The sequence below is a fragment of the Amycolatopsis sp. NPDC041971 genome, from assembly GCF_055588925.1.
In genome coordinates, this window is the sequence record NZ_JBVJCE010000018.1 from 1 (window position 1) to 115343 (window position 115343).

General features: G+C 66.2%; 103 protein-coding genes, 2 tRNA genes and 4 pseudogenes (1 of these 109 running past the window's edge). 49 read left to right on the forward strand and 60 right to left on the reverse strand.

All coding sequences use genetic code 11. The features are described 5' to 3' along the window. Positions 1-138: 138 nt before the first annotated feature. The 3 genes and pseudogenes from ACZ6DT_RS30230 to ACZ6DT_RS30240 all read right to left on the reverse strand — a co-directional run bounded on the left by ACZ6DT_RS30230 (position 139) and on the right by ACZ6DT_RS30240 (position 2118). A pseudogene (locus ACZ6DT_RS30230) lies at positions 139-1396 on the reverse strand (IS701 family transposase). A 78-nt stretch (positions 1397-1474) separates the two neighbouring features. Further along, a complete protein-coding gene (locus ACZ6DT_RS30235) occupies positions 1475-1609 on the reverse strand; it encodes a hypothetical protein (protein WP_465601736.1) in 135 nt (44 codons plus the stop codon). Positions 1610-1641: 32 nt separating this feature from the next. Beyond that, on the reverse strand, positions 1642-2118 hold the full coding sequence (locus tag ACZ6DT_RS30240) for a GNAT family N-acetyltransferase (protein ID WP_465601739.1): 477 nt from the start codon (positions 2116-2118) through the stop codon (positions 1642-1644). 1104 nt (positions 2119-3222) lie between these two features. On the opposite strand from ACZ6DT_RS30240, the gene ACZ6DT_RS30245 reads away from it, so the two are divergent. The 4 genes from ACZ6DT_RS30245 to ACZ6DT_RS30260 all read left to right on the forward strand — a co-directional run bounded on the left by ACZ6DT_RS30245 (position 3223) and on the right by ACZ6DT_RS30260 (position 9410). Then, positions 3223-4305, forward strand: a complete 1083-nt coding sequence (locus tag ACZ6DT_RS30245; protein ID WP_465601742.1) for a tyrosine-type recombinase/integrase — start codon at positions 3223-3225, stop codon at positions 4303-4305. A 349-nt stretch (positions 4306-4654) separates the two neighbouring features. Then, positions 4655-5071 (forward strand): hypothetical protein, encoded by a 417-nt coding sequence (locus ACZ6DT_RS30250; RefSeq protein ID WP_465601745.1) that lies wholly within the window; start codon positions 4655-4657, stop codon positions 5069-5071. 159 nt (positions 5072-5230) lie between these two features. Next, positions 5231-6115: a TIR domain-containing protein gene (locus ACZ6DT_RS30255; protein ID WP_465601748.1), complete on the forward strand. Its 885-nt coding sequence runs from the start codon at positions 5231-5233 to the stop codon at positions 6113-6115. A gap of 667 nt (positions 6116-6782) precedes the next feature. Further along, a complete protein-coding gene (locus ACZ6DT_RS30260) occupies positions 6783-9410 on the forward strand; it encodes a hypothetical protein (protein WP_465601751.1) in 2628 nt (875 codons plus the stop codon). 534 nt (positions 9411-9944) lie between these two features. On the opposite strand, the gene ACZ6DT_RS30265 is transcribed toward ACZ6DT_RS30260, so the two are convergent. Further along, positions 9945-10919: a hypothetical protein gene (locus ACZ6DT_RS30265; RefSeq protein ID WP_465601753.1), complete on the reverse strand. Its 975-nt coding sequence runs from the start codon at positions 10917-10919 to the stop codon at positions 9945-9947. Positions 10920-11351: 432 nt separating this feature from the next. Here ACZ6DT_RS30265 and ACZ6DT_RS30270 point away from each other — a divergent pair, with 432 nt between their 5' ends. The 4 genes and pseudogenes from ACZ6DT_RS30270 to ACZ6DT_RS30285 all read left to right on the forward strand — a co-directional run bounded on the left by ACZ6DT_RS30270 (position 11352) and on the right by ACZ6DT_RS30285 (position 20924). Continuing rightward, positions 11352-12257: a hypothetical protein gene (locus ACZ6DT_RS30270; RefSeq protein ID WP_465601756.1), complete on the forward strand. Its 906-nt coding sequence runs from the start codon at positions 11352-11354 to the stop codon at positions 12255-12257. 704 nt (positions 12258-12961) lie between these two features. After that, complete coding sequence (locus ACZ6DT_RS30275) at positions 12962-15172, forward strand: NACHT domain-containing protein (protein WP_465601759.1); 2211 nt, start codon at positions 12962-12964, stop codon at positions 15170-15172. A gap of 279 nt (positions 15173-15451) precedes the next feature. Then, positions 15452-15571: pseudogene (locus ACZ6DT_RS30280) on the forward strand (NUDIX hydrolase); the annotation flags it as partial. Between the two features lie 136 nt (positions 15572-15707). Beyond that, the gene (locus ACZ6DT_RS30285; protein ID WP_465601762.1) at positions 15708-20924 is read left to right on the forward strand and encodes an NACHT domain-containing protein; all 5217 of its coding nucleotides are present in this window, start codon (positions 15708-15710) and stop codon (positions 20922-20924) included. Between the two features lie 481 nt (positions 20925-21405). On the opposite strand, the gene ACZ6DT_RS30290 is transcribed toward ACZ6DT_RS30285, so the two are convergent. The 3 genes from ACZ6DT_RS30290 to ACZ6DT_RS30300 form a co-directional block, all read right to left on the reverse strand. Next, positions 21406-21753, reverse strand: coding sequence for a hypothetical protein (locus ACZ6DT_RS30290; RefSeq protein ID WP_465601765.1), 348 nt, complete (start codon positions 21751-21753; stop codon positions 21406-21408). Positions 21754-22182: 429 nt separating this feature from the next. Beyond that, positions 22183-24135 carry a hypothetical protein gene (locus tag ACZ6DT_RS30295; protein ID WP_465601768.1) on the reverse strand — a complete coding sequence of 651 codons (1953 nt, stop codon included), beginning with the start codon at positions 24133-24135 and terminating at the stop codon, positions 22183-22185. A 368-nt stretch (positions 24136-24503) separates the two neighbouring features. Beyond that, positions 24504-25451 carry a hypothetical protein gene (locus ACZ6DT_RS30300; protein ID WP_465601771.1) on the reverse strand — a complete coding sequence of 316 codons (948 nt, stop codon included), beginning with the start codon at positions 25449-25451 and terminating at the stop codon, positions 24504-24506. Positions 25452-25774: 323 nt separating this feature from the next. On the opposite strand from ACZ6DT_RS30300, the gene ACZ6DT_RS30305 reads away from it, so the two are divergent. Both ACZ6DT_RS30305 and ACZ6DT_RS30310 read left to right on the forward strand, forming a co-directional pair. Beyond that, positions 25775-26860 (forward strand): tyrosine-type recombinase/integrase, encoded by a 1086-nt coding sequence (locus tag ACZ6DT_RS30305; RefSeq protein ID WP_465601774.1) that lies wholly within the window; start codon positions 25775-25777, stop codon positions 26858-26860. 391 nt (positions 26861-27251) lie between these two features. Beyond that, complete coding sequence (locus ACZ6DT_RS30310; RefSeq protein ID WP_465601777.1) at positions 27252-27458, forward strand: hypothetical protein; 207 nt, start codon at positions 27252-27254, stop codon at positions 27456-27458. 247 nt (positions 27459-27705) lie between these two features. Here the strand turns inward: ACZ6DT_RS30310 and ACZ6DT_RS30315 are convergent, their stop codons facing one another. Together ACZ6DT_RS30315 and ACZ6DT_RS30320 are read right to left on the reverse strand one after the other, a co-directional pair. After that, a complete protein-coding gene (locus ACZ6DT_RS30315) occupies positions 27706-28059 on the reverse strand; it encodes a hypothetical protein (protein WP_465601779.1) in 354 nt (117 codons plus the stop codon). A gap of 40 nt (positions 28060-28099) precedes the next feature. Beyond that, on the reverse strand, positions 28100-31627 hold the full coding sequence (locus ACZ6DT_RS30320) for a hypothetical protein (RefSeq protein ID WP_465601781.1): 3528 nt from the start codon (positions 31625-31627) through the stop codon (positions 28100-28102). Between the two features lie 736 nt (positions 31628-32363). Here ACZ6DT_RS30320 and ACZ6DT_RS30325 point away from each other — a divergent pair. Further along, on the forward strand, positions 32364-32783 hold the full coding sequence (locus ACZ6DT_RS30325; RefSeq protein WP_465601784.1) for a hypothetical protein: 420 nt from the start codon (positions 32364-32366) through the stop codon (positions 32781-32783). Here ACZ6DT_RS30325 and ACZ6DT_RS30330 read toward each other — a convergent pair. Continuing rightward, positions 32780-33079 carry a hypothetical protein gene (locus ACZ6DT_RS30330; RefSeq protein WP_465601787.1) on the reverse strand — a complete coding sequence of 100 codons (300 nt, stop codon included), beginning with the start codon at positions 33077-33079 and terminating at the stop codon, positions 32780-32782. The two genes, ACZ6DT_RS30325 and ACZ6DT_RS30330, sit on opposite strands and share 4 nt — an antisense overlap. 420 nt (positions 33080-33499) lie before the next feature. On the opposite strand from ACZ6DT_RS30330, the gene ACZ6DT_RS30335 reads away from it, so the two are divergent. From ACZ6DT_RS30335 to ACZ6DT_RS30345, 3 genes are all read left to right on the forward strand, one after another. Continuing rightward, the gene (locus ACZ6DT_RS30335) at positions 33500-33937 is read left to right on the forward strand and encodes a hypothetical protein (protein WP_465601790.1); all 438 of its coding nucleotides are present in this window, start codon (positions 33500-33502) and stop codon (positions 33935-33937) included. A 2-nt stretch (positions 33938-33939) separates the two neighbouring features. Continuing rightward, entirely contained in the window at positions 33940-34122 is a 183-nt protein-coding gene (locus tag ACZ6DT_RS30340; RefSeq protein WP_465601793.1) for a hypothetical protein, read from the forward strand. Positions 34123-34349: 227 nt separating this feature from the next. Then, positions 34350-34649: a hypothetical protein gene (locus ACZ6DT_RS30345; RefSeq protein WP_465601796.1), complete on the forward strand. Its 300-nt coding sequence runs from the start codon at positions 34350-34352 to the stop codon at positions 34647-34649. A 33-nt stretch (positions 34650-34682) separates the two neighbouring features. Here the strand turns inward: ACZ6DT_RS30345 and ACZ6DT_RS30350 are convergent, their stop codons facing one another. Further along, on the reverse strand, positions 34683-35321 hold the full coding sequence (locus ACZ6DT_RS30350) for a hypothetical protein (RefSeq protein ID WP_465601799.1): 639 nt from the start codon (positions 35319-35321) through the stop codon (positions 34683-34685). 26 nt (positions 35322-35347) lie between these two features. Continuing rightward, positions 35348-35893, reverse strand: a complete 546-nt coding sequence (locus ACZ6DT_RS30355) for a hypothetical protein (protein ID WP_465601801.1) — start codon at positions 35891-35893, stop codon at positions 35348-35350. Positions 35894-36054: 161 nt separating this feature from the next. On the opposite strand from ACZ6DT_RS30355, the gene ACZ6DT_RS30360 reads away from it, so the two are divergent. Beyond that, positions 36055-36738: a hypothetical protein gene (locus ACZ6DT_RS30360; protein ID WP_465601804.1), complete on the forward strand. Its 684-nt coding sequence runs from the start codon at positions 36055-36057 to the stop codon at positions 36736-36738. Here ACZ6DT_RS30360 and ACZ6DT_RS30365 read toward each other — a convergent pair. The 8 genes and pseudogenes from ACZ6DT_RS30365 to ACZ6DT_RS30400 all read right to left on the reverse strand — a co-directional run bounded on the left by ACZ6DT_RS30365 (position 36735) and on the right by ACZ6DT_RS30400 (position 47959). Next, complete coding sequence (locus ACZ6DT_RS30365; protein WP_465601806.1) at positions 36735-37049, reverse strand: hypothetical protein; 315 nt, start codon at positions 37047-37049, stop codon at positions 36735-36737. The two genes, ACZ6DT_RS30360 and ACZ6DT_RS30365, sit on opposite strands and share 4 nt — an antisense overlap. A 1267-nt stretch (positions 37050-38316) precedes the next feature. Continuing rightward, positions 38317-39351, reverse strand: coding sequence for a hypothetical protein (locus ACZ6DT_RS30370; protein WP_465601809.1), 1035 nt, complete (start codon positions 39349-39351; stop codon positions 38317-38319). A gap of 1573 nt (positions 39352-40924) precedes the next feature. Beyond that, entirely contained in the window at positions 40925-41551 is a 627-nt protein-coding gene (locus tag ACZ6DT_RS30375) for a hypothetical protein (protein ID WP_465601811.1), read from the reverse strand. Between the two features lie 92 nt (positions 41552-41643). After that, positions 41644-43626, reverse strand: coding sequence for a hypothetical protein (locus ACZ6DT_RS30380; RefSeq protein WP_465601814.1), 1983 nt, complete (start codon positions 43624-43626; stop codon positions 41644-41646). Then, positions 43623-44057 (reverse strand): hypothetical protein, encoded by a 435-nt coding sequence (locus ACZ6DT_RS30385; protein WP_465601817.1) that lies wholly within the window; start codon positions 44055-44057, stop codon positions 43623-43625. Before ACZ6DT_RS30385 ends, ACZ6DT_RS30380 begins: the two co-directional genes overlap by 4 nt. A gap of 304 nt (positions 44058-44361) precedes the next feature. Further along, a pseudogene (locus ACZ6DT_RS30390) lies at positions 44362-44668 on the reverse strand (transposase); the annotation flags it as partial. A 188-nt stretch (positions 44669-44856) separates the two neighbouring features. Next, a complete protein-coding gene (locus tag ACZ6DT_RS30395) occupies positions 44857-47625 on the reverse strand; it encodes an NACHT domain-containing protein (protein WP_465601819.1) in 2769 nt (922 codons plus the stop codon). Positions 47626-47824: 199 nt separating this feature from the next. Continuing rightward, positions 47825-47959, reverse strand: a complete 135-nt coding sequence (locus ACZ6DT_RS30400; RefSeq protein ID WP_465601821.1) for a hypothetical protein — start codon at positions 47957-47959, stop codon at positions 47825-47827. A gap of 451 nt (positions 47960-48410) precedes the next feature. Here ACZ6DT_RS30400 and ACZ6DT_RS30405 point away from each other — a divergent pair, with 451 nt between their 5' ends. Further along, on the forward strand, positions 48411-49478 hold the full coding sequence (locus ACZ6DT_RS30405) for an integrase core domain-containing protein (protein ID WP_465601824.1): 1068 nt from the start codon (positions 48411-48413) through the stop codon (positions 49476-49478). A gap of 29 nt (positions 49479-49507) precedes the next feature. After that, the gene (locus ACZ6DT_RS30410) at positions 49508-50332 is read left to right on the forward strand and encodes an ImmA/IrrE family metallo-endopeptidase (RefSeq protein ID WP_465601827.1); all 825 of its coding nucleotides are present in this window, start codon (positions 49508-49510) and stop codon (positions 50330-50332) included. Positions 50333-50988: 656 nt separating this feature from the next. Here ACZ6DT_RS30410 and ACZ6DT_RS30415 read toward each other — a convergent pair. Next, a complete protein-coding gene (locus tag ACZ6DT_RS30415) occupies positions 50989-51198 on the reverse strand; it encodes a cold-shock protein (protein WP_465601830.1) in 210 nt (69 codons plus the stop codon). A 332-nt stretch (positions 51199-51530) separates the two neighbouring features. Next, on the reverse strand, positions 51531-51920 hold the full coding sequence (locus ACZ6DT_RS30420; RefSeq protein WP_465601833.1) for a hypothetical protein: 390 nt from the start codon (positions 51918-51920) through the stop codon (positions 51531-51533). Positions 51921-53091: 1171 nt separating this feature from the next. On the opposite strand from ACZ6DT_RS30420, the pseudogene ACZ6DT_RS30425 reads away from it, so the two are divergent. Next, positions 53092-53231 (forward strand): annotated as a pseudogene (locus tag ACZ6DT_RS30425) (DUF349 domain-containing protein); the annotation flags it as partial. Between the two features lie 678 nt (positions 53232-53909). On the opposite strand, the gene ACZ6DT_RS30430 reads toward ACZ6DT_RS30425, so the two are convergent. Further along, a tRNA-Lys gene (locus ACZ6DT_RS30430) sits at positions 53910-53982 on the reverse strand. A 195-nt stretch (positions 53983-54177) separates the two neighbouring features. On the opposite strand from ACZ6DT_RS30430, the gene ACZ6DT_RS30435 reads away from it, so the two are divergent. After that, positions 54178-55398, forward strand: a complete 1221-nt coding sequence (locus ACZ6DT_RS30435; RefSeq protein ID WP_465601836.1) for a L,D-transpeptidase — start codon at positions 54178-54180, stop codon at positions 55396-55398. A gap of 194 nt (positions 55399-55592) precedes the next feature. Here the strand turns inward: ACZ6DT_RS30435 and ACZ6DT_RS30440 are convergent. After that, positions 55593-55665: transfer RNA gene (locus ACZ6DT_RS30440), tRNA-His, on the reverse strand. 78 nt (positions 55666-55743) lie between these two features. Next, positions 55744-56352 (reverse strand): oligoribonuclease, encoded by a 609-nt coding sequence (gene orn / locus ACZ6DT_RS30445; RefSeq protein ID WP_465601839.1) that lies wholly within the window; start codon positions 56350-56352, stop codon positions 55744-55746. 113 nt (positions 56353-56465) lie between these two features. Here orn and ACZ6DT_RS30450 point away from each other — a divergent pair, with 113 nt between their 5' ends. Beyond that, positions 56466-57983, forward strand: coding sequence for a helicase HerA-like domain-containing protein (locus ACZ6DT_RS30450; RefSeq protein ID WP_465601842.1), 1518 nt, complete (start codon positions 56466-56468; stop codon positions 57981-57983). A gap of 47 nt (positions 57984-58030) precedes the next feature. Further along, positions 58031-58408, forward strand: coding sequence for a DUF3224 domain-containing protein (locus ACZ6DT_RS30455; protein ID WP_465601843.1), 378 nt, complete (start codon positions 58031-58033; stop codon positions 58406-58408). Positions 58409-58509: 101 nt separating this feature from the next. Here the strand turns inward: ACZ6DT_RS30455 and ACZ6DT_RS30460 are convergent, their stop codons facing one another. The 3 genes from ACZ6DT_RS30460 to ACZ6DT_RS30470 all read right to left on the reverse strand — a co-directional run bounded on the left by ACZ6DT_RS30460 (position 58510) and on the right by ACZ6DT_RS30470 (position 61683). Continuing rightward, positions 58510-59469: a S1C family serine protease gene (locus ACZ6DT_RS30460; RefSeq protein ID WP_465601846.1), complete on the reverse strand. Its 960-nt coding sequence runs from the start codon at positions 59467-59469 to the stop codon at positions 58510-58512. A 118-nt stretch (positions 59470-59587) separates the two neighbouring features. Next, entirely contained in the window at positions 59588-60916 is a 1329-nt protein-coding gene (locus ACZ6DT_RS30465) for a M20 family metallopeptidase (protein WP_465601848.1), read from the reverse strand. Beyond that, complete coding sequence (locus tag ACZ6DT_RS30470; protein WP_465601851.1) at positions 60913-61683, reverse strand: class I SAM-dependent methyltransferase; 771 nt, start codon at positions 61681-61683, stop codon at positions 60913-60915. Before ACZ6DT_RS30470 ends, ACZ6DT_RS30465 begins: the two co-directional genes overlap by 4 nt. Before the next feature lie 139 nt (positions 61684-61822). Here ACZ6DT_RS30470 and ACZ6DT_RS30475 point away from each other — a divergent pair, with 139 nt between their 5' ends. Genes ACZ6DT_RS30475 through ACZ6DT_RS30485 form a run of 3 tightly spaced genes read left to right on the forward strand, consistent with a single transcriptional unit; the run spans position 61823 to position 64798 of the window. Next, positions 61823-62764, forward strand: coding sequence for a DNA-3-methyladenine glycosylase family protein (locus ACZ6DT_RS30475; RefSeq protein ID WP_465601854.1), 942 nt, complete (start codon positions 61823-61825; stop codon positions 62762-62764). A gap of 35 nt (positions 62765-62799) precedes the next feature. Next, on the forward strand, positions 62800-63513 hold the full coding sequence (locus ACZ6DT_RS30480; protein WP_465601857.1) for a M50 family metallopeptidase: 714 nt from the start codon (positions 62800-62802) through the stop codon (positions 63511-63513). 52 nt (positions 63514-63565) lie between these two features. Further along, complete coding sequence (locus tag ACZ6DT_RS30485; protein WP_465601860.1) at positions 63566-64798, forward strand: aldehyde dehydrogenase family protein; 1233 nt, start codon at positions 63566-63568, stop codon at positions 64796-64798. A gap of 126 nt (positions 64799-64924) precedes the next feature. Here ACZ6DT_RS30485 and ACZ6DT_RS30490 read toward each other — a convergent pair whose 3' ends face one another. From ACZ6DT_RS30490 to ccrA, 4 genes are all read right to left on the reverse strand, one after another. After that, a complete protein-coding gene (locus tag ACZ6DT_RS30490; RefSeq protein ID WP_465601863.1) occupies positions 64925-66076 on the reverse strand; it encodes an adenylate/guanylate cyclase domain-containing protein in 1152 nt (383 codons plus the stop codon). Further along, positions 66076-66525 carry a universal stress protein gene (locus ACZ6DT_RS30495; protein WP_465601866.1) on the reverse strand — a complete coding sequence of 150 codons (450 nt, stop codon included), beginning with the start codon at positions 66523-66525 and terminating at the stop codon, positions 66076-66078. Before ACZ6DT_RS30495 ends, ACZ6DT_RS30490 begins: the two co-directional genes overlap by 1 nt. A 105-nt stretch (positions 66526-66630) precedes the next feature. Continuing rightward, positions 66631-67767, reverse strand: coding sequence for a chromosome segregation protein (locus ACZ6DT_RS30500; RefSeq protein WP_465601868.1), 1137 nt, complete (start codon positions 67765-67767; stop codon positions 66631-66633). 77 nt (positions 67768-67844) lie between these two features. Beyond that, entirely contained in the window at positions 67845-69194 is a 1350-nt protein-coding gene (gene ccrA / locus ACZ6DT_RS30505) for a crotonyl-CoA carboxylase/reductase (RefSeq protein ID WP_465601871.1), read from the reverse strand. A gap of 203 nt (positions 69195-69397) precedes the next feature. Here ccrA and ACZ6DT_RS30510 point away from each other — a divergent pair, with 203 nt between their 5' ends. Beyond that, positions 69398-69766 (forward strand): SPW repeat protein, encoded by a 369-nt coding sequence (locus ACZ6DT_RS30510; protein WP_465601873.1) that lies wholly within the window; start codon positions 69398-69400, stop codon positions 69764-69766. A 16-nt stretch (positions 69767-69782) separates the two neighbouring features. Further along, entirely contained in the window at positions 69783-70346 is a 564-nt protein-coding gene (locus tag ACZ6DT_RS30515) for a TetR/AcrR family transcriptional regulator (RefSeq protein WP_465601875.1), read from the forward strand. Here ACZ6DT_RS30515 and mce read toward each other — a convergent pair. Further along, positions 70340-70789, reverse strand: a complete 450-nt coding sequence (gene mce / locus ACZ6DT_RS30520; RefSeq protein ID WP_465601877.1) for a methylmalonyl-CoA epimerase — start codon at positions 70787-70789, stop codon at positions 70340-70342. The two genes, ACZ6DT_RS30515 and mce, sit on opposite strands and share 7 nt — an antisense overlap. A 131-nt stretch (positions 70790-70920) precedes the next feature. Between mce and ACZ6DT_RS30525 the strand changes: the two genes are divergently transcribed. Together ACZ6DT_RS30525 and meaB are read left to right on the forward strand one after the other, a co-directional pair. Beyond that, complete coding sequence (locus tag ACZ6DT_RS30525; RefSeq protein ID WP_465601879.1) at positions 70921-72102, forward strand: acetyl-CoA C-acetyltransferase; 1182 nt, start codon at positions 70921-70923, stop codon at positions 72100-72102. A 5-nt stretch (positions 72103-72107) separates the two neighbouring features. Continuing rightward, the gene (gene meaB, locus ACZ6DT_RS30530) at positions 72108-73076 is read left to right on the forward strand and encodes a methylmalonyl Co-A mutase-associated GTPase MeaB (RefSeq protein ID WP_465601881.1); all 969 of its coding nucleotides are present in this window, start codon (positions 72108-72110) and stop codon (positions 73074-73076) included. 85 nt (positions 73077-73161) lie between these two features. Here meaB and ACZ6DT_RS30535 read toward each other — a convergent pair whose 3' ends face one another. The 3 genes from ACZ6DT_RS30535 to ACZ6DT_RS30545 all read right to left on the reverse strand — a co-directional run bounded on the left by ACZ6DT_RS30535 (position 73162) and on the right by ACZ6DT_RS30545 (position 74228). After that, the gene (locus ACZ6DT_RS30535) at positions 73162-73380 is read right to left on the reverse strand and encodes a beta/gamma crystallin domain-containing protein (protein ID WP_465602069.1); all 219 of its coding nucleotides are present in this window, start codon (positions 73378-73380) and stop codon (positions 73162-73164) included. Next, positions 73377-73514, reverse strand: coding sequence for a hypothetical protein (locus ACZ6DT_RS30540; protein WP_465601883.1), 138 nt, complete (start codon positions 73512-73514; stop codon positions 73377-73379). The genes ACZ6DT_RS30535 and ACZ6DT_RS30540 overlap by 4 nt, the downstream gene beginning before the upstream one ends. Positions 73515-73640: 126 nt before the next feature. Next, positions 73641-74228 carry a hypothetical protein gene (locus ACZ6DT_RS30545; protein ID WP_465601884.1) on the reverse strand — a complete coding sequence of 196 codons (588 nt, stop codon included), beginning with the start codon at positions 74226-74228 and terminating at the stop codon, positions 73641-73643. 146 nt (positions 74229-74374) lie between these two features. On the opposite strand from ACZ6DT_RS30545, the gene ACZ6DT_RS30550 reads away from it, so the two are divergent. Then, complete coding sequence (locus ACZ6DT_RS30550; protein ID WP_465602071.1) at positions 74375-75055, forward strand: peptidylprolyl isomerase; 681 nt, start codon at positions 74375-74377, stop codon at positions 75053-75055. A gap of 75 nt (positions 75056-75130) precedes the next feature. Here the strand turns inward: ACZ6DT_RS30550 and pdxR are convergent, their stop codons facing one another. Further along, positions 75131-76510 carry a MocR-like pyridoxine biosynthesis transcription factor PdxR gene (pdxR, locus tag ACZ6DT_RS30555; RefSeq protein ID WP_465601886.1) on the reverse strand — a complete coding sequence of 460 codons (1380 nt, stop codon included), beginning with the start codon at positions 76508-76510 and terminating at the stop codon, positions 75131-75133. A gap of 46 nt (positions 76511-76556) precedes the next feature. Here pdxR and ACZ6DT_RS30560 point away from each other — a divergent pair, with 46 nt between their 5' ends. Both ACZ6DT_RS30560 and ACZ6DT_RS30565 read left to right on the forward strand, forming a co-directional pair. Then, a complete protein-coding gene (locus tag ACZ6DT_RS30560; RefSeq protein WP_465601887.1) occupies positions 76557-77021 on the forward strand; it encodes a carboxymuconolactone decarboxylase family protein in 465 nt (154 codons plus the stop codon). Next, the gene (locus ACZ6DT_RS30565) at positions 77018-77761 is read left to right on the forward strand and encodes an isocitrate lyase/PEP mutase family protein (protein WP_465601889.1); all 744 of its coding nucleotides are present in this window, start codon (positions 77018-77020) and stop codon (positions 77759-77761) included. Before ACZ6DT_RS30560 ends, ACZ6DT_RS30565 begins: the two co-directional genes overlap by 4 nt. Before the next feature lie 58 nt (positions 77762-77819). Here ACZ6DT_RS30565 and ACZ6DT_RS30570 read toward each other — a convergent pair whose 3' ends face one another. From ACZ6DT_RS30570 to ACZ6DT_RS30595, 6 genes are all read right to left on the reverse strand, one after another. Next, positions 77820-79448 carry a solute symporter family protein gene (locus ACZ6DT_RS30570; RefSeq protein WP_465601891.1) on the reverse strand — a complete coding sequence of 543 codons (1629 nt, stop codon included), beginning with the start codon at positions 79446-79448 and terminating at the stop codon, positions 77820-77822. Beyond that, positions 79445-79786 (reverse strand): DUF485 domain-containing protein, encoded by a 342-nt coding sequence (locus ACZ6DT_RS30575; RefSeq protein WP_465601893.1) that lies wholly within the window; start codon positions 79784-79786, stop codon positions 79445-79447. Before ACZ6DT_RS30575 ends, ACZ6DT_RS30570 begins: the two co-directional genes overlap by 4 nt. Before the next feature lie 67 nt (positions 79787-79853). Then, entirely contained in the window at positions 79854-81587 is a 1734-nt protein-coding gene (locus ACZ6DT_RS30580; RefSeq protein ID WP_465601894.1) for a sodium/solute symporter, read from the reverse strand. Further along, a complete protein-coding gene (locus ACZ6DT_RS30585) occupies positions 81587-81934 on the reverse strand; it encodes a hypothetical protein (RefSeq protein ID WP_465601895.1) in 348 nt (115 codons plus the stop codon). Before ACZ6DT_RS30585 ends, ACZ6DT_RS30580 begins: the two co-directional genes overlap by 1 nt. Continuing rightward, a complete protein-coding gene (locus tag ACZ6DT_RS30590) occupies positions 81931-82701 on the reverse strand; it encodes a LytR/AlgR family response regulator transcription factor (protein ID WP_465601896.1) in 771 nt (256 codons plus the stop codon). The genes ACZ6DT_RS30585 and ACZ6DT_RS30590 overlap by 4 nt, the downstream gene beginning before the upstream one ends. After that, positions 82698-83744 carry a sensor histidine kinase gene (locus ACZ6DT_RS30595; protein ID WP_465601898.1) on the reverse strand — a complete coding sequence of 349 codons (1047 nt, stop codon included), beginning with the start codon at positions 83742-83744 and terminating at the stop codon, positions 82698-82700. The genes ACZ6DT_RS30590 and ACZ6DT_RS30595 overlap by 4 nt, the downstream gene beginning before the upstream one ends. A gap of 73 nt (positions 83745-83817) precedes the next feature. On the opposite strand from ACZ6DT_RS30595, the gene ACZ6DT_RS30600 reads away from it, so the two are divergent. After that, positions 83818-84297 carry a hypothetical protein gene (locus tag ACZ6DT_RS30600; RefSeq protein WP_465601900.1) on the forward strand — a complete coding sequence of 160 codons (480 nt, stop codon included), beginning with the start codon at positions 83818-83820 and terminating at the stop codon, positions 84295-84297. Between the two features lie 101 nt (positions 84298-84398). On the opposite strand, the gene ACZ6DT_RS30605 is transcribed toward ACZ6DT_RS30600, so the two are convergent. Beyond that, positions 84399-85454, reverse strand: coding sequence for a class I mannose-6-phosphate isomerase (locus tag ACZ6DT_RS30605; protein WP_465601902.1), 1056 nt, complete (start codon positions 85452-85454; stop codon positions 84399-84401). Next, positions 85451-86437: a LacI family DNA-binding transcriptional regulator gene (locus ACZ6DT_RS30610; protein ID WP_465602073.1), complete on the reverse strand. Its 987-nt coding sequence runs from the start codon at positions 86435-86437 to the stop codon at positions 85451-85453. The genes ACZ6DT_RS30605 and ACZ6DT_RS30610 overlap by 4 nt, the downstream gene beginning before the upstream one ends. Before the next feature lie 268 nt (positions 86438-86705). On the opposite strand from ACZ6DT_RS30610, the gene ACZ6DT_RS30615 reads away from it, so the two are divergent. Both ACZ6DT_RS30615 and ACZ6DT_RS30620 read left to right on the forward strand, forming a co-directional pair. Then, complete coding sequence (locus ACZ6DT_RS30615) at positions 86706-89108, forward strand: GH92 family glycosyl hydrolase (RefSeq protein ID WP_465601904.1); 2403 nt, start codon at positions 86706-86708, stop codon at positions 89106-89108. Positions 89109-89293: 185 nt separating this feature from the next. After that, entirely contained in the window at positions 89294-89659 is a 366-nt protein-coding gene (locus tag ACZ6DT_RS30620; protein ID WP_465601905.1) for a DUF3817 domain-containing protein, read from the forward strand. A gap of 74 nt (positions 89660-89733) precedes the next feature. Here the strand turns inward: ACZ6DT_RS30620 and ACZ6DT_RS30625 are convergent, their stop codons facing one another. Next, positions 89734-90234 (reverse strand): MarR family winged helix-turn-helix transcriptional regulator, encoded by a 501-nt coding sequence (locus ACZ6DT_RS30625; RefSeq protein WP_465601906.1) that lies wholly within the window; start codon positions 90232-90234, stop codon positions 89734-89736. 87 nt (positions 90235-90321) lie between these two features. Here ACZ6DT_RS30625 and ACZ6DT_RS30630 point away from each other — a divergent pair, with 87 nt between their 5' ends. After that, positions 90322-90621, forward strand: a complete 300-nt coding sequence (locus ACZ6DT_RS30630; protein WP_465601908.1) for a thiamine-binding protein — start codon at positions 90322-90324, stop codon at positions 90619-90621. Position 90622: 1 nt separating this feature from the next. Here ACZ6DT_RS30630 and ACZ6DT_RS30635 read toward each other — a convergent pair whose 3' ends face one another. Beyond that, positions 90623-91006 carry a hypothetical protein gene (locus ACZ6DT_RS30635; RefSeq protein ID WP_465601910.1) on the reverse strand — a complete coding sequence of 128 codons (384 nt, stop codon included), beginning with the start codon at positions 91004-91006 and terminating at the stop codon, positions 90623-90625. A 130-nt stretch (positions 91007-91136) separates the two neighbouring features. Between ACZ6DT_RS30635 and ACZ6DT_RS30640 the strand changes: the two genes are divergently transcribed. After that, positions 91137-92108 (forward strand): tetratricopeptide repeat protein, encoded by a 972-nt coding sequence (locus ACZ6DT_RS30640; protein ID WP_465601912.1) that lies wholly within the window; start codon positions 91137-91139, stop codon positions 92106-92108. Positions 92109-92261: 153 nt separating this feature from the next. On the opposite strand, the gene ACZ6DT_RS30645 is transcribed toward ACZ6DT_RS30640, so the two are convergent. Beyond that, positions 92262-93731, reverse strand: coding sequence for a neutral zinc metallopeptidase (locus ACZ6DT_RS30645; protein WP_465601913.1), 1470 nt, complete (start codon positions 93729-93731; stop codon positions 92262-92264). Positions 93732-93869: 138 nt separating this feature from the next. Here ACZ6DT_RS30645 and glgP point away from each other — a divergent pair, with 138 nt between their 5' ends. Both glgP and ACZ6DT_RS30655 read left to right on the forward strand, forming a co-directional pair. Further along, a complete protein-coding gene (gene glgP, locus ACZ6DT_RS30650) occupies positions 93870-96410 on the forward strand; it encodes an alpha-glucan family phosphorylase (protein ID WP_465601915.1) in 2541 nt (846 codons plus the stop codon). Positions 96411-96514: 104 nt separating this feature from the next. Further along, the gene (locus tag ACZ6DT_RS30655; protein ID WP_465601917.1) at positions 96515-97348 is read left to right on the forward strand and encodes a hypothetical protein; all 834 of its coding nucleotides are present in this window, start codon (positions 96515-96517) and stop codon (positions 97346-97348) included. 4 nt (positions 97349-97352) lie between these two features. Here ACZ6DT_RS30655 and ACZ6DT_RS30660 read toward each other — a convergent pair whose 3' ends face one another. Next, positions 97353-97748: a rhodanese-like domain-containing protein gene (locus ACZ6DT_RS30660; RefSeq protein WP_465601918.1), complete on the reverse strand. Its 396-nt coding sequence runs from the start codon at positions 97746-97748 to the stop codon at positions 97353-97355. Then, a complete protein-coding gene (locus tag ACZ6DT_RS30665; protein ID WP_465601919.1) occupies positions 97745-98293 on the reverse strand; it encodes a cysteine dioxygenase in 549 nt (182 codons plus the stop codon). The genes ACZ6DT_RS30660 and ACZ6DT_RS30665 overlap by 4 nt, the downstream gene beginning before the upstream one ends. A 321-nt stretch (positions 98294-98614) precedes the next feature. Between ACZ6DT_RS30665 and ACZ6DT_RS30670 the strand changes: the two genes are divergently transcribed. From ACZ6DT_RS30670 to ACZ6DT_RS30690, 5 genes are all read left to right on the forward strand, one after another. Then, on the forward strand, positions 98615-99427 hold the full coding sequence (locus ACZ6DT_RS30670; protein WP_465601921.1) for an ABC transporter ATP-binding protein: 813 nt from the start codon (positions 98615-98617) through the stop codon (positions 99425-99427). Between the two features lie 55 nt (positions 99428-99482). Further along, positions 99483-100262, forward strand: coding sequence for an enoyl-CoA hydratase/isomerase family protein (locus ACZ6DT_RS30675; RefSeq protein WP_465601922.1), 780 nt, complete (start codon positions 99483-99485; stop codon positions 100260-100262). Between the two features lie 5 nt (positions 100263-100267). Then, positions 100268-101230 (forward strand): methyltransferase domain-containing protein, encoded by a 963-nt coding sequence (locus tag ACZ6DT_RS30680; RefSeq protein WP_465601924.1) that lies wholly within the window; start codon positions 100268-100270, stop codon positions 101228-101230. Next, positions 101231-102400: a class I SAM-dependent methyltransferase gene (locus ACZ6DT_RS30685; protein WP_465601925.1), complete on the forward strand. Its 1170-nt coding sequence runs from the start codon at positions 101231-101233 to the stop codon at positions 102398-102400. 140 nt (positions 102401-102540) lie between these two features. Beyond that, positions 102541-102915, forward strand: coding sequence for a DUF427 domain-containing protein (locus ACZ6DT_RS30690; RefSeq protein ID WP_465601927.1), 375 nt, complete (start codon positions 102541-102543; stop codon positions 102913-102915). A gap of 114 nt (positions 102916-103029) precedes the next feature. Here the strand turns inward: ACZ6DT_RS30690 and ACZ6DT_RS30695 are convergent, their stop codons facing one another. After that, entirely contained in the window at positions 103030-103740 is a 711-nt protein-coding gene (locus tag ACZ6DT_RS30695) for a hypothetical protein (protein ID WP_465601928.1), read from the reverse strand. A 67-nt stretch (positions 103741-103807) separates the two neighbouring features. Here ACZ6DT_RS30695 and ACZ6DT_RS30700 point away from each other — a divergent pair, with 67 nt between their 5' ends. Both ACZ6DT_RS30700 and ACZ6DT_RS30705 read left to right on the forward strand, forming a co-directional pair. Continuing rightward, entirely contained in the window at positions 103808-104584 is a 777-nt protein-coding gene (locus tag ACZ6DT_RS30700; RefSeq protein ID WP_465601930.1) for a helix-turn-helix domain-containing protein, read from the forward strand. A 28-nt stretch (positions 104585-104612) separates the two neighbouring features. Next, the gene (locus ACZ6DT_RS30705; RefSeq protein WP_465601932.1) at positions 104613-105038 is read left to right on the forward strand and encodes an acyl-CoA thioesterase; all 426 of its coding nucleotides are present in this window, start codon (positions 104613-104615) and stop codon (positions 105036-105038) included. On the opposite strand, the gene ACZ6DT_RS30710 is transcribed toward ACZ6DT_RS30705, so the two are convergent. Further along, a complete protein-coding gene (locus tag ACZ6DT_RS30710; RefSeq protein ID WP_465601934.1) occupies positions 105039-105560 on the reverse strand; it encodes a GNAT family N-acetyltransferase in 522 nt (173 codons plus the stop codon). It lies immediately after the preceding gene. A 219-nt stretch (positions 105561-105779) separates the two neighbouring features. Here ACZ6DT_RS30710 and ACZ6DT_RS30715 point away from each other — a divergent pair, with 219 nt between their 5' ends. Beyond that, positions 105780-105950: a hypothetical protein gene (locus tag ACZ6DT_RS30715; protein ID WP_465601936.1), complete on the forward strand. Its 171-nt coding sequence runs from the start codon at positions 105780-105782 to the stop codon at positions 105948-105950. Positions 105951-106279: 329 nt separating this feature from the next. Here ACZ6DT_RS30715 and ACZ6DT_RS30720 read toward each other — a convergent pair whose 3' ends face one another. Beyond that, positions 106280-107536, reverse strand: a complete 1257-nt coding sequence (locus tag ACZ6DT_RS30720) for an HNH endonuclease signature motif containing protein (RefSeq protein ID WP_465601937.1) — start codon at positions 107534-107536, stop codon at positions 106280-106282. Positions 107537-107953: 417 nt separating this feature from the next. Here ACZ6DT_RS30720 and ACZ6DT_RS30725 point away from each other — a divergent pair, with 417 nt between their 5' ends. Together ACZ6DT_RS30725 and ACZ6DT_RS30730 are read left to right on the forward strand one after the other, a co-directional pair. Further along, the gene (locus tag ACZ6DT_RS30725) at positions 107954-108805 is read left to right on the forward strand and encodes a nitroreductase/quinone reductase family protein (protein WP_465601939.1); all 852 of its coding nucleotides are present in this window, start codon (positions 107954-107956) and stop codon (positions 108803-108805) included. A 459-nt stretch (positions 108806-109264) separates the two neighbouring features. Continuing rightward, positions 109265-110251, forward strand: a complete 987-nt coding sequence (locus ACZ6DT_RS30730; protein ID WP_465601941.1) for an acyl-CoA desaturase — start codon at positions 109265-109267, stop codon at positions 110249-110251. A 5-nt stretch (positions 110252-110256) separates the two neighbouring features. Here the strand turns inward: ACZ6DT_RS30730 and ACZ6DT_RS30735 are convergent, their stop codons facing one another. From ACZ6DT_RS30735 to lexA, 6 genes are all read right to left on the reverse strand, one after another. Then, entirely contained in the window at positions 110257-111060 is an 804-nt protein-coding gene (locus ACZ6DT_RS30735) for an alpha/beta hydrolase (RefSeq protein ID WP_465601942.1), read from the reverse strand. Continuing rightward, complete coding sequence (locus ACZ6DT_RS30740; RefSeq protein ID WP_465601944.1) at positions 111057-112034, reverse strand: sigma-70 family RNA polymerase sigma factor; 978 nt, start codon at positions 112032-112034, stop codon at positions 111057-111059. Before ACZ6DT_RS30740 ends, ACZ6DT_RS30735 begins: the two co-directional genes overlap by 4 nt. An 18-nt stretch (positions 112035-112052) precedes the next feature. Next, positions 112053-112709 carry an enoyl-CoA hydratase-related protein gene (locus ACZ6DT_RS30745; protein WP_465601946.1) on the reverse strand — a complete coding sequence of 219 codons (657 nt, stop codon included), beginning with the start codon at positions 112707-112709 and terminating at the stop codon, positions 112053-112055. Between the two features lies 1 nt (position 112710). Beyond that, positions 112711-113319 carry a TetR/AcrR family transcriptional regulator gene (locus ACZ6DT_RS30750; protein ID WP_465601948.1) on the reverse strand — a complete coding sequence of 203 codons (609 nt, stop codon included), beginning with the start codon at positions 113317-113319 and terminating at the stop codon, positions 112711-112713. Between the two features lie 142 nt (positions 113320-113461). After that, on the reverse strand, positions 113462-113803 hold the full coding sequence (locus ACZ6DT_RS30755) for a VOC family protein (protein WP_465601949.1): 342 nt from the start codon (positions 113801-113803) through the stop codon (positions 113462-113464). A 38-nt stretch (positions 113804-113841) separates the two neighbouring features. Next, on the reverse strand, positions 113842-114498 hold the full coding sequence (gene lexA / locus ACZ6DT_RS30760) for a transcriptional repressor LexA (protein ID WP_465601951.1): 657 nt from the start codon (positions 114496-114498) through the stop codon (positions 113842-113844). Between the two features lie 250 nt (positions 114499-114748). On the opposite strand from lexA, the gene ACZ6DT_RS30765 reads away from it, so the two are divergent. Further along, positions 114749-115183, forward strand: coding sequence for a hypothetical protein (locus ACZ6DT_RS30765; RefSeq protein WP_465601952.1), 435 nt, complete (start codon positions 114749-114751; stop codon positions 115181-115183). A 1-nt stretch (position 115184) separates the two neighbouring features. Here the strand turns inward: ACZ6DT_RS30765 and ACZ6DT_RS30770 are convergent, their stop codons facing one another. Further along, a protein-coding gene (locus tag ACZ6DT_RS30770) for a MarR family winged helix-turn-helix transcriptional regulator (protein ID WP_465601954.1) crosses the window boundary here: on the reverse strand, positions 115185-115343 show its end. It continues 285 nt past the right edge of the window; 159 of the gene's 444 nt are visible here — the last part of the coding sequence; the start codon falls outside the window, past its right edge — the gene reads right to left on this strand; its stop codon occupies positions 115185-115187.

Here is a 115343-nt window from a genome sequence, read left to right on the forward strand (position 1 = left end):
GCTGAACGCCTTCGCCATCACGTTCGGTGACCGCTGGCCGGGAGCCGAAACCTACTGATCAACAACGCCGGAAACACCGATCACGGGATAGACCCGCATCCCAGGTCTGGCTAGTACTCCAGCCGGACTTCGTGATGGTCATGGTTCGCGGGTTGATTGTCGCTGGTAGTGGCCTTGTTGGGCGCGGTATTGGTGGCGTCTGCGCCATGTTGAGCAGCGGATCCGGTGTGCGATATCGAGTACCGGTCGGCTGATCAGGGTGGTGAACAGGTGGTGGATTTCGTTGCAGGTCAAGGAGATCCATCCGGCAGTTGCTGGTTCGGGGTTTCGTTCGATGGATGCGACAACGGCGAGGAAGGCGTGGGCGAGCATCGCCATGACCGTCCAGCGGTGCCAGGAGGTCCAGCGTCGGACCTGGTGCTGGTCAAGCCCGGTGAGGCCTTTGCCGGTCTGGAACGACTCCTCGACTGTCCATCTGCGGCCCGCGACCTGAACCAGGATCCGCAGCGGAACGAGTTGAGGTGAGTAGCAGCGGTAGAACGCCAGCTCACCCATGGCGCGGTTGCGGCGGATCAGCAACCACCGGCTTCCGGCCGGCTCGTCGAGGTCGATGTCGGCGAACGCCCAGTCGTAGTAGCGATTCCCTTTTGCCCCAGCGCCGGCGGAGAGGCGTTGCCAGACGTGCTCAGGCAGCCTCGCGGCGACATCGTCAGCGCGCAGCACGCCAGCTGGAGTGCTGACCCGGCGGTCGCAGCCGATGGCGAGAACGTAGCCGACACCGCGCTTTTCCAGGTTCTTGCGCAGGCTGGGGTCGGCTCCGTAAACCTCATCCCCGGCGACCCACTGTGCGCGGACACCGGCGTCGAGAGCGCGCCCGATCATCGTGGTCGCCAGCGCCGGTTTCGTCGCGAACGCGGTGTCTTCAGGGATTCCTGCGCCTGCGCGGCGGCCGGGGTCGGTGGTCCAGGATTTCGGGAGGTAGAGGGCCCGGTCGATGAACGCGTGCCCGGCGTCGGTGGCGTAGGTGAGGTAGACCGCGACCTGAGCGTTCTCGATGCGCCCCGCGGTGCCGGTGTATTGGCGTTGCACCCCGACGGTGTGGACGCCTTTCTTGAGGTCACCGGTTTCGTCGACGACCAGCACGGCGCCGGTGTCGCCGAGGTGTTCGGTGACGTAGTCGCGCAGGTCGTCACGGACCTTGTCCGCGTCCCAGACCGCCTTACGCAGCAGGTGTTGCATGCCATCGGGGGTTGTCCTCACCGACGTGTTCGGACATCGTCCAGCAATTCTTGGCGGGCAAGTCCGACAGGAGCCCCAGCAGCAACGCCCGCGCTCTCCTGCGGGGTTCGACGCGGGTGAACCTGCCGGAGATCCGGCTGAACAACTCCTCGAACATCACACGCCATCGGTCAGGGTTTACGCTAGGGCCCGCGGCCACCAGCCGATCAGGGTTAGTCCACACAACCGACCATGATCAACTGTTGGCCGCACCTGTTTCCAGGCAGCCCACCAGCGACATCACGAAGTCCGGCTGGAGTACTAGGGCTTTGTATGCGGTCCTATAAGCTTTTTCAATTTCCGGTGTCGTCGGAAACTCGGAGTCGGCCATCGGGAGATTTCATTTCCACTCGAGTCGGATGATTACCCTAAGTGGTGCTCGTAGACCGCACGGTCCTTGCCCGGGCCTTTGAAATCAGCGGTGACCCAGATGTCGTTGACCTTGTAGTCGCTCGGTTGGTTGATGAATCCCATGGCTGGCCACGCGGCGTGTGCGGCGGTGTTTTCTGGCTCGGACGTGAGGTAGAGGCGCTTGGCGCCCCACGAGATGGCTTGGTCGCGGACGGCTGTGATCAGGGACTTCGACACGCCCCGTTGTCGGTATGAGGGGTGTGTCATGACATCCTGGATGTAGACGTCGTTCGGGTTGTCTTGGCTGCGGAATGCCATGACGACTCCGGCGAGCGTGTTGTCGATGGTGGCGACGGGGCATGTCGAGGAGAACAGGGTGGCGTAGAGCCAGTAGTCCGAGTATGTGCGTGGCCGCATGTACGGTGCGCCGAGTTCCATCAGGTCGATCACCTGAGGAATGAGTTCCTGGCGAAGTGGCGAGATCTTCATGTGGCTCCTCGGTCGTTCGAGTGGATGAGTTCGGCAATGCGCTGAGCAGCGGTTGCGGGGTCTACCGCGTCGGCGACACTGCGGCCGACGATGAGGATGTCCCAGTCAGGGCTGGTGATGATCGCGTGGTCCGTCGGGCTGAAACCTCCGGATACCGCCACTGGGAGTTGGGGTCAGGACCGCATCCTGTGGGCTGTGGTCAGGGACGTCGTGCTGTCGATGTCGATGTTGGTAGTGATGGCGTCGGCATCCGCGAACGCATCGCCAACGCGACGGCACCTGGCACGACACCGTATTCCTCGAAGGCCGCGGCCCAAATTAATCGTTGTATGTCGCAAGTTGGTTGTGAAGTCCGCGGTCGACACGCGTTCACTCGGGTCGCCTAGCGAGCCAGCCGCGGCGTGCCCGCTGCCCCGGCTTCTCAAGGGGTCATGTGGCGGAAACGCTGCTGCGAAAGACGGTACGCCTGATAGCCGACAGCGATAAGACGCGACATGCGTGGTGCTGACGGTGACATAGATGTTTCAGAAAGTAACTGAAATTCTTTTGTCGAATATTCACCAACAGTGATAGTTCTTATAAAGGTATTGCCGGACGGCATCATCCATCTCTGCTTATCGGAGAGATGCTGAAAGCATCCTGGGGCCCGCTGTCACATGATGGTGACTCTGGTCGTGCCAGTGATGGTCCTGATGGTCATGGCGTTGCTCGTTGCGTCTAGGCATTTACCGGATTAACTGGAAGGCCCTGGAGGTGGCCTGTAATAAGGCGAGCGCATCGCCGCATAATTTTATCGGTCGTTGATCATGGACTCCTCACTCTGGAGGGCACATCGTTAGTGAGTCGATGTTCTCTATGGATGGAGGAGTCATGTCGAGGCGATCCGGTGGACGAGTGTTTAAGCGGTGCGGGTGCGTTAACCAGGCTGATGGTCGGCGATGGGGCTTGCGTTGTCCGAGGCTGAGCGAGCGGGGCCATGGCCGGTGGTATTTCACGATTGAGTTGACGGCGGGTCGAGATGGTCAGCGGCGCCGGTTGCAGCGCGGCGGCTTTGCGTCGCGAGCCGCGGCGGAACGTGCGCGGGGGTTCTGGCTGGGTGATGACGTGGATCCTGGACGGGCGTTGGTGACGGTGGGCCAGTGGCTGGATGTGTGGCTCGCAACCAGAAACACGCTGCGGCCGTCGACACGGCGGCTCTATGGACAGTTGATCCGGGACTATCTGCAGCCGCGGCTGGGTGGGCTCGTGATGTCCGAACTGAGTATTGGGAAGGTGCAAGGTGCGTTCACCGCGTTGTTACGGGCCAATGCGTTGCGGTCGCGCCCGTTGTCGCCGACCACGTTGCAGCGGGTTCGTGAGGTGTTGCGAGCTGCGCTCAACGGCGCGATCCGGCGTGGATTGATCACGAGCAACCCGGCGCGATGGGCGGAGTTGCCCTCGGCGCGTCGCCCACGGGCGGTGGTATGGACCGAGGCCCGGGTCGAGCTGTGGCGCCGGACCGGGGAACGTCCTGCTGTCGCGGTATGGACGGCCGAGCAGACCGCGATGTTCCTCGAGCAGGTCCGCGATCATCAGCTGTACCCGCTCTATCACGTGGCAGCCCTACTGGGATTGCGCCGCGGGGAGGCAGTCGGTCTGCGGTGGTGTGATGTCGATCTGGCGAACCGGACGCTGTCGGTGGTGCGGCAGCTCGTCGAACGTGATGGCCGCGGTGTCTGCCTGCCGAAGACCGATGCCAGCTGTCGGACCGTCGCGTTGGATCGGGGAACGACCGCCCTGCTGCGCCGGCTCGCCCGGCAGGACCCGAGTGGCGATTGGGTCTTCTCTCATGACGGGGGCCGGTCGTGGAGCCCGAGCTACGTCTCACGCACCTTTCGGGTCCTGGTTAGTGAGGCCGGCCTGCCACCGATCAGGTTCCATGACCTGCGGCACGGCGCGGCCACGCTGTCGCTCGCGGCGGGTAATGAGCTGCGGGTGGTGCAGTCACTTCTAGGGCATTCCAGCATCGTGCTTACCGCCGACACCTACACCAGTGTCCTGCCCTGCCTGGCGCAGCAGGCGGCGGATGCGACAGCGGCCCTCGTCCGGCGCGCGGGATACCAGCGTGGCGCCAAGATCAACAAGGTAGTGGTGCCCCGACAGCGCAGCGGGTCATCGCGGGCACGGCTGGTGGCGGTCGGTAATTGAATCGGGGTGACACGTCGGCTGCACCTGGGCTGCACAGACGATCAAAGCCCACCGACGGCATCCGGAATTCCGGGAAGAACCGTTGGTGGGCTTTGATCTCTTACTGTGCGCCATCAGGGACTCGAACCCCGAACCCGCTGGTTAAGAGTCGGCTCCTGGGTGTGTCGGATGGTGTCGAGTGATGGCGGACAAGACCTTTTCGTCTGGTCGCGAGGCATCCGCTGTGTCGGGGTGTGTCGCCTGGTGTCGGACTGTTTCGGAACTCTCGGGCGCGTCTCGGGCTCGCGGATGTCGGGTTCTGCCGCCTAGCTCAACCGTCTTGGAGAGCCGCATTGCCAGGTGGTGTGCGATGACGGAGGGGGAGCGGCGCGATCCGGTTGTGTCGGTTGTGAGCCACGATAGTGAGGCCGTGGTCGGGCTGACGTTCCTGCTCGGGTTCGGTAATGTGTCCGCGCCCGCCCTCCGGCTCGGTGTTCCGGTGTGGGTCGCGCCCGCGGTGGACCTGATGGTCGTGGTGCGTTGCTCGTCGCGAACTACCGTTTGTCGGCGCCAGCTTCCGCAGCAACGACGGGAAGGGATGGCGGTGCTTGCGCGGTTGGTCATGCGGAGCAGCGGGGCGAATTCGGCGACGATCGTCCGGAAGATCGACTCGTCGAGCAGGTGCCCGTTCCAGATGCTGACCATCGTTGGGAGCCCCGACTGGCTCTACTCTGTAGCGAGGCTGAGGAGCAGGAGGCAGCCGAACAAGATGAGGGTGGCGAGCTGACAACTGTCGAACACCACCGCTCATCCTCCGCTCGATTGATTGATTATCCTTTGCCAAGACGGCTGCTGTAGCACCGAGTCGGCGGCAGTTTCAGACGCTATGGGTTGTACCGGTGCGTGTGGACTACTCGACGTCGAGGGATCGCTATAGGCTGACATGATGAGCGCTCCGGTCACCGACTACGACGTCGCCGTCTCCTTCGCTGGTGAACATCGTGCCTACGTCGAAGCGGTCGTTGAAGCTGCCAAAGCACTCGGCCTCCGGGTCTTCTACGACCGAGACATGACGAACGAACTCTGGGGTCAGAACTTCGTCACCGCCTTCCGGAAGGCCTATTCGTCGCAGACCCGCTTCTTCGTGCCGTTCATCTCGGCGGAGTACTTTGCCAAGCCATACCCGCGTGACGAGTTCTCCTATGCCATATTGAGGGCCGTCGAGCAGGGCGATGGCTACATCCTGCCCGTTCTGATGGACGACAGCGAGATCCCGGCAGAACTCCTGAACCCGCACATCGGGTACCTACGGGCTTCCGATTGCACTCCCGAGCGGCTCGCCGAGCAGCTGCGGATCAAGGTAGGGCAAGCCCAAGCCGTGGGACAGGAGCCGCACGACGTCGGCCAGGTAGTGAAAGAAGCCCTGCAGGTTCGGCTGCCGAAGGTACAGCCCGAGACCTTCAGTAAGTTCCAAGAGCTTCAAAACGTCTACGAGTATCTAGCGACCAGTCTCCGAGATGCTGGCGGTCAGCTCGCCAAATCGGGTTTTCCTACGTCGGTGCGGCGAACCGATGAGCGGATCACACTACGCGTCGAACGCTCGGGAAGCACCGTCTACGCTCTCGACATCTTGTTTGGAAGAGGGCTTGGCCGTGATGACCAACTGACGTTTAGCTTTAACGGCGGCAGCGGTTACAACGCCTGGCTAGTGGCGGTCTACAACATAGAAACACAGCGTCCGGCAGTGAAAGTGTTCGACCTGTCGCTACTCTCGACCTTCGGTGGATCTGATGAGGTCATGCCAAAAGAAGAATTCTTTCAGAAGTTATAGGATCGAATCGTCGAGACCGTCGAGCGTCAAGTTCGATAGTGAGACTACTTTGTTGAAGGTCTGGATGAGGGGTTGACCGCGCAGGCATCAAAGCGCACGAGACAGCGTTGCGCAGGCCGGCGACTTAAGCAGCGTCCGGTTCGGTAGCCTGTCGCCCCGAGCGAGGAACTCTCCGCATCCATCGTAGAACTCACCCAGGTCGCCGTCGACACCGTCTTCGGTGCGCTCTGCGAAACGGTACTGAGCCGCTCGTCAAATAGTGGTTGCCGCACCATCTTTCTGAGATATCCCAGTTGGAGGCCGGTGGCGACACTTTAGTGCTGCCGGTTAGCGGTTCAATCTGGCGATCGATGCTCGCGCTTGCTGTGGGCGAGCACAGCCGCACAAAGTAGGTTAACGATGCGTGGCGAATAGACGGGTGCGGCCCAGCGCGTTGATCAGGTACCGGTCCGTTAGCGGTGACAAGGCGGATCTGGCCCGGTTGTGCTTGGTTGCCGACACGTCGCTCCTGCGGGATGTCCTGTGGTGCAGGCAGCCACTATGGTGAGACGCGTTTCCGCGGTGGCACACTCGAGACCTACCGCAGTACCGGCGCCAGGCCTATCGGTGCATGGATGGGGGAGGACTTTTGGATTCTGATCGCGGCTCTCCGCGACTACGTCGACAGTTGAGCAAAGACTTCAGTGATCTCATCGACGACGTGGTCGGTTCTGCGGATCTGCAAGATGTATTCCGTCAGCGGCAATGGCCGCAGTCGACCATCACGCAATTGAAGATCAACTTGCTGAAGGACGACGACTTCCTCCGCCGACTGACCGCCAGCTACGCTGCGGTGATCGATCGCGTCACCGGTCTGGATGAACACGACAACATCGAACCGCAGGTTACCGCCAACGACGTGGCCGAGCTGTTGAGCGCGCGGCGGCTGCTGCGGTTGCTGGCGTTGTTTGCCCTGATCGTCGTACCGGCGTTAGTTGTGCCGCAACTGGTACTACCGGACTCGCCGGTGCTGCAGCTGATCGGCAGCCTCACCGTGGGTACGACTATGTACTTTTTCCCGGCGATCGACGACGCGGTGTCCGATTCGTTGCCGGAAACGATCCGCTTGCGGCGGGCGTGGGGACGGCAGCGATGGCGGCTGAGGTGGGGTTTTACACGGCTGCGTTGGGACTGGAAGACAACTATCCGTAACGAGGTTGTCCTGCCCGAGGTTCTTGGTCGCGTCAACGCCGGCGCGCATCGGGTGTTCAGCCATGATTTGCGTTTCCATCGCGTCCGCTCATATGGGTGGGATCCGGTGGCGCCGTTTCTGATTCTGACGAAAGCGGTGCGGCAACTGGGACAGGAGATGCGGCGGGGCACCCGTGGTGCGGTGGCTCTAGCGGGTCGGCGCGGGGTGGGTAAGACGACCTTGCTGGAGGCGCTACGGGCGGGAACGTTGCCCGGAGTGGATACCGAGAACCGCCTGTGCGTGATGGCCTCGGCACCCGCACGGTACGAGCTGCGGGAGTTCGTGCTGCACCTGAACACCATGGTTTGCCGCGCGGTGCTGGCCCATCTAGGGAACCCTCGTGTGACTACTACTGCAACCGCCGCGATTGCCGCGGCAGACCGATGGGACCACCATCTGAGCGCAGCTTGGCGGCGTTTCACGTGGCGGCGCGCGGCCCGGCGTCTGATCCGCGCCACCGGCTTCTTGACGCTTGCCGTCGCGGTCGCCTCGCTGCTCATGCCTCGCGACCTGGCCACGCTGCCCGCGACGTTCGGCACCGATGTCACGAGGCTGTTCGACGGCCGGTTCCTTGTAGAAGATCTAGGCTCCGCTGCGCAGGCTCGCGCTCTCGCCGCCCACGTCGTCTTGGCCGGGGGCGCCGTGGTCGCCGCTGGCTATCTCGTCGCGCTGGTCGGAATGCCGTTACGGCGGCTGCCGTTGTCAGTGCTTCGCCGGCTCATCCGGTACGCCGATCGGCTGGCAACATGGTGGCACACCAGTGCACTGGGACAGGCGTGGCGAGTAGGCCACGAGCGGGCCGCGCCATTGCTGCCGCGCCGATGGCGTCCGCGGGTGCTGCCTGCATTGGATACGCGCAGCCGAGCGACCCTGACCGGGATCGAGCAGGGCCGTCGGCTGCACCAGCTGGAGCAGCCCCTACAGGCACTGGCGCTTCTGGCCACCGAGCAGTTGCGCCGCATCCGGTTTCTGCAAACCCACACTAGCGGCTGGTCCGGCAAGCTCGACGGCCCGAAAACGCTGGGTCTGACGATGACACGCTCGCTCGCGCAGGCCGAGCAGCCCTGGACGCAACCGGAGGTCGTTGAGCAGTTGCGTGAATTCCTGGATCGGGCTGCCACAGCGTTGATCCGCGCCGGGCAGATCAGCGGTATCACGATCGCGATCGATGAGCTAGACAAGTTTGCTGACCCGGCTCAGGCACACGAATTTGTTAACGAGATCAAAACGGTCTTCGGCGTGGAGAACTGCTTGTTCGTGGTGTCGGTTTCCGATGACGCTCTTGCAGCGTTCGAGCGCCGCGGCATCCCGGTGCGTGACGCCCTCGACAGCGCGTTTACCACAATGATCGCCGTCGCGCCGTTCAGCCTCGAGGAATCCTGCGGCTGGCTGGATCGCCACGTCGTGGGTCTGCCCACCCCGTATGCGTGCCTATGCTACTGCCTATCCGCTGGGATACCTCGGGAATTGGATCGGGCCAAGGCCACCCTGATCGACCTCGAGGATGAGCACGACACCACCGTCGACCGGTTCGACGACGATCCCGAAACGACTACCCCCCATGGTTACTGCCAGCTCGGCGACGTCACCCGCACGATTATCGCCGCGGACGTCGCAGCAAAGCTGTCAGCGTTCACCCACGCCGCAAGCCAGTTGCCCTCCAGTGCTGCTGTCGCCGAGGTGATCGTCGCTCTCAACACCGTCGCCGCGCTCACCGACCCGCGCACCGCTGATCTGCAGCGTCGACTCGACCTATTCGCCACCACACTGCACGAACAAGCCGACACTTGCCACGACGACGATCTGGCCCGGGTGTGCCATGAAGCTGCAGCCTATGCCACCTTGAGTGCCGCTATCGTGGAGATCTTCACTGAAGCCCTGACCGAGACGACCCTGCAGCGCCTAAGCACCGGCCCCGATTCCGCACTCGCAACCCTGGCAAAGGCTCGCCGCGCACTGGCGGTGGAGCCTCGACTGACATGGTCGTTGGTCACCCAGGTCCGCCAGCAGCTGGGCGGTATTCAGACGGGCACGTCGGCCCCGCCCAAGCCGCCCACCCGCTGAACGGCCGACGACCGCGAAACCAGCTAACGCGGCGTAGGAGCGCGCACGTGAACAGGGGCACGAGCGTCAGGTCGATGACGTCGGGCCCTCGTCGACCAGCTGCGGCGCAGCGAGCATCATGTCGGCGAGGCGTCGGGCGCAGTATCGAGGAGGTGGCTGAGGTTGACGTCGACGACGGTCGGCATGCGCTGCCCGGGTTCGGCGGGCCCGGTCGAGCGACAGTGCCTGCCGAGGCGGCTCGACGATCGGTGGCCGGACGACACGGTTGCGCCGCCGTGCCCGTTTATGCGGCGTCGAGGTCGGGCCACAGGACGGCTTGTAGCAGGAGCGATGGTCATTTGAGTGCCCGTCGTCGAGCCAGCAAGATTGCCAAAGTGCAGGCGCCAGTGGTCGGCCAGCCGACAGCGAGGGCGAACACGAGCACGACAGCAGCAACCACCACGATCAGGACGAGCATCCTACGAAAGCGCCGCGGGTCGCCGAGGCTTCGGTAGAGCAAGTCCTTCCAAGACTGGACTTCGCGAGTCGTTCTGGTCATGACTGCGTCCCGTGTGGCTCTCCGTCGAATAGCTCGGAAATCGTGGCGCGATGGAGCTCCAACCGCAGCGTGGCGTCGCGCAATTGTACGTCGACGATGTCATCTGTAATGGTTCTGGCGGTAGCGTCGGCGATGCCGATGGCCTCATGTGTGAGCGCTCGTGCGACGTCGGCGGCAGGAACTGCGCCGAAGCCGCTCCAGCGTAAGACCCAATCGTTGCCCCTGCCCCACAGATGGCTGAATGTATAGCCACCGTTGTCTTGGTCGCGGTCGGCTAGATCATCGTGGAGGAGGCGGCTGACCGCCCAACCCTCACTGCTGTTCCAGCAGGTAATGCGCGCGACGAGCCCGGCAAGCAGCGCCTTGGCGTCCTCGTGCATCGGCGGAACGGCCTCTATCATGCTGCGTTCCTGGGTGCCGATCGCCAGTGCGCGTTGCATTCGGCGCCAGTGTGTGGGGATGAACCAAGGAGGCGTGCGCTGTCGAGGGTTCGCGTAGTCGAAGTACCGGAATCGCAGGAGCGCACCCGTCGGCATGTGCCGGAGTACGAGCGCCTCGCCGTTCCCCTCGATCGTGACCGGGCGGAGGCCCGGAATGCCATGGGTTGAGTCCTCTTTGTCTGCAAGGCACTGTAGGAGATGATCGCCTATGTAGGTGAGAATGCTGAGGTCGTTGTACTGAGCGGAGATGAGGATGGGGTTGGACAGCAGTCGCGATACCCCTGAACTGATAAACGGTCCGGCCTTCGCGTCGAGCTGAAGCTGTGGTGGGACTGGTGGCGAATTGAGAAGGAAAAGCGCAAGAAACGCGCGGAATCGACGTTGCTCATCGGTGCATTCATCGAACCCGAAGCGCTTCCGACGATCTACTTGATGCTGACGGGGGATTGCGCGAGCCGCCAGCGCGTGCGGCTCTTCGGTGTAGGCACTGCGCTGGACACCGAGTTGGCGGCGGTGGGCGTTTCCTCGCATGGCGCGTCTCCCTGCTGCCCAGACTCAGCATTTGACACGCGTCAGATCCCTGACAGCTGCCTCAACCAGATATACAAGGCGGGTGCCCCACACCCTCTCGCCGCCAGCGGGATTGTCTGGGGATCCCACCGCAGCCCCGGCCCCTTGCTGGCCGAGTTCCTGCGAATTATACATGACTATGACTACGGCGAGCATGGAACATCGTTCAGGTGGCTAAGCGCTGACAGTGGCTGTTCCGGTTGACCTGCTACGGTTGAGAACCATCCCCAAAGGGTGGAGCGGGCAGGCGTGCAGGTTCGCAGGACACGGGCATAAGCGGGATTCCGGCATCCCAAGCCAGTCGTGTCAAGGGTGTGGAGCACCCACGGTACGTGTTGACGTTGGTAGCTGTGGAACGTGACCAAGCGGGCCGGAACGCGGAATGGATCACGCATGCCTTCATCGAGGCGACGCAAAGCAGGTGCGATCAGGCGATCGTTCACCGGCGAAGACGGGATGAGCGCCGCCGCCGGAGTTGGACGAGGCGACCTGGGCTTCGATCGCTGCACTGACAACCAGCGGCGCTTTCGTGCGATGCTCGCATTACACCTGTTCAACGAAGACTTCGCCGACGCGCCCTTCACGGAGTACCGGCTACATAGCGGCCGGACCTTCCTTTCCTACAGCATGACCGTCTCACCACGGTTCGACACCCTGGTCTGCATTGTTCCCGGAGCACCCAGAAACGCCGTCGGACGGCTGCTAGTCCCGCCTCCCCTGGTCGAGGAGGGACTCGGCATCGCCGGGCTGCGCGTGGAGGCGGCAGTAGACGCCAGTGTCTACCATCTGCTTCACCTCCCGACGGGCGGTCGAATGGTCGTGACTCGGCAGCCGACGTTTCTCAAGGCAGCAGAGATCGGTCGCACACAACCACATCACCGACGCGATGGCGCTGGCCGCTTCGCCAGCGCCGACAGCCCGATTACACCAGCCGAACACGAGGCGGTTAGTCGGGTCCCAACGATGGCCCTCGGGATCGAGCGAATGCTCGCCGCGATCGTCGCTCGCCTCGATGTGCGCGATCCGAATCGTGGGTGGGCCATGGGATCGTGGTGGTACGACCCACTGGTAAGGCCATTACTGCGTGAGGCCCAACGAGAGGGACGACGTAGCTTGTGGGGTGAAGGAACGGATTGGGAGCTTCGATGGTTCGGTCATCCGCGCATCGATGACGTCATCGCATGTCTGACCTCGCCGATGCTGGGACTTCCCTGGGCCACCGCGACACGGATATCTGAGTCGGCATGGGCCATCCACGGTGATGGTTGCCGCCTGACACTGACGCACGGAACTACATGACTGTTCTTCGCCGTGGCGTTACTTGAAAGCAGCAAGTAGACAGGGAGGATTCGGGCGAACTGCGGCCAGGCGGAGTGGCCAGACCCAGGCTAGGCTGGTGGCCAGCAGGGAACGACGGCTATCGGGCGTCTTGCGGTGGGTCGTGCAGCGTGATGGGTGTAGTGCGTCGGGACTGGTGCGGTGCTTGGTGCGGCGTGCGGTGGTTCTCGACGACCGGGCGGCCGCGTGCGCGTGGCCACCCCTCGCTGTCTCTTGCTGGACAAGGTGTCGCTGTCGGGCAAGGAGATCGAACTCGCTTTGACCGTCTCGGTCCAATCGCCGCTGGGCATTTCGTGCGGCGTTAAGAAGGGAGTAATGCTCAACTCGGTCCAAAGTCGCCTGAGTACGGCTTGTTCGACCTGGTACGCGTCGACGTAGTGAGTGAACGTGGACTGTGTGAATGCCTTCCATCTTCGCTTCAGGTGTCGGGGCAACCGGACTGATCCAGGGCTTATTACCCCGATTTTGTGAGCGCGGAACTCGTCGTGACTGACCAGGTACAGTAGGACATCAACGAGCGTCATCCGCAATCCGGTACGCCGAGAGTCGTCGTGAGCTAGCACGGCGATGTTGGTCGGAGCGAGGGCATCGTTGTTGCGTCCTTCTCCTCCGGCGCCATGGCTGTGGTACTTATGAGGCTGCAGCGGTGCGGAGGAGGGCGTGGCGTGGCGAAGGACAGCGTGCATAACCACGTCAGTGGGGCGGTTGCGGGCAACGTGGTGCAGGCCCACCACATCGGTGTGGTCAACGTGGGCGGCCGAGATGTCGCCACCTTCAACGTCGACGACTATCTTCACGCGGTTCGGCGTGCGGCGGAGGACCATCCTGTGGTATCCCGTGCTGGGCTGTCGGCGGAGACCGTCCCGCTCAGCGCGGTGTATGTCGACCAGGATTTGATCAACCGGCTTAGCGGAAGGCCTGTCACTTGGCAGGGCGCACTCGCTGCGAGTGATCACATGATCGTCGTCGGCAGCCCGGGCGGCGGAAAGTCGAGTTTGCTCCGACGGGTCGCCGCCGTATTGGCGAAGCGCCAATACGGCGAGGCTTCGCCTGACTGTGTGCCGGTTCCCATTCACGCGCGGATGTTCCGTTCTGGGATCCCACTCGCGGAGGCGATCAGAGACGGTGTGGTTGCTGCATTAGGTTCGTTTTTGTTGACGAACCCCGCGTCCGATACCTTTGCCAAGGCCGCGCCGGACGGCAGGCCTTGGCTAATTCTGGTGGATGGGTTAGACGAGGTCGCTGGAGTCGACGAGTCACGTGCGGCCCTTGAGGCGATCACTGAGGGAGCGCGGCACCCGTTTCTCAGGTTCGTCGTGGCGACCAGGCCGATGCAGGAGGCTGATCTCCGTGCAGTGAGGAACACGTTTCCGATCTATGAGCTCAGGCCTTTTGACATTCCTACGCTCGGACGGTTCGCTCGCGGCTGGCTCGAACGGCGCGGCATAGCGAACGCGCTCGAGGTGAGCGCTAATGTGGCCGCGCATGTTCGCCGCAACAACTTCCTGGATTGGCTGGTTCAGCCCTTGGCTGCGACCATGCTCTGCGACTTGTTGATCCGTGATCCAGACCAACGGCTGCCTGAGCGGTTGTCCGACTTCTACGAGCAATATGTGCGTAAGCTCTTCGTCGGTCGCGCGTACACGAATGCCGAAAGAAAGACTAACCGTGACATTATTCAGCTACTCGAAAGGGTTGCGAGTGAGCGGCAATTCCGAAACCCGGAGCAGTCAGTACTTCAAGTGGCGATAGGCTTCGTCCGCAATACGAGGCTTGAGTCTACGGCGGTCGATCCCGATGTGCGTGCTCGCGAATTGCATGATGTCTTGTGCCGGACCGGCCTGGTCGTCTCGGCTGATGGAGACGTGAAGTTTGCACACGCCACCTTCGAAGAGTATCTCGCGGCTCGGTACGTCGCTGGTCGGCTGACAGGTCAGTCCGCCAAGGATCAGTGGCATACGGTGGACCGTGTCTTCGATTCGCTTGCTGCCAGCTACGGAATAAACTATTACGAGAGTGGCATCTCGCAAGCCTTCCGCTATTCGCAGATTCCCGTTTTCTTGGTCGATATGTGGTCGACGAGGGGCAAGGACGCTGACGCCCTTCTTGAGCATATGGTGAGGTATGCGCCCGAGTGTAGTTGCTGGCTGGTGGACCGCCTGCGGGCAGCGGGGGTGTCAGTCGGGACAAAGGCTACGGCCGCGCTGGCCGCGATCACCGAACACGCGGAGATGGACCAGGATAATCGGTGGGGTGCGGCGATCACGCTGCGGAATCTCGGGCACTCAGAGGGGATCGCTCGTCTGCTGGCGATGAGCTTTGACGTCGATCTGCCGGACTCAATGCGTATCAGGGCGATCGTGAGTTGCAGAGGCTCAGGTTCCGCCGCGTCCGCGGCGATCTGTTTTCTCAGCAGTCGCAGCGACTTTCCTGAGTGGGAGTACCCCTACAGTGCGATTGATGCTGCGGAGGCGCTACCTGTTGTTGAAGACGAGGAGATGCCTGCTGGCCTGGCGCTCGTGCTTGGCAACAGACACCTACCGGACGAGGTGCGGCTGCACGCGGGATGCGTTGCGGTCGTGCTTGAGGGGGATGGCGCCTACCGCAGGCTCGTAAAGCAGCGGTTTCGAGATGGGCTGTGCGCCTTGCTGGGAGATGAAGCCGCCCGTGGCGTTTCGGAGGCGCGGTCCGTGCTGTGGCGGATGGTTGATGACCCGGACTTGTCTGGCGGACGTCGCTGGGATGCTGCCGATGAGCTGGCGGTACTCGATGACGACGACGGAGCCGCAGCCTTCCGCGCCCTGGCCAGTGATCTAGAGCTCGACGATGACCATCGGAATCGAGCTGCGCAAATGGTGGCTGACTTGCTGAGGTGAATCGGCCTCCGCGAGGACCAGCAGGACTCATTGTGCTCGACCCGCTGCCGAGCGCTTTCCATGACGAGCCTATTTCGCAGGGGCGACGTCGGGTTGCTGGGCGGAACGCCTACGCTGCCGCAGTGATCGAGCGAGGGGCAGGACGCTAGTGGGTAATCTTCGGGCATGAGTCTCCCGGCAGACAGTAACGATTACTGCTGACCTGGTCACTTGACCATTCGGGGCAGTGAGCTGTGTGTTCTGCTCGTGAAGCGGAGGAATGAGCCGTTCCGAGGCCGCATGGCGTTCCTGTGTGGTGACGAGTCGCTGGAGCAAACTGCGGCACGTGATTTGCTCGAGGAGACGGGTCTCGATGCCGAGGCGTTGAAGCTGCAGCAGGTGGGTGTGTACTCCGCGCCGGATCGGGATCGGCGGCGTCCACGGGTGGTTACTTGCGCTTACCTTGCGATCGCCCCGAACCTGCCGGTGCCGGTCGCAGGGTCAGACGCACGAGCCGCCTCCGTGAGAGGATTCAGGCACGGCGGGAGGAGGGCTCGTGTCGGAGGAAGTACGCCCCGTGGCGGCGGCCAACCTGATTTCCGGGGACATCGCGGGAACCGCGGTCCAAGCCGGCAGCATTACGGGCGGCGTGCACCTCCACATCACCGCTGCACCCCAGTCGGGCACGAATCGTACCGTCGACCCGCCCACCGAGTGGGCGGACCTGCCCGAGCTTCCGCCGAAGATCAAATCCCTGCTGCGGGCGCAGATCCAGGCCGCTGAGGAGATGCCGTACCGGCTCCCCGGCGCGCGCCGGCCCTCGCTCTCGACCGTTTATGTCCGCCAAGACGTGACCAGCGGGACCGAGGCCCAGCCAGCCGAGCAAGGGCGCCCGCTGCCCGTACTCGACAGCCGCGGCCAGCTGATCGACCCGCCCCACCCACCGGTCACCCGGCTCGCGGTGCGCCCGCCGTCCCGCAGCATGCGCGAGGCCCTCGACGAGGACGACCACCTGCTGGTCACCGGTGGTCCCGGTCAGGGCAAGTCCACCCTCTCGCTGCGGCTGACCGCCGACGTGGCCCGCTGCTGGCAGACCACCGACGACAGCCCGCCGCCGCTCCAGGAGATCGTGGTCCCGTTGCGGCTGACCGCCCGGGAACTCGCCGCCCGGCTGGACCTGCCGTTCTTCGAGGCGCTCGCCGAAACCATCCGAGGCGAGTACGGCGCGCTGCTCGCCGCCACGATCCAGCCGGACGACCTGGGCGAGCGGGTCGGCGGGTGCCGGTGGCTGCTGCTCGTCGACGGTCTCGACGAGGTCGCCGACACAGTCCAGCGGGATCGCCTGGTCTCCGTGCTCTCCACATGGGCGTCGGATTCGCCGGATTATCGCGTCGTCCTCACGACCCGGCCGATCGAAGGGGCGACGCTCGCGCCGTTCCAGCGCATTGGGTCCGCGCGCTACGAGCTGCTGCCCTTCGACGAGCACGCGCTGCGCCGGTTCGCCGAACACTGGTTCTCCGACAGTCCGGGCGCGGCGGCGAAATTCCTCCGCCAGCTCAGGAAGGCTCATCTCGACGAGCTGGTCCGGGTCCCGCTGCTGGCCACGATCGCGGCGATCATCTTCGAGCAGTTCGACGACCGGCCGTTGCCCGACAACCAGTACGAGCTCTACGAGGCCTACCTCGGTTACCTGCGCTCTGCCCACTCGGTCCCGGCAGGTCTGCCCGATGAGCACTGCGGCCGCCTCCTGGAGCACCTCGGCCGCGTTCGGCTCGAAGAAGACACGTCCCTGACCACTGCCGCCTGCCACTGGGCGGCCGAGCGTCTCCCTGAGCTGTGCCGGATGACCGGCTGGCGGGAAAAGCTGGTCACCTACCTTGCGGCCGTCGGCCCGTTCGTCTGGCGCGCCGGCGACCTCTGGTTCCTCCACCACAGCTTCGCCGAACACCTCGCCGCGACCGCGAAGGCCCGCCTGCTGCCGCCCGGATTCGATCCGGGGCACGCGGATTTCGTCGAGCTGCTGCACGTGGCGCGGCCCGAGGACCGCGGCCGGTACGCCCGGCGCGTCCTGCTGCACCACACCCGCCTCCATCCAACCGAAGCCGACGCCCTGCTGAGCCATCTTCATGCGGGCGGACCCGACCAGCACCTGCTCGCCGCCCGTCTGCTGGCCTGGCACATCCCTGCCGACGCCGAGGCCTTCGTTGCCACAGCCCACGCCTGGGCCATGACCACCCAGTACCCCGGCCGCGAAATCCTTTCCCAGGTCAGCCGGGCCACGCACCACCCCGGGCTGCTCGGCTGGCTGCTGGACCTCATGCGCGACGACGAGGCCCCTTGGCCGTCCCGGGCCGAGGCCGCCATCGCCCTGGCCACGCGGCTCAACACCGACGCCCGCCCGGAGGCACTCGAGGTGCTGCGGGCGGTCGTCCACGACGCGGAGATCACCGTGCGGCCCAGGCTCGACGCCGCCGAAGCACTGTCCGAATGCGGTGCCGACGAGCGGGAATCCGCCATCCACGGGTTACGGTCGATCCTCACCACGCCGAGCGCGACCGCCACCCAGTACAGCGATGCCGCCGTCGTGCTCGCGGGCCTCGGCCCCGAAGCACGCGCCGAAGCCGTCGACGCCTTGACCTGGCTTTTGGAAGACCAGGACGCCCCCGACTGGGACCTCGTGGAGGCCGCGGTCGGCCTGGTGGAGATCGGTTCCGAGTTCCATGAGCGCTGCGCCGCCGTGTTCCGCACGGTTCTGTCCCGGCGTTCGTGGTCGGTCGACGGCGTCGAGGAGGCCGCGTTGGGCCTGGCGTCACTGGGGCCGGACCAGCTCGCGGAGGCGGCGGCCGCGCTCGAACGCCGGATCACCGATCACCGCTTGGACCTCAGTGATCGGCTCCAGGCCGGCCGTGTCCTCGTCCGGCTGGGACCGCAATACCGGGTCCGGGCGGGCGAATTGGTGCTCGGGCTGGCACTCAACCCGGTGTACAGTGGGTTCGACAGAGCCAGTATCGCGAACGCGCTCATTGGCTGCGGACCGGAGTTCCACGACCCCGCGATGGCGCTGCTGCGGTCCGTACTCGAAATGCCGATCACCGACATCGGCGGCCTGCAAATGACCGGACGGACGCTCACCGGTCTCGGCCCCGGACACCGGGCTGAGGCCGCGAACGCGTTCCTTCACCTGACCGGACATCCGCTCGCGAACACTCTTTCCCACATCAACGCCCTCGGCGGCCTGGCCGCCCTTGGAGAGCCGTACCGGGCACCCGCGCTCAGCGAACTCCAGGCGACGATGATCGATCGAGCAGCGGATCCCGAAGCGCGCTTCACGGCCGCTTCCGAGATTTCCAGGCTCGGTCCTGAATTCCACGGCCCTGCGATTGAGCAGCTCGAAGAACTCACGTCACCCTCACACAACCCCGGAGTCCGCGGCCAGGCTTGGCGGCTACTCAGCAACCTCAGCCCACGGCTCGCGCAGCGGGCTTATTCCGCATTGTCCGAGCTGCTCGCGGAGGATGGATGGGAGGCACATCGCACGGACATCACGTTCTACCGGGCCGACACCGTTCAGCCGGACGACACCGCCGAAACCCTTCTGCGAATACTCCGCGATACCACGCGAAGCGGCCGGCACCGCTGTGACGCCGCGCGTGTGATGCGGTACCTCGGGCGACGCTACCATTCACGCGCGGCTCAAGGCATCGTAGAAATGCTGCGCGACGGTGTCGTTCCCGAGGCCAAAATAAGCTCTGTGGTCGCGTGGTTCAGCGGCTCAAGTGCGCGCCTTCGCCGCGATCTCACCGATATCCTCCGATCGACCGTGTTATGCCCGCGCAACCACGCGCGTCTTGTTTGCGAAGCGGCGAAGGCGATTGCGAGGCTGGACGCTCCAAACGATATCGAGATACTTGATACGCTCACGGTGATCTCCGCCGACACCTCGGTGGACGCCGACACCCGATGCGCCGCCGCCCTGCTCCGGGCCCAGCACGAGCCGGAGCGACTGCCCGATGCCGCCGCGCTCGTGCTCAAGCTGTATCCCACGATGGCCACTGACCGGTGGGTCCGGGAGCTCGCCGAGTACGGTGCCGATGTCGCGGCCCCCGTGCGTGCGCTTGTGGCGGATCCGCTTGTGTCCGTGCACATTCGACAGCGGTCGGCCGCTCTCCTCTCGGAGCTGCGCCCCGACTTGTCCGCCGAGGCGGCCAGCGAACTCAGGGCGCAGGCCACCGACGAGTTCCTGGCCTTCAGCCACCGCAGCGATGCGATGATACGACTTGTCGAAGCGGATCCGGGAACGCTTCCTCAAGCGATCGCCTTCCATCGAGCGGTCATGAGCGACGAGCACGAGTACGTCCAGCATCGCTGCGAAGCCGCCTATGAGCTGGCCCGGCTCGACCACACCGCCGCCGCGGAAGCACGCGAAACGTTGCTCGAGCTGGCCGCGACCACCGAGCTGACGCCGGGTGAACGCGGTGTGGCTTTGAGCTGGCTCGGTTCCGTCAGTCCTGCGGACACGACGACGACACGATTGCGGCTGGCTCTGGCGTATGACCCGGCCGCTCCCGGCAGTACGCGGACGCGGGTGGCCCGTGACCTGCCTGGCAAACAGCGGCGCGAGGTCGAACACGCCATCGTGGCGGATCGCTTGGTCTCCGCCGACGACTGGCCGGGCGCCGTGACCGAATGGGACGACATAGCGCTGGCAGGCACTGCTGGGCGCGAGTTCCGGGATCTGCTCGCCGGGCCCGAAACGACGGTGCCGCAACGCATCGAGGCGGCCGTGGCGCTGAGCGGGATCTCGCCACGGTTTGTACCGGAGGCGGTCGCCATTCTGAGTGAGCTGAGCCGAGGCCGCACCGCTACGGACAAGGCTCGGCGAGAGCTGGTGTGGCTGGACCGGACATGGCACGAACGCGTGCTGGCCGAAGCCCGCGCCGTTCTTGCCGACGGCACCCGGCCTGGACGGGAACGGGCCAGGGCCGGGCTTGCCGCTGTCTCGATGACTTCCGAGCCACTTGCCGAGGTCCATGCCCAGTTGGCGGTGCTACTGGAGGACGACCGCATCGCCAAGCGACTCCGGCTCGGCATCCTGTTCGAGCTGGAACGCCTCGATGACCTCCGGGTGATCAGGGACGATTTGCGTGAAACGCCGATGATCCGGCGCCAGGCGGCACACTTGTTGTGCGGCTACACCAGTGAAGACCGCGCTGCCGCCGCACAAGTTTTCCGAGCCATCTCAGACGACCCGTTCTGCCATCCGACGTTGCGGTGGTGGGCCGCCGATGACCTCGCGGAATGCGGCAGCCGCGGCCACGCGCTCGGCACGGAGGCGTTGCGGGCGCTGATGACGGACGATTCGCTGCCCGTCATCGGGCGCCGGGACACGGCCCGCGCTCTGGGCCACAAGCGCCCGGACTTACGCGGCGAGGCGCTGAGCGTGTTGCGAAGCCTCAGGAACGGCGGGAACCCGTTCGCCCGCATTCAGATCCTTCAGGCAATAGGTGCCTTCGAACCCACGGAAGGTGCGCTCGGGCTGGGAGAACTGGCTCAGGACCACAGAATCAATCCGCTGGCTCGGCTCCGTGCCGCGGGAGCCGCCGCGGAATCCCACCGCGACCATCGCGAGGCGGCCGCCATCGTGGTCCGGGAGATCGCGCACGACGAGCGCGTGCCGCGCCACATCCGCGTCAAGGCCGCGCGACTGCTCACCGCCTTGAGCGAAATTTGTCGCCCCGAGGCCCGACAACTGCTGGAAACGATATGCCACTAGCCCATTCGACGCATGCGGCGGCGAGTGCGTTCGTTCGGTGTGCCGGAGGATGCGTCCAGTGCACTCGGCCCGCGACGGTGGACTTTCCGCCACCGCCGGTGCCGTCCACCACAGCTCCTACCGGATGCTCCGCGTCCGGTAGGAGCGCGTTCAGTACGGTCAGTTGCTCATCTATGCCAATGCAATCGCGTAGACCTGCGGCAACTGCCGCGGTGCCGGAAGGGCTCGTGCCTCGACGGTGACTGAACAACGTGCTGGATGCTGCATGTCTGGACCACGAAGTCAGCCACGCTGCCGCTGATCGCGTTCCCCACGCTCTGGCTGCCAGTCACGTCACGCAGTTTCCCGCGATCACCGGCAGCGCGACCCAATACTCCTACGTCACTCCCGATGGAGCTCTGCGAACCAGGCAGCACCCGGCCACCCCGTGGCCAGCCGCTGAGCGACCGGCCATGAGGCTCCCGCAGGCTGCCGGCCGGTGTCAGAACTTGATTCCCCCTTGGATGTCCCGGGCTTGCACCACGTTGCCACTGACCTGCCCGGAGACCTGATTGGTCACACCGTCGGACTCGGCGTGCTGCTCGACCGTGGCCCGTTCCCATTCCTGCCGTAACTGCTCACCAAATACTGGGTCGGCAGCCTGCGTCTTCTCCAGTGTGGCGGCGAGTTCGCGCACCTCCACGGAATCCTCCGCGGCGCCTTCCGCAGCGTCGAGTACCGCAGACGCATCGGGGTCGTCGGCGAACTTGGCTTTGAGCAGCTGGTACAGCCCGGCTACAGCGCGGCCTGCGGCGGCAGCGGCGATGGATACAAGTACAGGCTCAGGCATAGAAGTCCCTCCATGGTGCGCTGGCAGCGCCTCGGTTCTCTGGTGAGCATAAAGGCAAAGTCCTGGCGCACAGACCACCCACGCAATGCCGGCAGTACTGTCTCCAACGCTCCCCGGTGACGACGGGGTGCTGGGCTGACGGAGCCGAACTGAACCAAGGTGTCCCTGAGATCGCACTGGCCTGCTCGATCCGATCTCAGCGGGGCCCGGTTTGGTCTGCGACCGACACAAAGCTAGCGGCGCTGGAGGGCGAAGGCCGACGCATCCAACCCGCGCGCAGGTGGCTAGCTGATCACCGTCCGCTGCGTCGACACGGTCCTCGGTAGCGCCGGGATCACCACCGCGCTGACCGGTGTCCGGATGCCTCGCATGAACGCGATCACCGAACGCTAGTGAAGACACCGGGCGCGGAACTGCTGGACCGGCCCATCACTTCGTTGAGATGTCCTTCGTGAATGTGTCACGAAGTTCCTGAACCTTTTTCTCGACGCTCTCGAAGTTCTGATAGGACGCGGCGATCTCGTCAAGGTCAGCTTGAGCGCGTGCTGGATTCCCGTCGTTGAGTGCCCACTCGGCCCGGAGTAGAAGAGCCTGCATCTTCTGCTCGATGGCGATGTCCGCGGTACCAAGGATTCTGTTGATGTCGTCGTACGCCTCAGTGCTCTTAGCTCGTCTTCGCATCGCGACGGCGCGGCGGATCAAAGCGATGTAGCGTCTGTCGTAGCTCGTTCCAGGAAGTTCCAGTACCGACGACCGGTCGGCGATCGCGCCGTCGAGATCTCCCCGTGTATCGAGGATGTCCGCCCGGTTGTTCAGCGCACAGGCACGAACTTCGGCCGGCGCGGACGGGGATCCGATGATCGTGCTGAAATCCGCAGTGGCGAGATCTTCACATTGCAGAGTGCAGAGCGTGATGCCCCTGTTGTTCAGAAGCGAGTAGTATTCAGGCCACGTGGGGGCGCAATCGGCGAGTGCCGCGGAGTAGAGATCACGGGCACGTAGTGCATCGTCTTCCAGCCGGACCAGGTTGGCGAGCTTGAAGCGCGCAGTCGTGATCAAGCGGCACCGCACCTCGATAAGACCTTCCTCGATGGCAGCATCCAGCCGATCGAAGATCCGCCGGATGACCGGGTGATCACTGCGTCCCAGCAGCTGCATGACGGACACGGCCAGATCGATATCCGACAATGCTGACTCCCCGTCTCCGCTTGCCTCCAGCAAGTCGAGCAGCCGTACATGGTCGGCATGATCGGCAACGACCCGTTCCACGAAGCCACGGTATGCATCGGGCCATTTCCTTGCGGCATAACCGACCATGCGGGCCGATGCGAGCGCGACGGTGGGCTCCGCACCGAACCGGTCGAGCACGAAGAGCTCACCGATGATATCCGGCCGGACCCCATCGACGAGATCGTCGACCGTCACGGACGAGCCGAGACGTTGGAAGACTCCGGGAAGCAGGTCCGTGAGCGTGTCGGGTAAGGGGTGTAAGGACTCATAGTCGGTAACCGTCAAGCCACCCAGCGTCGTCGCCAGAAAACGCAGGTTGTGCGCGAGCATGGCAGACTGAGGTATCGCGACTTGTGACTCGAGCCATGCGGTGCTCCGGGCGACGATACGCCGTAGTGAGTTGTCCCGGCTGGGTCGTTCTTCGCTCGGACTGAGCCGGTCGATCGTGGATACCTGCACAAACAGCGGCCGCAGGGCGGGATCCATGGCTTCGGCGCGGTCCACGACCTGCTCGATCTGACCTGTGGTGAGCGGTGCTGCGGCCAACCGCGCGATCATATTCTTGACCAGTGCGCGCGCATTCGGTCGGTCCAGGCCCGACATCGGGCGGGGCTCCGCGTACATTGCCGCAGTGACCCCGCACGACTCCTCCAACCGATTTACCCGCCGGGTGACTGACCACCACTCGCCTGAGGTGTCTCGCTCGAGGATCAGCACCCGCACCGGGAACACTTGGTGCTGTCGGCTCAGCAAGGCTAGAGCGTCGGACAGCCACCTGCTTCGCTGCGCTGCGTAGTCGATCACCAAGAGGGTTGGACGCTGAGCCTGGAAGTGGCCGAACTCGTCCTGATCCGTTTCTCTGAGAAACCCCGCGTGCCACTCTATGGTCAACGCGTACCGGCAAAGTTCGACGGCAAGCCGGCTCTTGCCGATACCAGCGGGCCCAGTCCACACCCACCACGAGAATGACCATTCGACGGTTAAGAAGCGTTTCAGCTCCGCCAATTCAGCTGTCCGCCCTACGCAGTCGACGGCGGTGTTCGCGAAAGAAAGCAAGGACTCCGGAGTGTCCAGCGCCGGAATCGCTAGGTCGAGACTCCCGTCCCCCGCTCCTCCCATGAACAGGTTCTCGATGGAGCCGGCCTGGACCACGTTATGTGCGACGCCAGATACGACGTTGCTCGTCGACGTTCGCGGCGAGAGCCGAGCTCTTCGCCACCGCCGCAGTCTGTCAAACACCATGAGATTCTGCCTCAGCCGCGGTCCTAGCGGGGTCGGGAGGTTGGTTTGAACTGGTCAGGGCAGCAGCGAAAGTTTCCTGTCGACGCGGAGCCGAAGATTGCCAGGGCGCGGCGGGAGTTGCATGCACTGATCAGCGTGCCGTTCGACGGGTGTTTCTGGCCGTTCCCTGTGGGACGATCCGCGATGACGACTCCTACCGAGCGCCTGTCGGACTCGGACGGAGTGCCGAAGTGCTCGGTGAACCTGCGGGGTTCGTCGTGCCTGGCTGTTGATCTCGTTCAGCGGCGGAAGGGGCGTCGTGGGTCGCGTGGTTCCATGTTGATGAAGCATTCGAACCAGGCTTGAGGTCGGTAGTCGCCGATGCCGAGGTCTCGGTTTTGGTCGGTGTCGGGGTCTTCGATGCCGTCGAGTTGTTTGCTGAACAGGGCGAGTATGTCTGTGTCTTGGAACAGTGTGTCGGTGAGCATGTCCCAGTCGTGGTCGTCGTCGTGTTCGGGCAGATTTGCATAGCGTTCGGTGAGGCCGGCCCAGTCGTCGTCGACGGCGGATTCGGCTGAGCGGAGGATGAGGTGCATCGCCATCTCTTCGGCTGGGCAGTGTGGTTCGGGCCAGTTTCCGGCAGCCAGGTCGCCGCTGAGGTCGTCGAAGGAGCGTGCGGCTTGTCGGCGCCAGATGGCGTTCTGTCGCCAGGTGATCCGCGGGAATTCGTCAAACACTGACCAGAAGCCGGCGTCGTCGACCGGCTCATCGCCATGTTCCAGGACATCGTCGTAGGCCTGATCGGCTAGGACCCCGGCCGCTGTCCACAGGGCTGCCGCTGTTCGAGGTGTCACCTGGAAACCGCTGCAGCGATCGCAGGTGTCGGTGCCGCAGGTGCAGAGGGGGAAGAGTTCGACGAAGGGCGGCCATGCGGACAGGGGTACACCGTCTTCGTCGATCTCGACTACGGATTCTGTGGCTTCGACGAACTCGATCCCGGATCGATCATCGATCACGCCGCCCGCGTCGACGAACCATTGCGCGGCCGCAACGACGTTGCCGCGGATGTGGTCCTGTTCTTCTTGCCGGACCTGCTCGACGCTGAGGCTGCTGCCGGGGAGGACGGAGAACTGTGCTGTTTCGATGTCGGCGAGAGCAGCTTCTTCGAGCGCGTTCTCGTCGGTGATCTCGACGATCGCTTCGACCGTCACCTTGATTCTGCGGCTGCGTCCCTGGGCGCGGGTCATTCGTCCAGGCTATCTCGCGGACGGGTTGTGGTGGTCGAGGACGCGGAGGCGCACGCTTGGGGGTGATCTAGAAGGAGGTCGTGATGAGGCGAGCAGCGGTGTACAAGAGGTGCGGTTGCAAGACACGAGAGGAAGTCGGCGGCGGGCGGTGTCCTCGGTTGGCTGAGCGGGGTCACGGGAGTTGGTATTTCTCGCTGGAGTTGCCGTGTGGCCGGGACGGTCGTCGGCATCGGGTGCGTCGTGGTGGCTTCCGGTCCCGTGCGGCCGCGGTGCAAGCACGGGCGTATCTGCTGGGGGCCGATGTGCTTCCGGGGCGGAGCGCGGTGACGGTGGGGCAGTGGTTGGACATTTGGCTGGAGATGCGGCAGACCCTGAGTTTCAACACTCGTCGGCTCTATACCCAGCAGGTGAACGACTATCTGAAGCCGTACCTCGGGAGTGTGCCCTTGCGGTCGTTGACGGTGGCGCGAGTCCAAGCGATGTTCGTCGCGTTCGCCCGGGCGAACGCGAAACGACAACGGCCGCTGTCGCCGGCGACATTCGTGCGGATCAGGGGCACGCTTCATGCGGCGTTGAACGGCGCGATCCGGGTGGGATTGATCGAGCGGAATCCGGCGCACCTGGTGGAGCTACCGTCAGGACGGCGCCCACGGGCGGTGGTGTGGACTGATGCACGGGTCGCGCACTGGCGTGCTACCGGCGAACGTCCGCCGGTAGCGGTGTGGACAGCCCGGCAGACGGCCGAGTTTCTGGCGCACGTGCGTGGCCATCCGATGTACGCGTTGTACCTGGCGGTCGCGCTGCTCGGATTGCGGCGTGGCGAGGCGACCGGGTTGCGCTGGTGCGATCTCGACTTGGACGGCGAGGTCGTGCAGATCTCTCACCAGGTCCAGGACCGTAACGGCCACACCGTCGTGTGTCCGCCGAAGACCGAGTCGAGCGTGCGGACGCTGGCGTTGGATCACGTACTGATCGCCACGCTGCGGACACTCCAGGCAGAGCGGCGAGACCACGTGACCGAACCGATCGGGTTCCTGTTCACCAATCGGCACGGCGGACCGCTCAGTCCCGGCTATGTGAGCCACACCTTCACCCGGCTGGTCGCCGAGGCAGGATTACCGCCGATCCGGTTGCACGACCTGCGGCACGGCGCGGCCAGCCTGTCGCTGGCCGCGGGCAACGACCTCAAAGTCGTGCAGGCCATGCTCGGACACTCCAGCATCGTGCTCACCGCCGACACCTACACCAGCGTCCTGCCCTGCCTGGCGCACAGCGCCGCGGAAGCAACGGCAGAGCTGGTACTGGAAGCAGCCCGTAAAGCTGCGACCTCACTGCGAGGCCAAACAGGTAAGAAAGGCGCCCGGCGACGAAAAGGAGGCCGGAGCCGAGGCAAGAAGGCCAAGAAATAAAGGGCTGGCTGGTACGGTCTCATTCGGCCCCACGCCGGTCCCACCCAAGATCAAAGCCCGCCGGCAAGATTCTCTTGTGGAGAAATCCTGCAGGTGGGCTTCGATTCAGAACTGTGCGCCATCAGGGACTCGAACCCCGAACCCGCTGGTTAAGAGCCTGGGCGTGTCGGACGGTGTCGAGTGATGCCGAACAAGACCTTTTCGTCTGGTCGTGGCGCATCCGCGATGTCGGGGTGTGTCGCCTGGTGTCGGACTGTTTCGGATCTCTCGGGCTCGTCTCGGGTTCGCAAATGCCGGGTTCTGTCGCTTGGTCCAGGCGCCTTGGATGGCCGCGTTGCCGGGTGGTGTGGATGATGGAGGTGACGGACCGGCGCGATTCGGTGTGTCGGCTGTGAGCACGATGGTGGGGACCGTGGTCGGGCTGATGCTCCTCTTCGCGTTCGCGTTCGCGTTCGCGTTCTGGCTCGATGTCTCGGTGTGGATCGCGCCCGCGGTGGACTCTACGGTCCTGGCGTTGCTGGTGGCGATTCGCCGCCTGTCGGCGCACGGAGCGGCTCCTGAGGTCAGCGCTCGGCGCGGCGGGTCCTCGTTCTCTTGAGCGCGGTGGCGCTGGCGTTGCACGTAGCCGAGCCTCTGATCGCGAGAGAAATCAGCAAGGCATCTGTATTGATGCGGTGAGCCGTTGTTGCTGATCGACTAGGCGGGGTTGGAGCGTCGAAACACGACTGAACACGATTCATTCCTAGTGGCAGCGATCACGGATCGCCGGTCGCGTGGAAACCGAGGACAGATCAGCTACCATGTCTTCGGCTGGCGGACCGTTGATTTGTGGACTCCCGCGCGGATCAAGTGGTTTGCGTCGATGGTGGTGGGGGGTCCTCGTCGGTTCCTGGTTGTTCGACCCGGAGCGTTTCCATGATCTCGTCGACCATCTCCTCGGTCAGCGTGCCGGACGGAGCCGACCAGGTGCGCCGTTGACCATTCACCAGGACGGCCACGTCGACGTTCTGCTCGCCCTTCCGGAGGCGTAGGCGATCGAGGATGCTTCGTACACCCTTCACACCCGCCGTCACGGCGACCAATGCCGAAGCGACGTCCTTGGCGACGATCGCCACCTGGACGAGCTCATGCAAGTCCAGCGACCTGGCGTCGCTGACGACTGGCGCAATTAGTCCATCGGCCTCCAGCTCTACGACCATCCAGCTTGGAATCCTCACCAGCGTTCTGGAGGCATGGGCGTTACTCACTCGTTGACCTCCCACAGGCAAACGGAGATGAAAAAAGGGTGATGGAAAGCATGTCCTGCCGCTGTCTTGGAGTGTACTCGGAGGCCGAACCCGCCCACCGTTGCCATCGTCCGAACTTCTCCTCTGGACAAGGTGCGTTCAACACATCGATTGCCATCTGGGTGATCTCGGACCAGGGGGACTGCTCGCTGACCGGGTGCAGTGTCGAGATGACATGAGTCGCGCCGCCCGCAAGGACACCGGCAGCCAGGCTCGTCGAGTCATGGACGGATGCACTGACGCCGGAGTCGCAGGACAGGAAGATCATGCGCTCCGGAAGCCCAATTCCGTCCTCGTCGGCCGCGAGAGAGGTTAGAATCTGGGTGACGGTCAGTCTCTCAGCCACCTCCGGGCTGAACAAGTCAGGTTCGAGTACTAAGGCCGCCGATCCCGGTTCTCCCTGCACGCCGGCATCGGAGTGTCCCTGATAGAGGAAGATCCCGTTGGACAGCGCACAGCGACGCATTAGGTCCACGGTCATGGGACCGTTTGCCGGTGCGGTGGTGCCGTCAGTGTTCCCCCGAACGACGGCGGCAGTTGTCGGCACGCTGCGGGCTTCGGGGAGGTCACCCAGCGGGTCGCACACTACGAATACGTCTGGGGACCGGCGATCGCGTCGAGGGTGATGGCTTGCGGCAATGTCGCTACAGTACACAACGTCGAAGGCGTCACAGACCCTCACGGTGCCGGCGTCGGTCGTCGACGCCCAGTGGCCCACATTCAGCGGAGGGGTCTGTGGATCGGTCGAGACGTAGAGCGTTGCCCGCTGCTCCGCGGCGATGAGTTGGGCCGCCGCCGACCAGAACAGGTTCGGCAGGGTCGAACCCAGGGACTGTGCAAGGCTGTCCTGCGCGTCCTGTCCGGAATTAGTCGACGCGGGCAGGATTCCGAAACCTGCGCCGAAGACGTTGGGCGCCATAATCCATGCGCTAGCGTGGGTGTTCGACTCGGACTCGAACATTGTGCCGAGCCATGCCTGGGGCTTATCTTCCCGGGCGAGCAGTTCTGATGCCTCGACCCGCGAGGCGGCGTCGTTCTTCATGCCGAAATCGGCAGCCACAGTGGTCTGGCCAAGCCAGCAGCGGCCGCGCCACGTGATCTGCCGACGGCTCGGCAGTGAACTTGCACTGGCCGTCACCTCAGTGAAAAACTCCGGGTAATACCAGGAACTCCGGATGTTTAGTAAGTACTCGGCCAACAGCGCGCAGTCCTCGAGCTTAACGAGAGTCCATTCGGCGAGATTCTGGAACAGCTGAAATCCATGGTCATACAGGGAGAATCGATCGCGGGACGACATAATCTTCTCAAGCTGACTCAGGGCCCATGTCCCTTCGGAAACAGCTGCGAGGCAGCAAGCCAGAAGACTCAGCGTCGAATAATCAGCGTCGACGTCAAGTGACCAACCGTCGAATTGGCGGTCGGCGATCAGTCGCAGTGAGTTCGCCAGGTTCAGGTTCGCGGTCGCCAGGTTCTCCAGGGACTTGCCCTGGATCGCCAGGCCGTGCGCATGGACGCTCCAGCGGAGCGACTCGAATGGCTCTCCGGCCTGATGGTGCTCCACCGCGAGGTTGTTCGAGAAAGTAAACCTGATCTCAGGGTCGTGCAGCGTTATTCTGCCGTCCAGATATGCGGCCGACAGATCCTGGAGCAGACGGACGCGGTCAACCGGGTGCTCCTCGCGGCTCCACTCGGCAGTGTTCAGCGTCCAGAGCAACTGCTGCTGGACGTCCGCGGACACTTGTTCATCGAGTTCCAGAGCTAGAGGCGTCTTGGGTGCTCGTAGTTGCAGCAATGCGACCTTAAGAAGTTTAGCCTTCATACCGGAGATGTAAGCGCGGATGTCCTCACGTCCATGGTTGGACGAGGCTGCGTCCACGAACAGCACTCCCGTCAAGGCCACTGTCCCGGCTATCAGCGCACTGAGGGGAACGGTCTCCGCAAGCTGCCGTTCCACTTCTGGTGTCTCCTCGTCGGGGGCGCTCTCGCACCAGGATGTGATCTCGGTAACGGCTGCTTCGACGATGTCGTCGAAATTTGGGTGGAGTACGGCGGAGCGCACCAACCGCAATGAGGTGCCCTGATCTCCATTCTCACGTGTGACGAGACCCTCTACGACGTCGCATAGAAGACCGAGGTCCTGAAATGGGTTTTCCAGATGAAGCACCTTCCTGAGCGTCTCGATCGTCCAAGGTGACTGCAGTAGTGCGGCTCCGAGTCGATCAATCCTGCGCCGCGCCGATACGACCAGTTCCGCGCATGCGGCGGGATTGACGAGATGATGTTTGTGGGCCACCGAGATCTCGTCGAGAGCCCACACTGCCCCGAGGATTTCGAGTTCCTCTCCCGCCGCCTCGATCTCTTGGCTGTGGCGCAGGGCTTCGAGGTCATCCGCCAATTCCGACACGGTATCGTCCACGTCTCGGACCGCTGCGCCACCCGGATCATGCGGGGTCTTGGCTGCATATGCCGGAACGGCCTCGTCCTCAGGGACGAGCCCTTCAAACTGCGGGAACTGGATGATCCAGCGGAGCGGATCTGAGCTCCAGAAGTCCAGATACTGATAGATGATATCGTACATCAGCTGGATGATTTCCGCTGGGAATATATCAAATTCCGGCGAGGTCGGAGGAAGAGGAGGGCGAACTTTGCCGACGATAAAACCAACCATGATAATGAATTTGGCTTGCTGCCAGAATTGAGCTTCAGTGGGGTCGGAGCGTAGCAGCGTGCTGAAGTTGCGGACGGCGCGCTCCGCGGCGGCGTACTGGTCGATGTACTCGGCGTTGCCCTGGAACTCTCGAAGACTATCGAACGAAAGTTCGACGCCGCTGGTAACTTTTTTGATGATGTCGAGCCATAGGTCGTCGTAGTCCCGGTTGGGCTTGCTGAGGCGAGCCGTGAGCGACGCCAGTCCGGCTAAGCCCGTGATGACCACGAGTTGCGCAGACTCCAGGTCTAGCGCGAGGTCGAAGAGGATAGACCCGAATCCCTGCATGGTCTTCCCGCCGTCATACACCTGCGGGTCGTCGCCGGCGAGCAGCGCCTGCACGAAGAGGTCGATTGCCTCCAGTTGAGTGTGACGGTCACGTGTCTGGTAGTACTCGTCACGCTTCATGCGGCCGAGTCCGGCCAGTAAGCCGCTGGTGCCCAGTTTCTCTTCGGCGACTTGCCAGGGGCCGTTACGTGCGATCGATTCGATTACGTCGGCGTGCTCGGCGAGGAAGTGGGCGGAGGTCGAGTCGGAATCCAGCAGCGCTTGGCCTTCACGGAGTCGACCTGCCAGGTCGATCAGGTCAGCAGCTGGCGCGTCGCCGAGTGCGTTGATGGTTTCGAACCACGACTCCATCTTGAGAACGACGCGTTCGGACTCGGTGAGCCTGCGGCGTGCCCAATCGCTGTCAAGAAGTGCCAGCATGAGCCTGCTCGTGGTCTGCGGCGGCGGAGATGGCGTCGCCAGCGGCGCGTGCTTGAGATTGAACACCGACGCCCATAGTTCCAGACCAACGAAAACCCGTGATCGGAGTTGCGGCCACAACGCCGCCTGCGCTCAGGTCGGAACACGTATCATTGTGTCGGCCTCTAGCGGCGCCACCTTTGGATCCGCCTGCGCAGCCTCCTGTTAGCACGCCAGCAGTACATCCCCCTGCAGGGCGAGCTTGGTATCGGCTGCGGGTTGCATCAGAGGGTGAACGGTCAGGAGTTGACAGGTTAGGGAGAGCAGGTTGCCGCAGAAGTCCATCGTAACGTCGTTGTCGCTGGCCGCGTCGCGGTAGGCGAGTGTAGGCGAGCCCGTGCTGGAGGGCTAGTGTCCGGTCACGCAGCAGCGTTTGTTCTCCGGCGGCCTGCCGTCCCATGCCGTGCACGCACACGATCGTCCTCACGACGCCTCCCAACGTGAACGCGCACGAGTCCACGAGTGCGCCATGGCTAGTGATCGCACGTCGCACTGCACCCGTTCCAGCGCAGCCGGTTGACCACCCGAATGGCCCAACGGTGCGGTGTAGCGATCGACACTGGGCCATCGACGGGCAGTGGTCGCCGATAACGACCCGGGCAATGTCTTCGCGCTCGCACTCCGTTTGGGGTCCGGTGTAGGTCGCGCCTGCGGTGGACCTGACGGTTGTAGCGCTGCTAGTGGCGATCCGCCGCCTTACGGCGCATGGCGCAGCCTCGAGGTTCAGCGCTCGGCTTGGCGGCTCCTTGTTCTCGCGAGCGCGGTGACGCTGGCGCTGAACGTGGCAGAGCCCCTGATTGCTGGCGAGATCGGCAAGGCGCTGTTCGACGCGGTAGGGCCGTTGTTGCTGATCGGCTGGTCCGAGGTCGGGCCGGGCTTGCTTCAGGCGCTCGCTGACCTTCGGAAGGATGTTCAACCCCCTGCCGTCGTTACGCCGATGAACTCGGCGCAGGAAGGCTCGTCGGATAGATCGATTGTGACTCCAGCAGGGCTCGAAGACGGCCTGGTTGGGCGTGTGAAGCCGATGGATGCTCAGCATCGGGAGTTACACCAGCGGCCGATCTCCGCTGAAGCGCTTCGTAAAGCTCTGGGTGTGGGGGCCGAGCGCTCTCGCGCTCTGACACGTCTGGTGCGTGCGGAATGGCGCGGATCGTCGAAGGTAGATGAAGAGTCGGTTGCCTAGACCGAACCGTTCTGCGGCTCTTTCTGTTCTTTCACCTGCCTGAGCATGGCGATAGTTGCATCCTGTGGGTCGCGAACATCTTTCGACAGGGCGTGGAGAACTGAATCCTGGTCACCACCCACCTCGCCCGCGATGTCGTAGGCGAGTTCGGCCTCGATCCACTCGGGATAAGATTGAAATCCGCGCCCGGTGAGGACCGACGAACGGTCGAAGATGAGCCACTTGTAGCCAACGTCGTGTTGCTCGTGGGGTCGCAAGCGAGCTACGCTCGCAGGGTGAAGCGGGACGTCCTTCATCGTGTGCTCCATCTTCAGCCGGACGCGCAGGGTCGTAGCCAGGTGGCCCGGGCAGTTGTAGTAACAGAGCCTTCATGTAGGCGTCGTTTTTCGTCAGGTGCTTTAGATGGACAGCCTCAAGGTGCAGTTCGAGCAGCCTCGCTAGTAGGGTCGCCCGGCCGCGGGCAGCAGTGTCGAGTTTGTCCTGCTCGGCTCTCTGATCGACTCTTCGCCATCCCATGGTGGCGATCCACAGGGCGATGCTCGACGCGAGAAGGGAGCCAATGAGGCCCAGGCAGTTGGTCATTGCAGGAACCTAAACCTAGCCACCGACAAATTACGCTGGATGTGAAGCCTGCCCGTCTTGTAGCGACTTCTTGGTAGGGGCTGACATGTCGTCGTTCCTCACCTGCGCGTGGGAGATACGCGATACTCCGCAGCATGAAGTTCGGAAAGCTTGACGTGCGCTACCTCGGTGCGGTTGTTGCGCTGGCGTTCACCTTGCTGATCATCATGAGCGTGGTGCTGAAGCAAGGCGCCGACTGGTGGTCCGCATGGGGCCAGTGGGTCGGAGGCGTCGGCTCGATTATCGCCGCAGGAGTCGCAGTGTGGATTGCTCGGCACGGCTGGGCGCTTGCCCAGGAGGAAGCGCGCGAGCGCGAGGCATCCAAGTTTGCCGTCTGGGTATCTTCGGATGGAAGCCTGACGCCAGCCGTACACGTTGTAAATACCACAGCGCTACCGGTGTACGACGTAGTAGCAAAACAAGCCTTAAGGGCTTGCACTACACGTTCAATCTTGGAACCGTGTCACCAACAGAAAGGACTGGTATCCAGGTTGACAAGCTGGGACAACGACTCGCTGATCCGGTTCGACTGACCGTGTTCGAGCGGACCGGGCAAGACAACTACTACGACACTGATGCTAGCGGCAGCCAGAATGTAACCAGGGCCGCGATTTCCGAATCTCTCGATGTTATCCGACACATCGAGTTGACCTTCACTTTCCGGCAGGGCAAGCACCGCTGGCGCGCTGCGCACGACGGCACGCTGAATCAGTTCTGAGGATCGCGATCAACCGGCCACATATGCGAGGGCTCTGTTCCGGCGTGAGCACGTGAGTGAGTCACGTTGACTAACAGTTCGATCACAAAAGTGTCGGGTTATTCCGATCGTGATCAGCGCAAGCGAAACAGTCGGCCGAAGCGGGACGACGTACCGGCATGACTAGGAACACGGAATTACCTGATGATGGTCAGGACCTGCGGCGCCTCCGTGCAGTAGCGTCGGCGGTGGGCGTCACGGACAAGCGGATCTGGCGTGACGCTCTGGCCGAGTGTGTCCGCAATGACCAGCCGTGGGTCTTCATCGCCGAAGCGTTCGGGCTCAGGAGGGAGGAGGTGCGAGAACGCTTCCGTCCGGTCCGGGGCATCTATGTTGAACAGTTGTCTCAGAATGAGTGGCACGTGCTCAGCCGTGATCGGATCATCATTGTGTTGCCTGGCTCTGGACGCGGGCAGATGCCTTACGTCGAGAGCCCGTACACGTTCGTACGATTCGCGGCCCGGGAGCGGCTGGAGTTGCGGGACTAAAGGACGCAACGCCGTTAGACCAAGCGGTAGTGACTAACTGTCGGCCTTGTCTACAGGGTGCTGGTCTTGGTGGGCCGTGGTATTCCCCCAGGCGAGCTGTGATCCGGTGACGGGGCCGTTGATGACCGGTCCGTGGTGGATGGTCGTGGTGAAAGTACCGTTGGAGTGCTGGTCACCGTCGAAGAGGACATCCCTGCCAGCAGGGGTGATGTCGGGCCAGAGCACGCCGTCGACTTCGTGATCGACCGTGGCGGAGGTGATGTAACCGAGGCCGTAGAGGTGTTTGGCTTCGCGTTTGAGCTGTGCCTGGGTGAAGGCGGTTCCCTCGAAGTGGGCTTGGTTACTCGCGAGGAACTCGTCCCAGTTCGGGGTCTGGGGGTGTTCTTCGAGCCACTGGAGCATGCGATGCCGCAGCGTCAGTGCGCGGCGCTTCGGCCGCTCGCTGATCAGCTGTTGCGCTCGGCGGGTCCCCGATCCGGTTAACCTGCAGAACGTGTCACCGAAGGTGTAGGCCGGATCGACGAGACCGCGGTTCTCCAGGTCTTGCACCAGCTGAAAGGACTCCTCGTCGTCGAGTCCGCGCTCGGCGAGGAAGTCGTTGACGTCGCCTGGGCCCGTCTCGTTAAGGCGGATAATCAACGCGTCGCAGTGTTCGTCGAAGGAGGTCGTCATCGTGTTCTCCGGCGTGTCGCTGGTAGTCAGTTGATTCCGGTCAATCCGGCGATCGCCACTTTCGCCCAGTCCTCGGCGCCGGCGGCGAGACCGGTGACCAGCCCATCGCGGATCGGTAACAGAACGCCGCGCAGCATGTTGATCGCGCGGCGTAGCTTCCCCGGTTCAGGTGCCTCGACGCCGGTGATTTCCTTGAGTACGTCGTTGGCTGCCTCGGCGGCGTCGAGGCGGTCCTGCTCGCCCAGGCCGACTTGCGGCAGCTGCTCCAGCAGGTCGGTGACCAGCTTGGCCAGCGACTCGTAGCCAGGTGCGACAGTGCTGGTGTTAGTGGCGTTCTGCTGATTCTGGGTCACAGTCTCGTTGTTCCACGCGATCTGCGCGCCGGAGACATCACCGTGGAACACCGGACCATAGTTGTTCACGGTCGAACTGGAGCTACCGGAGCCCAGAGGAGGCAGCTCCGGCATGTCGGTTTCGACCGGGATCCGGATCGGCCCCTGCTTGTCGAACTCGCGCTGGAGGTCCTTCGTGAACTTCGCGATGGCGCGCTTGTCGATCGAGCTCCCGCCCATGCTGACTCCTTCTCGCTGAACGTCTAGCTCGGAACTGTACGCGTGACCACCGACAGAACACCGTCCACAATGTCGTCAACCTGGGCGACGTTCGATGATCCTGTTGCGTTTCGCGATGTGGTGACGATATCTCCGTGAACACACCTGATGGAGGCAGAGCGATGACCACCGACTTCGACGAACACCGCAACGCCCTGCTTCTCCGTCTGCATGAGTCAGACCTCCAAGACATCAACGGTTTCCTCGCCGAGCGAGGCCTCCACGACGACAAGGCAGTAGACCTGGTCAAGGACCTGGAACAAGACGACCTGGTCAAGCCGCTATTCGGGTCAGGCGGGATCGCAACCTGCCACCTGACCGGCCGCGGTGAGCAGCAGGCCCAGTTACTCATCAAAGAACGACCGGCCCGGCGACTCAGTGTGTTACGTCAGCGGATGCTCCTGTGGCTGGAGAGCCATCGCGACATCTTGGATTGGACATCGTTCCTCTACAGCGACCAAGCCAGGTATGCCGACGGCGACTTCACCTGGGACGACATTGCTCACGAAGCCACCTACTTGTCGAACAAGAGACTCATCAGCGCTTTCGCCGGTGATCAGCAGCCCGACGGCACACTCAAGCCGCGTCTCACCTCGGCCGGCCGCGATTGTGTACTCGACCATGACGGCGATGTCCGGAGTTACCTCGCTGGCGGCCGTGCCTCGGACGGAGCACCCACCACCAACTACTTCGCTCCGGTGATCCACGGAGCGGTGTCCAACTCGCAGTTCGCCAGCGGTAACGCCCAGGTCACCCAGAACCAGCAGAACACGATCGCAAAGGCCCCGAGCAGTACCAGGAGTTAACGAGGATCGTTGCTCAGCTGCTGGAACAGCTCCCCGCCCAGTGTGGTGTTGACGATGAGAACCGGCAGGATGTCGAAGCTGCCGCCCTCGATGTCCTTGCCGAAGTCACTGAGTCGGCGGATCCGCAACCTGGAAAGGTGCGCCGCGCGACCAAAGCTCTTTCCGGCATGCTGCTTCACCTTGGCCAAGCTGCCGCCGCAGGAGCGGCCGCCGGGACGCAGTCCGGCGTGCAGGACTGGGCACAGGACGCCATGAACGCTCTGTCCAACGTGACCTTCTGATCGCAAGCCGCGGCGCTGTGCCACGTTCATGGCACGGATTGACCCCGCGCTTGGCGCGCGCTGACCTGCCCAGCGACTTGCCGGTGTGTCGGTCCTTCCAGGTCACCTGGGGCTCACCGCCGCGAAGTACACGGCGAGGGCCGTCATGGCGACCCCGCCACCCACGAGCGCAGCGGCCGCAACCGACTTTCCCGACAATTTAGCGAGGATCCCGCGGCCAACGCGAGGAGGAAGGCGAGGGACAGGGCCAGGACACTGGCGGAGTTCCTCGGCCTTGAATGCCCGCAACCGTTCGACCGCGAAACCGGCGACCGAATCACGAAGCTGCTGCGCAAAGGCGCCTGAAATCGGTCGTCAGCCCCGTAAACTGCCGGCCGATAACAAGAAAGCGCTCGCTCCAAACACCGAGGAGGTCGATTATCTGGCGACGACGCGTAGGTGCTTTCGGTCCAGACGGGAGGTCTTCCTGGTACTGGCCGCGGTGCCGAAGGTGAGGGTCCGGGCTAGCCCAAAGACGTGCCGGTTGAACTCTTCGTTGGTGAGCTTGACGCTGTCGATGATGCTTTGACACCGGGCTCCGTCGTGCGGAGGTGCGCGAACACCTTCTCCAAAACCTGAGAGGACTCCGGCACCAGGTCGCTGCCCGGTTCGCTCCTGCGATACCCGCGCTTCGCCAGATCGACGCAGGCACTTCGGTAACCCCACTCGGTGAGTAGGCCAAGCTGGATTGGACGCGATGGAGCCGTAGCGACCGCGTTCACCGCGGCGCCCGTATCGGGGTCAACTACATCGAGAAAGGCAAGATTGCTCGGCCGCTGCCTCGGCAGCCGGACTACCCTGAGGCACACGCCTTTCGGACAGCTGGCAACCACAGCAAGCTGTATCTGGAGGAAGACTCGCTCGACACCCTTACCGGGATTGTGGACTCCATCAACGTCGCGGTCGTTGGCACTCTCATCGCCTGCGAAGAACTCTGGACCTATCGGAGAAATCACCCGGGCCACATCGTTCAACCGCCACGCCAGTGGCCAAGCAAACCCCCACGCGATGTCTCATTCAACGGCTATCGTCCAGGCTCGGCGACGTTGCCCAAAGACTCTGTCGCCCTCGTCTCTCCGGATACAGGTACCCGCTTTCAGGCGAGTCGGATGCTGAACAGCCAGACCCCGGCCGGGTGAATTCTCGCCGCCGTTCCGTGCTCGGTGCGAGAGCGTCCCAGCCGCGTTGGATTGTGCACCTGGCAAGGCTTGACCTGCAATGGCCAAGCCTTGCCAAGCCCAGTCTGCTCTGGAGGTTGCTAGTGAACTTTCGCTTCCGGTTCGGGGAGGTCGGTGTAGCGTTTTGTGACTACGAACGACGTTCCGGCCAGCTTTCGACCGACGGGTGTAGCAGCCCATGCGCGAAGCTGCTCTGGCTGTCCGTCGCTGAGGTTCAGCAGTTCGACGAGTTGGGAAGCATCAGGCGGAACCGGCATCGTACAGCGGAGGACCGTTTCGCCTGAGGCAGAGCTTGGTTCTTCCTCATCGTCGTCAGCCGGATCCAGCTCCCACCAGCCTAGTTCTACGGTCCAGCCGGTGCGGTCGAGCTCGCTGTTGGGGAGCGGTGCGAGCACGTCGAGGAAGAATCGGTCCGGTCCGTAGGGGTCAGGATCGTCAGAGATGTTGAGGTCGTCCAGTATGAGCCGTGCCTCGCGGTTGCTGCACTGCTCGTAGGCATCGATCAGCAAGCGCATGCCATCCACCCCCTCCGCGAGCTCGACCTCTGTCGCGCCGAGCTCAAGGCGATCAAGGCGGTCACGATCAGACTCGCTCAACCCTTCGAAACCGCCACCGAACAGGACAAAAGGCAGATCTGAATCCCACTCCCGCCGACTGCTGCTCGAGGGAGGCTCGATGCCCTCCGTGTACTCGGCTAGCGCATCGCGGAGATCCCGCGCTTCCTTCTCCAGCTCGGCTGTGATCGCGGTCTGGACAGGAGCAGGCACGCTGGCTGTCGAGCGGTCGAGATCGGTCAGTGCCTGATGGAGGAGTAGCTTGACGTGCTCGTACCACAAGCTGTGCGTACCGACTAGCAGGGTTGAGCGGGCGTCCCGGTCAGTCAGCGCCGCGAGGTGCTCGTTGGGATAGAGCTCGAAGCCACCGTGTCGGCGATCTGAGCAGCACAGGGGCACAGTGGCGCAGGCGGAAATCCGGTTGAGCGCAGAAACGATCTTCGTTGCTGTTGCCTCGTCGTCGACGCTGGTGACAGTCGACGACTGCACGCCTATGGGGCCGCGAAAGGTAGCGAGAATCTGAACTTTCCCGCGGTTTGGATGCTGGGAGTAGATCGTCATTGGTGTCGCCTTTCGGTCGACAGCCCATGTGCGGGACGTCGACGCTCGCTGAGGAACGCTGGAAAAGGTGGTGGCGAAGGCGCGAACCGACGCTCCATGCCTTGAAAGGATGTGGTGGTGGCTCAGGTCCGATCCCGAGCTCCTTGCCTAGCGAGAACCGTACCCGAGGTGTTCTGTGCAGGGCAACCGCTCGGGCCAGCACCGCCGGTCAAGGGTGCGAACATGTGTGTTCTACTGTGGCGGCGGGTCGCATGGCCGATCGCGCCGTGCGGGTGAGGAGTGCGCCGGCCCCTGCAGGTCGAGGCCGAACGTCGCCGGAACAACGCGGATGCCCGCGACCTGACGGACCGGCTTAATGCCTTCTACGCCGCCTGACACAGAGAGGTACCGGCGTTCTCATTGACGGCGTTCGGAAACGATCGTTTCCGAACATCGATCTCAGCCGGCTTGGCCCTCTTCGCCGCCGCCGAGGGAGGTACGCGCGGCCGCCGGCGTGTTCTACAAGCAGGGACGTCATCGATCAGGTCCGATGCGGAGACGATGCGTGCCAGACCAGGGGCAACGGGAGGAACAAGGCCAGAAACTTGCCAAGTTCCCGCCGAGACCGGCCTCTCAGAGCGATCGTCATGATCAGAAGAGCAGGTGATCATGCCATCGGTGTCCTCTGGGAGCCTGCTGGCCTCCTCGGAAGGTTTGGTTGGACCTTGATGGTCCACTCGTGGACCATCAGACGCATGGTTTCCCATGGTCCGCAGGTCAGGCTACCCGCAGACCCGTCTACGAAGAACCCGAGGACATCAGCGGTGTCACTGAGGTCGACGTTGATACCCCTCCAGAATGTCTTTGCGGGACGTTCCGGGGTCGCTACCCGGCCTTAAGTGTGTGGCGAGGATGCGTTGAGGCGTAAGACGGACCTCTCGTTCTTGCTGAGCTTCATCGTCGAGTTCGTCACCGTCGATGACATGGTTTGTTCGCCGCGCTTGACGAGCAGCCGGGTGCCTCCGTGCCTGGGGGCTAAAGGGCGGTGGATCCCGGGCCGGTCACGCAGTTGGAGTGTGCCTGGTAGTTGGAAGGGGAACGCAGGCAGGCGCAGATCACGTCCAGCACCGGATGGCGGATGAGTTCTTGCGGACGTGCGAGGGTAGGACGGCCGGACGTACGCCTATCTGCTGGTGGATCACTTGCGGTGGCTGGAGTTCGAAGGGCTGACCGCGGAGTCAGCAGATAATGCGGGATCTGCAGCGGTACATGGGCGGGCGGCTGCTCGGTGCAGTTCATCTGCTGTCCGTGTGGGACCGTTGACCGTGGAACGGCCCGGGAGCGGATTCTCCGGAGCCCGCGTTGCGGGCACCGGATGCGCGTCTGCTGCTGGCTTACTGTGCGTTCGTGAGCGAGATGGTTCCCCTCGATTCTGAACGCGGGGTGTCGCAGCTCGCCAGACATCCTCACGAGCACGCCGGCAGGTGCGGGCTCGGCCAGCATGACGGTTCCTTCCAGCCTGACCAGCCAAGTCGAGCGCGTTGGCTGGAGCAGCCAGCCAACGGGATGGAGATCGACGATACGGTTTTGGCGGTCACTCGTCCGTTGGCTTCTTAGCGAGCTCTTTTGCTTGTTGTGCGAGGTCCGCCCTGCCGTAATGGGTGAAGAAGAATGGTAGCATCTGCAGGAACATCTCTTTCTGAGCTGGTTCGGTGATGGGTGCGACGAACTGCCGCACCAAGTCGATGAGCTGGTCGATTATGGTGTCGCCGGTGGAAGGTTCCGGTCGTACGGCCGCGATCTTGTTCAGGATAGTTATCAAATGATCGGCGTCGATTGAGTTCGTGAGCACTGTTTGGCCGTGATGGCGCAGTAGCCACGCCAGACCTGTGTCCTGCCTTCCGAGAAGGTCCCGCAATGACTTCGTTTGCAGGGTTAGGCTTTCGGCGCGTTGCCAGGCGAGCCGAGAGGCCTCCTCATGATCGGCGAGCGCTCTGCGGGCTTCTTCGTCCAGTGTGATCTGAACATCCTCGAGTTCGACAGTGAGACAGTGCTGCTCGGAATTGAAGCCGTCTCTCGTGTGCAACCGGACGGCATCGGCCGCTGCGTTGAGGTCGTGCGGGGACTCCTCTTCGAGCGCTGCCTTTACGTCCTTCCGGACGATTGCGCGGACGAGCACTTCTTGTTGTGGCGCAGTGGTGCGATTCCATCGCACGACCATGGTCGCGCTGAACCTGACAGTGGGCAAGTTGCTGTCCAGCCGCGCGGTGAACTGGAGCCGGTCGCGCCCGCCGGGACGGCTGCGCCACGACCTCACTGCCAACTTTTCGCCATTATCTCGGTGACGAGTTGACGGTGGACGTCGTCGGTGCCTTCCGATAGAAACGCCTTGGCCACCTCGTTGTCGTTGACGCTGGCGCGCAAAACCTCGGCGAGTACGGTCTTGGTCGGCTCGGGTGGCAACGCACCGGACGGTACCGCGGTCAACCACCGCCGGATCAACTTCGCGGTTTCCCGGCGCACAACGTTTGCTTCGAACAGGATTTCCCAGCCGGCGCGGACAGCGTCGAGCACCTCCGGTTTGTGTTCGGCCAGTTCGAGCAGCGCCAGCGAGGTCTCGCCGTCTTCGGGGTCGAGCAGATTCAGCATGGCACGGGCGCTCGCGTTCGGCGCTTCCTTACGCCACGCCAGTGCCGTGCGCAGGAGGGCCAGGCCCTGCTCGGCGGACGTGCAGAGGTTGCGCAGCGCTCGGCGGGCTGGGGCGTGGACGTCTTCCGATGCCGGTCCGTCCAACAGCCACTTCAGCCGCACCAGTGTTTCGTTGGGGTAATCGACGGCGAACCGGCCCGCGCACATTTCTGCGACGACCGCCGCTTCGTGTGTGGAGGTCGTCGTCGTGGTGCGCTTGTGGTAGTTGTAGGCCGCGTCCCGGGTTGTCCTCCGTATCTCGGTGCCAATGGGGCCGTCACCGGCCAGCCGGGTCAGCAGGGCGGCTGCCAGCCGCCGGTTCTCCATGTCCTTCTCAGCCCACTTGAGGAAGGTGGGGACGAGCTCGGCGCCTGGGTGCGTTTCGGCTAGCACAGCCAGCCGTTCGCCGATCGCAGGCAGATGTTCCTTGGCGACGCCGTCAGAGCCGGTGATCGTCTGAATCCAGGCAAGAAGCGCAGGTACGAGCTGCGGCCGTTGGCGCCACAGGTACGGTAGGACGGCGGTGCTGATCCCGCGGCGCGTGACGTCGAGAGATATTCGGTCCAAGGCAGCTTCGTTCGCGTGGCCTGTGATGGCGCGCAGCCTGGTCTCGAGATCGTCTTCGAGCAGGAGTTGTTCGACCGTCGGCTGCAGGCGATTCGCGCCTAGCAGCGTCATGGCTGTTTTCCAGACGACGTCCGGCGGGGCGCCGTCCACCACTGCGGCGGCGATGAATAACGCGACGTCGTCGGCCTTTCTGTTCTGGCCGTTGAACTTGGCCGTCAGGTACCCGCTCCAGCGCCGGAACTCGTCAGCGACGTTGGTGAGGACTTTGTCTTTGTCCTTGTCGCTCTCCGGTTCGGGCGCGTGCGCGATCGCCTGCGCGAGGCTCACCGCATCCCGTGGTGAGGAATCCGCAGTGAGCAGTGTGTCCAGTGGCTCGCGATCCATCCAGTCCGCACGTGTTTCGTGGTCGAGCAACTGCAGGTGCGCCTTGACCACGTCGGTAGGCGAAGGACGGGTCACCCGCGCGACTTGCTGGTGCAGCGAACTCGCGCACTGCCTACGGGCGTCGTCGGTCATCGTCACCACGAGGCGGATCTTCGCGCGTGCCTGGTCATCGACGAACGACCGCAAGTCCTCGCCGAAGTCTTCGGGCAGGGCCTCCACTGGTGTCTCGCCGAGATCGAGGAGGTACGTGCCCGGCAGCGCAGGGAGCATCCCGACATCGGGTTTCTCCCAGTCCTTACGCAACTCGCGTACACCCGCAGGGCTGAAGTCAGCGAGCTTGGTGTTCGAGTCGTGTTGTGAGAGCAGCCGCAGGGCCGTTGTGCGCTTGCCGACCCGGGGCGGACCGGTGATGATCACCAGACGCGATGCGTGCCAGGTCTTCACGACCTCGGCCCACTCGGTTGCCGCGATGGGCGCGTAGCAGGTTTCCGCCTGCTGCAATTCCGGCTGCAGGCCCTGGAAGCCGAGCGCTTTCCCGAGCAGGATCGTGAGGTCGCGGCCCGCCGCGTAAATGGAGCTGTGCGCGCCGCCGCTCGCGTTGACCATGGTGCCTGGCGCTTCTGGGAAGGCGGGCAGGTCCTCGTATGAGGCAGTCATCGCTGGACACCACCCTTGATGTTGGTATTCCGCCCAGACGCGATGACGATCGAGTTGTCCCCGGCGGTGGCGGACACGGACCTGGGCTTGGTGGCCTCCTCATCCTCGTCCGGCGCGAAGTCGGCAACGATCTGCTGTAGCTCTTCCGCGGCTTCGGGGTGGTCCTCGAGGAAGACCAGCAGGCGTCGCTGCCAACTCGTGGTGAGCCGCTCGGCGACGTTGTGCTGCTCGTCGTCGGAGGCCGCTTCGAGCTGTTTGCTCATCTCGTCGAGCCTGCGCTCTTCCACCGTCGGTTCCTCGGTGGAGTTCCCCCGGGTGAACAGCTGCACAAGGCGGTCGCGCAACGCCGTCGCCGCGCCAGTCAGGAAGCCTTTCACCACCACCTGAGCTGCTTGCTCGGTCAAGGCGCGCAAGTCGAAGTTCGGATCCACGCTTGCTTCCTCTCATCTCTGGACCGCGGTCGTGACGGACAGGAGGCAGGCGGTGATCGAGTAGATACATGGCGTCACACTAATGGGCGAATGGCGGAGGCTATCGCTGCCACCACGAGGCCGAGCGCGGCACCTGATGCTGGGGGCCTAGTCGTCGGGGTTGTCCAACTCCAGCGTCCAGATCCGGCTGGCGACGATCGCTGTCTTCAAGAGTCAGTTTGGCCCTACCTGCTGGTGGCCGTCTGCCGCGTTCAGCCTTGCGGAATCCGACGCTTCACTGGAGAGGACTTCGGATTCTGACAGGACCGGAGTACTGCCGCTGCACCCCGGCGGATTTAAGTGCCCTTCTTCAGGGAACCCGTCTCATCGGCCACCGCGATCCCGCGACGGTCACCGAGATTGTCCAGCACATAGGCGCGGACATCGTCACGAGCCGCGTCGACGTCCCACCGGTAGAAGTTCAGCAGCCGCTGCATGCCGTCCGGGGTCAGGTCACCAGTCTGCTCGGCCAGCGTCCACGAGTTCTTCCGCTCCGCACCTGAGAGCAACCCCATCACATACATCCGGGCACGGCGCCGCGAGTCCGCCTGCGCGAAACGCCCCGCCACCAGTGCGAACGCGTCGTCGAACCCAGCCCGCCACCGAGCGAGACGATCATCTACGACAGTCTACGACGCGGCCACCGCATCGTCTTCGAGATCCAACACACCTTGAAGTCGATCACGCGGTGGCCGTCTTCATGCTTCCGACACGCGGCCAGATCACACACTGCTGCTGTCGTATCAGCACCGGACGTCCCTCAGTGGGTGCGAACGAGGATGAACCCCTCATCGGCGAAAACTACCTCTCTTCTGCGGATCTCTATTGCGAGCAAGTACGAGTAGATTTCCTGAATCGAAAGCGTTGGGGTTCCGTCGCAGTGCAGTGCTCCGATACAGCACATGTGAGCTATTTCGCGCGCGTTGATTTTTGTCTTGGTGTCGACGTCTGATCTGAAGAAGCCGATGTTGATGGCGTCTATCAGTAATGATTTCAATAATGGCCACGGGGTGGATCCGTTCGTGCCGCTACGATTCTTGACAAGGATTCGGTGACTTGTCGTGTGATTCTCGCCCAAATTATCGATTATTCCGGCAAGTGTTGCTCGAGTTTTCGGAATTGGCTCGGAGAGCATTTGTGCCGCCGTCTCCTCGAATCCCTCGAGGAGCAATCCTGCTCGCAGTTCGTCTTCGACATTGACTGATTCGGAGAGTTGGAAGGCGCGCTTCAGCAGGGTGGTATTCTGCTTGCTTGCGAGTTCGTACTCGGCTTCATACAACTCAGGGTATCTGACAATTCGGTCCGCGACGTCAGTCGTGTCGCACTCGATCTGAACGCGAATCATCTCTTTTGTGATTAGGATAACGTCGAAATCGGAGTTTGTCGGAGTTGCTTCGGTCCGACCTTTTTCATTGGTGCTGTAAAGGGCATTGAGTACCGCCCTGTCGCCCGGTGACCCCAGGGCGAGGTCGAACCGATGGCGGTCCAGTTGCCGGCCGGTCGGTATGTGGTACTGCCAGCCGTCGTTAAGTGCGTTGGTTGCCCACTTGGCGAACTCGGTGCAGTCATTGGATGTTATTCCGGATATCGGCAGGTTGGCGAACCCGACGGGAAACACTCTTTCTGTCCAGTGGTCTGGCGGTTGAGTATCTGTGCTGTCCAGGTATGCCTGATACTGCAGGCACGTGACGGGGCGTGTTGACAGTAGTGCTCCGTCGTCGATCGATATTGCGTCCCGAAAGGTCGCTTCGATGCTGGCCAAGGCAAGGGATCGGCGAGCATCAGGGTCGCTGCGCATCTCTTGGGAATCAAGGAGCGCGAAGACGCGCTCTCGAACTTCGGGACGTACTTCGCGGGCTTCGCTCAAGCAGTCCATGGCCAGGATAATGCCATTCGAGTCCAATTTTGACAGCTTGGCTATACTGTCAAGTACCGGTGTTGCATCGGCTTGGGCCGAGTAGAGCCGAATAACCTCGCTCCACCACGGGTCGGCCAGGGAATTGCACATGTCTACGAGGAGCCCACCATTTCCGGAACTTGTGGGATTCTCCTTGACTTGCACTGCAGCGAGATATTCCTGGAAAGTCTGGTGGCAGAACGAATATACGCCTGATTCGCGTTCGATAACCAGGCCACTCGCTTCCTCGATTTGCTGCAGAAATCGAGTCACGGACGGATCCGCCGAGACTCGGGATACGACATCGCCGATGAGATCTTCCGCAGTCGCGAGCGATACGTCTCGGGTGTGCTCGTTCATCATCTGATAGGCGAGTTCTTGCAGGACGATCTGCCGCTTGGGGCCGTCGAGGCCGGAATCGACCCCGCGTGCCTTGTGGCGCTTTCCCAGGAAGACTTCGCAGACTTCTCGGTACAGTTCGACGCGAGACCCTGGCAGGGCACCGCGATACTCGTGGACGTTTGCCACCATGGTGAGCAGCAGCGGGTTTGTTGTCAGTTCCCTGAGGGCGGGTTTGCGCTTGAGTCTGACAAGGAGATCTTCCGCTCCCTGTCTTGCTATTTCTCGCACGACGTTGTCCTCGTGGCCGTGTCGTCGTATGCAGGTCGCGAGGTACCAGCGCTTGAGAAACTGCTCTAATTGCAGTCCGGTGAATGGTTCGACTTGCAATACGATCGCAAAAGGAAGCGGGTTCTCCTTGTAGCCAAAGGGGCGACTGCTCACCAGAATGACGATCTTCGGATACTTTATTCGCTGATGCTCGACCCAGTCTATTACTGCCCGACGGGCTATGGCACTGCCCAGTTCGTCAAGTCCGTCGAGTATCAAGCAAATTTCACCTTGATGGAGCGCGTTTTCCAGCCAATTTGGTGGTTCGGATATCGGGATGGATGAGAATGTGGTGCGGATAAGTGTTGGTAGGTCGGGCTTGTTTCCGCTGAATTCCTTTTTCAGGTCGCGGAGTTCTAAGACTACCGGGTACTTCGGGAGCCGATCCTTCGATCTTTTGCGTGAGGCCAGGCTTTGTGCCACATGTTTTAGTAGGGTTGTTTTTCCGCTGCCAGGTGGTCCCACGATGGCAAGAGGAACCTTCTCTTCGTTGGCCCGATGAACCCAGGTCCATATGTCTGACGCCTGAGCTGAGTTCTCGGCTGGATGTTGGACGGGGTTGATTCGCATGGAATGAGTGGTGCTCGAATTGAGCTTGAGGTCGACAAAAACCTGCTTGAGGGTGAAGGAGTAGTCGCCGACGGTGCTGAGGCCGCGGGTGTCCATGAATGAATGTGTGGATGAAGCATGTTCGCGAAGTCCTCGTGCGAACTTCGACGTGCGCCGCTGAATGAAGTCGTCAATCTGTTCCGCAACGCGGGCGACCCATCGCTTTTGCAGGTCTTGATACACCGCTCCGAAGAATCCCAGTGTGAGGAGCAGGATTTCGTACATCAAGATGAAGATGATTGTCGCGAGACGGTTGGTGTCCGAGCCGAGAGCCAAAGTCATGATCGGCGGTGCGACTGCGGCGAGTCCGATGAACACCGCCCTGGCTCGCTTGGGAGCCTCGTTGTTTGTCACGCTTCCACCCTCTGGTTCGTCCCGTCGTTCTGCGGTCTCTTCCCCGGCGTGCTGTGATCAGCTTCGTTCTAATGGGCAATCATGTTGCTGAAGAGCTTGAAACTTTAGCAAGAAGTGCCCGACTTGAGATTGTGGTCGTGAAGTTGTGTAGACCTGCTTGAGATGTCCTGAAGCCTCGTCGGCGAACTCTTCCCAATCGTCAGGCGAGTACGACATAATGCGCGCAACCGGGGACCGGAGGCCCGTCCAAGGCCGCCGATGGAGTCGAGTCGGCAGGCGTGGGCATGTCGCTGATGACGACGCGCTGATCGACCTGCTGTTCACCCGTGGTCACGCTGTGCTTGCCCTCCGCCCCAGTTGACTGCTGATCATAATGTCGCTTCAAGGGCCGCGCATGTAACAGAGAGCTTGCAAGCAAAGTCAACGGAACTCGTAGCCATGGCGTTGGTGCCCTTCGTAATCCGACGCTATCGAGCCAGATGCCTGACTGTTAGTCGTATCGGTTGTGGAGACAATCCCGAGCTTCTCCCGGGCGACGGTGAACCTGCAATGGTGCTCGAAGACCACCTGTCCTGGGGGCTTGACCTGCGCATATTCGGCATCCTTAGGTCAAGTGGGTTACCGTCGAACTGTGAACGGCGCGCACGTGGACACCGGTGCGCGGGGCGACGGGAGCTCGCGATGGCACGGAAGGCGGTGCACGGCCTGTGGGGTTCCAGAAGTCGGTTCATGCATCAGACCTGCGGCGACAGGCGCGTTCGACGGGTAGGGCATGATCGTCGGCCATGTCGTTGCGTCTGCTCTATCTGATCTTCTCTCGACTGGTGGGCCTGGTGGTGTTGCTCGGCCGTTCGTCAGCGTCGAAGAATGTCGAGTTGCTGGTATTGCGCCATGAGGTCGCCGTGCTGCGCAGAGGCAGCCCGAAACCTCGTCTGGACTGGGCTGACCGGGCTGTGTTCGCCGCGTTGGTCCGCCTGCTGCCCAGGGCGCTGCGGACACACCGGTTGGTCACCCCGGGCACGATCCAGCGCTGGCACCGGCGGCTGGTAGCCGCGAAGTGGACCTATCCACACCGGGTCGGCCGGCCACCAGTCGACGACGCGATCGCCAGGCTGATCGAACGGATGGCCACAGAGAACCACAGCTGGGGCTACAAGAGGCTTCAGGGTGAGCTGCTCAAGCTCGGACACCGGGTCGGTGCCTCGACCATCCGGCGGATCCTGAAGCGGGCACACATACCTCCCGCGACCGTTCGGCACACCGACACCACCTGGCGGCAGTTCCTGCGCACGCAGGCCTCGACGATGCTGGCGTGCGACTTCTTCCACATCGACTGCGCGCTCACCCTCCGGAGGATCTACGTGTTCTTCGTGCTGGAGGTCGGCAGCCGCTACGTCCACATCCTGGGCACGACCACGAATCCGGACGGCCGGTGGACTACTCAGCAGATCCGCAATCTCATGCTGGATCTTGGTGATCGCATCGACGAGTTCAGGTTCCTCATCCGTGATCGGGCTGGCCAGTTCTCGGCCTCGTTCGACGCCGTTCTGGCCGACGTCGGCATGGAGGCGGTAAGGATTCCTCCGCGTTGCCCGCGGGCGAACTGCTACGCCGAACGGTTCGTGCTCACGGCCAGAACCGAGCTCACCGACCGTATGTTGATCGTGGGCGAGCGGCATCTGCGCGCCGTGCTCGCCGAGTACGTCCGACGTTACAACGGTCGACGGCCGCACCGGGCACGCGAGCTTCGCCCACCACAGCCGACCCACCCCGTGGCGGACCTCAACTCTCAGCGGATCAGGCGACAGCGGCTTCTCGGAGGCCTGATCAACGAGTACGAACGGGCGGCGTAAACCTACTGGTCAGAGCCGTCGGCAGACTTGTGGAACCCCGCAGGATCTCCGAGCGCTTCCGGCTGCCCGCCCCCGATGTCCCCTCGCTGAACGTGCCGCCTGAGGCGTCTCTGCACGACGTCGAAACGATCGCCCTGCGGGTCCGCGGCCAGTGGGACCTCGACCAGCGGCCGATCCCGAACATGGTGCACCTGCTCGAAGCCCGCGGTGTCCGCGTGTTCTCCCTGGTCCAGGAGGTCCGCGACGTCGACGCCTTCTCCTTCTACATGGAGAACGAGCCGTTCGTCTTCATCGACACCGGCAAAACCGCCGAACGGCAGCGGTTCGACGCGGCCCACGAACTCGGCCACCTCGTCATGCACCAGGGACCCGAGCGTGTGCAGAGCCGGGAAGCCGAACGCCAGGCCGACCGCTTCGCCGCCGCCTTCCTCATGCCCCGAGCCGACGTTCTCGCGCACCACCTGCGCAACGCCAGTCCCGACCAGCTCATCGACGCCAGCCGCCGTTGGCGGGTGTCAGCCATGGCTCTCGCTCACCGGCTCGGGGAACTCGGCCAGCTGACCGAATGGGGCTACCGCAGCGTCTGTGTCGAGCTGGCCAAACGCGGCTACCGCCGCAGTGAACCCGGCAGCCAGCTCGTTCCCGAGTCATCGCAGATTCTTGAGAAGGTCTTCGCGCACCTGCGCGCGAACGGCTCAGGTGTCAAAGCGATCATCGACAGCACCAAACTCACCTCCGAAGAGTTCAACCGGCACGTCTTCGGCCTAGCGAAAACGGTCAGCCTGGGAGGCTCGGAAGGCTTGGTCGTGACTGCACGACCGAACCGCAGTCACCTGCAGCTGGTAGATGGCTAGCTGCGTTTCCGTCGCGAATCACACTGTCACCAACGCAAGTAGTCCAGCGACCTGACCCCGGACGACGTCGACGAGCTCCTCGATCCGCTCTGCCTTCCGACGAGGGCCAGTGAAGCTGAGCCAAAGTGTTTGGAAACGAGCGTGAGAGTCAGAAGAGCAGGGGGCAAGCCCAACGGGCGAGCCCCGAGGCGGGCAGTTGGAGCCGGTCCAGAACGCAGCTGCCGATCCCTGCCGCTGCGCGTCGTTTACGAGTTCGAGTTCCCCGACCAGGTCAGGCTGACAAGCGTGGCAGGCCTGGTGTCGATCTCGCCGATCTTGACCCTGCCGCGGTAGATTCGGTGGGCGTGGAAAGTGTCGTCTCGCCGTCATGACCGAGTGGAGACGAGCTGAGCCAGACCTCGTCGCCGAGGTCGATGCCGCGCGCGAGTGGGAACGTGGGGCAACTTGCCTTGTCCACGCATCCCAACGTCCGCCGCACCGGAAGCAGTGTCCACTCAGCACACCGACCGGGTGATCCCGGCGAAGACGACGCGGACGGCGGGGGAGGTGGAAGCGGCCGGCTCCCTTTGTGCGTGCACACCGGGGAACCGGCCACAGCGGGCCGCCCACGACAAATCGTTGATGGTCCTGCTGTCGTGGGCGGCCAGGGCAGTGCTCTAAATGGGCCGTACGTTTTCTGCCTGCGGCCCCTTCTGCCCTTGGGGCATAGTGAACTCCACCCTCCGGTTTTCCTCCAGCGACCTGTAACCGCCCGCGTCGATGGCGCTGTAGTGGACGAACACGTCCGCACTACCGTCGTCGTCCAGTGCGATGAAGCCGAACCCCTTCTCGGCGTCGAACCACTTGACTGTGCCTATCGCTTCCATTCGCTCAACGACTGTGTACGAACGAGGAACAACCACATCCCGTGGCCGACGCCGCTGCCGCGGTCAAGACGCCTGCCCCCGGTACCGCTGCGGCCACGGCCACTGCAGTCATGATCCGCATCACTGTTCGCATGAGACCCAACTCCGTGGGATCGATCTGTGCGTTCTGGACACGGTTGGATTGCCTGTTCCGTAACTAGTGCCTGCGACGCGGCGCCGTCATCGGCGCCGAACGCACGGCCTGCCACGACGCCTGGCACGCCGAGATCGGCGATTGAACCGGCGGCCCGCTGGCAACTGGGCCGACCCTTGCCTCTGGAGAGAACGGGTGTTCAGTCGTCGTCGTCGGCGTCACAAAACCACTCGACGTAGTTGCACATGGCCTCGAAATCGTCGTCGGAGCAAGTACCGTTGTTGGAGCATTCCTCGCCGGAGAAGTCCTCTTCATCTGCTTCGCCCGGTTGAAAATTCTGCACGTACAATTCGTACTCGTACTTCTGATACTCTCCATAATCTCGCAGATAGCCTTCGCAGCGGTAACCGGACCACCGGTCCTCGTCCCGGTCAGTGCCGCCATCGCCTGCCTTGCCCGCACTATGACACTGGGCCTCGGTGTCATACGAACCTATATGGGTGTCGCGGTAGGCCATAGCAGTGCCGCTCGCGCTCACCATCGTCAACAGCACACCGGCGGCCACAGCCGCAATACGACGAGTGTTCATGTTCTGCTCCTTCCAGTGCTGACCAGCCGGGTTCCTGACGCGTCCCGTCGACCCGAATTGGTTACATCTCTCAGGTACCCATCGCGCTGGTGACGATTCGCTCAGACCGACGCTTCACGCCTGGACCACCCGAAAGTGAGAGGCGGACACAATGTTTTTCCGACGTGAAAAGGGAGCAGTGGCGGCGCTGTCGCCGAGGGCCCAGATCCCGTACTCGCTGCGTGTGAGAAACACCAGATGGTAGACGGGTTGGTGATGAAGCTGGCGTCACACCGGAACCACGACGTGCTTCATTCCCGTAGCTGCCCTAGTCGGCGCGCGTACTCGGTGACCACGGCCTCGGCGGCGGACTCCCAATCCCCGCGCTGGGATGTCTTGTGAGCGTCCAGCGCGACTCGACGCCACCACGGCCCGCCACACACTGCGTCCATCATGGGCACAGCGGCGTGATCGCGTAGATCCTTATTGATCACCCCGGCCGCGCGGCGGGTGAAATCCGCGCTGAAGTTCAGCAGTACTTCTGTCGGGGGCCACCGGGAGCCACGTGCTCGTCGGAGCAGTTTGTGGAGCTCGGCGGAAGGGGAGGATGGCGTCGCACGGATCGAGGAACAAGAACAGCGGGGCGCTCTCGGCGCGAGCGAGAATCTCCGTTAAGTGATCCTGCACCTGGCCATGGAACGTAGCCACAGACAACCCAGTCTGCCGGTACTCAGCGGCTACCGAATGAATCACCGAACACTTGCGCGATCGAGCACCGATCGGCGGTCAGGCTTCTCGGCGCCCACGACCGAAAACTGGGACGTGGTGTTCGAGAGTGAGCATGGATCCGTGAGTCCAGAGGGCTATCCCTGACACGCAGCGCGGACGACATCGCCACCCTGGCCGACGCATACACGGGCGGGCTACCCTTGCACGCGCGGGGATGGCCCCGGCAACCAGGGCGTGATCGACGGCCTCGCCGCATCCGCGCCGCGTACGCGGGGATGCCCCGTACCGCTGCATGGTCATCGGGATCTTGGGCGGGTCTGCCCCGCGTATGTGGGGATCGCTAGACGGACGAACGGTGCGCCACCCGCCCCGTTCGTCCTGCGTACGCGGGATCGTTCTCATCTGAAACCTCTTCAGCGTGGGTTGATCATGTCCGCCCTGCGGGTGTGGAATTGCCCGGCTCGTCAAGTCGGCCGAGGAGAGCAAGTGGCGGCGGACCGACCCAGAGGCGCAGTTTCGTGAGCGGGTGCAGCAGTTCGAGTCGCGGGCGGCGAAGGCCCGTGCGGCGGGCGACGGCGGCGCGCGAAGAAGGCGGACGAGTAGGCCACGCAGTGGCGTGAGTGGCTGAAGCGGCCATCGCGGACGAGTGAGCGCGACGTCCATATTGAGGGGTATGGCGATGCCGTCGCGGCCAGGTCGGCAAACGCTCGGCCCGAAGGCTGCTTTTCCTGAGCGTATCGAAGCGGGTTCGAACCCGACCGCTCTCTTCCGAGACCGGAATCGCCAGGCCCGTCGCAGGGGGGCACGTCGTCTCCGATTGGGCTCCGTTGCCGACGTAGAGCCCGACATGGGTCGGCACGGGATGGCACTCGTCCCCCGGCGAAGGTTGGTGTTGACCTGCACAAACTGGCAGTATGTGACACTGAACGTCACTAGGCGGCATGGCTGAGCCGCTGACTTTTAATCCGTAGGTGCTGAGTTCAAGCTTGGAGTTCCTCGCAACATCAACATTCCTACGGGCTGCGCCGGTGACCAAGTTTCGGGCGGCCAGCTCGGGGTGCATGTTCGAGCCGACGTCGAACTAGGGGAGCTGGGAACCGTTACGGTGGCGGTGTCGATCTTGCTGAGCGACGGCGAAGATCATCTACAAGCACGCATGCCGACAGCTCGGGCGCGTCTCGGGCTCGGATCAGACCACAATGGACAATAAGGAAGTGGAAGAAACGCGTCCACATAACACAAAACCCCACGTCATCGAACCGAAAACGTGGGGCCTGAATGTGCGCCATCAGGGACTCGAACCCCGAACCCGCTGGTTAAGAGCCAGCTGCTCTGCCAATTGAGCTAATGGCGCCTGCTTGTTCCGCCGCTTTGGTGTTCCCCTCGGCGACGTGGAAAACATTAACACAGGGTTGCTGGAGCCCGTTTCAGGGGGGTCCCCTTGCGACGGACCGGGACGTATTCGGCCATCCGGCCGCGAGCGTTGCGGCCGGTCAGGCAGACTATAGCCAGACGTTGGGGTTGGTACCACGCGAAACGGGCGGTGTGCATGAGGGTCTGGGGAGCGACGGGGCGGTCGCGGGTGGCTGTGTTGGCTTTGGTAACCGGGTTCACACTGGCTGCCTGCAGCAGTACACCGTCGGGTGAATCGCCGTCGCCGGGTGCTACTCCCGGTGATTCGCAGCAGGGCGGAGCCCCGGCGCCGGCGCCGAAACCCGCCGTGGTGACGCTGACCCCGGCGCAGGGCGCGGCGAACGTGGCGCCCGGTGAGCCGGTCACGGTCGCCGTCGCCGACGGCAAGGTGGGCGAGGTCAAACTGACGGGCGCCGACGGCAAGGTCGTCGCGGGCAAGCCGAAGGAAGACGGTTCGGGCTGGGAGTCGGCGGAGCCGCTCGGCTACAGCAAGACCTACACCGTCACCGTGGCCGCGACCGGGACCGACGGCAAGCCGGTCACCTCCACCTCGACGTTCTCCACGGCCAAGCCGGGACGTCAGATCGGTGTCTCGATCAACCTGGTCGAAGGGGAGACGGTCGGCGTCGGGCTGCCATTGATCTTCACCTTCACCGGCAACGTGCCGGACAAGGCGGCGACCGAGAAGGCGTTGAAGATCGTCACCGAGCCGCAGGCCGAGGGCGCGTTCCACTGGTTCGGCGAGAAGACCGTGATGTGGCGGCCCAAGGAGTACTTCAAGCCGGGTACGAAGATCTCGGTCAACGCGGCGATCTACGGCAAGAACCTCGGCAACAACACCTTCGGCCGCGAGGACAAGCCTGCCAAGGTGGTCGTCGGCGACAAGCTGGTGGCGACCGCGGACGGCGGCACTCATCAGATGAAGGTCGTGGTGAATGACCAAGAGGTCAAGCAGATGCCGATCTCGATGGGCAAGCCGTCGAGCAGCACCCCGGCTGGGACCTACACGGTGATGAGCGAGCACACCGGGTACACGATGGACTCGAGCACTTACGGCGTCCCAACGGACAGCAAGGCCGGTTACCGGACGTTCGTGAAGTACGCGGTGCGGATGTCGAACAGCGGCATCTTCTACCACTCGGCGCCGTGGTCGGTCGGTTCGCAGGGCAAGCGGAACGTGAGCCACGGCTGCATCAACCTGTCGACCGAGAACGCGCAGTGGCTGATGGAGACTTCGAAGAAGGGTGACATCATCACCGTCACCAACTCGGGCCCGCAGGTGCTGGAACCGACCGACGGCTGGTCGGTGTGGCAGATGTCCTGGGACGACTGGAAGACCGGCGGCGACCGGAACTGACCCGATGCGTTGAGGGTCCTGTCAGGACGGATCAGTCCCGACAGGACCCTCAACGCTTTCCAGGGCAGACTCCGGCCGGCACGACCCCTCTCACAGCACCGACCGGATGGGGATCCGGGGGCTCGGCCCCCGGAAAAGGCGAAACCCCAGCCTGGTGGAGGGCCCGCCAAGGCCCGACCAAACTGGGGTAACGGGGTGAGCGACGGGTTTCGAACCCGCGACCTCCTGGACCACAACCAGGTGCTCTACCAGCTGAGCTACGCCCACCATCGCCGGGCTCGGGAAGCTTCCCCATCACCTCGGCCGCACTATATTAGCGTGCCTGTTTCCGGGGCTCGCAACGGGTTACCGTTCGTGGCGTTCCTGCACTTCAGCGGCCGCCGCCTTGGCCTGTTCGGTGCTCGGGCCGGGCTGCGGGACGAAGGCGGCGCGACGGTAGTAGTCGAGCTCCCAGATGGATTCCTTGATGTCGGCGAGCGCGCGGTGCGCGAGCCCCTTCTCGGGCTTGGCGTAGTAGATCCGCGGGTACCAGCGCCGGACGAGTTCCTTCACCGAGGAGACGTCGACCATGCGGTAGTGCAGGTGCGCGTCGAGAAGTGGCATGTCGCGGGTGATGAAGCCGCGGTCGGTGGCGATGGAGTTGCCGGCGAGCGGAGCGATGTTGGCCTCGGGCACGTGCGTGCGGATGTACTCGAGGACGCGCTGCTCGGCTTCTTCCATGGTGACCGTGGAGTGCCGGACCTCTTCGGTGAGGCCGGAGCGGGCGTGCATCTCGCGGACGACCTCCGGCATGCCGTCGAGGGCTTCGTCGTCGGCGTGGATGACGATGTCGACGCCTTCGCCGAGGACGTTGAGCTCGGCGTCGGTCACCAGCGCGGCTATTTCGATCAACGCGTCCTTGCCGAGGTCGAGCCCCGTCATCTCGCAGTCGATCCAGACTAGGCGGTCGTTCACCCCGAAACCCTAACCCGACCCGCGGATTCATGACGCGCGACGTGCGGGTTCGGCGCGTTGCTGGCAGCGTGTGCGTCCTCAGGTGAGTCATGTCACAGACCAGGGGAGCGACAGTGACCGAACAGGGTCCAGCCCAGGAGATCGCGCAGGGGTACGTCAGCGAGGGTCCGGCGGTCGAACTCGGCGCCGTCATGATCGACGGCGAGGTCCACGCCGGCGCCGCGGTCCGGCTGCCGCTGGCGACGTTGAACCGGCACGGGCTGGTCGCCGGCGCGACCGGTACCGGCAAGACGAAGACCTTGCAGCTGGTCGCCGAGCAGTTGTCGGCCGCGGGCGTGCCGGTGGTGCTGGCGGACGTGAAGGGCGACCTGTCGGGGCTCGCCGCGCAGGGTGAGAGCAACGACAAGATCGCCAAACGCGCGGAGGAACTGGGTGATTCCTGGGCGCCCGCCGCGTTTCCCGTGCGGTTCCTGTCGCTGGGTGCCGGCGGCAAGGGGTCACCGATCCGGGCGACGATCACGAGTTTCGGCCCGATCCTGCTGTCGAAAGTGCTGGGGCTCAACGAAACCCAGGAGTCGACGCTTGGGCTGATCTTCCACTGGGCCGATCAGCGCGGCTTGGCGTTGCTGGACACGAAGGATCTCCGCTCGGTCATCACGCACCTCACGAGTGACGAGGGCAAGGAGGACCTCAAGGGCATCGGTGGCGTCTCGGCCGCGACGGCCGGGGTGATCCTCCGTGCGCTGTCCAATCTGGAGGCTCAGGGCGGCGAAGACTTCTTCGGTGAGCCCGAACTGGACGTCCACGACCTGATGCGCGAGGTCGACGGCAAGGCGATGGTGACCTTGCTGGAGCTGGACAACCTCCAGTCGAAGCCCGCTTTGTTCTCGACGTTCCTCATGTGGCTGCTGGCCGAGTTGTTCGAAGAGCTACCGGAAGAGGGTGACCTCGACAAGCCGAAGTTGGTGTTCTTCTTCGACGAGGCGCACCTGCTGTTCAACGACGCGTCGAAGGCGTTCCTGGACCGCATCGAGCAGACCGTGAAGCTGATCCGGTCGAAGGGTGTCGGCGTGTTCTTCTGCACGCAGCTCCCGACGGACATCCCGAACAACGTCCTGTCCCAGCTGGGCGCGCGGGTGCAGCACGCGTTGCGCGCGTTCACGCCCGAGGATCAGGCGGCGCTGACGAAGACGGTCAAGACGTACCCGAAGACGAAGCACTACGAACTGGACTCGGCGCTGACGTCGCTCGGTATTGGCGAAGCGATCGTCACCGTGCTTTCCGAGCGGGGAGCGCCGACACCGGTCGCGTGGACCCGCCTGCGCGCACCGCGTTCGAAGATGGGGTCCATCGGTGCCGAGGCCATCGCCGCGGCCACGACGTCTTCGGATCTGCACGCGAAGTACGCCGAGACGATCGACCGCGAGTCGGCCTACGAGAAGCTCGCCGCGAAGATGGCCGCGCCGCCCGCAGGTGAGGCTCCGCCCCCGGCGCCGAAACCGGAGAAGGACGGGCCGGGCATGGTCGAACAGGCGATGAAGAATCCGGCGGTGAAGTCGTTCTTTCGCTCGGCGGCGAGCGCACTCGGGCGGGAGATCACGCGCGGCCTGTTCGGGAATCGGAGGCGCTGAGAAATACCTGACGCGTTCTGTCAGGTATTTCCGGCAGGCTCGGCGACATGACCAACACCGCGACAGCGTCGTTCACCGTGGACGGCTGGGAGCCGCAAGCCACCGAGAAGCCCGAAGACACCGAGTTCTCGCGGGTGCTGCTGACCAAGACGTTCACCGGTGACGTCGAGGGGACCAGCGCCGTGGAGATGCTGACTGCGGTGAACGGGACGGCGTCGGCGTACGTCGCCTTCGAGCGGCTGGCCGTCACTGTCGACGGGCGCAAGGGTGGCTTCGTCCTGCATCACTCGGCGGGGGAGAACGGCCACGACCTGTTCGTCCTGCCGGGCTCCGGTCACGGTGAACTGGCCGGCATCACCGGAACGGCGGAGATCGTCAAGGACGACGAGGGCAACCACACCTTCACCCTCACCTACGACCGCTGAAAGTCCGTGAAGGCCTCCTTGAGGGACCCAGAGTCCCTCAAGGAGGCCTTCACGGACAGTGCCTGCTGGGCCGCCCCCTGACAGCGGTCCAGACGGCCGGCTCAGCCGACGATCTGCTCGACGATCTTCTTGGCGTCGTTGATGGGGATCGCGAAGCCGATGCCGATGCTGCCGGTCGAGGTCGGGTTGTACAGCGCCGAGTTGATGCCGATGACGTTCCCCTGCGCGTCCACCAGAGCCCCGCCCGAGTTGCCCTGGTTGATCGGGGCGTCGGTCTGGATCGCGGTGTAGCTCGGCCTGGCTTCGTTCGTGGTCCTGCTGTAAGGCGAGCGCCGCTCCTGGCCACTGCTCAACTCGTCGAGCTCGCGGTTCAGCGCGCTGACGATCCCGGTGGTCACGGTGTTCTGCAGCCCGCCGGGCGAGCCGATCGCGACGACCTGGCGGCCGACGGCGAGCTTGCTCGAATCGCCGAGCGAAGCCGGGGTCAGGCCGCTCGCGCCCTTCGCCTGGATCACGGCGATGTCGGCCTTCGTGTCGGCGCCGACCACACTCGCCGGGTACTGCTTGCCGTCCGACAGCGTGACGATCACGTCGCCCTGGGCGTCGGCGACCACGTGGGCGTTGGTGACGATGCGCCCGTCCGCCGTCAGGATGACGCCGGAGCCGACGGCCTCACCCTGCGCGGTGGTCACGTTCACCTGGACGACGCTCGGCGTCACCTTCGCGGCGACCCCGCTGACGTCACCCGAAGTGTTGTTCCCGACCGGTTGCCCGCTGGCGACCGCGGACGAACCCGTGCCCGACGTCGACGACGTGGAGCCGAACCCCACGATCGCCGCTCCACCGACCCCGCCGAAGAGTGCGGCGGCGAGCGCCGTCGCGCTGACGAGGATGGCGACCCTGCCCCCCTTCTTGCGAGGCGCCGGAGCCGGAGGAGGCTGCGGGGTGAAGAGCGGATTCGGCGCGGCCTGCCAAGAGGGGTAACCGGGGTACTGCTGCTGGTGCGGCGGCTGGGGCCCACCGGTGGAGGCGGGGCCGGGCCGACTCTCGTTCTCGGTCATGGCACAAGATTGGCGCCCGTACTTGTGAGCCGCCTGTGGAAAACCCCTGGGCTTTCCTGAGAAGAATCTCCTGAGACTCCGCCCATGCGCTCTCGGCGGGAAAGAGCACTTCGAGCACTCAGTCGAAGAACGCCGGGACGTCCAACGCTCCGCCCGAAGCCTCGAACTCCTCGTGCACCGCCGCGCGGAGTTTCGTGTCGGCCAGGTAGTCGACGGCGGTCAGCGCCAGTCCCAGCGCGCCGTCGACGACCGCGCGATCGCCGTCCGGCGAACCGGCCGCGGCCGCGAACTCCTTGGTGTGCAAGGCGGTCGTCGGTCCGGCGATGGCGATCATCGGGTGGATCGCGGGCATCCGGTAGGAGAGGTTGCCGAGATCGGTCGAGCCGGTGAGGAATTCCGGCACGATCCCCAGCGGCAGCGGTTTGCGGCCGGCGTCGACCTGATGCACCGACCAGCGTCCGGCGAGGGTGGTGTTGAACCGGATCGGCAGATACGCGGGCTGCGCGTCCCACTTCAGTTCGACTCCGCAGCCGGTCATCTCCGCCGCGCCGCGCGCGATCGCCGAAACCCGCTCGGCGAGGTCGCGCAGCGTGTCCGGTTGCGCGGACCGGAGGTAGAACAGCAATGCCGCGCGTTCGGGCACGACGTTCGGCCGCGCGCCACCGTCGGTGAAGACGCCGTGGACGCGATCGCTGGAGGGCAGATGCTGCCGAAGAGCCGCGACGCCCTGGTACGCGGCGACGGCGGCGTCGAGCGCGTTGCGTCCCATGAACGGCTGGGCCGAGGCGTGCGCGCCGACCCCGTGGAACACCATTTCCAGCTGACGTCTGCCGAGGAACGGGTGCATGGCGATGTCGTGGCTGAACGGGTGCAGCATGACCACGGCGTCGACGTCGTCGAAAACGCCCGCGCGGGCCATCGTCTCCTTGCCGCCACCGCCTTCCTCCGCCGGCGTGCCGATCAGCGAGATCCGGCCGCCCAGCCGTTCGGCGACCGCCGCCGCGCCGAGGAAACCGCCCGCACCCGCGGTGCAGATGACGTTGTGCCCGCACCCGTGGCCGAGCCCGGGGAGGGCGTCGTACTCGGAGAGGACGGCGATGTGCGGGCCGCTGCCGGGAGTGGTCGCGACCAAGGCGGTGTCCAGTCCGCCCGCGCCGATCGTCACCTGGTGGCCGTGCCGCTCGAGCAGGTCCCCGAGCGCCCGGACCGAGCGGTGCTCGGCGAAACCCTCTTCGGGATGAGCGTGCAGGTCCTGGCTCAGCTCCACCAGTTCCGCCGTCAGCCCGCGGATCTCGGCGCTGACGGCGTCTCGTGTGGCGGCGTCCGCGCCGTCATGGGGCGAGCCGAGGGGCTCGGCCGCGGCGACGGCGTCCGCGGTCGCCTCGACCAGCGAACGGAGGTAGCCGTCGTCGGGGGGAATCGGCGAAGCGTGCTCAGAGCGGATCATTTCCGGATGTTAACTCCTAGCTCCGCCGTGACGATCTGCGTGACACCGGAGTACCGCTCGTCGACGTGGTCGAAGCCGCGCCGGAGCAGTTTCGCCGCGATCTCGCCGCGGTCGAACATCCGCTGTCCGCTCAGCCTGCCGAGGACGGTGTCCGCCAGCCGCATCGGCTGATCGCTGTGCCGGGCACTCGTCAGCATCACCAGTGAGCCGCCGGGTTTCAGCACACGGGCGAACGAATCCAGCGCCGCGTCCGGATCGGCGAACATGTGCAGAGCGGCGAAGCAGCAGACGGCGTCCACAGTGGAATCACCTAGCGGCAGGTCGACGGCGTCGGCGCGAAGGTAGGTCACCGAGGGCGGATTCGGAGCGGAGAGCGCCTTTTCCAGCATGGTGACCGAACCGTCGAGTCCGATGGACAACCCGTCCGGGCCCACCGCTTCACCGAAGGCACGCGTGAACCGGCCGGTGCCGCAGGCGACGTCCAACGCGACCTGGCCGGGGCGCAGGCCGAGCGCTTCGATCGCGATACGGATCTCGTCCGCCATGGTCGGGCCGTTCAGTCCTTTCGCGACCCTGCCCAGCGTCGGGCGCCAGTACCGCTCGTAGATCATCGGCACGGCGGAGGTGCGCATCAGCCGCTGCGCGAGTCCGGTCGGCGGCCCCGCCTGCGGGATTTCCCCCAGCAGGTCAAGGAAACTTTTCGATGCGGCGGTGGGCGTGACGCCCGGCCGCAGCAGGCTCTCGAGGCGTTCGCGATGGTCCGGCACGGCTGCTCCCTTCACGGTCCCACCGGAGAATCTGCCATGACCGGCCCGTTCGCGACATCCCCGCCGCCGCGACCCGAAACTGTCGGTGGCCATCTCTAACGTCGGAGGGAGTCGCCGTTCCCAGCCGAAGGAGCCCGAAATGACCGGCTCGATCCTGCAGCACACCGCCACGACCACGCTTCGCATCCCGGTGCGCGGCCCGTTCGACCTCGACAAGTCCATCCGGTTCCTGACCGACTTCCCGCCCGCGTGCCGCGCGGACGCCGCCGCCGAAACCGGCACCCTGCGCTTCGCCTTTCCCGCCGAAGCGGGCTGGGAGCACGTCGGTGCGGCCGTCAGACAGAGATCGCCCGGCTCGATCGAGGTGGAGGTCTTCGCCGAGGAAGGGCTCGCCGTCGAGGTCGGCGCCCAGGTGCGCCGGATCCTTTCGGTGGACGTCGACGGCGTCGGCTTCGCCAAGATCGGCGCCGCGGATCCCGTGGTGCGCCGCCTGCAGCAGACCTTCCCCGGGCTGCGGCCCGTGCTGTTCCATTCGCCCTACGAAGCGGCCTGCTGGGCGATCCTGAGTCACCGGGCGCGGATGGCGCAGGCCGCCACGGCGAAACGACGGCTCGCCGAGGAGTTCGGCAGGCCGGTGGACGTCGGCGGGAAGATCCTCAGGTCGTTCCCGGCGCCGGACGTGCTGGCCGACCCCGGGGCCGGACGTGGGCTGCCGGAGGTGAAGGCCGAGCGGTTGCGCGCGGTGGCCAACGCCGCCAAGGACGGTCTGCTCGATGCCGCGTATCTGCGCGCGATGCCGGTCCCGGACGCGCTGCGCTGGTTGCAGCGGTTGCCGGGGATCGGCCCGTTTTCGGCGCAGCTGATCCTGATCCGGGGCGCCGGGCATCCGGACGTCTTCCCCGGCGGCGAGCCCCGGTTGCAGGAGGCCATGCGAGCCGCCTACGACCTGCCGATGGCGCCGCCCGAGGAACTGGAGGAGCTGTCCGCGGTGTGGCGGCCGTTCCGCAGCTGGGTGGCCTTCGCCCTGCGCAACGACCGGGAGTTTCGCACGCGCGAGATCGGGGGTTCGATGACCGCCTGACACGGGACGTATCCCGCTTGTGGTGAGCTGTCGCGGTGAGCTCGTCTCCCGCCGAAACGGTTTCCGACATCGCCCAGTCCACCCCGCCCGGCACGATCACCCTGGTCACCGGTGGTCTCGCACTGCTCGTGGTGCTCTCCGGCAGGCCTTGGCGGATCGCCCGCAACCTGATCACGCTCGTCCACGAGGCGGGTCACGCGCTGGCGGCGGTGCTGGTCGGCCGTCGGCTGCAGGGCATCAAGCTGCACTCGGACACCTCCGGCGTCACCGTCTCCCGTGGCAAACCGGAGGGGCCGGGAATGGCGTTCACCACGCTGGCCGGGTATCCGGCGGCCGCGGTGCTCGGGCTGGTGTTCGCGGGGCTGCTCTCGTCGGATCTGATCACCGTCGTGCTGATCATGACGGCGTTGATGCTGCTGGGCGTGCTGGTGATGGTGCGCAACACCTACGGCGTGTTCACCGTGGTCGCCAGCTCGGTGGTGCTCGGGCTGGTCGCGCTGGTGGCGCCCTCGTGGTTCCAGGCGATCTTCGTCTACCTGCTGACCTGGTTCCTGCTGTTCGGCGGCGTCCGGCCGGTGGTCGAGCTGCAGATCAAACGGCGCCGGGGTGCGGCGAGGGATTCCGACGCCGATCAGCTCGGCAGGCTCACCGGTATGCCCGCGGTGCTGTGGGTGCTGGTGATGGTCGTGCTGACGGTGAGCTGTCTCTTCGCGGGCGGGTTGTGGCTGCTGGAGCCGACCGTCGCCTGACCGGGGCGGTACGGCAGACTGATGGCTCGTTCCGCGCGGAAGGAGTCACCAGATGGACGAGGTCGCCAAGGCCGTCGAGGAATGCGCTCGATCGGCGAAACGGGCCGCACCGTCGCTGGCCGCCGCCTCCCCGGAGGCGATCGACGCCGCGCTGAACGCCATGGCGGACAAGCTGGTCGAGCACGCCGATGTCGTACTCGAAGCGAACCAGGCCGACATCGCCAAGGCACGCGAGGACGGGATGAGCGCGGGCCTGCTCGACAGGCTCACCATCACCCCCGAGCGGCTGACCGGCATGGCCGAACAGCTCCGTCTCCTCGCGGGCGCGCCGCATCAGGAGCGGTCCGTCGACGTGTCCACTTTGGACGGAGGGCTGCGGCTGGTGGAACGCCGCCGCCCGGTCGGTGTGATCGGCGCGAACTACGAGGCGCGGCCGAACGTCACGGTCGACGTCGCTTCGCAGCTGGTGAAGTCGCGCAACGGTGGTGTGCTCCGCACGGGTTCCGCCGCGCTCGGCTCGGCCCAGCGCCTGCGTGAGACCGTGATCGCCCCCGCGCTCGCCGAGGCGGGCATCGACCCGGACGTCGTCCAGCTGGTGCCGCGCGCCGAACGCGAAGCGGCTTCCGCGCTGGTCCGGTTCCCCGCGCTCGTGCCGCTGGTCATCCTGCGCGGCAGCGGAGACAGCACCAGGGCGCTGGCCACCGAGGCGGCCGTCCACGGCGTCCGCACGCTGGCCCACGCCGACGGCGGCGGCGTGCTGTACGTCGACGAGGCGGCCGACACCGGCAAGGTGCGCGACCTGGTCTTCGCCAGCCTCGACAGGCTCGGCGTCTGCAACCGGCTGAACCTGCTGCTGATCCACGAGGACGCCCACGACCGCGTCTGGCCCGGCATCTCCGGCGCGCTGGCCGAACGCGGCGTCACCCCGTCGCTCGCCCCGCACGAGCACGCCATCGGCTACGAATGGGCGCTCGACTCCGACCGCGAAGCGACCGTCACCGTCGCGAAGGTCTCGGGTCTTCCCGAAGCGGCGGAGATCGCCAACGAGCGGACCTCGGGCCTGGCCGCGGGCATCGCCACCGAAAGCAGCGAAGCCGCCGACGCGTTCTTCGACGCGTACACCGGCACCGGCGTCTTCTGGAACGCTCCCACCCGGCTGCTCGACGGCTTCAAGCTCCTCGCCGTCCCCGAGACCGGCATCAACCTGGACAAGGTCCCCGGCCCGCGCGGTCCGGTCACCTATACCGATCTCTATGTGCGGCAGTACGCCGTGCTGCCCGCCTGAGGCGGCTTCACGCCGCGGTCGTGAGTGGCGATTCGGATCAGGCGAGGTAGGGCGAAGATGGCGTGTGGCTTCGCAACGTCGGAGGCGGCGCGATAGCAAAGGTCCCTTGCTCTCCCCGGCAGGAGCTCAGCGTCGCCGTCGCTTCGACCGGGGCCGCGGCCGAGGCGGCAACGAAACCGCGGTGGCGTCCTCGACCTCGTCCGGAGCAGGCTCCGGCGCCGGAGTGGCGTCAGCCAGTCCCAGCATCTCCGCGGCGAGCTGCTGCGAAGAGGCGAACATGCCCGAAGGCCGGTCTCGCGTCCGTCGCAGCGAAGAGGGCCGCAGCCGGTTGTACCCCCGCACCGAAACCGGCCGTCGCGTGCGCACCTCGTATTCCGGAAAGCCTGAAAGCTCCGTGGCGAGTTCCTTGTCCACCAGGATGGTGCCCGGTCGCGCGGTCGAGGTGAGGCGGGCGGCGAGGTTCACGACCGAGCCGTAGACGTCGCCGAACCGGCTGAGGATCCGGCCCGACGCGAGGCCCGCGCGCACGGCGGGCAGGGTCTCGTCGGCGTCGGCGCGTTCGGACAGGGCGAGGGCGATCTCGGCGCCGTCGATGGCGGAATCGGCGACGAACAGGACCTCGTCTCCGATCATCTTCACGATCCGCCCGTGGTGATCGGCGACCACCTCGGTGGCGACGGATTCGAACCGGTCGAGGATGTCTGTCAGGCGCTCTTCGTCGACCTGCCTGGTCAGCCGGGTGTAGCCGACCATGTCGACGAACCCGACCACCTCGGTCCTCGCCTCGAGATCCTCGTCGGGAAAGGCCATCGCCCGGCCGGCGTAGGCCGCGAGGTGGCGGCGCCAGACGAACTCCTGGATCTTCTCCAGTTCGGGCAGCAGGCGTTCGACGAGCCGCCCGATCTGCCGTTCGCTGCTGCCGATCTCCTTGTTCTCGGTGATCATCGTCCACAGCATGTGGACCTGCCATTCCGCGAGCCGCGAAAGATGCTGGCCCAGCGCGCGGGTCACGGCCAGTTCGATGCCCGGGTCGATCAGTCCCGAGTTCATCAGCTGATCCGCCGTGCGGATCGCTTCGATGTCGGCGTCGGTGAAGACGACCTCGTCGTCATCGACCGTCGCGAAGCCCAGGGCACGCCAAAGTCGCCGAGAGCGCTCCTCGGGAACGCCTGCCTTCTCGGCGACTTCGAGCCGGGTGTACTTGCGCTTTCCGCCGAGCAGGATCCGTTCGAGGCGCTGTTGCAGCGCGTCGGTCGAGATCTCGCCGGGTTCGGGCATCAGGTGGTGTGGACGATGAGCACGTCCACCCCGGACTTCCGCGCGACTTCGGACGGCACGGAGCCCAGGATGCGGCCCGCGAGCGTGTTCAACCCGCGGTTGCCGACCACCAGCAAGTCGGCGGAGCGCTCGGCGACGACCTTGCGCAGCGAGTCGACGGGGTCTCCGACGACGGCGGCGGTCTCGATGTTCTTCGCGCCGGCCTTCGCCGCCCGGTCACGCGCGGACAGGAGGGTGTCCTCGGCCGGTGCCGAACCCACCACCTGGTACGCCTCGTCACCGAGGACGTCTTGCGCCTTCTCCACGTGGCCCTTGTTGGCGGGGTAGTAGGCGCACACGACGACCAAGGTCGCTCCGGAGTCCCCGGCGACACTCGCCGCCCGGTCGACCGCGGCGAACGAGGAATCCGATCCGTCCGTGCCCACGACCACGGTCCGATATGCAGCCATCCGCAACCTCCACCGATCTGACGGCCCACACCCGCGTGCGAGCAGCGACGAAAACCGCTCGGCGAGTGGCTCGCAGGCCGTCGTGAGAGCGGTCGGGTGAGAAGGTTACTCGCCAGTCGGTTTCCGCGCTGCCGCAGGTCGTGGTGAAGGCCTCGCGCCGGATGTGGCCTTCGGCACATCGGCCGCCCGCAACTGCACAGTGGCTTCCGAATCGGGCGACGGCTTCGCCTTGAGTTCCGCCGGGACCTGCGGTTCGCCGCCGAGCACGTGCGTCGCCTCGGCGAGCGCGGTCCGCGCGGTGCGGACCTGCTCGGAGAGACTGGAGCGCACCTTGCGGAGCGCTTCCACCCGTTCGGTGGCCTGAGTGATCCGCCGGTTGGATTCCTCGGTGGCCTGCCGGACGCGGCGGCGTGCCTCGTCGGCCGCCTCGGCGAGCCGGGCGTTGGCCTCGGTGATCGAGTCCTGCTTGCGCTTGTTGGCGTCGGCGACGGACTCCCGCTGACGGCGTTCGATGTCGGCTTTGGCCGCCGTCTCCTCTTCGAGCACCTTCGCGCGGATGGCGGCGGCGTCCTCGGTGGCCTCGCGGACGCGGCGGGCGGCCTCGGCCTTGCTCGCGGCCTCCTGCTCGGCCAGCGCGTGCATGGCCTCGGCGCGGCGCGACGCCATCGCGATCTCGAAGTCCTCTTCGACCTGCGTGCGGCGCTGCTGCGACTCGGCGTCGAGCTTGTCGCGCTCGGCCTTCGCCTTGTCGACGATGTCCTTCGCCTCGGCGCGGGCCTTCTCGAGCACACCGCGGTGCTCGGCCTCCATCTCCTTGCGACGGAGGTCGAGCTCGTTGAGCAGCTGCTCATAGCGGGCACGCATGGCGCTCGCGTCGGTCTCCGCCTTCGCGCGGATGTGCCCAGCTTCGGCTTCCGCGCGCGCCTTGGTGTCGGCGGCCTCGTCCTGCGCGAGCCGCAACATGCGCTGCAGGCGCTCGGAAAGGCCTTCGACACTCGTCGGCGGCTGGGCGAGCCGGTCGACCTGCCCACGCAGGTCCGCGATCTCGCCGCGCGCGATCTCCAGCTGCCGTGCCAGGTCGCCCGCTTGCCCGATGGCGGCATCGCGATCGGCGGTGAGCATCTTCAGATCGGCGTCCAGCCGTTCGAGATGTTCGTCGACCTGCGCACGGCTGTAACCGCGCTTCGCCACGTCGAAGCCGGCTCCCAGCGGCACTAGCTCCCGTTCCTCGCCAAGGCTCATCCTTCTACCGTAGTCGAGCTGGAGTCACGGAAGGGTGAGCACCCACGCAACGCGCGGCGAAAGCGCGTTCTGGCGCGCTAAACGTTCCGGAACGCGTTGATCCCGTCGATGTGCTTTTCGCGCAGCTCGTGGTTCCGGACGCCCAGACCCTCTTCCGGCGCAAGGGCGAGCACGCCGACCTTGCCCTGATGCGCGTTGCGGTGGACGTCCAGCGCGGCCTGCCCGGTGTCCTCGAGGGCGTAGGTCTTCGACAGCGTCGGGTGGATCAGACCTTTCGCGATCAGCCGGTTCGCCTCCCACGATTCGCGGTAGTTGGCGAAGTGGCTGCCGATGATCCGCTTGAGGTTCATCCACAGGTAGCGGTTGTCGAACTGGTGCAGGTAGCCCGACGTCGACGCGCACGTGACGATCGTGCCGCCCTTGCGCGCGGCGTAGACCGACGCGCCGAAGGTCTCGCGGCCAGGGTGCTCGAAGACGATGTCCGGGTCCTCGCCGCCGGTCAGCTCGCGGATCTTCTTGCCGAACCGCTGCCACTCCTTCGGGTCCTGGTCGTGCTCGTCCTTCCAGAACTTGTAGCCCTCACCAGTGGCGCTGCTCCGGTCGATGATCAGCTCCGCGCCGAGTTTCCGGCAGATCTCGGCCTTTTCGGGGCTGGAGACCACGCACACGGGGATCGCGCCGCCGTTGAGCGCGTACTGCGTGGCGTAGGAACCGAGGCCGCCCGAAGCGCCCCAGATCAGCACGACGTCGCCCTGCTTCATGTCGGCGCCGTTGCGCGAGACGAGCTGGCGGTAGGCCGTGGAGTTCACCAGACCGGGGGAGGCGGCTTCCTCCCAGGTGAGGTGGCCCGGCTTCGGCATCAGCTGATTCGCCTTCACGAGCGCGATCTCGGCGAGCCCGCCGAAGTTCGTCTCGAAACCCCAGATCCGCTGCTCGGTGTCGAGCATCGTGTCGTTGTGCCCGTCCGGGCCCTCGAGTTCGACGTTGAGGCAGTGCGCGACGACCTCGTCGCCCGGCTTCCAGTTGTGGACGCCGGGGCCGGTACGCAGCACGACGCCGGACAGGTCCGAGCCGACGACGTGATAGGGCAGGTCGTGGCGCTTCGAGAGCGGCGAAAGCCGTCCGTAGCGCTCCAAGAACTTGAAGGTCGAGACCGGTTCGAAGATCGAGGTCCAGACGGTGTTGTAGTTGATCGCGCTGGCCATGACCGCGACCAGCGCCTCGCCGGGGCCGAGTTCCGGTGTCGGGACCTCGTCCACGTGCAGCGACTTGCGCGGATCCTTGTCCCGGCTTTCGAGGCCCTCGAACATGCCTGCCTCGTCCTTGCGCACGGTCACCCCGCGATAGGACTCCGGCACGTCGAGCGACGCCACGGCGCCGAGGTCATCGTTGAGAATGGCCTGCTGGATGTCGCCGATCTGCGTCATCGAAACCTCCGCGATTGGGGGGACGGCGTAGGCGCAACAAATTACTCACCGGTAACCAGGTTCACAACTGTACGAGACGTGGAGCACGTACACATCCCGAAGTGTTATCGGCCGGTCTTGACCGGCTGGCCAATCAAGTGGACCATCGGCGGTGGAGATCTCTCCGACCTGCAGGTTCAGCCGATTCGCGGAGGTGAGCACGCATGAACGAACCCACGACGCGCCCTTGGACCCGTCCCCATGACTGGGCGGAGGTGGTCATCGGTGTCGTGGTCGCGCTTTCACCCCTCTGGATGACCACAAACAACACCGCCATGTGGTCGCTCGTCATCCTCGGCGTTCTGATCGCCCTCGACGGTCTCGCGTCGCTTGCGATGCCTGGCATGGTTTACGGCGAAGGCATCCAGATCGTCTTGGGCGCGCTGCTGTTCATTTCGCCCTGGGTGATGGGATACGCCGACTTCATGGGCGCGTCCTGGACCGCTTGGATCGGCGGCGTCCTGACCGTGGTGGCCGGGGCGGCGGCGATGCCGATCGCCCAGGCGACGCACCGGACGGCGGGGCAACACTGACCCAGGAGGAAACGGCGTGAAAGAGGATTCGGCGAAACAGCGCATCCTGCGGGCCGCGGAGGCGCTTTTCGCCGAATCCGGTTTCGACGCCACGCCCACTTCGCGGATCGCGGAGCGGGCGGGCGTGCCGAAAGGCCTGGTGCACTACTACTTCCGGCGTAAGTCGGATCTGCTGGCAGCGCTGGTCGCCGAACTGCCGGATGCCAGGATCGAACCTGCCGTCGTGGTCGTCCCCGGCGACCTCGCGGGCAGTCTTCGCGGCCTCGTCGTGGAACTCGACAGACGGTTCAACCGCTCCTTGGCGCTGTCACACCTGCTGTGGCGCGAGGCCGACACGCACCGCGCGGTCCGCGACGCGCTGGCCGACCGGTTCCAGCAACTGGTCCGGCAGGTGAAGGCGGTGATCGTCGCCGCGACCGGCGGCAAACTCGCGATCGCCGACGTCGATTCGGCGTCGGGACTGCTCGCGCGGGCGGTCAGCCACCGTCACGCGACGGCGCGGCACACCGAGGACGGCGACCCCGCCGAGATCGATCGCGAGGTCCTCTTCATCGCGGAAGCGTTGACGCGAGGTCAGTGACCTTCCTTCGCGGGCTCGACCAGTTCCACCAGCACGCCGCCGGCGTCCTTCGGATGGACGAAGTTCACCCGGCTGTCGGAAGTGCCGCGCTTCGCCTCGTCGTAGAGCAGCCGGAGGCCCCGCGCGCGCAGCGCCGCCGCGGCGGCGTCCACATCGGACACTCGATATGCCAGCTGCTGCAGGCCGGGGCCGCTCTTCGCGAGGAATTTGCCGATCGCGGAATCCTCGCGCAGCGGCGCGAGGAGCTGGATCGCGGTCTCGGTCCCGGCGGTGCCCGGCGCGCGCAGCATCGCTTCGCGGACGCCCTGCTCCTCGTTGACCTCCTCGTGCGCGACCTCCAAGCCGAAATGCTCGGCGTGGAAGGCGATCGCGGCGTCGAGGTCGGGTACCGCGATGCCGACGTGGTCGATGGCCGTCACGAACGGTTTCAGCGCCTGGTTCATGCAGAGCAGGATAGGTGCGCGCGCGGGCTGACCGGCGTGCGCCGCCTCACACTGGCTCCATCAAGAGACCCGCGACCCGGGTATGGTCGCGAAGACCCCCTTTGCCCTTGCGCCGATGCTTGGAGGACGCCGTGTCCGGTTCCGTGATCCTGGGTGCCGCCCGTACACCGATCGGGCGATTGCTCGGTTCCCTGAAGGACTTCTCGGGCGCACAACTCGGCGGATTCGCCATCAAGGCGGCACTGGAGCAGGCCGGTGTCTCGCCGGACGCGATCCAGTACACGATCATGGGCCAGGTGCTCACCGCCGGTGCGGGCCAGATCCCGGCCCGCCAGGCCGCGGTGGCCGCCGGTATCCCGATGACCGTCCCGGCGCTGACCGTCAACAAGGTCTGCCTTTCCGGTCTCGACGCCATCGCGCTCGCCGACCAGCTCATCCGCGCGGGTGAGTTCGACCTGATCGTGGCAGGCGGCCAGGAGTCGATGACCCAGTCGCCGCATCTGCTGCCGAAGTCCCGCGCGGGCTTCAAGTACGGCGACACCACACTCGTCGACCACATGGCCTACGACGGTCTCTTCTGCGCCTTCGACCAGGTCGCCATGGGCTCGTCCACGGAGAAGTACAACAGCCGCTACGGCATCACCCGCGAGCAGCAGGACGAGTTCTCCGCGCGCTCGCACCAGCGTGCCGCCGCCGCCATCGCGGAGGGCCGCTTCGACGCCGAGATCGCGCCGGTGTCGATCCCGCAGCGCAAGGGCGACCCGATCATCTTCTCGAAGGACGAAGGCGTCCGCGCCGACACCACCGCGGAAGGCCTCGCGAAGCTGCGCCCGGCATTCGCCTCCGACGGCACGATCACCGCCGGTTCGGCTTCGCAGATCTCCGACGGCGCGGCCGCGGTCATCGTCGCGAGCAAGGCCAAGGCCGAGGAACTGGGGCTGACGCCGCTCGCCGAGATCGGCGCGCACGGGGTGGTCGCCGGCCCGGACGCGAGCCTGCACGAGCAGCCGTCGAACGCGATCCTGGCCGCGCTCGCCAAGGAGAAGCTGACCGCGGACGCGCTCGACCTCATCGAGATCAACGAGGCGTTCGCCGCCGTCGGCCTCGTCTCCGGTGACAAGCTCGGCGTCAGCGCGGACAAGGTGAACGTCGACGGCGGCGCCATCGCGCTCGGTCACCCGATCGGCGCGTCCGGCGCTCGGCTCGCCGTGCACCTGATCCACGAACTCCGCCGACGCGGTGGCGGCCTCGGCGCGGCCGCTCTCTGCGGTGGCGGCGGCCAGGGCGACGCGCTGCTGCTCCGCGTCCCGTAAAGCCCTTGCCGGTACAGCTGGACATCGACGAACTGGTCGATCGCGCGCGGGACGGCGTCCCCCGCGCGATCGCCCGGTTGCTGTCGCTGGTCGAGGACGCCCATCCGCGGTTGCCCGAAGTCGCGGCGAAGCTGACGCCGCACACGGGCAACGCGCGGGTCATCGGGCTGACCGGCCCGCCCGGTGTCGGCAAGTCGACATCGACGTCCGCGTTGCTCACCGCGTTGCGGGCGAAGGGGTCGAGGGTCGGCGTCCTGGCGATCGACCCCTCGTCGCCGTTCTCCGGCGGCGCGCTGCTCGGTGACCGGATCAGGATGACCGAGCACGCCACCGATCCCGGCGTGTTCATCCGTTCGATGGCCACCCGCGGACATCTCGGCGGACTTTCGTGGGCGACTCCGCAGGCGGTCCGGGTGCTCGACGCGGCCGGTTTCGACGTCGTGCTGATCGAGACCGTCGGCGTCGGTCAGTCCGAAGTGGACGTCGTGAAACTGGCCGACACCACGGTGGTCCTGCTCGCGCCCGGAATGGGCGACGGGATCCAGGCGGCCAAGGCGGGGGTGCTGGAGATCGCGGACGTGTTTGTGGTCAACAAGGCCGACCGCGACGGCGCGGACGCGACCGTGCACGACCTCAAGCAGATGATCTCCTTGGTACGCCGGGAGATTCGCGGTCCGAGCTGGCGTCAGCCGATCGTGCGGACGGTGGCTTCACGGGGCGAAGGCGTCGAAGACGTCGTCCGAGCGTTGGACGAACACCACGATTGGCTGGTCCAGCGCGACGAACTGCCCGGTCGTCGCACGGCGCGAGCCCGTGACGAGGTCGAGGCGATCGCCGTACAGCGGCTGCGCGCGGATCTCGTCGACCTGCGCTCCGGCGACCGGCTCACCGAACTGGCCGGACGTGTGGTGGCGAGGACGCTCGACCCGTTCGCGGCGGCCGAAGAACTCATCAAAGACCTTCGCGACTCGTAAGGACGGTTCACGCCGTCGGGTCGCGGGGGTCGTGAGTGGCGATTCGTGTTCTAACCCTGATCGCCACTCACGACGCCCGTTTCGGTCAGAGGATCTCGATGACGCGGACCTTCGGCGGCCGATTCGGGAAACCGATATCGGTCCACCGGTTGATTCTCACGTCGGCGCCATTGCTGTCGTAGTACATCAGGTCGTTGTTGCCGGTGTAGATCCGGTCGATCCACCAGCCCCCGAAGCTGATCCGCCCGCGGTTGGCGTAGCAGTCGACGCCGCTGCTCCCGCCGAGGTGCGACCAGATCTTCAGGAAGTTCTCCCGTCACGACAGGGGATGTGGTCGATGGCGAACGACGTGCCGGTCGGCACGAGCAGGCTGAACGCGGCGGCAGCGGCGGCCGCCGCTGCCAGGATGCGCCGGGCCGTCTTCTTGCTCGAGATCACGGAGTTCTCCCTCAGCGAATGTGAAAAGGAGGGTGCATCGGGCGAGAACGAGCATCTCGATCACCGGCGGCGCTTGTCAATTTCCCGGAGCGTCGGGACAGTCAAGTCTGACCTTGAGGGCAGCGGTCAGAATTCGACGTACATCTTGATGTCGCCGAAATCGCTGTCGAGGTTGTCCAAATGGGCGATCGCGTCCTCTTTCCAGGCCTCGAGCTGGTTCGTCTCGCCGTAGGTGAGCTGCTCGCCGTCGGCCACCTTGTTGGCGTAGTTCGTGATCGTGACGGTCTGCCCCCGGCAGAACTCGACGCGCTCCAGGAAACTGTCGGCCATGTCGGGGTCGAAGACGCGGCCCATCCGGACGTAGCCGTTGTTGATGTGCTCCTCGCAGTAGAAGTGCGCCGCGGCCGAGGCGATCCACTCGGTGAACGACGGGTCGCGAGGCGGCCACTTCTCCCGGACGTGTGCCTTGATCTCCCTGGCGAGGCGGATGACCCGCCGCCGTTCGAGATCGGTCAGCCCGTCCTCCTTGCGGAAGTCGAGGATCATGTCGTCGACGACCTTGGCGAGCCTGAGCATGCGCGGTTTGTCGAGTTCGGCCGGCTTGTCCGGCGGCAGCCCCGCCATGACCCGTTCGTGCACGAGGACATACTGCGTGTACGCGTACAGGAAGGTCAGGGCGTTCAGCTGCCATTGGTGTCGTTCGGCGATCTCCACGGTTCCGACCCTAACCGCGGACCTACTTCCGGACCTGTGTGAGCGGTGGGGATTCACCCTATGCTCTCTTCTTCGTCCACGGCTGGGAGGCAGGAACCGTGCAGAGGATCGCGAAGGTCTTTGTGGCAGTGCTGGGTGCCGGGCTGATGCTCGCGGCCGGTACCGGAACGGCGTCCGCGGAGGGCGCGCCGCCGAAAATCACGAAGGGGCCGTGCCAGTACACGCAGACGCCGGACGAGCCGGCCGCGCGGCCGGTCCCGTTGCCGCCGGACCCCCGTCGCACGCCGGATCGGGGCAAGGTGCCGGTGCAGCTGAAGACCAATCAGGGCAAGATCGACCTGACCCTCGATCGGGCGAAGGCGCCGTGCACGGTGCAGAGCTTCCTGCACCTGGCGAAGCACCGGTTCTACGACCGCACGACCTGCCACCGGCTGACGGCGTACCCGACCTTGAAGGTGCTGCAGTGCGGTGACCCGAGCGGCACCGGCGAGGGCGGCCCCGGCTACAAGTACAAGGACGAACTGCCCGTGGGCCTGCCGCCCGCGCCGACCGACCCGACCGGCGAGCGCAAGGTGTACTCGCGCGGTGTCCTCGCGATGGCCAACGCGGGCCCGGCGACGAACGGCAGCCAGTTCTTCGTCGTGTACGGCGACTCCGCGCTGCGTCCGAACTACACGATCTTCGGCACTGTCGGGCACGAAGGCCTCGAAACCCTCGACGACGTCGCCGCCGGCGGCATCAAGCCGACGCCGGAGAACCCCGCCCCGGTCGACGGCGCCCCCGTGCTGAAGACCGACATCCTCCGGGCGCGCCCCTGGTTCTGCTGATCCCCACGCGTTTCGTCCTCTGAATGCGGTAGTACGCGTAACGAACCACCGCATTCAGAGGACGAAACGCGGGGATTAGGTGACCTCGAAGATGGCCTCGCGCAGGGCCTGGATGGCGCCGCCGAAAGCGTGCTTCGCGGCGGCGCCGTATCCGATGATGAGCCCTTCGCGTTGCGGCTCGCCGATCCCGTGACCGCTGAGCCCTTCGAGCCCGATCGCTCGGCGGCGGCAGGCGGCCAGCACCTCCATCTCCCCGGGGAGGTCACCGGGAAACTGGAGCACCAGATGCAGCCCGGCGGAGATCCCCTGTGGCAGCACGGAATCCGGCAAAGCGGCGAGCAGCCGGTCCCGCCGGGAGCGGTACTCGGCGCGGCAGCGGCGGATGTGCTGATCGTAGGCGCCCGATTCGATCAGTTCGGCCATCGCCAGCTGGTCCAGCAGGGCCGGCCGGGCCCCGCTCGCGGCCATCTCCGCGCGTACCGGTTCGACCAGGAACCGCGGCAGCACCATCCAGCCCAGTCGCAGCGACGGCGCGAGCGTCTTGCTCGTCGTACCCACGTACACGACCCGTTCGGGCGCCAGCGCCTGCAACGCGCCGACCTGCTGGTGGTCGAACCGGAATTCGCCGTCGTAGTCGTCCTCGATGACGACGGCGCCGGTTTCCTCCGCCCAGCGGGTGAGTTCCGCCCGTCGCCCTGGCGCGAGGGTGACACCCAGCGGGTACTGGTGCGCCGGGGTGACCACGACCGCCGGACTGTCCAAAGCGGACACCGTGATCCCGTGGTCGTCGACCGGGACGCCGGTCACCCGGGGACCGTTGCAGGCGGCGATGTTCCGGTAGATGTGCAGTGACGGGTTCTCGAAGGCGATCTCGTCCGCGCCACGCGCGTGCAGGACCCGCGCCAGGATCGCGATCGCGTGCGAGAACCCGGCGCACACCAGGATGCGCTCGGGATCGGCGACCACGCCGCGGCTGCGGGCCAGGTACGCGGCGAGCGTCTCCCGCAGTTCCGGCGCGCCGGACTCGGCTGTGTAGTCGAACGCCGACATCGGTGCCCGGTGCAGTGCCCGGCGGGTCGCCGCGAGCCAGGCGGAGCGGGGGAACGATGACAGGTTCGGCCTGCCGGGGCGCAGATCCCAGCGCGGCGCGGGGTCGCGGGGGACGGGCCGCGGCGGAGAGGCGGGCAGCGCGCCCGCCGTCGCGACGCGGGTCGGCGCGCCCTGCGCCGTCCGCAGGTATCCCTCGGCGGCGAGGTCGGAGTAGACCCGGGTGACCGTGCCCCTGGCCACCCCGAGGTCCTGCGCCAGCGCCCTGGTCGAGGGCACCGCGGCACCCGCCTGCCAGCGTCCCTCCCGGATGGCCGCCCGGATCGCTGTGGCGAGCCCGGTCCGGCCGCTTTCGGGACGCCAGTCCAGATGGACGTCCATTCCCGAACTGGACCATGATTCTGCCATGCGACTGGACCATACTCGTGGGCCAGTCGCCGCTAGATTCGACGGTATGACCGAGCGAATCCATGTGGGCAAACGAGTGCCCGAGATCTACCAGGCCATGTCGAAGCTGCAGGCCGAAGTCGAGAAGGCCGCCGCCAACGCCGGTGTCGACCAGAAGATCCTCGAACTGGTCAAGATGCGGTCGTCGCAGATCAACCACTGCGCTTTCTGCCTCGACATGCACTCTCATGAAGCGCTGCAGATGGGCGAGTCGCCGCGGCGGCTGTTCGTGCTTCAGGGCTGGCGCGAGACCGAGCTGTTCACCGAGCAGGAGCGCGCCGCGCTCGCGCTCACCGAGGCGATCACCAACGTGGCGACCGTGCACGACGTGCCGGACGACGTCTATGAAGAGGCCACCCGCGTCTTCACCGAGGAGCAGTACCGCGCCGTCGTCTGGGAGGCCATCGCGATCAACAGCTGGAACCGGATGTGCGTGACCAGCCACGCGCCGCTGCCCGAGCGCGCCGAATGACGGCGGCGCGGCTGCGGGAACTGCACGTCGCGGGTACGCCGCTGCTCCTGCCGAACGCGTGGGACGCTGACAGCGCGCGTCTCGTCGAAGCCGCCGGGTTCCCGGTCGTGGCGACGAGTTCCTTCGCCGTCGCGAAGATCCTCGGGTACGACGACGGGGAAGACGCGCCGGTCGACGAAATGTTCGCGGCGGCGTCGAGGATCGCGCGGGCGGTCTCGGTTCCGGTGACTGTCGACGCGGAAGGCGGGTACGGGCTCGAAGCGGGCGAACTCGCGGCGAGACTGGCCGAAGCGGGTGCCGTCGGTTGCAACTACGAGGACACCGACCACGCTTCGGGCGGCGTTCGTTCGCCGGTGGCGCAGGCGGAACGGATCGCGGAGTTGCGCGAGGCGACCGGAGACGCGCTGGTGATCAACGCCCGCGTCGACGTCTTCCTCGGCGCGTCCGACGAGCGGGCCGTACTGGACGACGCGATCTTGCGGGCCAAGGCGTACTTCGAAGCCGGGGCGGACTGCGTCTACCCGATCATGGTGAAATCGCCGGACGTGCTCGGCGATTTCGTGCGGGCGGTCGCGCCGGGGGCGGTCAACGCTTCCCCGGTGCCCGGAGGCCCCGATCTCTCCGCGCTCGCCGCACTGGGGGTGGCGCGGATCTCGCTGGGCACCGGGCTGTGGAAGTCGGTCCGCGCCGATCTTCGCGCGAAACTGGACGAACTGGCGGCGGGGAAGCTGCCTTACTGAAGGAAAACCGGGACGGTGCGGCCGGGGGCGTCGGATGCCGGCCGCACCGTCCCGGCGCCTAGTGGGCGACGGCCTTTTCGGCACCCACGCCGGTGAGCGAGCGGACCTCCATCTCGGCGTACTTCTTCTGGTTGTGCTCCTTGGACAGCACGGTGCCGAGCCAGCCGAGGAAGAACGCCACGGGGATCGAGACGAGGCCCGGGTTGTCCAGCGGGAACCAGTGGAAGTCGACGCCCTGGATCATCGAGGCGCTCTTCCCGGTCTTGGCGTCGACGGGCTTACCCGAGACCGCGGGCGAGAAGACGATCAGCACGATGCAGACCGCGAGCCCGCCGTAGATGCTCCACAGCGCGCCTTGGGTGTTGAACCGCTTCCAGAACAGCGAGTACAGGATCGTCGGCAGGTTCGCCGACGCCGCCACCGCGAACGCGAGCGCCACCAGGAACGCGATGTTCTGTCCGTTGGCGAGGATGCCGCCGAGGATCGCGACCGCGCCGATCACCAGCGCGGTGATCCTGGCGACCTTGACCTCCGAGGCCGGGGACGCCTTGCCTCTCTTGATCACGTTGGCGTAGACGTCGTGCGCGAACGATGCCGACGCCGTGATCGTCAGACCCGCGACCACGGCGAGGATCGTCGCGAAGGCGATCGCCGCGATCAGGCCGAGCAGGACCGGTCCGCCGAGTTCCAGCGCCAGCAGCGGAGCCGCCGAGTTCACGCCACCGGGCGCTGCCTTGATCCTGTCCGCGCCGACCAGCGCGCCGGCACCGTAGCCGAGCACCAGGGTGAACAGGTAGAAGACGCCGATCAGCGCGATCGCCCACACCACGGAACGACGGGCTTCCTTCGCCGTCGGCACCGTGTAGAAGCGCATCAGGACGTGCGGCAGGCCCGCGGTGCCGAGGACCAGCGCGATGCCCAGCGACAGGAAGTCCAGTTTGGTGGTGCCGGTCTTGCCGTACTGGTTGCCCGGCCCGAGCAGCGCTTCACCGGCGCTGCCCGCCCGGTCCACGGCACCTTGCAGCAGCGAGGAAAGGTTGAAGCCGTACATGGCCAGCACCCACAGCGTCATCACCAGCGCGCCGACGATGAGCAGCGCGGCCTTGATGATCTGGACCCAGGTGGTGCCTTTCATCCCGCCGATGAGCACGTAGGCGATCATGATGATGCCGACGATCACGATGATCGCGGCCTGCCCTGCCTTGCTCTCGATCCCGAGCAGCAGCGCGACGAGACCACCGGCCCCGGCCATCTGCGCCAGCAGGTAGAAGAACGAGACGGCCAGGGTGGACGTCGCCGCCGCGGCCCGCACCGGGCGCTGCTTCATCCGGAACGCCAGCACGTCGCCCATGGTGAACTTGCCGGTGTTGCGCAGCAGTTCCGCGACCAGCAGCAACGCCACCAGCCATGCCACCAGGAAGCCGATGGAGTAGAGGAAACCGTCGTAGCCGTAGACGGCGATCGCGCCCGCGATCCCGAGGAACGACGCGGCGGACAGGTAGTCGCCCGCGATGGCGACGCCATTCTGCGGACCGGTGAACGCGCGGCCCGCGGCGTAATAGTCCGACGCCGTCTTCGAGTTGCGGCTGGCCCGGAACACGACGAACAGCGTGACGACCACGAAGAGGCCGAAGATGGTGATGTTGAGTACGGGGCTGCTGCCCTCGACTCCGGCGGCGAGGGTCATTTGGTCTCACTCTCGAGGTCCGTGCGGATCTTCTCCGCGATGGGGTCGAGTTTCTTGTTCGCGTAGCGGACGTAGAGCCCGGTGATCACGAAGGTCGAAACGAACTGCAGCAGACCGAAGACGAGGCCGACGTTGATGTTGCCGACCAGCTTCGTGCTCATGAAGCCGTGCGCGTAGTCGGCGAGCAGCACGTAGAGCAGGTACCAGACGAGGAACAGCGCCGAGACCGGGAACACGAACCGGCGCAGCCGCGCACGCAACTCCTTGAATTCGGGGCTGTCGTGGGCTTTGTCCCAGTCCGTTTCAGGCGGACCGGGAGCGTTCGTTTCGGTACTCATCGTGCTCTCCTCGCGCCGTGAATGTGTTCCGCGACACGTTAAGGAGAGGTCAAGGAGACCGGAACCTTCAGCGGTTCGAACGTCCGCCGAGACGACGAACGGTCGACGAACGGTGGTCCGGCCACGACGAAGGGGTCTCGGCTGTGCGATCGTCCAGATGCAGCCGCAACATGGCGGCCGTCGACCAGGCGGGTGGCCTGCCCCGCAAGGAAACCACGATCATTACGCCGAATGCCAGCGGAACCGACCACGGCGCCGGCTGCGACACCAGGATCGCGGGCAGACCGCTCAGGCTCGGCACGAACAGTGCCACCAGAATCGAGCCCGAAGACGCGACGAGCCCGGCGAGGACGCCGCAGATCGCGCCCGCGGCGGTGAGCCGGTTCCACCAGATGCCGAGTACCAGCAACGGGCAGAACGTCGACGCGGCCACGGTGAAACCCCAGGTGACGAGGACGCCCGCGTCCAATCTGGCCGACGGTAGCGCGAGCAGGACCATCACCGCCGCCGCCCCGAGCACCGAGCAGCGCAGTCTCCGCAGGCCGCCGGGCGCCAGGTCGTGCGCGACCGCGCCGGAGATCACCAGCAGCAGCCCGAGCGACGTCGCCAGGAACGCGGCGAACGCCCCCGCCGTCAGCAGTCCGGTGAACAGCGACCCCGCCCAGCCGTCGTCGACCTGCGCCGGCAGCGCGACGACGACGGTGTCCGTCGCGCCGGAGACGTACAGTTCGGGCACCAGCACCCGGCCGAGAACGCCGTAAACCCCTGGGAACAGGTAGAAGACGCCGAGCAGGGCGACGGTGATCGCCGCGGTGCGGCGCGCGGCGCGGCCGTCCGGGCTGGTGTGGAAGCGCATCAGGACATGCGGCAGGCCCATGGTGCCGAGCATGGTGGCGATCAGGATCGCCCACGTGCCGAGCAGCGGATAGCCCTGGTCGCCGAGGTCGAGCAACGGCCGTTGCCAGTCCGGCCCGCCCAGCGGGGCACCACCCCGGACGGCGGGAACCGGTGTGCTCTCGGCGAATTCCAGTGTCTGCCCGCTCCTGGCCAGCAGTTCCCCCGGCGGCACGACGTGCTTCTCCGGGGTGAGCAGGGTGGTCGGCTCGCGCAGGGTCAGTGTCACGTCGATCTCGAAGGACAGCCGGGTGTCGCGGGCGAAGTGGGTGAACTCCACCGGGTGCACCGCTGCCGACCGTTCCTCCGGGGAGACCTGGGAAACCAGCCAGATCGCGGGGACGATGAACAACAGCAGTTTCAGCACGAACTGGAAGGCTTGGACATAGGTCGCCGCGCGCATCCCGCCGAGCGCCAGTGTCGCGCTGACGGCGGCACCCGCGATGACGACACCGACCCAGTACGGCGTGCCGCCGACGGCGGTCAGCACCAGCCCCGCGGTACGGAACTGCGGGACCAGGTAAAGGGTTCCGATCACGAGGACGACGACCGCGGCGAGGCGGCGCAGGGCGGGGGAGGCCAGCCGCGCTTCGGCGAAGTCCGGGACGGTGAGCGCGCCGGAGCGCCGCATCGGCGCCGCGACGAGCACCAGCATCGCGATGTACCCGGCGGTGAACCCGACCGGGTACCAGAGCGCGCCGACGCCGTCCTTCACCACCAGCCCCGCCACCCCGAGGAACGACGCCGCGGACAGGTATTCGCCGGAGACCGCGGCCGAGTTGACCAGCGGCGAGATCCGCCGCGAGGCGACGAGGAAGTCCGACGTCGTGCGCATGGCCGCGACACCGCGCAGCCCGATCAGCAGCGTGATCAGCACGACGGGGGCCACCGAGAGTGCGGCGACCACTAGTCGTCCTCGATCTTTTCCGCGCGGCGCAACTGCCACCACGAAAGCAGTGCCATGGCCGGATACGGGAGGATCGCGATCATCAGCCAGGACACCGGGATACTCAGCAGCCGCGCCGAATCCAGCCCCGGGAACACCCCGAACACCAGCGGGAGCCCGAACACCAGCCCGAACATCCCCGCCAGGGCGGGGAGCCCGCGACGGCGCTGGGCCCGGTAAAGCGCGTCCGCGCGTTCGGCGTCGCCCGCGGCCAGCCGGGGGACACGCCAGCGTCCGCGCGCACGGCGCCGCGAATGCGCGAGCCGGGTCTGCGGGCTGGTGACGGCGACCCGTTTGACGCGGCTCAAGGGCGGCCTCCCCGGCCGAGTTCGCCGCGTTGCGCGGCGGCGAGGAGCCGGTCGCGCAGGTCGCGCGCGTGGCGGCGGCTCACCGGCACGTCGCCCGCTTCGGTATGCGCCAGCAGCCCGCCCGTGGTGTCGCTGCGCAGTTCGAGCACCGCGTCCACGGCGAGTAGGAAACCCCGGTGCACGCGGGTGAAACCCGTTCCCTCCCAGTACTCTTCGAGCCGGGAGATGGGCATGCGTGTGACGTGGACGCCGGATTTGGTGTGCAGCCGGACGTAGTCGCCGTGCGCCTCGACGAACTGGACGTCGTCGCGCCGGACGTATCGTGTGCGCCCGCCGGATTCCACCGGCAGCGCGGACATCGCGTCCGGCGCCGGTTTCGGCTCGTCGGCCTGGTTGCCCGCCATACGGACCACTTTGGACAGTGCGGCGGACAGTCGTTCCGCGCGGACCGGTTTGAGCAGGTAGTCGACGGCGCCGATCCCGTACGCGGCCACGGCGTGACCGTCGTGCGCGGTGACGAACACGATCACCGGCGGCTGGTTGAGCCGCGCCAGCAGCGAGGCGAGTTCGAGCCCGTCGAGCCCCGGCATGGAGATGTCGAGGAAGACGGCGTCGAAATGACCGCCCTGCAACAGCTTGAGCGCGTTCAGCGCGTCACCGGCCGCGACCACCTCGGCGACTTCGGGTGCTTCGCGCAGCAGACTGCACAACTCGTCGAGAGCGGGTGGGACGTCGTCGACCGCCAGTACCCGCAGCCCGTTCGTCACGGCAGCACCCCCGGCTGGAATCGGGGCACGCGCACCACGACCCTGGTACCCGCGCCGGTCTCGGTCTCGACCGTCAGGCCGTACCACGGCCCGTAGACGTTGCGCAGCCTTCTGTCCACATTGGCCAGCCCGACGCCGCCGTCGTCGCCGCGTCCGGCCAGGATCGCCGCCGCGCGCGCGGGGTCCATGCCGACACCGTCGTCCTCGACGCTGATCACGCAGTCGTTCCCTTCCGCCATTCCCTGAACCTGGATGAACCCCGCCTCGGCGCGTGGCTCGATTCCGTGCCGGATCGCGTTCTCCACCAACGGTTCCAGCACGAGGTACGGCACCGCGACGGCCAGCACCTCCGGCGCGACCCGCACCTGCACCCGCAGCCGCTCGCCGAGCACCGCGCGCTGCAACGCCAGATACGTCTCGACGGCGCGGAACTCCTCGGCGACCATCGTGTACTCGCCGTGCCGGGCGAGGCTGTAGCGGGTGTACTCGGCGAAGTCGAGCATCAGGTCGCGGGCGCGATCCGGGTCGGAGCGGACCAGCGAGGAGATCACGGTGAGCGCGTTGTAGACGAAATGCGGCGAGATCTCGGCCCGCAGCGCCCGCAGTTCGGCCTCCGCGGCCTGCTCGGCGGAGGCTTCCAGCCTGCCGCGTTCGAGCGCGTGGACCACGAGTTCGACGGCCTGGCGGGCGACGGCGGTCTTGCCTTCGGTGACCAGGAGAACGCCGGCCAGTTCGTCGTGGACGTGGAGCGGCAGCGCCAGCAGCCCGGGCTCGGACACCGGCGTCTCGGAGTGGAGGACCTCGTCGAGCGCCGAGACGACGACGTCGTCCGCCGCCGGGCGGCCGGACCAGATCAGCGAGCCGGAAAGGTCGGTCAGCCCGAGGCCGGGGACGCCGAACAAGCGGCGGAGGCCGTGCGTGGCGTGACGCGCGCGGGGCCCGGCGAGGCCGTCCATGAGATCGTCGGAGACGCGCTGGGCGGCGGCGAGCACCGGCACCGGATCCGCGCTCGCGGCGGGACGCCAAGGCAGCCGGGTGCTCATCGGCCACCTCCCTCCGCGACGTCGAGGACTGGATCCTAACGTCGGCGCGGGTTTCGGCGGTTACGCTCCGGGCATGGTCACTGGGGATGCCGTTGTGCTCCGGCTGGATGTCGTGATGCGCCGGCTCGCGTGGGCAGGGTTCGCGGTGTTCGGCGGGGGCGGAGTGGTGGCCGTCGTCGTTTCGCTGTTCTCACGCTCGGTTTCCGGGGTGGTGTTTAGCCTGGTCAGCGTGGGTTTCGCGGGGCTGATCCTGCTCGCTCTGCGGCGCTCGGCAGGCTCGCTGACGATTTCGGCCTCGGGCTTCGAGGTGGCGGGTCGGTTCGCCGTCGGGTGGACCGAGGTGCGGCGGCTGCGGGTGTGGCGGGAGAAGCGGCGGGTAGGGCGGTGGACGCACTGGTGGCATTACCGGCTGTCGTGGGCCGGTACCGGTCCGGAGCTGCTGCTGGAAGACGGCGAGTACGTGTACGCGCTGGGTCACCTGGGTGGGGGCGCCAGGCTGTATGCGGCTCTCACGCGCTTCGCTCCTGCTGGGGTGGTCGAGTTCGCGGAGTGAACGGTCCCCGGGGTGCTAGGAACGGACCGTTCCTTGCGAAATTTGCAAGGAACGGTCCGTTCATAGCGCTTACCGGTGCTATGCGTCGAGCAGGAGTTCGCTCACGATCGCTCCCGCTTCTCGGGTGCGGGCGGACGGCAGCGAATGACCGTGACGGAACCCTCCACAGTGGACTGACCGACGTCGAACGGGACCACGTAGGTCTCGCCCTTGGCCAGTGCGTACTCGCCACCGTGTTCGGTGCGGAGCGTTCCCGAACCGTCCATGACGACCAGTACTGCGAACGATGGATCGAGTGACAACGATGTCGACCTCCCGGAAACAGCGGGACGGAGCTGGTCGGCACGGAAGAAGGCGTCACTGCCGTCGGCGAGAAGGTCCACAGTGGACGCGCCGTCGCCCGCGGTGCGCTTGACGATCGAGCCGAGCCGTTCTTCGTCCCAGCCGGAGGTGTCCAGGGTTTCGATGGCGGCCTCGAACCCGATGCCGAGGTGCGCCTTCTCCGGGTTCGCCAGGAAGTCCCGCCATTCGAGGGTCAGCGAGAAGTCGGTCGGTTGCTGGAGCTCGACGACGAACACGCCTTCGCCGATCGCGTGCGGCAGGCCCGCCGGGATGTAGACGGTGTCGCCGGAGGTGACCGCGACACTGTTCAGCGCGTCGAGCATGGCGGGCGCGTCCTGGGTGCGGGCCCATTCGTTGACCGTCGCTTTGTCGACGGTCTCCTTGAAGCCGGGGTAGACGCGGGGGTCGTCGCCGTAAGTGCCGACCACGATCCACGCTTCGGTCTTGCCGAAGTGCGAGTCGAAGTGCCGCTTCGCGAACGAGTCCGACGGGTGGAAGTGCACGGGCAGGCGCTGGCCCGCGTCGAGCAGCTTCACCAGCAGGCCGGTCGAATCGCCGAGCGCCTCGACGTGTTTCGCGCCGAGCCAGGCGGACGGGTTCTCGCGGACGGCGTCACGCAGCCAGACCCCACCGGGCAGCTTGGTCAGGCCGTCGGTCTCCTGGCCGAACATCGTGGTGACCGAGCCGACCCAGTCTTCGGGACCGAATTTGGACTCCGAGGGGGCGCCCCGCAACGCGGCGATGGCGTCACCGCCGCGGTAGAACTGCGGCGGCTGGTTCGCCGGCAGGCGGATCGGTTCGAGGTGGCCGCTCATGAAGGGGCGACCTCCCCGGAACCGCGGGCTACGAGATGCACGGGCAGAACTACCTTTCTCGGGGCGGATTGATCTCCCTGGACCCGGGCGAACAGCAGTTCCGCGGCCGCCCGGCCCAGCGCGCTCACGTCGTGCGCGATCACGGAGACCGGCGGATCCAGCAGATCCGCCAGTTCGAAGTCGTCGAAGCTGATCATCGCGGGACGCCGCTCGGTGTGCGCCAGCGCGCGCAGCAGGTGCACGGCGACCCGGTTGTTGCCCGCGATCACGGCGGTGGCCGGATTCGGCCCGGTGAGCAGCCGTCGCACGGCGTCGCCGACGCTCTCGGCGGTCGGCGTCCGCATCACGACGAGGTTCTCGTCGTAGGAAATCCCGTTGCGGACACAGCCCTCCCGGAACCCGCGCAGCCGTTCGCCCGCGGTGAAGATGTCCGGGCTGTCGGCGAGGAACGCGATCCGCCGGTGACCGTGTTTCGCCAGGTGGGCGACCGCTTCGACGGTGCCGCCGATGTTGTCGACGAGCACCGTGTCGGCCACGATGTCGCCGGCGGGCCGGTCGAGGAACACCGCCGGTGTGCCGGCGCGCATCTCGGGGACCAGGTAGCCGTGCTGCATCCCGGCCGGGACCACGAGGATGCCGTCGACCCGGCGGGAGCAGAACTCCAGGACCAGTTCGCGTTCGCGGTCGGAGTTCTCCTCCGACGAACCGGTCAGCACCTGGCGGCCGAACGAGGTCGCGATGCGTTCGACGGCCCGGTTGAGCTCCGAGTAGAACGGATTTCCGACGTCTTCGACGATCAGGCCGATCGTCCCGGTCGTCGAGCCGCGCCGCAGGTTCCGCGCGCCGAGGTTGCGCCGGAATCCGAGCTGCTCGATCGCCGCCATGACGCGCTCCGCGGTGTCCGGATGGACGGCGGGCTCGTCGTTCACCACCCGCGAGACGGTCTTGATGCTCACGCCCGCGAGGCGGGCCACGTCACTCATCGTGGCCCGTCGGCCGGTGGTGCGGTGGCCGTTGTCCGGGCCGCTGGAAGACAACGTTGTCATAGTGGCCGGAATTGAACGCCGGCGAAGCGATGATGTCAATGCCCGATTCGCGTCACCCCGGTTTTCCGAAGTCGAACCGTTACGAGTCGAACCCCGGTGGCCGCTGTCCGGAATCGGACAGGTTCGTCGGACCCCTTGACCGAGTGGTCTGTTCTTGTCGAAGGTGAGCAGACAGCGACAACGTTGTCAGGAGGCGGCCTTTCTCATGCCTGCACGCACTTCGACCCGCGTCGCCGGGTTGCTCACCGCGCTTGTCGTCCCCACTGGGCTGCTCACGCCCGTCGCGGCGGCGGCGCCCGGTGGCGACCCCGTGGACGCGGTCAACACCTTCATCGGTACCAAGGACGACGGCAACACCTTCCCCGGTGCCTCGGCGCCTTTCGGGATGACCCAGGTCAGCCCGATCTCGTCGCATTACGCCGGTTACCGCTACGACGACACCGCGATCCGCGGTTTCGGGCATTTCTTCCTGTCCGGCGCGGGCTGCTGGGAGCAGGGCGGCCTCGTGTCGTCCCTGCCCACCGCCGGCGCGGTCGGACCCGGCGCGGCGTTCGACACGGACAAACCCGAGACGTTCGACCACCGGAGGTACGCCTCGCCGTACACGCACGAGGGCGAGGTCGGGAAACCCGGCTACTACAAGGTGCGGCTCACCGGCTACGGCGGCGTCGACGCGGAGACCACCGCGACCACACGGATCGGTGTCGAGCGGTACACCTTCGCGAAATCGGGCGACGCGAACGTTTTCGTCAACGTCGGGCAGGCCAACGACAAGGAACCCGTGACGGCGAGCCAGATCCGCGTCGTCGGTGACCGGACGGTCGAGGGAATGGCGGAGTCGCAGGCGTTCTGCGGCGGCAAACCGTACAAGACCTGGTTCACCACGACGTTCGACAAGCCGTTCAAGTCTTTTGGCACTTGGTCGCCGACGGGTGGCACACCGGGCTCGAAGGAGTCCGCAGGCGGTGAAGGCCTGCGCGGTGCCTGGCTCACTTTCGGCGGCGGACAGGTCACCGCGACGACGGCGATCTCCCATGTGGACGCGTTCGGCGCCCAGCTCAATCTGGCGGCCGAGAAGGGCCGCTCGTTCGAAGCGGTCCGCGACGGCGCACAGCGTGCCTGGCGCAAGGAACTGTCCTCAGTGGACATCAAGGGCGCGTCGAAGGACGACCGCACGGTGTTCTACACCTCGCTCTACCACGCGCTGCTGCAGCCGCTGACCGGCAACGACGCCGACGGCCGTTACCGCGGTTTCGACGACAAGATCCACCGGGCGCTGGGTTGGACCTACTACGAGTTCTTCTCGTTGTGGGACACCTATCGCACGCAGAACCAGCTGCTCGCTCTCCTTCGCCCGGCGCGGGCGAAAGACGTCGCGAAGTCCGTGCTCGCCATCCACGACCAGGGTGGCTGGTTGCCGCGCTGGGCGTACGCGAACCAGGAGACGAACACGATGACCGGTGATCCGGTCACCCCGTTCCTGGTAGACCTGTGGCGCTTCGGCGCGTTGTCCGGACAGGAATTCAAGGCGTACCGGGCGCTTCTGCGGAACTCGCGGGAGATCCCGCCCCCGTCCTCGCCGTTCCAGGGGCGCTCGGGGAACGCGAGTTACCAAAAGGACGGGTTCGTCCAGTACGACAAGGACTTCCCGAAGAAGGGGCAGGACACCGACCCGAACCACGGCGCTTCGGCCACGTTGGAATACGCGCTCGCGGACTGCTCGCTGTCCATCATGGCCGCCGGGCTCGGGAAGAAGGACGACGCGAAGGCCTTGGCGGACAAGGGACGCGGCTATCGCACGCTGTGGGACTCTTCGGTGACCGACCGCGGCTTCACCGGTTTCTACCGGCCCAAGCTCGAAGGCGGCGAGTGGTTCAGCCCGGCGGGCAAGCCGTTCGACCCGCAGAGCCAGGACGGCTTCCACGAGGGTACGTCGTGGCAATACCAGTGGCTGACCCAGCAGGACGTCCCCGGGCTGGTCGAGCGCATGGGCGGGAAGGAGAACGTCGGCAAGCGGCTCGACGACTTCTTCGCCTACGGGGATCTGGTCGAGGACCCGGCGAAGACCGTGCGCGAGGAATGGGTCGTCGGCCCGTACAACTACTACAACCAGTTCCGCTACAACCCGAACAACGAGCCCGATCTCCACTCGCCCTGGATGTACACGCTGACCGGCCAGCCGTGGAAGACCTCGGCCGTGGTGCGCGCCGCGCACACGTTGTTCACCAACGCGCCGAACGGTGTCACCGGGAACGACGACCTCGGGACCATGTCCGCGTGGTACGTCTTCAGCGCGCTGGGCCTGTATCCGGCGGTGCCGGGCACCGGCCAGTTCGTGCTCAACGCGCCGCGGTTCGAGAAGTCCGTGGTGCATCTGGAGAACGGCCGTGACATCACGATCAAGGCCCGCGGCGCCGACGCGTCGAAGCTCCAGTACGTCCAAGGACTGGGAACCGGCTCGCAGCGGGCGTATGTCGGGTTGGAACAGTTGACGCGAGGGACCACTTTGGACTTCAAGCTCGCGGATTTTGACAGCGCTGCCCCGTCGAAGGCGACGTGGGGGACCGGTCCCGAAGGGGCGCCGAAATCACCCTGCGCCGGGTCTTAGACCGGTTCGTGCCAGGGTCGTGAGGAGTGTCACGGCCCCCGGTGTTCCGGTGAGGGCCGTCACGCCTCACACTGGTATGACCACGTCCGACAGCGCTGTTGACGTTCTTGGCAGTCCGCCTTGGACAGTGCTCGTCGGACGTAGTCATGTACACACATAGCGGTGAGACGCATGAGGAGGAGAAAGTGTCCAGCAAGGCCGCTCTAGTATTCCGCGTGGCCGCGGTAGCCGAAGCCCTTTCCTGGGCCGGGCTGCTGGTCGGGATGTTCCTCAAGTACGCCGTCAACCTCGGCGAGGGCGGCGTTCCCGTCCTCGGCATGGTGCACGGTGTCGTGTTCGTCCTCTACGTGCTGGTCTCCCTGTCCGTGGCGAAGCCGCTCGGCTGGCGCCCGAAGACCCTGATCCTCGCGCTGCTTTCCAGCATCCCGCCGCTGTTCACCTGGCTGTTCGAATCCTGGGCGCTGCGCAACGGCAAGCTCGACGGCCCGCAGCGGCTGTCGCACGGCGGTGTCGGCCTGTACGCCAGGACCCCGGAAACCGCCGCCGCCTGATCTTCGGCAGGGGTACGTGAAGGCCCCCTTCATTGCGTCTAGCGCAATGAAGGGGGCCTTCACGTACTTCCGGGTTATTCGGTGAAGTCGCCGGTGGCCTTGCGGACCTTGGTGAGCAGGTCGGTCAGCTGCTCGGTCTGCTTGCCGGTGAGCCCGATCAGCCCGAAGTCGATCTCGATGACCGCCTTCGTGGCCTCTTCGCGCCGTGAGCGTCCTTCGTCGGTGATTTCGACCAGCGTGGTCCGGCGGTCGGTCGGATGCGGCACGCGTTTGACCAGCCCGTCCTTCTCGAGCCTGTCGACGATGTTGGTGACGCTCGTCGGATGCAGCTGGAGTCGCTCACCCATCACGCGCATCGGCAGGTGGGAGGCGCGGGCGAAGGTCAGCAGGACCAGCGCCTCGTATCGGGCGAAGGTCAGCCCGTGCGGTTTGAGCGCGCCGTCCACTGCGGACTGGATGATCTGTTGCACGCGCATGATCCCGGTCACCGCGGCCATGGTTTCGGACGGCCCGATACGGGCTTCCCACAGCTGCGCCGCACGGGCGATCGGGTCGAACGGCAACGGACGGCTCATGGCGGTCGAAGTTACCAGCGGGTACCCGTGCCACGCCGCACGACCGGGTGTTATGCGTGGGAAAAGCGTCTGAACAAGGAGCAGAAGATGATCGTGGCCTTCAGTGTCAGCCCGTCCGCGACCGAGGAAGACGGCGGTGTCAGCGAGGCCGTCGCCCGCGCGGTGAAAGTGGTGCGCGAGTCCGGCCTGCCCCATTCCACCAACGCCATGTTCACCAATGTGGAAGGCGGCTGGGATCAGGTCATGGACGTCGTCAAACGCGCTGTCGAGGCCGCTGGTGAGGGCTCGTCACGGGTCGGGCTGGTGCTCAAGGCCGACATCCGGCCGGGTTACGAAGGCCAGCTGACCGCGAAGGTGGAACGCGTCGAGAAGCACCTGAGCGAGTAGGTCAGGGGAGCGGCGGGGTGAAGGACACCAGCCACAGCTCGTCCTTGACCGCGATGGCCACCGGGTAGCCGAACGCGCTGCCGTCGGCCAGTTTCCCGCTGACGGTCGCCGAAGTCGGCTTCAGATCGTCCGGTGCGAACTTCACCGTGACGTCGTGGGCGCCGCGCCCCGCCAGCGCGTCGATATAGGACTTGGCGAAGTCGCCCGCCGACGCCGGCGGGTAGTCGATGAGTTCGGAGAGGGCCTCGACGTCGTGCTCGTTGAGTGCGGCGGTGAGGCCCTCCCGGAGTTGCCCCGGGCTGCCGACGCCGGGGTCGGGTCGATGGGCGATCAGTACCGTGATGACGCTCACCCAGACGATGGCACCGGCGATCGCGACGGCCACCGTGGTCGTCCTGCGTGTCGGAATGTCGATCACCCCCTCGTGGCGAGCCTGCCGGAACGAAACCGTCCTGCCAAGCGGGCAGCCGGGGGCATGCGGTGAAACGCTCGGGGATGCGTGCCAGGATGGAACCGTGACACACCCACGCGGATCAGCATCGAAGACGGCGGCCCTCTCCGCCGCGCTTTCCGGCGCGGTCGACCTTTCCGCGCTCAAGGCGCGTGCCGAAGCGCCGCAGAAACAGCCCCCTGCCCCGCCGCGCCCGGCAGACGACGCCGCGCCCGGCGGCACCACCTCGGGTGGCGCCGTGATCGACGTCACCGAAGCGACCTTCCAGTCCGAGGTCGTCGAACGATCCATGCGGCAGCTGGTGGTCGTCGACCTGTGGGCCGAATGGTGCGGGCCGTGCAAACAGCTCAGCCCCGTGCTGGAACGCCTCGCCGCCGATTCCGGCGGCGCCTGGGTGCTCGCGAAGGTGGACGTCGACGCGAACCCGCGCATCGCGCAGCTCTTCGGCGCGCAGTCGATCCCGACGGTCATCGCCATCGGCGGCGGCCAGCCGGTCGACGCGTTCTCGGGCGCACTGCCCGAACCCGAGATCCGCAAGTGGCTCGGTTCGCTGCTCGACGCGCTGCGCGACCGGCTCCCCGGCATCAAGGCCGCCGAGGAGAACGGCGGCGGTGTCGAGGTGCCGGAGGACCCGCGGTTCACCGAGGCCGAGGAGGCCTTCGAACGCGGTGACTTCGCGGGGGCTCAGGCGGCCTACGAGCGCATCCTCGACGTCGAGCCGTCGAACGAGGAGGCCAAGACCGCGCTCGCGCAGGTCAAGTTCACCGCCCGTGCCGAGGCCGCTGGCCCGGACGCGATCGCGAAGGCCGACGCGAACCCGGCCGACCTCGACGCGCAGCTCGCCGCCGCCGACCTCGAAGTCGCGGGGCAGCAGCCCGAGGCGGGCTTCGCGCGGCTGATCGCCGTCGTGCGGCGTACCGCGGGCGACGAGCGCAACAAGGTGCGGGAACACCTCGTGGCGCTGTTCGACCTCTTCGACTCGGCGGACGAGCGCGTCATGAAGGCGCGGCGGGACCTGGCGAGCGCTCTGTACTGAGGTTTCCGAGCTCAGGGGGTCGGGGGGGGGGGGGGGGGGGGGGGGGGGGGGGGGGGGGGGGGGGAGCAAAAAACCCCCCCCCCCCCCCCCCCCCCCCCCCCCCCCCCCCCCCCCCCCCCCCCCCCCCCGCACGCTGAGGCGGGACCGGACCGATCAGCCGTACTGGGTCGAGCAGACCGAGGAGCTCTCCAGGTAGCCCTTCCGCAGCGCCTCGACCCGCTCGAAACCGTTGTCCACGCGCTTGCCGTTGACGTCGGCGGAGACCAGGCTCTCCGGGCTCAGCAGATCCGAGATGGCCTCGTCGAGGTCACCGGCGGAAAGCCGCAGCGTCGCGCCGGGTACCGAGCTGGCCTTCGCCCACGCGCCGACCAGGCAGGCGGTGCGCAGTCCCGCGTTCGCGTTGTCGATCGACGCGCCGACACCCTTCTGGATGCCCATCGCGTACCGGGACGCGATTTCCGAGAACGCGGCGAAGTCGCCCTTGCCCTCGCTGTGCCCGCTTTCCCACTCCGCCTGCTGGTCGACCGGCTGGGCGAGTTCGCGCAGCTTGGCCAGGTCGATGCTGACGGTGTTGTTCGACGGGCAGTACGACGCGGGCGGGGTGCTGGGGCCGCCGGGGCAGCTGCCGTTGCCGTCCTCGGTGATCTCCGGGCCCGGGACACCGGCGCCCTTGAAGGCGTCGTCGAGGCTCTTCTTCAGGATCCCGATGATCTTCATGTCGAGCTTCTCGTCGCCCTTGCCCTTGTCACCCTTGTCGAACGGGCGCTCGGTGATCCGGGCCTTGATGTTCTCCTCGTTCATCTGCGCGCATTCCTTCGGGCCCTTCTCGAACCCGACCTGGAACGCGTACGTGCGGTCGAACGCCGTGCCGTGCGCGCCCTGTTTGGTCGCGCTGGTGCCCGCCTGGTCGCGGATCAGGAACAGCGACGCCATGACCTGGTTGAGGCCTTCGGACGTGGAGACGCGATAGAACTTGCTCTTGTCCTCGGCGACCCAGCGGAAGTAGCCGCCGGCGAAGCAGTCGGCCTGCTGCTCCTTGACGATCGACGGGGTGTTCTTCTTGATGTTGGCCTTTTCGGCCAGCCGGTACTGCACGGCGTGCCCGAGTTCGTGCGCGAGCACGACGGCGCCCGCCATCTTCCCGAACCGTTCGCGCAGCATGGGCAGCAGCACGCCGCGGTCCCACGCCACCAGGTCACCCGGCGGGCAGTAGAACGCGTTGACGAGCTTCTTGACGCTGCCGCATTCGGTCTCTTCGTCGTCGGTCTTCGCGCTGTAGGACAGCAGTGACTTCAGCGGCTCGTACGGCTGACCGAAGTCGCGCGGCATGACCTCGGTCCAGTAGGCCTGCGCGTCGGCGATCGCGGCGATGGCGAGCTGATCGTCCTCGGAGCCGTCCTCGTTGCGGACCTGCAGATCCGGCTTGGGCGCGCCCGGCTTCAGACCGCTCTCGAAATGCGTGACCGGCAGGCCCGCGATGTCACCGGCGCCCGGCTGGCTGCCCTGCTGGCCGGTCGAGCTTCCCTTGTCGCCGCAGGCGCTCAGCCCGAGGGCCAGCACCGTCACGACCGCGATCAGAGCCGGGCGACGGATGCCCCGCGCTCCCCCTTGGATCATGTTCACTCGCTTGTCGTCAGGGCCCCGACCGGGCCGCGTACTCCGGCAAGCAGGGACCCTACCCAGCGCTTATGGCCCGCGTGCAGGTAATCCCCGAAGTGGGTCTTGAGCGGGGCGGGGACCGTGGCGATATGGTCGCTCCTCATGAGAGCAGTCCGCCGGTTCACCGTCCGCGCGAGCCTGCCGGAGTCGCTCTCCGGCCTCGGTGACCTCGCCACGAATCTGCGCTGGACCTGGCATCCGCCCACGCGCGACCTGTTCGCGTCGATGGACGCGGAGCTGTTCAACCGCGTCCGCGATCCGCTGCGGATGCTCACCGCCCTGCCACCGGCCCGGCTCGACGAGCTCGCCGTCGACGACGCCTTCCTCGCTCACGCGCGCGAGGCGGTCGCCGATCTGGACCGTTACCTCGCTGAGCCGCGCTGGTACCAGAAGCAGGACGACGCCGACCTCCCGCCCGCCGTCGCGTACTTCTCGATGGAGTTCGGCGTCACCGAGGCGTTGCCGAACTACTCCGGCGGTCTCGGCGTGCTCGCCGGTGACCATCTCAAGGCGGCGTCGGACCTTGGCGTGCCGATGGTCGGCGTCGGGCTGCTCTACCGGGCTGGCTACTTCCGGCAGGCGCTGTCGCTCGACGGCTGGCAGGTCGAGCACTACCCGGTCATCGACCCCAACGCCTTCCCGCTGGAGCTGCTGACCGACGGCGGCGAGCCGGTGCTGGTCGACGTCGCGATGCCGGCCGGGCGCACGCTGCACGCGCAGATCTGGAAGGCCCGCGTCGGCCGGATCCCGCTGCTGCTGCTGGACACCGACACCGAGGCCAACGACGAGGACCTGCGCGCGGTCACCGACCGGCTGTACGGCGGCGACGCCGACCATCGCATCCGGCAGGAGATCCTGGCCGGGATCGGCGGCTTCCGCGCCGTGCGGCGGTACTGCGAGCTGACCGGGCATCCGCAGCCGAAGGTGTTCCACACCAACGAAGGCCACGCCGGATTCCTCGGGCTGGAACGCGCCCGCGAGATCATCCAGGCCGACGGGCTGGCGTTCGACGAGGCGCTGCCCGCCGTCCGCGCCGGCACCGTGTTCACCACGCACACCCCGGTCAGCGCCGGGATCGACCGCTTCCCCGTCGACCTCGTGCAGCGGTACTTCACCGACGGCAGGCTGGTCCCGGACGTCGACCCGCGCCGTGTCCTCGCGCTCGGCGCGGAGGACAACCCCGGCCTGTTCAACATGGCGCATATGGGACTGCGGCTCGCGCAGCGCGCGAACGGCGTCTCGGCGCTGCACGGCCGGGTGTCGCGGCGGATGTTCTCCCGGCTGTGGCCCGGGTTCGACTTCGACGAGGTGCCCGTCTCCTCGGTCACCAACGGTGTCCACGGGCCGACCTGGGTCGCGCGTGAGCTGAGCGCGTTGCTCGGACGCAACCACGAGGAGCTGGGCCTCGACGGTGTCCCTGGCAAGCCCCTGCGGGACGGCGTCAGCGACGAGCAGCTGTGGGCGCTGCGGCGTGAGCTGCGCGAGAAGCTGGTCGCCGAGGTGCGGCGCCGGGTGCGGGCCGCGTGGATGCAGCGTGGCGCGTCCGCGCTCGAACTCGGGTGGACCGACACGGTGTTCGACCCGGACGTGCTGACCGTCGGCTTCGCGCGCCGCGTGCCGACGTACAAACGGCTGACGCTGATGCTGCGCGACCCGGAGCGCCTGCGCGCGCTGCTGCTGGACGAGCGGCGCCCGATCCAGCTCGTCGTCGCGGGCAAATCGCATCCGGCCGACGACGGCGGCAAGCAGCTGATCCAGCAGATCGTCCGGTTCGTCGACGATCCCGAGGTCCGGCGCCGGATCGTCTTCCTGCCGGATTACGACATGTCCATGGCGCGCTACCTCTATCGCGGCTGCGACGTCTGGCTGAACACGCCGGTGCGGCAGCTGGAGGCGTGCGGGACCTCGGGGATGAAGTCCGCGCTCAACGGCGGCCTCAACCTGTCCATCCGCGACGGCTGGTGGGACGAATGCTACGACGGCAGCAACGGCTGGGCGATCCCGACCGCGGACGGCGTCACCGATCCGCTGCGCCGCGACGAACTGGAGGCCGCGGCGCTCTACGACCTGCTTGGCCATCAGATCGCGCCGCTGTTCTACGACCGTGACGCGGGTGGTGTGCCCGGCGGCTGGCTGTCGATGGTGTGGCACACGCTGGAGACCCTCGGGCCGCGCGTGCAGGCTTCACGGATGGTGCGGGAGTACGTCGAATCGGGGTATCTGCCCGCCTCGCGGATGGTCGCGGAGGCCACGGACGACGGCTATCGCGGCGCGTTGTCGCTGGCGGACTACCGGACCAAACTGGAGGTCTCGTGGCCGCGGGTGCGGATCTTCGACACCGAACTGCTCGTCGAGGACGCCGCGCCGATGGTCACCGGGACCGAGGTGACCATCCGGGCCCGGATCGACCTCGCCGGTCTCGAACCGTCCGAAGTGGACGTCCAGGCCGTCGTCGGGAAGGTGGGCGACGGGGACGAACTGAGCGACCCCGTCACCGTCCCGATGTCGGACGACGGGATCGGCGCGTTCGCGGCGCGGTTGAAACTGCCGCATCCTGGCTCGATCGGCTATACCGTTCGCGTGCTGCCGAAACACCGTCTGCTGGCCACCCCGGCGGAACTGGCCAGGGTCGTCCACGCTTAGGCCGGTACCGAACAAAAGAAGCCGCCGATTCTCGTTTTCCGCCGAACAATACGGAACGGCCAGGTGAAATACACTTTGCCGGGCCGATCCTGAATGGCGGAGGAATGGTGGCTTCGGCTAAGGAAACGAGAACGTCGCGCAGGGCAAAGGACCGGCTGCACCACATCCATGCCCGCGCCGGGATCCGGCAGGACGGGCTGGGCCGGGCGCTGGGCCCGGAACTGCGGGAGATCTGGGGCATCGCCGAGGACGCCGAGCCCGGCAGGGTGCGCGAGATCGTCCTTCTGCGGCTGAACCGCGTTCTCGAACGGTTCGCCGATCCGCTCATGCCCGAGATCGTCTGGACCGCCTACAACCTCGGCGTGGATCCGGTCGACGGCGGGGCGGGCATGGTCGGCCGGATCAGGACCATGGTCGGCAGCGGCCGGGTGGCGGTTTCCGAGCGGACCTGCACCCGGCGGTTCTACGACTTCCTGGGGAGTGTCAAGAACAGCCTGGACGGGTTCCAGGAAGACCTCACCGGCGAAGACTTCCGGCTCGCTTCGCGGTGGATCGCCGGGAACGTCCGTCCGGAACGGGAGCAGATCGACGGCGGTCCGCGCGATCCCGTCCCCTCGGTCCTGCGGATGTTCCTCGACGGGACGGTGTGCGGCCCGGCGGACGAGGCGGGTGCCCCGGTCCCGGCCCGCCTCGGCGCGCACGGCGACTGGTTCTGCGTCTTCACCGACGAGCGCCTGCTGGCCGAGTACCGCGCGGTCACCGGCGCGGGCTGGTCGCGGATCCGGCACCGGACCGGCCGCGATGTCGTGCTCGCGGCCGCCGGCCGTGACGTGGCGACCGGGGTGCTGGTCAACCCCAGGCCGACGCGATCCGCCGGGATTCACGCCGCGCTCCCGCTGTCGCCGGACTCGATCGCCCGGCTGGCGGTCCGCCGGTAGCGCGTCAGGGGACGGCCGGCCCGCCGCCTTCGCGGATCGGGAGACCCGCCGAGCGCCAGGCGCGGAACCCGCCTTCGAGGTCGGTGGCGCCCGGCAGGCCGAGCCGCCGCAGATCGGCGGCGGCCAGACTCGACGAGTACCCCTCGTTGCATACGACGATCACCGTCGAGTCCGGTTTCACCTGCGGCAGCCGCCAATCGCTGTCCGGCGCGAGCCGCCACTCGAGGTGGATGCGCTCGACGACCACCGAGTCCGGGATCTCGCCCTCTTCGACCCGGTTGACGTGCGGGCGGATGTCCACGATCAGGGCGCCGTCCCGTTGCAGCCGCAATGCCTGCTCGGGTTCCGCCCGGTCCACTCCGGACCGGGCGGCCGCCAGCAGCGCGTCGATAGCACTCATGGACCCAGTATCGGGGCGAGCGAGGGGATCTCGGCGGGAACTTCGGCGAGCGTGCCGTATTCGCGGGTCGCGACCAGCGGAGGCGAGTAGGCGTGGACGCTCGCGGCGGGTTCGGAGCCGATGCCGGTCACCTGGTGCGCGCGACCCGCGCCGAAGCCGATGCCCTCGCCCGCGACGTGGGTACGGCGCCGGATCGGGCCGCCGGGATAGCGGTACTCCTCGCCGATCTCGCCCTGAAGCACGGTGAACGAGCCGGACGCGCCGCCGTGGTCGTGCGGTTTGGTCTGCTGGCCGGGCAGCCAGGACAGCAGCCACAGTTCGACGCCGTCGGTCAGCGCGAGCCGTGCCCACCAGCGCCGGCCGGGGTCGAACCGCAGCAGGCCGCGCAGGCCCGAAGTCAGCTCGGTGGTGACCGTGGAGGTCAGCTCGGCCAGTTCGCGGGGCGTCCAGAGCAGGCGCTCGGGGTGCAGCAGCTCCGGCAGCAGCGGGTCGATCAGCCGCGGGTGGATCTCGAAGTCCTGGTCGGGAGTGATGGACGTGGTCACGGTGAAGCTCCTCGTGAGGTTCGCGGGCGCGGAAGCAGGGCCGAACGCGGCGCGACACGGAGGTGCCGTCGGAAGAGCGGGGACTCAGCCGTGTCGCGCGGCGGTACACCCGCACGAAGCGACGAGGAGCAGGTCGATGGCCCGGCGGCGCCAGAAAGAGCCCCCGATGACGGGGAAGGCGGCGGACACGGACTCGATCACGCCGTCGATGGTGCCACAGTGTCCTGCCCAGGTCGCTTCGTCCCACTTTCTGGACCAGCCGCTTTCTCCCGACCGGCGGCCCGGTGCACACGCGCGCGCGTGTGCGGACACAATGGGCGCGTGAGCGAGCCGATCCAGCCCAGCGAACTTGACGACCTCGTGGTGAGGATGACCGGTGTCGGGGTCCGCCGAACAGGCAACGACCTCGTCGCCGACCTCGACTGGACCGTGGAACTGGACGAACGCTGGGTGGTGCTCGGCCCGAACGGCGCGGGCAAGACCACCCTGCTCCGGCTGGCCGCGGCCGAACTTCACCCGACCTCGGGAACGGTCGACCTGCTCGGCGAGCGCATCGGCAAGGTCAACATCTTCGAGCTGCGCCCGCGGATCGGGTTCACCTCGGCCGCGATCGCGCAGCGTGTGCCGGGTGAGGAGCGCGTCGTCGACGTCGTGGTGAGCGCCGGTTACGCCGTCGTCGGCCGCTGGCGTGAGGAATACGACAGCCTCGACACCGACCGCGCCCTGGAGCTCTTGGGCGCCCTCGGCATCGCGCACCTGGCCGAGCGCACCTTCGGGACGCTGTCGGAGGGCGAGCGCAAGCGGACGCTGATCGCCCGTTCACTGATGACCGATCCGGAAATGCTGCTGCTCGACGAGCCCGCCGCCGGACTCGACCTCGGCGGCCGCGAGGACCTCGTCGCGCGCCTTTCGGAGCTGGCCCTCGACCCCGAGGCCCCGGCCATGGTCCTCGTCACCCATCACGTGGAGGAAATCCCGCCGGGATTCACCCACGCGTTGCTGCTGCGCGACGGCCGCGCGGTCGCCTCCGGTCTCGTGGACGACGTCGTGACCAGCGACAACCTGTCCAAGACGTTCGATCAGGAGCTGTTGCTCGAACGGTCCGGTGATCGCTTCTTCGCCCGTCGCCGCTGACGGGTCATACTGACCGGTAGCCTGCAATCTGTCTTGGACGGTTAAGGAGGACGGCGTGGGAGAGTTCGTAAGTCTCGAGGTCGAAGGCGGGGTCGGCACGATCCGGCTGGACCGCCCGCCGGTCAACGCGCTGAACAACCAGGTGCAGGCCGAGCTGGCCGAAGCGGCCCGTGCGGCCTCCGAGCGCGACGACGTGCGCGCCGTGATCCTTTACGGTGGTGAGAAGACCTTCGCGGGTGGCGCGGACATCAAGGAGATGGCCGAGCGCACCTACCCGGAGATCGCGAAGTTCGGCGCGGCGCTGACGGCGTCGCTGGCCACCATCGCGAACATCCCGAAGCCGGTCGTGGCGGCCATCACCGGCTACGCGCTGGGCGGCGGGCTCGAACTCGCGCTGACCGCCGACCGCCGGATCGCCGGCGACAACGTCAAGGTCGGCCAGCCGGAGATCCAGCTCGGCATCATCCCCGGCGCCGGCGGCACACAGCGCCTGGCGCGGCTGATCGGCCCGAGCAAGACCAAGGACCTCGTGTTCACCGGCCGCTTCGTGAAGGCCGAGGAGGCCCTCGCGCTGGGCATCCTCGACGAGGTCGTCGCGCCGGACGACGTCTACGCCGCCGCGCACAAGTGGGCCTCGCAGTTCGCGAACGGTCCGGCAGTGGCGCTGCGCGCCGCGAAGGCCGCGATCGACGGCGGTCTCGACACCGACCTCGCGAACGGTCTCAAGCTCGAATCCCACCTCTTCGCCGCGCTCTGGGCGACCGAAGACCAGCGCAACGGCATGAAGTCGTTCATCGAAAACGGCCCTGGCAAGGCCACTTTCGAGGGGAAGTAAGCACGATGACCCAGGTGAACGATCCGGCGCCGAATCCGCACGCCACCGCCGAAGAGGTCAAGGCCGCCTTCGACGACCCCAAGCTCGCCAACGTGCTGTACCACGACTGGGAAGCCGGGACCTACGACGAGAAGTGGTCCATCTCCTACGACGAGCGCTGCATCTCCTACGCGACCGACGTGTTCCAAGCGGTCGCCGGTGAAGACGGCCAGCCGTACCCGACCGCGATGGAACTGGGCAGTGGCACCGGTTTCTTCCTGCTGAACCTGATGCAGGGCGGCGTGATCAAGAAGGGGTCGGTCACCGACCTCTCGCCGGGCATGGTCCAGGTCGCGCTGCGCAACGCCGAGAACCTCGGCCTCGACGTCGACGGCAGGGTCGCCGACGCGGAGCGGATCCCGTACGAGGACAACAGTTTCGATCTCGTCGTCGGGCACGCCGTGCTGCACCACATCCCGGACGTCCGCGCGGCGTTCACCGAGGTGCTGCGGGTGCTGAAGCCGGGCGGGCGGTTCGTCTTCGCGGGCGAGCCGACGAAGGTCGGCGACTTCTACGCCCGCAAGCTCGGCCAGCTCACGTGGTATCTCACCACCAACCTGACCAAGCTCCCGGTGCTGAACGGCTGGCGCCGCCCGCAGGAGGAACTCGACGAGTCCTCCCGCGCGGCCGCGTTGGAGGCCGTGGTCGACATCCACACCTTCGACCCGTCCGAGCTAGAGTCGATGGCCCGCGGCGCGGGCGCGCAGGACGTCCGCGCGGTCACCGAGGAGTTCGCCGCCGCGCTGGCGGGCTGGCCGATCCGGACCTTCGAAGCCGCCGTGCCGCAGGAGAAGCTGACCCTGCGCTGGCGTCTGTTCGCGTACCGGCTCTGGTTGCGACTGTCCGCTTTGGACAAGAAGCTGTTCGCCAAGGTGCTGCCGCGCGACCTGTTCTACAACGTGATGATCACCGGTACCAAGCGATCGTAGGTGCCGTACCAGTTCACCCCCGACGACGTCGCCTTCCTGCGCTCCGGCGCGGGAAGCGCGGCGCTCGCCGAATGCTCGTCCCTGCCGCTGACCGACAAGACCCGCATCGCCGACGTCGCCGCCGTGCGCCGGATCGCCCCGGACCACGCGGCCGCGGTACTGGAGACGGTGGTGCTGCGGCGGAAGTCGTCGTCCAAACTGGACTCTGCGGGCTCGTGGCTGTTCACCGGTGACGCCCTCCAGCAGGCCAGCGCCACGTTGGTCGCCCGGCACCGTGCTTCACGGCTGGCCGGTCGCGACGTCCACGACGTGACGTGCTCCGTCGGGGCGGACCTGATCGAGATCGCCCGTGTCGCCTCCCGGGCACTGGGCTCGGATCTGGACGAGGTCCGGCTGGCGATGGCGCGGCACAACGCTCTCGAGGCCGGGGTTTCGCCTGTTCTGGTACGTGCCGACGCCCTGCGGCCGGTCAGTCGTGACTCGGTCGTCGTCGCCGATCCCGCCCGCCGCGATTCCGCCGGCCGCCGGGCGTGGAAGCCCGCGGATTTCCTTCCGCCGCTGGACGGCCTGGCCGAGTCGTACGCCGGTCGCGAGCTTTCGGTGAAATGCGCGCCGGGTCTCGATTTCTCCATCGCGCCGTGGGCGGACGAAGTCGAACTGGTGTCTTTGGACGGTCAGGTCCGTGAGGCCTGCCTGTGGCGCGGCGTGGGCTCGACGGTGTCGCGCCGGGCGACGGTGTTGCGTTCGGACGGTCCACAGTGGACGGTCACCGGCGCCGATCCCGACGAGATTCCCTCACGTGCTCCGGGCGAATGGATCATCGACCCCGACGGTGCCGTCGTCCGGGCCGGGCTCGTTCGGCATTACGCGGCGCGGCACGGCCTGTGGCAACTCGACGAACGCATCGCCTACCTGACCGGTGACGTCCCACCGCCGGGAATCCGGGCGTTCCGGGTGTTCGAGCACGGACCGTACAGTGAGAAGAATCTGCGTGTATTGCTGAAAAAACACGATATCGGTCGATTGGAGATCCTTATCCGCGGTCTCGACATAGACCCGGATGCGTTGCGGCGCAAGCTGAAGCCTCGCGGTAGTGAAGAAGCGACTCTGGTGCTGACCAGAATCGGTCGTTCCGGAGTGGCGTTCCTCTGCCGCGCACAGCTGACGTGAGGCGCACTTCCACGAGCCGGGGCCCGTCGACATCGGCCAGGTCAAACTGCCGAACCCGGTCTGCTACCTGCCCTGAGGGAATATCCGCGCGTGCGACGTTGCTGTTCCCGGTATCGGAAAACCCCCGAGGGAGCTGATCCATGCCTGACAAGAAGGTGTTGAAGCCGAGCGCGGACCACCCGATCACGGTGGCGCCGAACAAGGCGCGCGTGGTCGTCACGGTCGGCGGGAAGGTCGTGGCGGACAGCGCGAACGCGCTCACGCTGCGGGAAGCGAACTACCCGCCCGCGCAGTACCTCCCGCGTGCCGACGTCGACTTCGGCGTGCTGGAGCGGACGGAACACTCGACGTACTGCCCGTTCAAGGGGGACGCGGCGTACTACAGCATCCGCACCGGCGACGGCGTCGCCGAGAACGCCGTCTGGACCTACGAGGCGCCGCACGACGCGGTCGCCGAGATCAAGGACCACGTGGCGTTCTACCCGTCGAAGGTGGACGCGATCGAAGAGCGCTGAACCCACCCCGGTGTGCTTTGAAAGGTCCTTTCCTTTGCGAAACTTGCCAGGAAAGGACCTTTCGTAGCGCGCGAGGCGGGTTCTTCCGGACGGAAGGCTTGACGCTGAGGGCCTTCACGGGAGCTGGTTGATCCGGTCCCCGTCGACCGCGAGAGAGGTGTCGGATTCGATCCGCCAGACCTCCAGCCCCGGCGCCTTGACCAGGGCGTCGACCAGTGCCTCCGCACCCGCGACGAGGGTCGAATCGGAGTCGACCTCGGTGGCCACGCACCATGCGCGGTCGTCCGGCCAGAACAGGTTGGGGGACTGCGCCTCGAACCAGTTCGGCCGGGGCCGCCAGCCGAGTTCCGTCGCCGACGTCAGCGGCCCGCTGAACATCAGGTAGTCCCGGCCCGGATGCCGCAGGCGCGGCGCGTCGAGGTGCTCGCGCGCCAGCGTCGCCTCGTCGGCCCAGCCGTAGCCGTCCCAAAGGCAGAACCAGGCTTCCGGAGTGGACGTGTGATCGCCGAGAACGGCCAGCAGAGCGGTGAGGCTGTGTGAAGGCAGGGTGCCGCGTCCTGGTGCGGAGCCACGCCAGAGCGAGCCGGTGAGATTCACCGGATCCGGGGAGCCGACCAGCGCGTGCCACTGCATGGCGCCATGAGCGCGCCGTCCCGTCTCGGCCGCGGCTTCGCTCCAGCTCGCCCAACCGCCGCGGTCACGTTCGGCGGGGTGATAGACCCGGGCGTAGGCGGCGTAGCCACACGGGACCGCGCGGCCGGGCGCGCCGTCGAGCCTGGGAAAGATCCAGTCGGCGGGGGACGGGTCGAGTACCGGTCGCAGCACGGCGGCAAGTCTCCAGCAAGATCAGGTGCGGCGCATCTTGTCGGTGGGCGGGGGCATACTGCCGGACGTGGGTGTTCCGTTGCGTCGCCGTTCGGGCCGTTCGGTGTACCGCGAAAGCACGCCGGTCGAAGCCTTGACCGGCGTGGTCGAGAGCGTCTGGACGGGGGTGGTGGGCTGGAGCCGTCCGCTGAGGGTGTTCCCGGACGGTTGCGTGGACCTCGTCTGGGACGGGCGAAGGCTCGACGCGGTCACCACCGTGCGTGGAGTGCTGCGGCACGAGCTGCCGTCGGCGGACTGGACCGTCGGGCTCCGCCTGAGATGCGGTGTCGGCGGCGGCGTGCTGGGCCTGCCGATGACGGAGCTGGCAGCGGGCGCCACCCCGTTGCGCGACCTGTGGCCCGCGAGTGCCCGCCGCGCGGAATCCAGGCTGGCCGAGTGCGGGACACCCGGCGAGGCGCGGCCGGTACTGGAAGCGCTGGTCACCGACAGGCTCGGGGACGTCGAGCCGTGCGGGCTGTCCATCGCGGCCGCCCGCGCGTTGCGTGCGCCCGGTGCTCGCGCCGACAAGGTGGCGGCGGAGCTGGGCGTGAGCGAGCGCGGGCTTCGGCGGCATGTGCGGCACGACGTCGGCGTCGGCCCGAAGGAGTTGCAGCGGGTGCTGCGGTTCCATCGGTTCCTCACCCGGCTCGAGGCCGTCGTGCGCGGCGGCTCGTCACTTGCCGACGTCGCCGCCGAGGTGGGTTACGCGGATCAGTCCCATCTCGGGCGGGAGTGCCGTCGGCTGTCCGGTGTTTCGCCCGGCGCGCTGGTGCGATCCTGGGCTGGCCGAAACGTTCCAGACTGAGGCGGCCCCCCGAGGCGAAGATCGGGTAGTGCTCGAACCTTTCCGCGTCACCATCGACATCCGCACGGACGACCTCGACGTCAACGGGCACGTCCGCGGCCCCGCTTACCTCGCGTACGCCGATCACGCGCGCTGGGAATGCGTTTGGGCGGCCGGCGTGGACCCGTTGGCGCTCAAGGCCGCGAATCTCGGCCCGGTCAACCTCGAAACGACGATCCGGTTCCGCCGCGAGCTTCGCGCCCGCGCGCGGATCGACGTCCTGACCCGGTTCAGCTGGGAGCCGGGCAAGGTGTCACGGGTCGTCCAGGAATTCGTGGCGCCGGACGGCGCCGTGGTGGCGGAGGTGGAAAGCCTCTCCGGACTGCTGGATCTCGAACAACGGCGGCTGGTCCCCGATCCCGGACGGCATTGGCGCAAATACGCGGTGCGGCCGGAAATCCTCGGCCTGCCGTGATCAGGTGACCGCCCGCTTTTCGTAGAGGCTGGTGGGCCACTTCGCCGAGGGTGGATCTGCCACGTGCTGGAAGCCCGCGCGCTCGTAGAGCCCGCGCAAGGCCGGGTTGTCCCTCGTGGTCGCCACCCGGACGAACGCTTTGCCCCGTGCCGCCGCCTTCTCGCCGACCCAGTCGATGATCCGGATCCCGAGCCCGGCTCCGGCCGCTTCCCGCGCGACCGCGAGGCGGCCCGCGTAGTAGGCCGGTTCCGTGGTCTCGCCCCAGAGTTCCGGCTCCGCCTCGGTCACCACGCAGGTCGCGATCGGTTTGCCGAGACCGATGACCAGCAGCGCCTCGCCCGCTTGGATCTGGTCACGAACCGATTCGCGCGGGAACCGCGGCGGCCACTGATGGATTCCGCGTCCCGTCAGCCAGGCGGCGGCCTCGGCCAGAAGGTCGAGTACGGCGTCCTCCTCACCCGAGCGGACAGGACGGATGGTGGTGCTCGGCGTGAGTGGCTCGGGACCGGTGATGATCGGCATGGCTCGATGATGCCCCGGCCGTGGTTGGATGTCCGCCGTGGTCGACGAGAACCTCGTCCGGAAGCTGATCGCGGCACAGGTCCCTGGGTGGGACGGGCAGACGATCGCACGGTGGCCGTCCGGTGGCACGGTCAACGCCGTGTTCCGGTTGGGCGACGATATGGTCGTACGGTTGCCCCTGACAGCGGGCGGCGCGAAAGATGTGGCGCTGGAGCAGGAGTGGCTGCCCCGCACCGCGCCCCGGCTCCCCACGCCCATCCCTGGAATCGCGGCCGCGGATGGACGCTTTCGCAGGCGCTGATCGCGCTGCCGTACTACCGAACGACCAACGCGGCGATGGAGCGCAACGCCCGGTACGTGATTCGGATGATGCTGGACGAGGTGGCTTGATCTCTTTTGGGGAAGTCGTTTGTGGAGAGACGAGCAAGACTTGTCTTGAAGGGTAAGGTAATTATGGCCCGCTGGCTCGTGGGATGGCACGCGTTTCCGTTACGGCAGGCCTATACCCGGCGGGGTGGGATGCTCCCCATGTGGCATTGGAGACGTTGACTGGCCCCAATGCCACATTGGGAGCACCGTAGTTGGGGGCACCGTGGGCGCGCAGGGTTGAGCGCCACATGGGGAGCGGCACGGTGTCCTTAGGTCCTAGGGGTTGTGTAGGTAGGGAGCTCATCTCACCGATGAGCAGTGCGGTGTTGGCAACCTGCTGGACGGTCGGTCTAAATCCTCAAGTGCATGGTGTTGCGTCTCGGTGTTCCGGTGGGGTCGAGGTAGGCGGGTGCGGTGAATTCCGGCAAGCCGTCTTGGGCGATCTGGACTTTCCATTGGCTGTGGTGGATGAGCCGGTGGTGCTTGGTGCACAGCAGCACGAGGTTGTCGATCTTCGTTTCGCCGTGGTGTCGCCAAAAAACGATGTGGTGTGCCGTACAGCGCGGCATGGGCATGTCGCAGCCCGGAAACGCGCAGCCACCATCTCGGATGGTCAGCGCATACTTCTGCGCCAGCGACACAGTTCGTTTCGATCGGCCGATATCCAGCGGTTCGCCTGCGGTACCGAGGACACCGGGTCGCACGCGGGCGTCGCAGGCGAGGATCCGGGCGTCGGTCGCACTGATCGGCCCTGCCAGGTCCAGATGTGCTTCGCCGATGTCGCGCATGAGGTCGTCGTAGGACATGGTGACCAGAATGTGGGTGGCCTCGCCCGCCTGACCGGGGAGATTGCGGCTGGTGGTCTTCAACCGCACATAATCGGTGAAGGCATCCCCATAGCGTTCATCTTGAGTGCGGGAGTCCCGGACGCCGTCGATGGCTTTGTGCGGCTTGGCCATCGGATCCAGGTCGGATTTCAGGCGGGCGTAGGTTTCCAGGTCCAGGGTGGCTTTCAAGCCGAGGGTGCCGTCGCGGTGTTTGATGAACCGCATCTCCGGACGGGTGTCCTCCGGGTCCTCGTTACGGGGTTCTTTCCCGTCCGGATCCAGCTTGTCCAGCAGGCGGCGCCCAGCCCGGGTGATCTGCCGCGGCCCCGCATGCCGAGCCAAGTCGACGAGGATCTTCTCCCCGTTCCGTACGTCCTCTTCCGGCACGGTGGACGGGATTCGCGCGAGGGTGCGGATGATGGCGTCGATCTGCGAACCCCCGATCGCGCCCTCCGCGGCAGCCAGAGCGGTCAACGGTGCCAGGGGTGGCTCGGGGTCACCGCCGAAAGATGGGCCGGGATGCAGGGCCAGCACGCGGTCGGCACGGGCACTGGCTTCCTTGTCCGTCACACGAAAATCCTCGAAAATCAACGCCGCCAACGTCGAATGACCAGAACATCCGCGCACCCCACGGGAATTGATTTCCGCCAAAATAGCATTCTGCTCCGCATCGATCCGACGCTTCTGAATCTCGAGTTCCTGTTTGCGAGCGTGCAGCGTCGCGGTATCAACGCGCCACCACTCGGTGGACGTCTCCGGGGATGCATCATCGCTGGCCACAGCCCCACACTACTCCAAATCGAACAGGTGTGCTAGCCCGAACGGCCTAGAGGGTAAAGAATTCTAAATGCGCGTGCAGAGAAAGCGGTGAATGCATTCCGAGACACGAAGGGCGCGAAGGTGCGAAGGGCGCGAAGCGAAGGTGCGAAGGGAGCGAAGGCGAGTAAGGCCGGTGCGCGAGAGCCAGACCCTGTGCTAGCGTCGTCCCCGAGCCCCGTATGGGCCTACGCATGGAGGTAGCGGCTACTCAGCCACCAGAGATCGGCACACACCGTCTCTCGCTTTCAGTCATCCCCGCGTCGTGGGATGACGCCTCCATGCGGTGCGCTCGAAACCCGGGCGTGCCAAGGCTTGTGTGCTCTCTTCCGGTGCTGGTTCCGCGCCCTCCTGTCGACACATCGACGGGAAAGGACCGCATTGACCGGCTTCAACGACCAGGTGATCGAGGAATTCAGGCGTAACAAGGGAAAGCTCGGCGGCATATTCGAGGGGTGGCGGTTGATTCTGCTCACCACCATCGGCGCCAGGAGCGGTAGGCGGCGGACGAATCCGTTGGGGTACCTCGAAATCGACGGCAAGACCGTCGTTGTCGCTTCCAATATGGGATCTCCGGCGCATCCTGCGTGGTACCACGACATCCGGCGCGACCATCGGGTCACCGTCGAGACGGGCGCGGAGACCTACGAGGCGATCGCGGCCGTTCCGCCGGCGGTGGAACGTGCCGCGCTGTTCGCGCGAGTTGTCGCCGAGGAGCCTGGATTTGCCGAGTATCAAGCGAAAACGTCGCGCGAGCTGCCTGTCGTGATCTTGCACCGGATCGACGACCGGGTGCGGGGGATGGGGGACTTTCTGGTGGAGGTCCACGACTGGCTGCGGGAGGAGCTCCAGACGCTGCGCGCCGGGGTGGACGACCTCGTGGCGGGCCGCGCGGATTCGCTCACCATGGAGGAATCCTTGCGAGCGCATTGTGTTTCGTTCTGCGAGGCGCTGACCAAACATCATACCGGCGAAGACGTGGGTGCGTTTCCCATGCTCGCCCAGAGGTTTCCCGCGCTCGCGCCGACGTTGACGAAGCTCGGGGAAGATCATGTCGTCGTCGCGACGTTGCAGAAGCGGATCCGTGAGCTCGTGGAGGGCTATGTCCACGGGGAGAGTGACCCCGTTCGCTTGCGTGACGACTTCGACGAGCTCGCGGGGAGGCTCGAAGCGCATTTCGCTCACGAGGAGCGAACGGTCGTGACGGCACTCAACGTGACGGCGCCAGGCTGATCGATGCGGATGCCCTGGGGTTCCGGCCCCGGGGCGTGTATCATCGTAGACGGCGGCGCCTGCACGGCGCGACGCCGATCCGGCACGAGGCGGGTGGAATTCGCCCCCGGCCTCGCCGAAGACCGCGAACCAGCGGTCCCTTCGAAAGGTTTCACAGTCAAAACTCACAGCACCGACAGTGCGATGTTCAGCCACCCGCTCGACACCCAGGTCGAGCGGCACGAGCCCGCGACCCCTCAAGGGGAGCGATACATGGATCTTTTTCGCGAACCTTCTTACCCCACACCGGAACCTTCGGCCGACGCCGTTCGTTGACGGGGTAGACCAACGTTTTGGGTGTCGTGTTGTCCAAGCACGCTCGCGCAGAATTCGTCGCGGGCGTCGCCCTTCAGTGCGTCGCGCCGTGACATCGGCTGACACCGCCGGTACCAGTCCTGGCAATCGACAAGAAGCGACGATATGACTTCAGTCCTAAACCACCCGGACAGCGCAGAGCGGCAGGCGCCACAGCCCCTGTTGTCCGGGGAGCAGACCGACACCGAAAACTTTCTCGTCAAGCTGTTCGCGGTGGTGCCCCTGCTGGCACTGGCCGCTTCCGTCCCCTTCGCTTGGGGCTGGGGCCTCGGCTGGGTGGACGTCGGCCTGGCCGTCGGGTTCTACTTCCTCACCGGCCTGGGCGTGACCGTCGGTTTCCACCGCTACTTCACCCACGGCGCCTTCAAGGCCAACCGCGGCCTGCGGATCGCACTGGCGGTCGCCGGCAGCATGGCCATGCAGGGTCCGGTCATCGGCTGGGTGGCCGATCACCGGCGCCATCACGCCTTCTCCGACCGTGAGGGCGACCCGCACTCCCCGTGGCGGTTCGGCACCACCCCGGCGGCGCTGGCCCGCGGCTTCTGGCACGCCCACATGGGCTGGCTGTTCGACCGCGAGAAGACCAACGCGCAGCGGTTCGCCCCGGATCTGCTCGCCGACCGTGACATCGCCCGGATCGATCGCCTGTTCCCGCTGCTCACCGTCGTGACGCTGCTCGCGCCCGCCGTCCTCGGCGGCCTGATCACGATGTCGTGGTGGGGCGCGGTCACCGCGTTCTTCTGGGCGAGCCTGGTCCGCGTGGCGCTGCTGCACCACGTCACCTGGTCGGTGAACTCGCTGTGTCACATGATCGGTGACCGCCCGTTCGCCGCCCGCGACAAATCCGCGAACTTCTGGCCGCTCGCCATCGCTTCGATGGGCGAGTCCTGGCACAACTCCCACCACGCCGACCCCACCGGCGCCCGGCACGGCGTCCGCCGCGGCCAGCTCGACATCTCGGCGCGGTTGATCTGGCTCTTCGAGAAGGCGGGCTGGGCGACGGACGTCCGCTGGCCGAAGGCCGATCGACTCGGCCGTAAACTCAACCCCGGCCACTCCCTGTCACTGCGCCGGACCGCGAAGCGGGCCTGAGCCCGTCAGCGGATCGCGTCCGCGATGGCGTCGATCAGTTCCGGTCCGTCGGACAACGCCGGGTCGTTGTGATCGGCGCCGGGGACTTCGACCGTCCTGGCACCCGCGGCCCGTGCCACGTCACGGCTCTGCTGAGCCGGGACGATCGAGTCCGCGGCGCCGTACACGACGGTCACCGGTGCTTTCACTCGCGCGATGTTGTCCCGCGTCGGGAACTCGTCCCGCAGCAGCCACCGGACCGGCAGGAACGGATAGTGCAGCTGTCCGATCGACGCGAGGTCGACGAACGGCGAGCGCAACACGAGCGCGGACGGCGGGCGTTCGACGGCCAGTTCGGTGACGACCGCGGAGCCCAGGCTCTCGCCGAAGTAGACCAGCGGCACTCCGGCCTCGCGGGTCAGGAAGTCCTGTGCGGCGCGGACGTCCAGCTTGAGCCCGTCCTCGGACGGCTCGCCGGGGTTGCCCCCGTACCCGCGATACTCCAATAGCAGCACCGAGAGCCCGCGTGCGGTCAGCGCGCGGGCCATCGGCGCGCGGTACGCCCGGTTCCCGGCGTTGCCCGGCGCGACCAGCACGGCCGCCTTCGCGCCGGCGACCGGGAAGTACCAGCTCGCGAGGCTCAGTCCGTCCGAGGTGGTGAGCGTGACGTCCCTGCCGCCGGGCAGGACGACGGCGGCGCCGGGCGGCGGACCTGCCTCGGGCAGGTAGATCAGCTTGCGCTGGAAGGCGAACGCGCCACCGAAGACCACACCGACGATGATGACGGCCACCGTCAGCGCGATCAACGCCTTTCCCCGTGCGGTACTCAAGGCTTCGTCGCGGGGAGGTGGAATTTCGCGAACAGGTCCGCGTCGAGGAACGAGGTGATCTCGCGGATCCGATCGCCGCGGAGGGACAGCACGTTGATCGACCACGCTCGGTGGACGGCGTCGGCCGCTTCCCCGAGGTAACAGGCGACGGCGGGCTGTCCGTTGGCGGTGACGACCTCGGTGCGCCAGCTCGGGCACCGCCCGATCGGGACCTCGACGGCGAAGCGGGACACGGCCTCGATGCCGCTGTACCAGTGCGCGAACGGCGGCATGGACCAGGTGACGTCCTCGGTCAGCAAGGCCACGAGCGCGTCGGCGTCGCCGCGTTCCAGCGCGGAGGCGAAGCCCGCGGCGATCTCGCGGACCCGTCGATCGTCGAGCTTCCGCAGCGTTCGCTGTCGGCCGGACGGCGGGACCTTCTCGGCCACGATCGTCCGCGCGCGTTGCAGCGCGCTGTTCACCGCCGCCACCGAAGTGTCCATTGTGGACGCGATTTCGGCGGCGGAGAAACCGAGGACGTCGAAGAGCAGCAGGGCGGCCCGCTGGTTGCCCGGCAGGTGCTGCAGCGCGGCGACGAACGCCAGCTCGACGGCCTCGCGCTGCTCGTACCGGTCGTCCGGACGGCTCCCGCCGGGGTACGGGCCGAGCCACGCCACTTCGGTCACCGGGGCGTCTTCGAACACCACTCGCTCGCTCGACGGGCCGAGGTCCATCGGCAGGGCCCGCTTACCGCGCGCGGCCGCGACGTCGAGGCAGGTGCGGGTGGCGACGGTGTAGAGCCAGGTCCGCAGCGAGCTACGCCCCTCGAAACGTGCCAACCCACGCCAAGCTCGCAGAAGCGCGTCCTGCAGCGCGTCGTCGGCGTCGTGGGCCGAGCCGAGCATGCGGTAGCAGTGGGCGTGCAACTCGCGGCGCAGCGGCTCCACCACGCGGTTGAACTCCGCCTCGTCGGTGGGTAGAACGTCTTCGCTCACAGTCGACGATTGTGCCCTTTACTTGGCGCGAAGCGCGGTGACGGCCGGGGTGAACATCGTCGTCTTGATCGCGGACAGCGTGCCGCGGTCCTTCCCGGCCAGCGGGCGGACGAGGTCCGTCGCGTACTCCAGCAGCGCGGGTTTCTCGGCGACGGCGTCCACGAGACCCAGGTCGCGCGCGTCCGTGCCGCCGAACCGCCGTCCCGTGGTCATCGACGCGATCGCGGCGGCCGGGGTGATCTTGCCCTGGATCAACGCCGCCATCCCCGGCGTGAACGGGATGTTGATGTCCGCTTCGGGAAAGCAGAAGTACCCGCGGTCGGCGCGCATCACCCGGAAGTCGTGCGCCATCGCGAGCATGGCCCCGGCGCCGAAGGCGTGTCCGTTGATCGCGGCGACCGTGTGCACGCCGAGGGTGAGCACACGGGCCAGCAGTTCGTGGACGTCGGCGACGTACTGCGCCGCCTGCGTGGGGTTGCCGGTGAGCCATTCGAGGTCGAGGCCGTTCGAGTAGAACTTCCCGGAGCCCACGGTGACCAGCACCGCCGGATCCGGATAGGCGACGACGGTGTCCAGCTGGGAATGGACGGTTTCCAGCCAGGACGGCGAGAAACGGTTCTCGTCGTCTCCGAGGTCCAGCAGGAACACCGGGGCGTCTTGGCGCAGAGTGGGCATGTCAGTCCTTCCGTGGGGGTGGGAGCAGGAGTATGGCGCGGACCGCGGCGGCGAGCCGGGCCCGGGAGTCTTCGGAGATCGGCTCGCCCGCGATGAACGCGCGGCGGAACAGGGCCGTCGGCAGATCGACCACGCAGGTCGTCAGCACCTCGACGGCCTGCGCGTCCCGCCGGTCCCAGAGCCGGGCGGCGAGCCCGACCAGGAATGCGATCAGGCGTTTTTCGAGGGCCAGGAAGTCGGCGGCGAGGTTTTCGGGGACCTGCGGGCCGAGGACCTGTTCCTTCTTGACGGTGATGAGCAGACGGGCCGCCTCCGGCCGCCGGTCGGCGAACGCGGCCGGGGTGCCCGCCGCGGCCACGACCGCCGCGACGGGGTCTTCCGCATCGTCCGCGAGAGTGGTCTGGAGGTCGAGGAACTCACCCGCCGCGCGGAGCCAGACGTGGGCCAGCAAGGCGCCGAGCGAGCCGAAGGCGTGGTAGATCGTCCCGTTGGACACTCCCGCGGCGGCCGCCAGGGACCGGACGGTGACGCCATGGGCACCCGTCTCGACGACGAGGCGTTCGGCCGCGTCGAGCAGCCGTTCCAAGTCGTGCACACGGGGGCGGGGCATGGGGCGACAATAACAGAGCACGTGCTCTAAAACAATAAGAGAGCAGACGCTCTAAAACATGCCAGGCGTCGCACGTCGCGTTCCCGCTGAGGTACCTGGTGCCTGTCGCCCCCTCCTTGGTGCTGGAATTCGCCGTCTGAGGTCAGGAGTCCGGGGACCACACCGCGAGTTCGGCGCCGCCGGGCTCGCGGAAGTGGAACCGGCGCCCGCCGGGGAACGAGAACGGCTCGGCCGTGACGACTCCGCCCGCGGCCTCGACGGAACCCCTTGCCCGATCGAGGTCTTCGGTGCGGATCGTCACCAGCGGCGCGGCCGTCTGCTGCGCGGTGTCCTGCTGGAAGCCGAACGAGACCACGCCGCCGCCCTGGACGTCGGAATACGTCGGGCCGTACGACGTCGCCGCCCACCCGAAGGCCTTTTCGAAGAACCGGCTCGAGTCCGCAGCCGAGCCGGACGGGAATTCGATGAAGTCGATTTCGTACATGCACCGGAACCTACTCCGGACCACCGACAGGAACCGCCTCAGACGCTGCGCAGCACGGAAACCACGACGCCCAGCACGGAGGCACGGTCCCCGTCGATGACGTCGTAGGCGGGGTTGCGCGGTTCGAGGTACACGTGTCCGTCGCGGCGGCGGTACACCTTGACCGTGGCCTCCTCGTCGATCATCGCGGCGACGATCTGGCCGGAGTGTGCCTCCTGCTGCTGCTTCACCACGACGATGTCGCCGTCGCAGATCGCCGCGTCGATCATCGAGTCGCCGCGCACCCGCAAGCCGAAGACGTTGCCCCGGCCGGTGAGTTCACGCGGAAGGGTCATCACGTCGTCGACGTGCTCGACGGCCGAGATCGGCGTTCCCGCGGCGATGTCACCGACGACGGGGACCGGCACGGAGTCCTCTGTGGATTCACGTGAGGTGGTGCCGTGGAGGAACGCGCGGACGTCCATGGGGCGGGAGATCGAGCTGCCGCGGTGGAGGAAACCCTTCTCCTCCAAGGCTGCCAGATGCTTCGACACCGAGGACGTCGAGCGCAGCCCGACCGCTTCACCGATCTCGCGCGTGCTCGGCGAGTACCCGTGCTCCACCACCCATTCGCGGATGGTCAGCAGGATCTTCTGCTGGCGCTCCGGCAGGGAAGCGGCTTCCTCGAACAGCTCAAGATCGTGGTAGGCGGTCATCAGCGGAATGGTAGTTCGTGCAGGCCGCCGCGATCGCCGCGGTGTCCCAGTAGAACGGCCGCACCTCGGTGATGCGCCCGTCGTCGACGGTGAACCGCTGTCGATGTCACTGTCGATGTCACGACGACCACTGTGGTGTGCGGAGTGTCCGGCCGCTGGCGGGTATCCGTAGTCGAGATCGGCCGGATGGCGGCCCGGCCGGGCCGAAAGTCCGATCCCGTGAGCGGTTCCGCCAGGTTGACTCGATCATATGACCACGAAGATCACCGCGGCGGTTCTCGCCGCCGCGACGGCCACGGTCGCCCTCACCGGATGCGGCCTCAAGGAAGGCTTGACCGAAAAGGCCAACGGACACGTCAAAACGGTCGCCTACGCGACCGGCGCGGAAGGCAAGCGTGACACGGTCGCCCGTCTGCCGGAGTGGGTGCCGGACGGGGCGGCGGCGGTCACGGAGGTCATCCGGACGACGGGTTCGGAGCGGCTCCTGCGGTTCACCGGCGGGGCGCTGCCCGCCGTCTGCGTGCCGGGGCCGGCCGCGACCCAGGCGGCCACGCTCGCCGCGCACTGGTGGCCGCAGGGGCAGGAAGGCAAGACGGACAAGGTCTGCGGTGAATGGCATGTGCTCGTCCAAGGCGTCGACGTGTTCGCGTTCAAACCGGAAACACTGGTGAACACGAGGTCCTGAGTCACTCGGAGAGCGCCTCGGCGCAGACGGCGAGATCACGCAGCAGCCGCTCCTGCTCGGCCGCCGAAAACGGTTCGAGCATCCGATCCTGGACCCCGCGCACGAGACCGCTGGCGGCGCGGAGCCGGGCCTGTCCGGCGGGGGTGAGGGTGCTGGGCAG

Bases quoted from the DNA above. Each gene is read 5' to 3' on its own strand.
- ACZ6DT_RS30235 (WP_465601736.1), bottom strand. From the start codon at position 1,609: ATGGCCGACTCCGAGTTTCCGACGACACCGGAAATTGAAAAAGCTTAT.
- ACZ6DT_RS30240 (WP_465601739.1), bottom strand. From the start codon at position 2,118: ATGAAGATCTCGCCACTTCGCCAGGAACTCATTCCTCAGGTGATCGAC.
- ACZ6DT_RS30250 (WP_465601745.1), top strand. From the start codon at position 4,655: ATGACGGAGGGGGAGCGGCGCGATCCGGTTGTGTCGGTTGTGAGCCAC.
- ACZ6DT_RS30255 (WP_465601748.1), top strand. From the start codon at position 5,231: ATGAGCGCTCCGGTCACCGACTACGACGTCGCCGTCTCCTTCGCTGGT.
- ACZ6DT_RS30265 (WP_465601753.1), bottom strand. From the start codon at position 10,919: ATGCGAGGAAACGCCCACCGCCGCCAACTCGGTGTCCAGCGCAGTGCC.
- ACZ6DT_RS30270 (WP_465601756.1), top strand. From the start codon at position 11,352: ATGCCTTCATCGAGGCGACGCAAAGCAGGTGCGATCAGGCGATCGTTC.
- ACZ6DT_RS30290 (WP_465601765.1), bottom strand. From the start codon at position 21,753: ATGCCTGAGCCTGTACTTGTATCCATCGCCGCTGCCGCCGCAGGCCGC.
- ACZ6DT_RS30300 (WP_465601771.1), bottom strand. From the start codon at position 25,451: ATGACCCGCGCCCAGGGACGCAGCCGCAGAATCAAGGTGACGGTCGAA.
- ACZ6DT_RS30315 (WP_465601779.1), bottom strand. From the start codon at position 28,059: ATGGTCGTAGAGCTGGAGGCCGATGGACTAATTGCGCCAGTCGTCAGC.
- ACZ6DT_RS30330 (WP_465601787.1), bottom strand. From the start codon at position 33,079: ATGAAGGACGTCCCGCTTCACCCTGCGAGCGTAGCTCGCTTGCGACCC.
- ACZ6DT_RS30335 (WP_465601790.1), top strand. From the start codon at position 33,500: ATGAAGTTCGGAAAGCTTGACGTGCGCTACCTCGGTGCGGTTGTTGCG.
- ACZ6DT_RS30350 (WP_465601799.1), bottom strand. From the start codon at position 35,321: ATGACGACCTCCTTCGACGAACACTGCGACGCGTTGATTATCCGCCTT.
- ACZ6DT_RS30355 (WP_465601801.1), bottom strand. From the start codon at position 35,893: ATGGGCGGGAGCTCGATCGACAAGCGCGCCATCGCGAAGTTCACGAAG.
- ACZ6DT_RS30360 (WP_465601804.1), top strand. From the start codon at position 36,055: ATGACCACCGACTTCGACGAACACCGCAACGCCCTGCTTCTCCGTCTG.
- ACZ6DT_RS30365 (WP_465601806.1), bottom strand. From the start codon at position 37,049: ATGAACGTGGCACAGCGCCGCGGCTTGCGATCAGAAGGTCACGTTGGA.
- ACZ6DT_RS30370 (WP_465601809.1), bottom strand. From the start codon at position 39,351: ATGACGATCTACTCCCAGCATCCAAACCGCGGGAAAGTTCAGATTCTC.
- ACZ6DT_RS30375 (WP_465601811.1), bottom strand. From the start codon at position 41,551: ATGGTCGTGCGATGGAATCGCACCACTGCGCCACAACAAGAAGTGCTC.
- ACZ6DT_RS30380 (WP_465601814.1), bottom strand. From the start codon at position 43,626: ATGACTGCCTCATACGAGGACCTGCCCGCCTTCCCAGAAGCGCCAGGC.
- ACZ6DT_RS30405 (WP_465601824.1), top strand. From the start codon at position 48,411: ATGTCGTTGCGTCTGCTCTATCTGATCTTCTCTCGACTGGTGGGCCTG.
- ACZ6DT_RS30415 (WP_465601830.1), bottom strand. From the start codon at position 51,198: ATGGAAGCGATAGGCACAGTCAAGTGGTTCGACGCCGAGAAGGGGTTC.
- ACZ6DT_RS30420 (WP_465601833.1), bottom strand. From the start codon at position 51,920: ATGAACACTCGTCGTATTGCGGCTGTGGCCGCCGGTGTGCTGTTGACG.
- ACZ6DT_RS30435 (WP_465601836.1), top strand. From the start codon at position 54,178: ATGAGGGTCTGGGGAGCGACGGGGCGGTCGCGGGTGGCTGTGTTGGCT.
- ACZ6DT_RS30455 (WP_465601843.1), top strand. From the start codon at position 58,031: ATGACCAACACCGCGACAGCGTCGTTCACCGTGGACGGCTGGGAGCCG.
- ACZ6DT_RS30460 (WP_465601846.1), bottom strand. From the start codon at position 59,469: ATGACCGAGAACGAGAGTCGGCCCGGCCCCGCCTCCACCGGTGGGCCC.
- ACZ6DT_RS30465 (WP_465601848.1), bottom strand. From the start codon at position 60,916: ATGATCCGCTCTGAGCACGCTTCGCCGATTCCCCCCGACGACGGCTAC.
- ACZ6DT_RS30475 (WP_465601854.1), top strand. From the start codon at position 61,823: ATGACCGGCTCGATCCTGCAGCACACCGCCACGACCACGCTTCGCATC.
- ACZ6DT_RS30485 (WP_465601860.1), top strand. From the start codon at position 63,566: ATGGACGAGGTCGCCAAGGCCGTCGAGGAATGCGCTCGATCGGCGAAA.
- ACZ6DT_RS30490 (WP_465601863.1), bottom strand. From the start codon at position 66,076: ATGCCCGAACCCGGCGAGATCTCGACCGACGCGCTGCAACAGCGCCTC.
- ACZ6DT_RS30495 (WP_465601866.1), bottom strand. From the start codon at position 66,525: ATGGCTGCATATCGGACCGTGGTCGTGGGCACGGACGGATCGGATTCC.
- ACZ6DT_RS30500 (WP_465601868.1), bottom strand. From the start codon at position 67,767: ATGAGCCTTGGCGAGGAACGGGAGCTAGTGCCGCTGGGAGCCGGCTTC.
- ccrA (WP_465601871.1), bottom strand. From the start codon at position 69,194: ATGACGCAGATCGGCGACATCCAGCAGGCCATTCTCAACGATGACCTC.
- ACZ6DT_RS30510 (WP_465601873.1), top strand. From the start codon at position 69,398: ATGAACGAACCCACGACGCGCCCTTGGACCCGTCCCCATGACTGGGCG.
- mce (WP_465601877.1), bottom strand. From the start codon at position 70,789: ATGAACCAGGCGCTGAAACCGTTCGTGACGGCCATCGACCACGTCGGC.
- ACZ6DT_RS30550 (WP_465602071.1), top strand. From the start codon at position 74,375: ATGCTCGCGGCCGGTACCGGAACGGCGTCCGCGGAGGGCGCGCCGCCG.
- pdxR (WP_465601886.1), bottom strand. From the start codon at position 76,510: ATGGCAGAATCATGGTCCAGTTCGGGAATGGACGTCCATCTGGACTGG.
- ACZ6DT_RS30560 (WP_465601887.1), top strand. From the start codon at position 76,557: ATGACCGAGCGAATCCATGTGGGCAAACGAGTGCCCGAGATCTACCAG.
- ACZ6DT_RS30565 (WP_465601889.1), top strand. From the start codon at position 77,018: ATGACGGCGGCGCGGCTGCGGGAACTGCACGTCGCGGGTACGCCGCTG.
- ACZ6DT_RS30570 (WP_465601891.1), bottom strand. From the start codon at position 79,448: ATGACCCTCGCCGCCGGAGTCGAGGGCAGCAGCCCCGTACTCAACATC.
- ACZ6DT_RS30575 (WP_465601893.1), bottom strand. From the start codon at position 79,786: ATGAGTACCGAAACGAACGCTCCCGGTCCGCCTGAAACGGACTGGGAC.
- ACZ6DT_RS30595 (WP_465601898.1), bottom strand. From the start codon at position 83,744: ATGAGCACCCGGCTGCCTTGGCGTCCCGCCGCGAGCGCGGATCCGGTG.
- ACZ6DT_RS30600 (WP_465601900.1), top strand. From the start codon at position 83,818: ATGGTCACTGGGGATGCCGTTGTGCTCCGGCTGGATGTCGTGATGCGC.
- ACZ6DT_RS30605 (WP_465601902.1), bottom strand. From the start codon at position 85,454: ATGAGCGGCCACCTCGAACCGATCCGCCTGCCGGCGAACCAGCCGCCG.
- ACZ6DT_RS30610 (WP_465602073.1), bottom strand. From the start codon at position 86,437: ATGAGTGACGTGGCCCGCCTCGCGGGCGTGAGCATCAAGACCGTCTCG.
- ACZ6DT_RS30615 (WP_465601904.1), top strand. From the start codon at position 86,706: ATGCCTGCACGCACTTCGACCCGCGTCGCCGGGTTGCTCACCGCGCTT.
- ACZ6DT_RS30625 (WP_465601906.1), bottom strand. From the start codon at position 90,234: ATGAGCCGTCCGTTGCCGTTCGACCCGATCGCCCGTGCGGCGCAGCTG.
- ACZ6DT_RS30630 (WP_465601908.1), top strand. From the start codon at position 90,322: ATGATCGTGGCCTTCAGTGTCAGCCCGTCCGCGACCGAGGAAGACGGC.
- glgP (WP_465601915.1), top strand. From the start codon at position 93,870: ATGAGAGCAGTCCGCCGGTTCACCGTCCGCGCGAGCCTGCCGGAGTCG.
- ACZ6DT_RS30655 (WP_465601917.1), top strand. From the start codon at position 96,515: ATGGTGGCTTCGGCTAAGGAAACGAGAACGTCGCGCAGGGCAAAGGAC.
- ACZ6DT_RS30660 (WP_465601918.1), bottom strand. From the start codon at position 97,748: ATGAGTGCTATCGACGCGCTGCTGGCGGCCGCCCGGTCCGGAGTGGAC.
- ACZ6DT_RS30680 (WP_465601924.1), top strand. From the start codon at position 100,268: ATGACCCAGGTGAACGATCCGGCGCCGAATCCGCACGCCACCGCCGAA.
- ACZ6DT_RS30690 (WP_465601927.1), top strand. From the start codon at position 102,541: ATGCCTGACAAGAAGGTGTTGAAGCCGAGCGCGGACCACCCGATCACG.
- ACZ6DT_RS30710 (WP_465601934.1), bottom strand. From the start codon at position 105,560: ATGCCGATCATCACCGGTCCCGAGCCACTCACGCCGAGCACCACCATC.
- ACZ6DT_RS30730 (WP_465601941.1), top strand. From the start codon at position 109,265: ATGACTTCAGTCCTAAACCACCCGGACAGCGCAGAGCGGCAGGCGCCA.
- ACZ6DT_RS30745 (WP_465601946.1), bottom strand. From the start codon at position 112,709: ATGCCCACTCTGCGCCAAGACGCCCCGGTGTTCCTGCTGGACCTCGGA.
- ACZ6DT_RS30750 (WP_465601948.1), bottom strand. From the start codon at position 113,319: ATGCCCCGCCCCCGTGTGCACGACTTGGAACGGCTGCTCGACGCGGCC.
- ACZ6DT_RS30755 (WP_465601949.1), bottom strand. From the start codon at position 113,803: ATGTACGAAATCGACTTCATCGAATTCCCGTCCGGCTCGGCTGCGGAC.
- lexA (WP_465601951.1), bottom strand. From the start codon at position 114,498: ATGACCGCCTACCACGATCTTGAGCTGTTCGAGGAAGCCGCTTCCCTG.
- ACZ6DT_RS30765 (WP_465601952.1), top strand. From the start codon at position 114,749: ATGACCACGAAGATCACCGCGGCGGTTCTCGCCGCCGCGACGGCCACG.